Annotated in this window: 104 protein-coding genes (1 of these 104 cut by a window edge); 59 read left to right on the top strand and 45 right to left on the bottom strand. The window is 45.4% G+C overall.

What is annotated here, in order from left to right:
* The 4 genes from ACKLNH_RS02175 to ACKLNH_RS02160 all read right to left on the bottom strand — a co-directional run.
* Positions 1 to 643, bottom strand: partial view of a maleate cis-trans isomerase family protein gene (locus ACKLNH_RS02175; RefSeq protein WP_413110589.1) — the 5' portion only. It extends 179 nt beyond the left edge of the window; 643 of the gene's 822 nt are visible here — the first part of the coding sequence; its start codon is at positions 641 to 643; its stop codon lies beyond the left edge, outside the window.
* Positions 644 to 700: 57 nt separating this feature from the next.
* Positions 701 to 1,864 carry a M24 family metallopeptidase gene (locus ACKLNH_RS02170; RefSeq protein WP_413110588.1) on the bottom strand — a complete coding sequence of 388 codons (1,164 nt, stop codon included), beginning with the start codon at positions 1,862 to 1,864 and terminating at the stop codon, positions 701 to 703.
* Between the two features lie 101 nt (positions 1,865 to 1,965).
* Complete coding sequence (locus ACKLNH_RS02165; protein ID WP_413110587.1) at positions 1,966 to 3,345, bottom strand: APC family permease; 1,380 nt, start codon at positions 3,343 to 3,345, stop codon at positions 1,966 to 1,968.
* Between the two features lie 269 nt (positions 3,346 to 3,614).
* Complete coding sequence (locus ACKLNH_RS02160) at positions 3,615 to 4,769, bottom strand: cystathionine beta-lyase (protein ID WP_413110586.1); 1,155 nt, start codon at positions 4,767 to 4,769, stop codon at positions 3,615 to 3,617.
* A 103-nt stretch (positions 4,770 to 4,872) separates the two neighbouring features.
* Here ACKLNH_RS02160 and ACKLNH_RS02155 point away from each other — a divergent pair, with 103 nt between their 5' ends.
* On the top strand, positions 4,873 to 5,352 hold the full coding sequence (locus ACKLNH_RS02155) for an Lrp/AsnC family transcriptional regulator (RefSeq protein WP_413110585.1): 480 nt from the start codon (positions 4,873 to 4,875) through the stop codon (positions 5,350 to 5,352).
* Positions 5,353 to 5,601: 249 nt separating this feature from the next.
* Here ACKLNH_RS02155 and ACKLNH_RS02150 read toward each other — a convergent pair whose 3' ends face one another.
* From ACKLNH_RS02150 to dinG, 8 genes are all read right to left on the bottom strand, one after another.
* Positions 5,602 to 6,249, bottom strand: coding sequence for a hypothetical protein (locus tag ACKLNH_RS02150; protein WP_413110584.1), 648 nt, complete (start codon positions 6,247 to 6,249; stop codon positions 5,602 to 5,604).
* Between the two features lie 198 nt (positions 6,250 to 6,447).
* Entirely contained in the window at positions 6,448 to 6,858 is a 411-nt protein-coding gene (locus ACKLNH_RS02145; RefSeq protein ID WP_413110583.1) for a DUF2541 family protein, read from the bottom strand.
* Between the two features lie 232 nt (positions 6,859 to 7,090).
* Positions 7,091 to 7,378, bottom strand: coding sequence for a type VI secretion system PAAR protein (locus ACKLNH_RS02140; RefSeq protein WP_413110582.1), 288 nt, complete (start codon positions 7,376 to 7,378; stop codon positions 7,091 to 7,093).
* 276 nt (positions 7,379 to 7,654) lie between these two features.
* Positions 7,655 to 8,923 (bottom strand): O-acetylhomoserine aminocarboxypropyltransferase/cysteine synthase family protein, encoded by a 1,269-nt coding sequence (locus ACKLNH_RS02135; protein ID WP_413110581.1) that lies wholly within the window; start codon positions 8,921 to 8,923, stop codon positions 7,655 to 7,657.
* Positions 8,924 to 9,396: 473 nt separating this feature from the next.
* Positions 9,397 to 9,567, bottom strand: coding sequence for a pleiotropic regulatory protein RsmS (gene rsmS / locus ACKLNH_RS02130; RefSeq protein WP_413110580.1), 171 nt, complete (start codon positions 9,565 to 9,567; stop codon positions 9,397 to 9,399).
* Between the two features lie 62 nt (positions 9,568 to 9,629).
* Entirely contained in the window at positions 9,630 to 10,175 is a 546-nt protein-coding gene (locus tag ACKLNH_RS02125; protein WP_413110579.1) for a primosomal replication protein, read from the bottom strand.
* Between the two features lie 55 nt (positions 10,176 to 10,230).
* The gene (locus ACKLNH_RS02120; RefSeq protein ID WP_413110578.1) at positions 10,231 to 11,004 is read right to left on the bottom strand and encodes a sulfite exporter TauE/SafE family protein; all 774 of its coding nucleotides are present in this window, start codon (positions 11,002 to 11,004) and stop codon (positions 10,231 to 10,233) included.
* A 33-nt stretch (positions 11,005 to 11,037) separates the two neighbouring features.
* Complete coding sequence (gene dinG, locus ACKLNH_RS02115) at positions 11,038 to 13,110, bottom strand: ATP-dependent DNA helicase DinG (protein ID WP_413110577.1); 2,073 nt, start codon at positions 13,108 to 13,110, stop codon at positions 11,038 to 11,040.
* Between the two features lie 529 nt (positions 13,111 to 13,639).
* Between dinG and ACKLNH_RS02110 the strand changes: the two genes are divergently transcribed.
* On the top strand, positions 13,640 to 14,602 hold the full coding sequence (locus tag ACKLNH_RS02110; RefSeq protein WP_413110576.1) for a porin: 963 nt from the start codon (positions 13,640 to 13,642) through the stop codon (positions 14,600 to 14,602).
* 90 nt (positions 14,603 to 14,692) lie between these two features.
* Positions 14,693 to 15,328, top strand: a complete 636-nt coding sequence (locus ACKLNH_RS02105) for a YccT family protein (protein WP_413110575.1) — start codon at positions 14,693 to 14,695, stop codon at positions 15,326 to 15,328.
* Between the two features lie 45 nt (positions 15,329 to 15,373).
* Here ACKLNH_RS02105 and ACKLNH_RS02100 read toward each other — a convergent pair whose 3' ends face one another.
* On the bottom strand, positions 15,374 to 15,724 hold the full coding sequence (locus tag ACKLNH_RS02100) for a TraR/DksA C4-type zinc finger protein (protein WP_413110574.1): 351 nt from the start codon (positions 15,722 to 15,724) through the stop codon (positions 15,374 to 15,376).
* Positions 15,725 to 16,002: 278 nt separating this feature from the next.
* Here ACKLNH_RS02100 and apt point away from each other — a divergent pair, with 278 nt between their 5' ends.
* The 4 genes from apt (at position 16,003) to recR (ending at position 19,853) form a co-directional block, all read left to right on the top strand.
* A complete protein-coding gene (gene apt / locus ACKLNH_RS02095; RefSeq protein ID WP_413110573.1) occupies positions 16,003 to 16,548 on the top strand; it encodes an adenine phosphoribosyltransferase in 546 nt (181 codons plus the stop codon).
* Positions 16,549 to 16,752: 204 nt separating this feature from the next.
* Complete coding sequence (gene dnaX / locus ACKLNH_RS02090) at positions 16,753 to 18,888, top strand: DNA polymerase III subunit gamma/tau (protein ID WP_413110572.1); 2,136 nt, start codon at positions 16,753 to 16,755, stop codon at positions 18,886 to 18,888.
* A 33-nt stretch (positions 18,889 to 18,921) separates the two neighbouring features.
* A complete protein-coding gene (locus ACKLNH_RS02085; protein WP_413110571.1) occupies positions 18,922 to 19,251 on the top strand; it encodes a YbaB/EbfC family nucleoid-associated protein in 330 nt (109 codons plus the stop codon).
* A 2-nt stretch (positions 19,252 to 19,253) separates the two neighbouring features.
* The gene (gene recR, locus ACKLNH_RS02080; protein WP_413110570.1) at positions 19,254 to 19,853 is read left to right on the top strand and encodes a recombination mediator RecR; all 600 of its coding nucleotides are present in this window, start codon (positions 19,254 to 19,256) and stop codon (positions 19,851 to 19,853) included.
* Positions 19,854 to 19,909: 56 nt separating this feature from the next.
* Here recR and ACKLNH_RS02075 read toward each other — a convergent pair whose 3' ends face one another.
* Positions 19,910 to 20,470 carry a regulatory protein ToxS gene (locus tag ACKLNH_RS02075; RefSeq protein WP_413110569.1) on the bottom strand — a complete coding sequence of 187 codons (561 nt, stop codon included), beginning with the start codon at positions 20,468 to 20,470 and terminating at the stop codon, positions 19,910 to 19,912.
* Entirely contained in the window at positions 20,461 to 21,309 is an 849-nt protein-coding gene (locus ACKLNH_RS02070; protein ID WP_413110568.1) for a winged helix-turn-helix domain-containing protein, read from the bottom strand. The genes ACKLNH_RS02075 and ACKLNH_RS02070 overlap by 10 nt, the downstream gene beginning before the upstream one ends.
* A gap of 208 nt (positions 21,310 to 21,517) precedes the next feature.
* On the opposite strand from ACKLNH_RS02070, the gene htpG reads away from it, so the two are divergent.
* From htpG to ACKLNH_RS02050, 4 genes are all read left to right on the top strand, one after another.
* The gene (htpG, locus tag ACKLNH_RS02065; RefSeq protein WP_413110567.1) at positions 21,518 to 23,425 is read left to right on the top strand and encodes a molecular chaperone HtpG; all 1,908 of its coding nucleotides are present in this window, start codon (positions 21,518 to 21,520) and stop codon (positions 23,423 to 23,425) included.
* Between the two features lie 134 nt (positions 23,426 to 23,559).
* Complete coding sequence (gene adk, locus ACKLNH_RS02060; protein WP_413110566.1) at positions 23,560 to 24,204, top strand: adenylate kinase; 645 nt, start codon at positions 23,560 to 23,562, stop codon at positions 24,202 to 24,204.
* Between the two features lie 75 nt (positions 24,205 to 24,279).
* Positions 24,280 to 25,245 (top strand): ferrochelatase, encoded by a 966-nt coding sequence (hemH, locus tag ACKLNH_RS02055; protein WP_413110565.1) that lies wholly within the window; start codon positions 24,280 to 24,282, stop codon positions 25,243 to 25,245.
* Between the two features lie 163 nt (positions 25,246 to 25,408).
* Positions 25,409 to 26,713 (top strand): inosine/guanosine kinase, encoded by a 1,305-nt coding sequence (locus ACKLNH_RS02050; protein ID WP_413110564.1) that lies wholly within the window; start codon positions 25,409 to 25,411, stop codon positions 26,711 to 26,713.
* Between the two features lie 69 nt (positions 26,714 to 26,782).
* Here ACKLNH_RS02050 and asnB read toward each other — a convergent pair whose 3' ends face one another.
* From asnB to nagB, 5 genes are all read right to left on the bottom strand, one after another.
* Positions 26,783 to 28,450, bottom strand: a complete 1,668-nt coding sequence (gene asnB / locus ACKLNH_RS02045) for an asparagine synthase B (protein ID WP_413110563.1) — start codon at positions 28,448 to 28,450, stop codon at positions 26,783 to 26,785.
* A gap of 236 nt (positions 28,451 to 28,686) precedes the next feature.
* Positions 28,687 to 30,267, bottom strand: a complete 1,581-nt coding sequence (locus tag ACKLNH_RS02040) for a cation:proton antiporter domain-containing protein (RefSeq protein ID WP_413110562.1) — start codon at positions 30,265 to 30,267, stop codon at positions 28,687 to 28,689.
* 108 nt (positions 30,268 to 30,375) lie between these two features.
* A complete protein-coding gene (gene nagC, locus ACKLNH_RS02035; protein WP_413110561.1) occupies positions 30,376 to 31,602 on the bottom strand; it encodes a DNA-binding transcriptional regulator NagC in 1,227 nt (408 codons plus the stop codon).
* A complete protein-coding gene (gene nagA, locus ACKLNH_RS02030; protein ID WP_413110560.1) occupies positions 31,602 to 32,738 on the bottom strand; it encodes an N-acetylglucosamine-6-phosphate deacetylase in 1,137 nt (378 codons plus the stop codon). The genes nagC and nagA overlap by 1 nt, the downstream gene beginning before the upstream one ends.
* Positions 32,739 to 32,748: 10 nt before the next feature.
* Complete coding sequence (nagB, locus tag ACKLNH_RS02025; RefSeq protein WP_413110559.1) at positions 32,749 to 33,549, bottom strand: glucosamine-6-phosphate deaminase; 801 nt, start codon at positions 33,547 to 33,549, stop codon at positions 32,749 to 32,751.
* Positions 33,550 to 33,801: 252 nt separating this feature from the next.
* Between nagB and nagE the strand changes: the two genes are divergently transcribed.
* Positions 33,802 to 35,166, top strand: coding sequence for an N-acetylglucosamine-specific PTS transporter subunit IIBC (gene nagE / locus ACKLNH_RS02020; RefSeq protein WP_413110558.1), 1,365 nt, complete (start codon positions 33,802 to 33,804; stop codon positions 35,164 to 35,166).
* A 362-nt stretch (positions 35,167 to 35,528) separates the two neighbouring features.
* Positions 35,529 to 37,193: a glutamine--tRNA ligase gene (glnS, locus tag ACKLNH_RS02015; protein WP_413110557.1), complete on the top strand. Its 1,665-nt coding sequence runs from the start codon at positions 35,529 to 35,531 to the stop codon at positions 37,191 to 37,193.
* Positions 37,194 to 37,241: 48 nt separating this feature from the next.
* Here the strand turns inward: glnS and fur are convergent, their stop codons facing one another.
* The 4 genes from fur to ACKLNH_RS01995 form a co-directional block, all read right to left on the bottom strand.
* Positions 37,242 to 37,691: a ferric iron uptake transcriptional regulator gene (fur, locus tag ACKLNH_RS02010; protein ID WP_413110556.1), complete on the bottom strand. Its 450-nt coding sequence runs from the start codon at positions 37,689 to 37,691 to the stop codon at positions 37,242 to 37,244.
* A 287-nt stretch (positions 37,692 to 37,978) separates the two neighbouring features.
* Positions 37,979 to 38,506 carry a flavodoxin FldA gene (gene fldA / locus ACKLNH_RS02005; RefSeq protein ID WP_413110555.1) on the bottom strand — a complete coding sequence of 176 codons (528 nt, stop codon included), beginning with the start codon at positions 38,504 to 38,506 and terminating at the stop codon, positions 37,979 to 37,981.
* A gap of 153 nt (positions 38,507 to 38,659) precedes the next feature.
* Positions 38,660 to 38,878 carry a DUF2788 domain-containing protein gene (locus tag ACKLNH_RS02000; protein ID WP_413110554.1) on the bottom strand — a complete coding sequence of 73 codons (219 nt, stop codon included), beginning with the start codon at positions 38,876 to 38,878 and terminating at the stop codon, positions 38,660 to 38,662.
* A gap of 56 nt (positions 38,879 to 38,934) precedes the next feature.
* Positions 38,935 to 39,705: an alpha/beta fold hydrolase gene (locus ACKLNH_RS01995; protein WP_413110553.1), complete on the bottom strand. Its 771-nt coding sequence runs from the start codon at positions 39,703 to 39,705 to the stop codon at positions 38,935 to 38,937.
* A 101-nt stretch (positions 39,706 to 39,806) separates the two neighbouring features.
* On the opposite strand from ACKLNH_RS01995, the gene seqA reads away from it, so the two are divergent.
* Positions 39,807 to 40,355 carry a replication initiation negative regulator SeqA gene (gene seqA / locus ACKLNH_RS01990; RefSeq protein ID WP_413110758.1) on the top strand — a complete coding sequence of 183 codons (549 nt, stop codon included), beginning with the start codon at positions 39,807 to 39,809 and terminating at the stop codon, positions 40,353 to 40,355.
* A 41-nt stretch (positions 40,356 to 40,396) separates the two neighbouring features.
* Positions 40,397 to 42,043: a phosphoglucomutase (alpha-D-glucose-1,6-bisphosphate-dependent) gene (pgm, locus tag ACKLNH_RS01985; RefSeq protein WP_413110552.1), complete on the top strand. Its 1,647-nt coding sequence runs from the start codon at positions 40,397 to 40,399 to the stop codon at positions 42,041 to 42,043.
* Positions 42,044 to 42,092: 49 nt separating this feature from the next.
* Here the strand turns inward: pgm and ACKLNH_RS01980 are convergent, their stop codons facing one another.
* On the bottom strand, positions 42,093 to 42,863 hold the full coding sequence (locus ACKLNH_RS01980) for a DUF1853 family protein (RefSeq protein ID WP_413110551.1): 771 nt from the start codon (positions 42,861 to 42,863) through the stop codon (positions 42,093 to 42,095).
* 135 nt (positions 42,864 to 42,998) lie between these two features.
* Between ACKLNH_RS01980 and ACKLNH_RS01975 the strand changes: the two genes are divergently transcribed.
* From ACKLNH_RS01975 to ACKLNH_RS01965, 3 genes are all read left to right on the top strand, one after another.
* Positions 42,999 to 43,199 (top strand): DUF2517 family protein, encoded by a 201-nt coding sequence (locus tag ACKLNH_RS01975; RefSeq protein ID WP_413110550.1) that lies wholly within the window; start codon positions 42,999 to 43,001, stop codon positions 43,197 to 43,199.
* A gap of 99 nt (positions 43,200 to 43,298) precedes the next feature.
* Complete coding sequence (locus tag ACKLNH_RS01970) at positions 43,299 to 44,057, top strand: Nif3-like dinuclear metal center hexameric protein (protein ID WP_413110549.1); 759 nt, start codon at positions 43,299 to 43,301, stop codon at positions 44,055 to 44,057.
* Between the two features lie 392 nt (positions 44,058 to 44,449).
* Positions 44,450 to 47,203, top strand: a complete 2,754-nt coding sequence (locus tag ACKLNH_RS01965) for a cation-translocating P-type ATPase (protein ID WP_413110548.1) — start codon at positions 44,450 to 44,452, stop codon at positions 47,201 to 47,203.
* Between the two features lie 74 nt (positions 47,204 to 47,277).
* Here ACKLNH_RS01965 and ACKLNH_RS01960 read toward each other — a convergent pair whose 3' ends face one another.
* The gene (locus ACKLNH_RS01960) at positions 47,278 to 48,567 is read right to left on the bottom strand and encodes a citrate synthase (RefSeq protein ID WP_413110547.1); all 1,290 of its coding nucleotides are present in this window, start codon (positions 48,565 to 48,567) and stop codon (positions 47,278 to 47,280) included.
* Between the two features lie 406 nt (positions 48,568 to 48,973).
* On the opposite strand from ACKLNH_RS01960, the gene sdhC reads away from it, so the two are divergent.
* The 8 genes from sdhC to sucD all read left to right on the top strand — a co-directional run bounded on the left by sdhC (position 48,974) and on the right by sucD (position 58,526).
* A complete protein-coding gene (gene sdhC, locus ACKLNH_RS01955; RefSeq protein WP_413110546.1) occupies positions 48,974 to 49,354 on the top strand; it encodes a succinate dehydrogenase cytochrome b556 subunit in 381 nt (126 codons plus the stop codon).
* The gene (gene sdhD, locus ACKLNH_RS01950) at positions 49,348 to 49,698 is read left to right on the top strand and encodes a succinate dehydrogenase, hydrophobic membrane anchor protein (RefSeq protein ID WP_413110545.1); all 351 of its coding nucleotides are present in this window, start codon (positions 49,348 to 49,350) and stop codon (positions 49,696 to 49,698) included. The genes sdhC and sdhD overlap by 7 nt, the downstream gene beginning before the upstream one ends.
* Positions 49,698 to 51,464 carry a succinate dehydrogenase flavoprotein subunit gene (gene sdhA, locus ACKLNH_RS01945; protein WP_413110544.1) on the top strand — a complete coding sequence of 589 codons (1,767 nt, stop codon included), beginning with the start codon at positions 49,698 to 49,700 and terminating at the stop codon, positions 51,462 to 51,464. The genes sdhD and sdhA overlap by 1 nt, the downstream gene beginning before the upstream one ends.
* A 13-nt stretch (positions 51,465 to 51,477) precedes the next feature.
* Positions 51,478 to 52,191, top strand: coding sequence for a succinate dehydrogenase iron-sulfur subunit (locus ACKLNH_RS01940; RefSeq protein ID WP_413110543.1), 714 nt, complete (start codon positions 51,478 to 51,480; stop codon positions 52,189 to 52,191).
* A gap of 108 nt (positions 52,192 to 52,299) precedes the next feature.
* Complete coding sequence (gene sucA, locus ACKLNH_RS01935; protein WP_413110542.1) at positions 52,300 to 55,125, top strand: 2-oxoglutarate dehydrogenase E1 component; 2,826 nt, start codon at positions 52,300 to 52,302, stop codon at positions 55,123 to 55,125.
* A 12-nt stretch (positions 55,126 to 55,137) separates the two neighbouring features.
* Positions 55,138 to 56,349 carry a 2-oxoglutarate dehydrogenase complex dihydrolipoyllysine-residue succinyltransferase gene (odhB, locus tag ACKLNH_RS01930; protein ID WP_413110541.1) on the top strand — a complete coding sequence of 404 codons (1,212 nt, stop codon included), beginning with the start codon at positions 55,138 to 55,140 and terminating at the stop codon, positions 56,347 to 56,349.
* Between the two features lie 135 nt (positions 56,350 to 56,484).
* Entirely contained in the window at positions 56,485 to 57,651 is a 1,167-nt protein-coding gene (sucC, locus tag ACKLNH_RS01925; RefSeq protein ID WP_413110540.1) for an ADP-forming succinate--CoA ligase subunit beta, read from the top strand.
* Positions 57,651 to 58,526 carry a succinate--CoA ligase subunit alpha gene (sucD, locus tag ACKLNH_RS01920; protein ID WP_413110539.1) on the top strand — a complete coding sequence of 292 codons (876 nt, stop codon included), beginning with the start codon at positions 57,651 to 57,653 and terminating at the stop codon, positions 58,524 to 58,526. The genes sucC and sucD overlap by 1 nt, the downstream gene beginning before the upstream one ends.
* A gap of 60 nt (positions 58,527 to 58,586) precedes the next feature.
* On the opposite strand, the gene znuB is transcribed toward sucD, so the two are convergent.
* Positions 58,587 to 59,372: a zinc ABC transporter permease subunit ZnuB gene (gene znuB / locus ACKLNH_RS01915; protein ID WP_413110538.1), complete on the bottom strand. Its 786-nt coding sequence runs from the start codon at positions 59,370 to 59,372 to the stop codon at positions 58,587 to 58,589.
* Entirely contained in the window at positions 59,365 to 60,126 is a 762-nt protein-coding gene (znuC, locus tag ACKLNH_RS01910) for a zinc ABC transporter ATP-binding protein ZnuC (RefSeq protein ID WP_413110537.1), read from the bottom strand. Before znuC ends, znuB begins: the two co-directional genes overlap by 8 nt.
* An 83-nt stretch (positions 60,127 to 60,209) precedes the next feature.
* On the opposite strand from znuC, the gene znuA reads away from it, so the two are divergent.
* Both znuA and mepM read left to right on the top strand, forming a co-directional pair.
* Positions 60,210 to 61,142, top strand: a complete 933-nt coding sequence (gene znuA, locus ACKLNH_RS01905; RefSeq protein ID WP_413110536.1) for a zinc ABC transporter substrate-binding protein ZnuA — start codon at positions 60,210 to 60,212, stop codon at positions 61,140 to 61,142.
* A complete protein-coding gene (gene mepM, locus ACKLNH_RS01900) occupies positions 61,135 to 62,478 on the top strand; it encodes a murein DD-endopeptidase MepM (RefSeq protein ID WP_413110535.1) in 1,344 nt (447 codons plus the stop codon). The genes znuA and mepM overlap by 8 nt, the downstream gene beginning before the upstream one ends.
* A 196-nt stretch (positions 62,479 to 62,674) precedes the next feature.
* Here mepM and metG read toward each other — a convergent pair whose 3' ends face one another.
* Entirely contained in the window at positions 62,675 to 64,720 is a 2,046-nt protein-coding gene (gene metG / locus ACKLNH_RS01895; RefSeq protein WP_413110534.1) for a methionine--tRNA ligase, read from the bottom strand.
* A gap of 262 nt (positions 64,721 to 64,982) precedes the next feature.
* On the opposite strand from metG, the gene apbC reads away from it, so the two are divergent.
* The 3 genes from apbC (at position 64,983) to ACKLNH_RS01880 (ending at position 69,106) form a co-directional block, all read left to right on the top strand.
* Positions 64,983 to 66,044 (top strand): iron-sulfur cluster carrier protein ApbC, encoded by a 1,062-nt coding sequence (gene apbC, locus ACKLNH_RS01890; RefSeq protein WP_413110533.1) that lies wholly within the window; start codon positions 64,983 to 64,985, stop codon positions 66,042 to 66,044.
* Between the two features lie 115 nt (positions 66,045 to 66,159).
* On the top strand, positions 66,160 to 66,804 hold the full coding sequence (udk, locus tag ACKLNH_RS01885) for a uridine kinase (protein ID WP_413110532.1): 645 nt from the start codon (positions 66,160 to 66,162) through the stop codon (positions 66,802 to 66,804).
* A gap of 145 nt (positions 66,805 to 66,949) precedes the next feature.
* The gene (locus ACKLNH_RS01880) at positions 66,950 to 69,106 is read left to right on the top strand and encodes an AsmA family protein (RefSeq protein WP_462476582.1); all 2,157 of its coding nucleotides are present in this window, start codon (positions 66,950 to 66,952) and stop codon (positions 69,104 to 69,106) included.
* A 19-nt stretch (positions 69,107 to 69,125) separates the two neighbouring features.
* Here ACKLNH_RS01880 and ACKLNH_RS01875 read toward each other — a convergent pair whose 3' ends face one another.
* The 3 genes from ACKLNH_RS01875 to cobO form a co-directional block, all read right to left on the bottom strand.
* A complete protein-coding gene (locus ACKLNH_RS01875) occupies positions 69,126 to 69,590 on the bottom strand; it encodes a CBS domain-containing protein (RefSeq protein WP_413110530.1) in 465 nt (154 codons plus the stop codon).
* 172 nt (positions 69,591 to 69,762) lie between these two features.
* On the bottom strand, positions 69,763 to 70,200 hold the full coding sequence (locus ACKLNH_RS01870; protein WP_413110529.1) for a phosphate-starvation-inducible protein PsiE: 438 nt from the start codon (positions 70,198 to 70,200) through the stop codon (positions 69,763 to 69,765).
* A gap of 23 nt (positions 70,201 to 70,223) precedes the next feature.
* Entirely contained in the window at positions 70,224 to 70,817 is a 594-nt protein-coding gene (gene cobO, locus ACKLNH_RS01865; protein ID WP_413110528.1) for a cob(I)yrinic acid a,c-diamide adenosyltransferase, read from the bottom strand.
* Between the two features lie 134 nt (positions 70,818 to 70,951).
* Between cobO and ACKLNH_RS01860 the strand changes: the two genes are divergently transcribed.
* Complete coding sequence (locus ACKLNH_RS01860; RefSeq protein ID WP_413110757.1) at positions 70,952 to 71,410, top strand: low molecular weight protein-tyrosine-phosphatase; 459 nt, start codon at positions 70,952 to 70,954, stop codon at positions 71,408 to 71,410.
* A 78-nt stretch (positions 71,411 to 71,488) separates the two neighbouring features.
* On the opposite strand, the gene rne is transcribed toward ACKLNH_RS01860, so the two are convergent.
* A complete protein-coding gene (gene rne, locus ACKLNH_RS01855; RefSeq protein WP_413110527.1) occupies positions 71,489 to 74,590 on the bottom strand; it encodes a ribonuclease E in 3,102 nt (1,033 codons plus the stop codon).
* A 414-nt stretch (positions 74,591 to 75,004) separates the two neighbouring features.
* Here rne and rluC point away from each other — a divergent pair, with 414 nt between their 5' ends.
* Positions 75,005 to 75,949 (top strand): 23S rRNA pseudouridine(955/2504/2580) synthase RluC, encoded by a 945-nt coding sequence (gene rluC / locus ACKLNH_RS01850; RefSeq protein WP_413110526.1) that lies wholly within the window; start codon positions 75,005 to 75,007, stop codon positions 75,947 to 75,949.
* A gap of 29 nt (positions 75,950 to 75,978) precedes the next feature.
* Here the strand turns inward: rluC and ACKLNH_RS01845 are convergent, their stop codons facing one another.
* On the bottom strand, positions 75,979 to 76,563 hold the full coding sequence (locus ACKLNH_RS01845; RefSeq protein ID WP_413110525.1) for a Maf family protein: 585 nt from the start codon (positions 76,561 to 76,563) through the stop codon (positions 75,979 to 75,981).
* Between the two features lie 132 nt (positions 76,564 to 76,695).
* Entirely contained in the window at positions 76,696 to 77,331 is a 636-nt protein-coding gene (locus ACKLNH_RS01840; protein ID WP_413110524.1) for a YdcF family protein, read from the bottom strand.
* 380 nt (positions 77,332 to 77,711) lie between these two features.
* On the opposite strand from ACKLNH_RS01840, the gene yceD reads away from it, so the two are divergent.
* The 14 genes from yceD to ptsG all read left to right on the top strand — a co-directional run bounded on the left by yceD (position 77,712) and on the right by ptsG (position 90,038).
* Positions 77,712 to 78,242 (top strand): 23S rRNA accumulation protein YceD, encoded by a 531-nt coding sequence (yceD, locus tag ACKLNH_RS01835; protein ID WP_413110523.1) that lies wholly within the window; start codon positions 77,712 to 77,714, stop codon positions 78,240 to 78,242.
* A 5-nt stretch (positions 78,243 to 78,247) separates the two neighbouring features.
* Positions 78,248 to 78,418 carry a 50S ribosomal protein L32 gene (rpmF, locus tag ACKLNH_RS01830; protein WP_413110522.1) on the top strand — a complete coding sequence of 57 codons (171 nt, stop codon included), beginning with the start codon at positions 78,248 to 78,250 and terminating at the stop codon, positions 78,416 to 78,418.
* A 12-nt stretch (positions 78,419 to 78,430) separates the two neighbouring features.
* Complete coding sequence (plsX, locus tag ACKLNH_RS01825; protein ID WP_413110521.1) at positions 78,431 to 79,453, top strand: phosphate acyltransferase PlsX; 1,023 nt, start codon at positions 78,431 to 78,433, stop codon at positions 79,451 to 79,453.
* Between the two features lie 5 nt (positions 79,454 to 79,458).
* Complete coding sequence (locus ACKLNH_RS01820; RefSeq protein ID WP_413110520.1) at positions 79,459 to 80,421, top strand: beta-ketoacyl-ACP synthase III; 963 nt, start codon at positions 79,459 to 79,461, stop codon at positions 80,419 to 80,421.
* A gap of 13 nt (positions 80,422 to 80,434) precedes the next feature.
* Positions 80,435 to 81,358 carry an ACP S-malonyltransferase gene (gene fabD / locus ACKLNH_RS01815; RefSeq protein ID WP_413110519.1) on the top strand — a complete coding sequence of 308 codons (924 nt, stop codon included), beginning with the start codon at positions 80,435 to 80,437 and terminating at the stop codon, positions 81,356 to 81,358.
* A 16-nt stretch (positions 81,359 to 81,374) separates the two neighbouring features.
* Complete coding sequence (gene fabG / locus ACKLNH_RS01810; protein WP_413110518.1) at positions 81,375 to 82,109, top strand: 3-oxoacyl-ACP reductase FabG; 735 nt, start codon at positions 81,375 to 81,377, stop codon at positions 82,107 to 82,109.
* 158 nt (positions 82,110 to 82,267) lie between these two features.
* A complete protein-coding gene (gene acpP / locus ACKLNH_RS01805; RefSeq protein WP_016961388.1) occupies positions 82,268 to 82,504 on the top strand; it encodes an acyl carrier protein in 237 nt (78 codons plus the stop codon).
* Between the two features lie 86 nt (positions 82,505 to 82,590).
* On the top strand, positions 82,591 to 83,829 hold the full coding sequence (gene fabF / locus ACKLNH_RS01800; protein ID WP_413110517.1) for a beta-ketoacyl-ACP synthase II: 1,239 nt from the start codon (positions 82,591 to 82,593) through the stop codon (positions 83,827 to 83,829).
* 61 nt (positions 83,830 to 83,890) lie between these two features.
* Positions 83,891 to 84,703, top strand: a complete 813-nt coding sequence (gene pabC, locus ACKLNH_RS01795; RefSeq protein WP_413110516.1) for an aminodeoxychorismate lyase — start codon at positions 83,891 to 83,893, stop codon at positions 84,701 to 84,703.
* Positions 84,696 to 85,712, top strand: coding sequence for an endolytic transglycosylase MltG (gene mltG / locus ACKLNH_RS01790; RefSeq protein ID WP_413110515.1), 1,017 nt, complete (start codon positions 84,696 to 84,698; stop codon positions 85,710 to 85,712). Before pabC ends, mltG begins: the two co-directional genes overlap by 8 nt.
* A gap of 8 nt (positions 85,713 to 85,720) precedes the next feature.
* Positions 85,721 to 86,356, top strand: coding sequence for a dTMP kinase (gene tmk, locus ACKLNH_RS01785; protein ID WP_413110514.1), 636 nt, complete (start codon positions 85,721 to 85,723; stop codon positions 86,354 to 86,356).
* Positions 86,357 to 86,379: 23 nt separating this feature from the next.
* Positions 86,380 to 87,372 carry a DNA polymerase III subunit delta' C-terminal domain-containing protein gene (locus ACKLNH_RS01780; protein WP_413110513.1) on the top strand — a complete coding sequence of 331 codons (993 nt, stop codon included), beginning with the start codon at positions 86,380 to 86,382 and terminating at the stop codon, positions 87,370 to 87,372.
* Positions 87,362 to 88,135 carry a TatD family hydrolase gene (locus ACKLNH_RS01775; RefSeq protein WP_413110512.1) on the top strand — a complete coding sequence of 258 codons (774 nt, stop codon included), beginning with the start codon at positions 87,362 to 87,364 and terminating at the stop codon, positions 88,133 to 88,135. Before ACKLNH_RS01780 ends, ACKLNH_RS01775 begins: the two co-directional genes overlap by 11 nt.
* Before the next feature lie 469 nt (positions 88,136 to 88,604).
* A complete protein-coding gene (gene ptsG, locus ACKLNH_RS01770) occupies positions 88,605 to 90,038 on the top strand; it encodes a PTS glucose transporter subunit IIBC (RefSeq protein ID WP_413110511.1) in 1,434 nt (477 codons plus the stop codon).
* A 78-nt stretch (positions 90,039 to 90,116) separates the two neighbouring features.
* Here the strand turns inward: ptsG and ACKLNH_RS01765 are convergent, their stop codons facing one another.
* The 4 genes from ACKLNH_RS01765 to ACKLNH_RS01750 all read right to left on the bottom strand — a co-directional run bounded on the left by ACKLNH_RS01765 (position 90,117) and on the right by ACKLNH_RS01750 (position 92,793).
* Positions 90,117 to 91,025: a LysO family transporter gene (locus ACKLNH_RS01765; RefSeq protein ID WP_413110510.1), complete on the bottom strand. Its 909-nt coding sequence runs from the start codon at positions 91,023 to 91,025 to the stop codon at positions 90,117 to 90,119.
* Between the two features lie 163 nt (positions 91,026 to 91,188).
* Positions 91,189 to 92,109 (bottom strand): HDOD domain-containing protein, encoded by a 921-nt coding sequence (locus tag ACKLNH_RS01760; protein ID WP_413110509.1) that lies wholly within the window; start codon positions 92,107 to 92,109, stop codon positions 91,189 to 91,191.
* Positions 92,069 to 92,218: a hypothetical protein gene (locus tag ACKLNH_RS01755; protein ID WP_413110768.1), complete on the bottom strand. Its 150-nt coding sequence runs from the start codon at positions 92,216 to 92,218 to the stop codon at positions 92,069 to 92,071. The genes ACKLNH_RS01760 and ACKLNH_RS01755 overlap by 41 nt, the downstream gene beginning before the upstream one ends.
* A gap of 2 nt (positions 92,219 to 92,220) precedes the next feature.
* Positions 92,221 to 92,793, bottom strand: a complete 573-nt coding sequence (locus tag ACKLNH_RS01750) for a hypothetical protein (RefSeq protein WP_413110508.1) — start codon at positions 92,791 to 92,793, stop codon at positions 92,221 to 92,223.
* A 269-nt stretch (positions 92,794 to 93,062) separates the two neighbouring features.
* Between ACKLNH_RS01750 and ACKLNH_RS01745 the strand changes: the two genes are divergently transcribed.
* Positions 93,063 to 93,647, top strand: coding sequence for a TfoX/Sxy family DNA transformation protein (locus tag ACKLNH_RS01745; protein ID WP_413110507.1), 585 nt, complete (start codon positions 93,063 to 93,065; stop codon positions 93,645 to 93,647).
* Positions 93,648 to 93,727: 80 nt separating this feature from the next.
* Here the strand turns inward: ACKLNH_RS01745 and elyC are convergent, their stop codons facing one another.
* Positions 93,728 to 94,519 carry an envelope biogenesis factor ElyC gene (gene elyC, locus ACKLNH_RS01740; protein WP_413110506.1) on the bottom strand — a complete coding sequence of 264 codons (792 nt, stop codon included), beginning with the start codon at positions 94,517 to 94,519 and terminating at the stop codon, positions 93,728 to 93,730.
* A 116-nt stretch (positions 94,520 to 94,635) separates the two neighbouring features.
* Here elyC and cmoM point away from each other — a divergent pair, with 116 nt between their 5' ends.
* The 8 genes from cmoM (at position 94,636) to ACKLNH_RS01700 (ending at position 106,902) form a co-directional block, all read left to right on the top strand.
* Positions 94,636 to 95,439 (top strand): tRNA uridine 5-oxyacetic acid(34) methyltransferase CmoM, encoded by an 804-nt coding sequence (gene cmoM / locus ACKLNH_RS01735; RefSeq protein WP_413110505.1) that lies wholly within the window; start codon positions 94,636 to 94,638, stop codon positions 95,437 to 95,439.
* Entirely contained in the window at positions 95,436 to 96,758 is a 1,323-nt protein-coding gene (gene mukF, locus ACKLNH_RS01730) for a chromosome partition protein MukF (RefSeq protein WP_413110504.1), read from the top strand. The genes cmoM and mukF overlap by 4 nt, the downstream gene beginning before the upstream one ends.
* A complete protein-coding gene (gene mukE / locus ACKLNH_RS01725) occupies positions 96,739 to 97,446 on the top strand; it encodes a chromosome partition protein MukE (protein ID WP_413110503.1) in 708 nt (235 codons plus the stop codon). Before mukF ends, mukE begins: the two co-directional genes overlap by 20 nt.
* The gene (gene mukB, locus ACKLNH_RS01720; protein WP_413110502.1) at positions 97,446 to 101,942 is read left to right on the top strand and encodes a chromosome partition protein MukB; all 4,497 of its coding nucleotides are present in this window, start codon (positions 97,446 to 97,448) and stop codon (positions 101,940 to 101,942) included. Before mukE ends, mukB begins: the two co-directional genes overlap by 1 nt.
* Before the next feature lie 194 nt (positions 101,943 to 102,136).
* Positions 102,137 to 103,096, top strand: a complete 960-nt coding sequence (locus ACKLNH_RS01715; protein WP_413110501.1) for a DUF4382 domain-containing protein — start codon at positions 102,137 to 102,139, stop codon at positions 103,094 to 103,096.
* 182 nt (positions 103,097 to 103,278) lie between these two features.
* Positions 103,279 to 104,067: a tetratricopeptide repeat protein gene (locus ACKLNH_RS01710; RefSeq protein ID WP_413110500.1), complete on the top strand. Its 789-nt coding sequence runs from the start codon at positions 103,279 to 103,281 to the stop codon at positions 104,065 to 104,067.
* Between the two features lie 427 nt (positions 104,068 to 104,494).
* The gene (locus ACKLNH_RS01705; RefSeq protein WP_413110499.1) at positions 104,495 to 106,168 is read left to right on the top strand and encodes a L,D-transpeptidase family protein; all 1,674 of its coding nucleotides are present in this window, start codon (positions 104,495 to 104,497) and stop codon (positions 106,166 to 106,168) included.
* Between the two features lie 80 nt (positions 106,169 to 106,248).
* Positions 106,249 to 106,902: an MBL fold metallo-hydrolase gene (locus ACKLNH_RS01700; RefSeq protein WP_413110498.1), complete on the top strand. Its 654-nt coding sequence runs from the start codon at positions 106,249 to 106,251 to the stop codon at positions 106,900 to 106,902.
* Positions 106,903 to 106,944: 42 nt separating this feature from the next.
* Here ACKLNH_RS01700 and ACKLNH_RS01695 read toward each other — a convergent pair whose 3' ends face one another.
* Positions 106,945 to 107,607, bottom strand: a complete 663-nt coding sequence (locus ACKLNH_RS01695; protein WP_413110497.1) for a DUF2982 domain-containing protein — start codon at positions 107,605 to 107,607, stop codon at positions 106,945 to 106,947.
* Positions 107,608 to 107,833: 226 nt separating this feature from the next.
* Between ACKLNH_RS01695 and ACKLNH_RS01690 the strand changes: the two genes are divergently transcribed.
* Both ACKLNH_RS01690 and ACKLNH_RS01685 read left to right on the top strand, forming a co-directional pair.
* Complete coding sequence (locus ACKLNH_RS01690) at positions 107,834 to 108,229, top strand: MarR family transcriptional regulator (protein WP_413110496.1); 396 nt, start codon at positions 107,834 to 107,836, stop codon at positions 108,227 to 108,229.
* 180 nt (positions 108,230 to 108,409) lie between these two features.
* The gene (locus tag ACKLNH_RS01685) at positions 108,410 to 108,724 is read left to right on the top strand and encodes a hypothetical protein (protein ID WP_413110495.1); all 315 of its coding nucleotides are present in this window, start codon (positions 108,410 to 108,412) and stop codon (positions 108,722 to 108,724) included.
* 71 nt (positions 108,725 to 108,795) lie between these two features.
* On the opposite strand, the gene ACKLNH_RS01680 is transcribed toward ACKLNH_RS01685, so the two are convergent.
* Both ACKLNH_RS01680 and asnS read right to left on the bottom strand, forming a co-directional pair.
* Positions 108,796 to 109,986, bottom strand: coding sequence for an amino acid aminotransferase (locus ACKLNH_RS01680; protein WP_413110494.1), 1,191 nt, complete (start codon positions 109,984 to 109,986; stop codon positions 108,796 to 108,798).
* Between the two features lie 245 nt (positions 109,987 to 110,231).
* The gene (gene asnS, locus ACKLNH_RS01675) at positions 110,232 to 111,635 is read right to left on the bottom strand and encodes an asparagine--tRNA ligase (RefSeq protein WP_413110493.1); all 1,404 of its coding nucleotides are present in this window, start codon (positions 111,633 to 111,635) and stop codon (positions 110,232 to 110,234) included.
* Positions 111,636 to 112,124: 489 nt separating this feature from the next.
* Here asnS and mlc point away from each other — a divergent pair, with 489 nt between their 5' ends.
* Positions 112,125 to 113,354: a sugar metabolism global transcriptional regulator Mlc gene (mlc, locus tag ACKLNH_RS01670; protein ID WP_413110492.1), complete on the top strand. Its 1,230-nt coding sequence runs from the start codon at positions 112,125 to 112,127 to the stop codon at positions 113,352 to 113,354.
* Between the two features lie 106 nt (positions 113,355 to 113,460).
* Here the strand turns inward: mlc and ACKLNH_RS01665 are convergent, their stop codons facing one another.
* Entirely contained in the window at positions 113,461 to 114,030 is a 570-nt protein-coding gene (locus tag ACKLNH_RS01665; protein ID WP_413110491.1) for an LON peptidase substrate-binding domain-containing protein, read from the bottom strand.
* Between the two features lie 37 nt (positions 114,031 to 114,067).
* On the bottom strand, positions 114,068 to 115,336 hold the full coding sequence (bioA, locus tag ACKLNH_RS01660) for an adenosylmethionine--8-amino-7-oxononanoate transaminase (RefSeq protein WP_413110756.1): 1,269 nt from the start codon (positions 115,334 to 115,336) through the stop codon (positions 114,068 to 114,070).
* Positions 115,337 to 115,343: the final 7 nt, after the last annotated feature.

Raw genomic sequence — 115,343 nt, 5'->3', positions numbered from 1 at the left:
GGATTTTCTCTACAGCGCGTAGGCTAGTACATGACATGAAAATAACATCGACATTGCCATCTTTAATTAATATCTCGATACCTTCTTCGAACGAGCTTAGCGGGACTTTATGGATCATATTGTCGTCCATAATCCCCAGCGCTGTTAGTCCAACTACGTTGAAGCCAGCGTCAAGAAGTTGCTCGCGCAGAGGGAAGTTAACATCGGTAGGATAAGGTGAAAATACTGCGACATTCTTAGCGCCTAAATGCTTAAATGCAGCTTGAGCTGCAGACCACGGATTTGTGGTTGGGATAGCATCTCGACCTTTGGTTAATAGTTTGGATACTTTTTCTTCACCAATAACAATTGAAGCCGACGTACAGGCGAAGGCCATCACATCCATTGGTAAGCCATCACCCACTAATACGGCGCCATCACTAATACTGGCTGCGACGGCATCTAAGGCTTCTGGTGTCATACCATTTTCTTTAAAAATACGAGTACTAAACAGCGCCGCTTGTTCGCGTAACAAATGAGACCAATCTGTTTCTAACGAGTGATCATTCGCCAACTGAACAAGACCAATATGAACGCGCTCAGGGCGAGGAGCTGGTTCGAACTCGAGCTTTATTTCAAAATCGTTAAATTGTTCAAAATTCATAGTAAGATCCTTATTTTTTTACTTTTAGTTAGATAGGTTTACGTTTTCGCTGTGCCATTAATCGATAATGATCAGTTCTGGTTCTGCGCGTTCAGACAACCACTCAGCACCATCTTCGGTGATCACAATGTTCTCTTCATGCAGCATTGTTTTACCTTGCGCATAGACCATTCCTGGTTCGAGGGTCATCACCATGCCGGGTCTTAGTATTGTGTTGTCTGTAGCGGTATTAGAAGGGCGTTCTGTCAGCTCCATACCTAGGCCATGACCAACACGACCAATGTCATTACCCAGTGCGCCATTGGCTTCTAGCACTTTCCACATCGCATTATAGATATCTGTTGTTGTTGCTCCTGGGCGTGCGGCTTCAAAGCCTTTCGTCGTTGCTTCATAAGTGGCACGATAAGCCGCTTTGGTTTCCTCACTGGCGTAGCCAAATGCCCAGTTACGGTCAAAATCAGAGAAATATCCATCCCATACCGCGCCAGTATCAATCAGCAATACGTCACCGGGCTCAATAATGCGATCCGTAGGCCCCATTAAAATATCGTCATAGGCATCAGGGCCTGATCCCGCAATAATGAACGGACACTCATCCGCCCCTTCTAACAACATATCAATACCAAACTGTTTACAGATTTCGCGCTCTGTCATCCCTGCACGGGCATACTCCGGAATACGTTTAAAGCCGACATTGGTGATGCGGCAAACTTCACGTGTCTTCGCTATTTCGGCGGCTGATTTGATTTGGCGAAGCCCGTGTACTGCTAAAGCAGTATCGACAAATTCTTTTTTAACCATGGTGGTCAATTTCAAATAATTGTTTACTGGCATACGAAGATGGGATTCTATCCCTAGTGTTGCGCCAACCCGACCGTAACGGCTTGGTAGCGTGTTTAAAGTATTGGCAAGCAGGCTAATGCCATCATCTTCTGGTCGCGGAGAAGGCCAAGTGATCACGGTGTCTAGCCAAGTGTTTGACATCCCTTTGGCACCGATTTCAGGGATGATAGCAATGGGCTTTCCTTCTGCGGGAACAACGACAAACCAAGGACGAGTCGGGCTATGCCAGAATTGACTATGGAAGCCAGTAAAGTAGCGAACGTTTGGTTCAGTGGTAAATAGCATCGCATCTAGTTTCATGTCGTGCATGATTTTCTGTGCGCGAGCGGTGCGTTGTTCAAATTCTTGTTGGGTAAAGCCACGAGTAGGAGTCGTCATTATGTCTACCTTACAGTATTAGTTATTGGATATTGTTTCTATTGTCATCTTTACCAGGCGGCCCAATGTGCTGGTTTCACCTGGTAATTATTGTTATTCGCTTATGAATCAATGGCTGGTTCAAGAATTGGCTCAGGATGATCTTGTTCATCACTTGGGCTATCCACGTTGATCTCTTTATCTTTTTTGATGGCATAAAGAATGCCGATGGTAAATGCGACAGCCGTTACAATGACAATGTACAACTTGATAGAGGTAATCGAGTTATATATCAGTATCCCCTGAACGACACCTGCGAGGCCAACCAGCGTATAAAATACCCATAAAGGAACTTTTGCGCCAAACTCTCGTGTTTCCCACGCATGAGGGAATTTTTTAGGCAGCATTGCGATAGCGACCATCATGAAGATACCGATACAAATATCAGTGAGAATATAGGTATTTGCGATGGTGCTGATGTCCCAGCCAAGAAGAATTGGAAGCATAGAAGCAAGCCAACAAAGCGTTAGAATTTTCCAAGGGCTACCTCTTCTATTGGTTGCGGCAAAGCTTTTTGGAAACCATCCATCACTGGTCGCAGATTGAATCGGTTGCACATAAGAGGCGTAAACACTATTGATGGTGGTTGTTAGGGCCATGAATGGACCACAAACCATAAAGAATACAAATAGAGGGGATGAAAGAACTTCTCGAGCAACCAGTGTTAAAGGTTGATTGGCGACTTCATCAATTGGAAGCGTACCTGTTGCGACCACAGACACACCAAGATATACAAAGATAATGACAATGGTTGTACCGATCATGCCAAACGGAATATCTTTTTTGGGGTGTTTGGCGTATTTACTAAAGTACATTAAATAGTATTGGCAATAGGTTGCAAAAGAGAGCAAACACGCTGCTTTAAATATACCCATGTTACCTTGTGATGCAAAATCTGGGTTTGCTTCTGGTGTAAGGAGGCTAAACTCAACTTGACCAAAACCGACTAAAATAAAGACAGCAATACCCACCATCAGTAAGGTTGTCATCATATTCTGGAATCTAGATAAGGTGTCTAGACCAAATAAATTAACGATATAAAATACCGTTAAGCCTGCAATTGCGCCTGCGGAGGGAGTAACAGTGGGAAGCAAAGAGTTAATGTAGAACCCCAGCGCTAAAGCATAGATAGCAACGGTAGGAAAATACAGGAAAAAGCTCACCACATACATGCCAGCATATTTTTTCCCCAGTATTCTACTGATGAGGGCATAAGGGCCGCCATCCAAAACAAGTGCGCCACTGGCAAATAACATGGGTATGTTATAAAAAATACCGAATACAATGGCGATACCAAAAGCTAACCACAATGCGTGCCCTGTTAAGCCAATTCCTGCACCAACAAGAGAAAATAGCCCCGCACCGACAGTAATACCGACACCCATCGCTAAAAGCGTCCATTTTCCAAGCACGCTATGATTCGTATTTCCTGAACCTGACATATTATTTTTCTCCCTTAAGATGTTTGCGTGACGTTGCCCCATTATTTTCAGGGCAAAGTGTTGGGCAAGTGATATACGCACAGAATTCTATGTAATGCATATTATTTTGTGCATAAATGTTGTGCTGTTCAAATTCTTGTTGGGTAAAGCAACGAGTAGAAGTCGTCATATTGTCTACCTTACATGCTCATTATTGGATGTTGTTTCAATTTTTATAATTGTCTAACAAAATTGAGCATTGCCCAATTTTGTTTTGGTTATTATTTTAATTAAGAGATAGCTTGAATCGCCCGTTCTAGATCTTGAATCAGCTCAGCAGGTTGCTCTAAGCCAATATTGAGTCGTACTAGCCGTCCCGCGTAATCTTTCCCTGGTCGGTCGATATTTGGATAAACTAAAGCCAAACTGGTCACTCCACCCCAGCTCATGCCTATTTTGAATAGTTCTAAAGTGTCGATAAACTGTTCAACTTGCTGAGCCGAGTATTCTTCCGTAAAAAGAAAAGAGAAAACGCTGCTAGATCCAGTAAAATCGCGCTTCCATAGTTCATGACCGGGGCAGGATGGGAAGGCGGGATGAAGTACTTGAGCAATCCCTTTCTGCTTGGTTAGCCAGTGGGCTACTTCAAGTGTTGATGCTTCAAGATGCGTTAATCGAATACCAAGTGTTTGCAGGCCTCTTAAGGCTAGGCTGCAGTCATCAGGCGATACTGCCAAACCTAGCTGTTTGAACGTTTCGCCGACTTTCGCTTTTAGAGATTCACTATTTACCGAGACTGTCCCAAGCAATAGATCGCTGTGGCCGCCAACGTACTTTGTTAGCGCTTGCATACTGATATCAACCCCATGAGCAAAGGCATCAAATAGCACGCCAGCAGCATAGGTATTATCCAGAGCCACCACGACGCCTTTTTCATGCGCAACTCTACAGATTGCGGGGACATCTTGAATTTCCATGGTGACTGAGCCAGGGCTTTCGACCCAGATAAGGGTGGTGTTGTCACGAATAAGGTCTGCGATACCATCGCCAATGAGAGGATCATAAGGCTCTACATCAATGCCTAAATCTTTAAGTAATCCTTGCGCCATTTCTTTGTTTGGCCCATAGGCGTTATAAGGAACCAATGCGTGACTGCCAGCTTTACACATAGCAAAATAGACAAGTGCGATAGCCGCTTGACCACCGGGTACGACAAAACTATGCAGTGCGCCTTCTAATTGTGCAATACGTCCCGATAACTCTAATGTTGTTGGTGTACCATACAAACCGTAGCTATAACCATGTTCAGTTTGCTTCCAATCATCGACTACATCGGCTTGTTTGTTGAATACAACGGTTGAACCGCGATAAGTTGGTGTGGCTAAAGATTCAAATCCTGGCGTCGCCAAGGTTTGTGGTTGAACAAGTCTGCTATGCCAATGCATATTAATCTCCAAATCGAGAGTGGATTGAATATGCTTTGATATTAATTTGCTTAGGCTGAGAATAGCGCTCAAATTAAGCCGTATTTTTGAGAAAATTTTTCATATGACTTCGTTAGTTGATAGTTTTGACCGTGCCATCCTTGATATTTTACAAAAAGATAATACGACACCTTTACGTCTTGTCGCTGAGCAAGTTCATCTTTCTACGGCTTCAGTCCAAAGACGTATTAAGCGTCTGGAAGAGAGCGGGGTAATCAAAGCTAATTCGGCCATTATTGCCCCTGAGAAAGTAGGACAAATCATTACAATTATTGTGGAAGTGCATGCCGTTCATGCGCATGCTTCTGATATGGAAGAAATGAAAAAAAGCTTCTCTGGGCCTGAGATACAGCAGTGTTATTATGTAACCGGTGAAGCCGACTTTATGCTGGTATTGACTGTTTCAGATATGGCGGAATATGAAGCCATCAGTGGGCGCTTATTTTATAACAATGACAACGTGAAATGGTTTCGAACTATCGTTGTGATGGATCGGGTAAAAGCAACCATGGAAACCCCCCTGCCTGTTTTATCGCCGGCTTAAGCTTCGCTTATTACACCAAATGGCGACGATTTATGGACAGCATGCCTGAGGTTTTTAGGTGATCTATATCTCGTCTTTTAACAAGAGAAAATTTCTCATTCAATTCGGGTATCGATTCATTTTCTGGCCATTAAAGTGTAGTTTTAAGATCTCACCACAAAACTGGATCACATTTCACTGTTTGTTCAGATATCTGTCGTTGCTACACTATCGGTTAAAATTTAGGTGGCATTATTACGACAACGTCGCTTAACGCTTTTTGATGTTTTCTACCGTAATAAACCAGAAAGTGGAGAAGAAAATTAAGCTGTAAGCAAGCAACTCAGTGCCTTCTTCAGCCATATTTTTGGCGATACGGACATAGTTATCACCGAGGGCTGTTTGCCATAACACGCTCATGCCAAACAGCCTTGAAAAGACCAAGAGTGTCGCCATTCCTGCAAGCATTAACCCGAAGCTGCTATGTTTTGAATAGGCGATTAATGGTGTTAATGTCGACTCCCTACGTATATAACTGAAGGCAATCGCACTTATTGCAATTAAATAGGTGGGGTACTTCCAGAAGCCGTGGCTGATATCATGTAGTAAGTTGTTCATCTCTCTTATCAACAAACATAAAAAGAATGCGCCAACAAGAACCGCAAACCCCCTTTGAGCAGGGTTGTGCCAGGCGTGAAAAGCAAACATTAGCACAATAAGAAATAGAAACAGCTCCTGCATATATTCTATCGGACCACTTTCAGAAGCACCTGCAACTGCGATTCGAATATCATAGTGGATTACTCCAGCAGCAAAGGCTAATAGAATAGTAAGGCCTAGGAAGCAGGCAAGGGCAGGCTTTAACCCAGACAAAGGCATTGGATGTTTGTTATCGACGTGATCGTTCGTATTTGTCATCGGTTTTTGCGCCATAACGATATCGACCTCTTAATTAGCGTCATCCTTCATTATTTACAGCTTAGCGCAATATGCAGCGTGTGCATACTGGGTGATTCACTGCTTTGTTATTATCCCCTTTCAATGGTATGTGTCATTCAATAAAAAAGAGGCGTCGTAGCCTCTCTTTTTAATAGACGTCAAATTGATTGAATCTGTTTATTTTCGCTTAGTTTGGATCTCAACGATACCGCGCTGAGTTAGCCCAGTAGCGCCTGTTTTTTTGTTACCGACAGCCTTGTATTTGAATGTGATTAGTCTTAGGTTGCGAGCTTGACGACGAGGAACGGGAATGGCTCTGCTGGTCTTGCCTTTTAATAGAACACCTAAGTCATCGGTCACAATGCTACTGCCATCTTTAAAATGTAGAGTGATCGAGTCCATATTAATGATCCCTTGCTTTGACTTAAGGCGTACTTGGCGTATATCGCGATTATTTTTATTAATATAGACGCGATCAGTATCCTCACTATAATTCACACGACGTTCGGCTAAGTGCTCCCATTCTGCAGCGAAGGCGGGCTGGCTAAAAGAAAGCAGAAGAGAAAAAATAACAAACAGCACTCTCATTAAAATACCTCATTGATTGAATTAAGTTATCTGATATTGTTCGGAGGCAGTATATCAATGCTGTCGTTGTTATGTTTTGGGTTGGGGTCTATTCCTGTCAGAGTTATGTGAAATTAGTAACCTGCGCATTAATGGTCATACAGCATGCCTGCTAAATTAGACATCTGCTTGCAAAAGAAGGCATTGCACAGGCAAATCTCGCGGCAGCGCCAGGGGAGCATCAAGTGCTGAACTAACCGCCGATAGACACAGTGCCTCCTCCGCTCATAGATCCTCCACAAGTCACGCTATCGCCGGACTTAGCTGCGGCTTTACCGTTTACAAACACAGAAGATGATCCTGACGCAATCGATCGACCGTGGGGTGGGCTTTTGGGTTTGGCATGCAGAATTAGCGGGTCACCAACTCTACCTGCGGGTAATCCATCGTAAAAGACATTAGACGATCCCCCACAAACCGGTGTCGGTGGATAGCCGCCATGTCCTGAACCAATATCACCTAGTTTAACTGCGTTACCCATGCTCACCATTCCTGCTTTATGTGTTTGGCGATCATAGGTACTTCAATTTATTTGGCATTCAAAATGAGCGCAGAAAATCCAAAATTCGGACTCGCATCAACTTTACCCGCTATTAGCGATAATCTAGGCCAGTACAAATGTGAGATATGCCGAATAATTGGAGGATAGAAAAAGCATGAGGTCTGAACAAGGAACGGCCACTATTCTTAAGATAGGAAGATACCGGTTGTTATTGAACAACCGGCTGTCCTCTTTATTCAAGCGAAGTGCTTGTGCTTAAGCGTTTAAAGATGACTCTAGGTCAGCAATAAGATCATCGATATGTTCAATACCTACAGAGAGGCGAATCATTTCAGGGGAGACGCCAGCTTGCTGTTGCTCTGCTTCGCTTAATTGGCGGTGCGTCGTCGAAGCAGGGTGACAAGCCAGAGATTTCGCATCGCCGATATTTACCAAGCGTTTGAATATCTTCAAGGAGTCGTAGAAACGCACACCAGCATCGTAGCCATCTTTTAGTCCAAACGAGAGAATAGCCGATGGCTTACCGTCCATGTACTTTTGTGCTAAGAGGTAATGGGGGCTATTTTCCAATCCGGCATAGTTTACCCAGCTCACTTTCTCATGGTTTTGTAGGTACTCTGCGACTAAGCGAGCATTCTCAGTGTGGCGCTCCATACGTAAAGAGAGCGTTTCTAGCCCTTGCATCAACATAAAGGCACTCATTGGCGACAGGGCGCTGCCAGTGTTTCGTAGTGGAACGGTTCGGGCACGGCCGATGAAAGCCGCTTCGCCAAATGCTTCTGTATAGATAACGCCATGATAAGATGGCTCAGGTTGATTAAACACGGGAAAACGCTCTGCGTGCTCTTTCCATGGGAACTGACCGCTATCGACGATCACTCCGCCTAAGGTCGTGCCATGGCCGCCGACATATTTGGTTAATGAGTGAACAACAATATCAGCGCCAAATGCGATAGGTTTGCATAGTGCAGGTGTCGCTACGGTGTTATCGACAATCACAGGCACACCTTTTGCGTGGGCTAAGCGTGAAATTTCTTCAAGATCAACAATATTTCCTGCTGGATTGCCGATACTTTCACAATAGACCGCTTTGGTGTTTTCATCGATAAGGCTAGCAAGAGACTCAGGGCTGTCATCGGAAGCAAACCGTACTTCAATCCCTTGCTTTGGTAACATATGGGCAAAAAGGGTATAGGTGCCACCATATAATTGTGGGGTAGAAACAATGTTATCACCCGCTTCAGCGAGGGTTTGAATTGCATAGTTTATGGCTGCACTGCCAGCACTAACGACTAATGCGGCAATTCCACCTTCTAAAGCGGCCATCCGCTTTTCAAGCACATCGTTAGTTGGGTTCATGATGCGGGTGTAGATATTCCCTGGCACCTCGAGGTTGAACAGATCTGCACCGTGCTGGGCGCTATCAAATTCATAAGCAACAGTTTGGTAAATCGGCGTGGTGACTGCTTTTGTTGTTGGGTCAGTTTCGTATCCGGCGTGTAGTGCTAGGGTTTCATCTTTCATTGATCTTCCTTGTCCATGAGTAACTATTTTAGACAGTCTGTCAGACCCAGATCTATTTTTCTAGTCTTTGCCGTGAGTTTGTATCGAGAGATTTATAAATACGCTGATTAATGGGTAGAGAAGAAGAGATAGAAAAAAGGGCTAGGAAAGGTTGCATGGCATGTGGCCAATATTTACCAATGAATATTGTAAAGAGATTGTTGGTGCGCTGTGAGTATTTCTAATGGTTTTCGTATGCGCTATTGATATATTTATTGTTTGCCTCGCAAAATATGAGTGCAATGATCTTGACTGCAATTATTTACTTATTTGTATGTCAATAATTCAGCAATTGACAGTGGATCGTCTTTTAAAATGCAGCTACTATTCGGCCCGTAGTCTATTTGGAGGTCGAAATGAAGCTTTACAATACCTTAATGTTTTTAACTCTAATCATGTTTACTGGCGCACTTGTGATTCGTTAAAGTATGGCATTACAATTTTTTCTCGCAATCTGCGATAACCATCTTTAGTGCTTTTATTGCCGTTTGTGGGTCAATCTCATTTGTTTCAAGGAGATAAATAAGATCCACCGCCAGTTGTACCTCTTGTGGTGCACTATCAAGGGAGTGGGTAGTATCTGCCTGTTGTGATGATTTCATCATGTTCTCTCTTTGTCTATTTTTTTGATTAGTTTCTAAACACATCTTTTATCAAGGTTTCTAGGCTATTCAAACCGTTCTTGATAACGTATTTGTTTTTCTATTTTAGCTTTTGATATGCGGCAACGCTCTACACGCCCCTCCAATGCCGTTAATTCTTGTTGCATTCGTGTGCGGTTTAAATCGGTTGCGTAGTCCAATTCTCGTGCTTTATTGTCGCGCATCAGTAGTAATCGTCTTTCCCATTCAATATGTTGAGTTAGATCCTGATATAGTGCGTTAATTGATTTGTAGAACTTACGTGCCTGCTTAGGTTCTGCGGCACGAATGGCTACTGTTGCTAATTCTCGCTGTAAGGCGTGAACCTGGAGCGCGAGGTGGTCACACAAATAGCCCAGCCGTTGTGGATCGGGGCTGGCGCCAGTGAGCAGCTTTTCAATTAAGTCTAATTGATGTTTTGCTTGCATGACACACGGTGTAACTAGCTTAGGGTAGTTGCTAAATAAATGCTCATCAAACAAGGGCTTATCTGCTTCTCCGCGCTGCTTGTCTAATTGGCGTGCTTGCTCTTCGAGTTGGCTTAAATGACGCTCAAAACGGCTAATATCCATGTAATAGGCTGCTATCGGTTATGCATCGATGGGTTGTGTGGTTAACTGTCTGCATCTAAAGCCACGCATCGACGGCTAATTTGACTGCCAGTATCAATACCATGGTAATGAACACAGGCCTAATAAATTTAGCACCAAATCGAATAGCGGAATGCGCACCTATCCATGCACCCATCATCAAACAAAGCCCCATCGTTAAGCCGATAGCCCAGTTTATGTGGCCTAACAATGCGAAGGTAATGAAAGAAGTAAAGTTACTGGTAAAGTTCATTGCTTTCGCTAAACCGGATGATATTAGAATATCCATGCGGTAGAGCGCCATGCTCGAAACTGTCCAAAAAGCACCGGTTCCCGGGCCAGCCACCCCATCATAAAAACCCAGCGTAGCACCTTGCGTGATTTGCTTGCGCTTGAGGCTCGGATCATTTTTAGGTAGATGGTGCTCATCCGCTTTGGGTTGCGGGTGCCAAATAGTGTAAAAGGCGACAGCAATAATGATCAGAGGTAGTGACTTTTCTAACCATCCGGTTGATAAAGAATCAACAACAACCGTGCCCATGATGGCACCAATGAGCGTGGCAGCGAATGACCACAGCCAGAAGCTGGGAACAAATAATTTTTTGCGGTAATACGTAAAGGCGGCGGTACTGGATGCAAAACTCGCGGCCAGTTTATTGGTACCTAAGGCGATATGTGGCGGCAGTCCAATCCATAGTAGGGCAGGGATGGTTAACATACCACCGCCGCCAGCAACGGCATCGATAAACCCTGCAGTAAAGGCAACAACGGCTAAAATAGCGATTACGCTTGGGTCTAAAACTTCTAGCATCTATTTATCTTATAGTTAGTGATATCGGAGGTGTTATTCGATCACTCTGGCAAAAGGAGGCAGGGCATCAAGCAGTGCTTTACCGTAGCGTTTGGTGATGATGCGTCGATCGAGAATGATAACTCTACCAGAATCTTCTTCTTTGCGCAGCAGTCTGCCAACGGATTGGATCAGCTTTTTACTGGCTTCGGGCACTGTAATCTGCATAAACGGATTTCCGCCTTTGCTTTCAATATACTCGGCATGGGCTGCTTCAATCGGTGATGTTGGAACCGCGAAGGGGATTTTGGTAATGATGACATTTTGTAACAGCTCGCCGGGAAGATCTAACCCTTCGGAAAAGCTTCCAGTACCGAACAGTATGCTGACTTTGCCAGCTTGAATCTGTTTTTTATGTTTTTCTAATAGTGACTGCCTTGATTCTTTGCCCTGAACCAACAGTTGCCAATGGTTACTATTGCAAGTCGCAGCGAGTTTCTCTGCCAGCATATTCATTTGCCAATACGAGGCAAATAAAACCAAACTTGCCGTCTCCCCTTCGAGGTATTCGATGAGCTTATCGGCTAATTCGTGATTAAACTGGGTTGATTGAGGGTCATTACGCATGGCGGGCACGACCAAGCGGCCTTGCTCTGTGTAGTTAAACGGTGACGATAAGGCTAAAAAGCGCGTACCGTCATCCTGCTTTAGCCCGGCTTGGCGGCAAAAGTAACTAAAATCATTCAATGCGCGTAATGTCGCAGATGTTAAAACCACACCTGCTGCCCGACTCCACAGCATGTCATCAAGCCGAAACCCGACTTCGAGGGGTGACACTTCGACAATATAGTCATCTTCTCGGTCAGGGCTTTTTTCTAGCCAACGGACGAGTGGTGCCCCTTTCTCTTTATCGGGGGTCGCCATTAGTTGCCATACTTTTTCTAAATTTTCTAAGCGCTGCAAATAGAAACCGCCTTCTGCCAGAGCTGGCTCACCAAGGCGTAGAGCCAGCTCGCCATTGCGGATGCGTTCACTGATGAGGTCATGGATCTTTCCCATCGATTGGCGAGCTTTGCGGCTTGCGTCCTTCAGTTGTTTTGCTTCGCTGCTTAACCAATCTGGTAGGATGCCATGCTCAAATCGCCAGACGTTATTCGATGAAAATGCAGAGGGATCGACTTGTTTGGCGAGCTGGCGCAATGTAGGGATAAGGTACTGGCATTGCTCTTGTACAACATTCAAAAATCGACTGCTCTGTTTGATATCAGCTGCGTTTGCGAGTTTACTTGCTTGCTGATTGAGTTTTTCCAACCAAGCGGTGGCGCCAATTAAGCTCGCACTCGCGGCAGAAAAATCTCTCGCTACCTGAGGAAGGTGATGGGCTTCATCTAATAGATAAATGGCTTGTTCAGGCTCAGGCAAAATGATGCCACCGCCAAGTTCGAGATCAGCCATCAGCAATGCATGATTAACAATGATCACATCCGCTTTGTCCAGCCGCTCTCTTGATTTGCTAAATGGGCAGCCGCGATGGATGGGGAGCCCGTTGTGACAGCTATGTTTGTCAGCGGTGATCTGTAGCCAAACTCTATCGGGAATGGTGGTTGGCCAGTTATCTCTGTCGCCATCCCATTTCTGTGCAGATAATGCCGTATTCAGGCGTTTTAACAACGCGAGGTCACTTTTTTTTGGCTTTTCTTGCCAAAGCTGCATTTGAGCATCTGGGTTATCTTCAATAGATAGAGACAGTTTATGGGCACAACAATAGCGCTGCCGTCCCTTAGCGAGAACCACTTCGACTTCTTGTTCAAAAAGGCGTTGAAACAAAGGAATGTCTTTGTTTAATAACTGCTCTTGGAGTGCCACGGTCGCGGTTGAAATAATGACTTTTTTATTGTTGAAAAAAGCGTAGGGAACGGCTCCAACCAAATAAGCTAACGATTTTCCAATTCCTGTGCCAGCTTCAGCGACGAGCATACGGCGCTTAGCATCGTATTCACCGCCCAGTACTTTGGCTATTTCTGCAATAAGATAGTTCTGTGCTCGGCGCGGAACAAAGTGGGGTAGCTGAGATTGCAGATTTTGGTAGCACTTACGGATGGCCTCTTGGGTGGTTTTGTTCAGCATGGAATTGTCTTGATGGAGAGTATGGTTGAAATTATATCACAATCTGTTCAAGAGCAGTGTTGGGCATCTGTTGTTGAATTATGGCCATTGAGTTTGTGTTTTGTGATCGTATCCGCAAAAATAAATTGAACTATGTATATCTATAATATCGGTCAATACATCAAAGCGAATTATATTGCCATCGGCTGTTAATGGCGTATCGCTTGGATGATAACTCCGCTTTTTAAGTGTTATATAGTCAATTGGACCATATTGATACTATTTAAGATTACACTCTTTTTGTATTCCACTGACGCATATTGCAGATTTGTTGCATGTTTATTTTTAATTAAGTATATGTTAACCATGGTCTTTTTCTGTTTAAATGGTTGTGAAAAGGTTAATTTGACAGCCGAAAAGAACTCTTGCACGATAAGCCTCGCATATATAAACGCTTTCTGACGAGTGCCTCATTATGAAAGGTGACGCAGGTAGCAGATAGGGATATCCGAAAGGATTTCACATTAATAAGAAAAGGCAGTGGATTATCATGAAAAAAACTCTTTTAGCATTAGCAGTGCCGGCAGCATTGGTAGCAGGCTCTGCGTCTGCAGGCGTAAACCTATATAATAGCGATGGCGTAACCGTTGATCTTTCTGGTGCGGCTGAAGTTCAATATTATAAAGATGGGTTGAAAGACGATGAAGATAAAATTCGTCTGGATGACGGTGATTTGGCATTAGACGTTGTCGTTGATGTTAACGACAGCCTAGCGGTCGTCTCTGGGATCGCATATAAGTTTGAAAGTGAAGGTGACGACAGCACCGAAGTACTAAACGATGAGCTTTGGGTTGGCTTTAGCGGTGACTTCGGTACGCTAACAGCGGGTCGCTTGTACCTTATCGCGGATGATGCAGGTAACACCAAAGATTATGAATTTGGTGGCGATACATTGGGCTTTGCTCGTGGACAAACTGGTCAGGGTCTGAAGTATGTCTATGACAACGGCCAGTTCTATGCTGGACTGTCTGCATCATTGAAAGAAGATGGTAAAGAAGGGCCAGACGAAGAGACAGTGATTGATGGTCGTGTTGGTGCTCGTTTCGGTGACGCCGATGTACGTCTCTACTTCTTTGATGCCTCTGATCTAGATGGCATTGCAGGACTTGATCAAACTGGATTTAACCTAGAGCTAGATTATGTCTGGGGTGATTATAGCTTTGCGGCATCGTATGGTCAGACAGAAGATAAAGCAGCTGGTTCTCTTGACTTAGACACAGACGTGTTTGCTGTTTCTGCGGACTACACCATGAATAATACTACCTTTGCTGGTGGTTATACTTTAGCACAAGTTAGTGTGGGTAGTGCAGATGCCGATGCTCAAGCATTTTATGTAAATGTGACCCAACAGCTGCACAGCAATGCCAAAGTGTATGGTGAAGTGGCTTACTACGATGTAGACAATATTGACACTGATTTGGCTTACGTTGTTGGCCTAGAAGTGAAATTCTAATCACACTATCGTGTTGAGTATGGAGCCGCCGCTATGCGTTAGCTGGCGGCTTTTTTATGCAACAAAGCTTACATAGAAATGGAGGTTGTAATGAGATACGTTGCGTTGGCGTTATGCGCTGTATTGGCATCAGCAGGTGTTAATGCTGCGACATTAACCTTGGATGAGGGGATTAAGTTCTGGGTTGTGAACGGAAAAGAGCAGCGTGCAAAGCGCATTCAACGTCATGAGACTATCACTCTTGTACCGGGTGAGAACCAAATTGTTATACGCTACGATGATGAGGTTAAAGACGGCAGTAAAACCCGGGTGTTTACATCAAAACCTTACGCTTTTTTACTTAATGTGGTTGAGGGCGATGAGATAACATTGCTATTGCCGCAACGATTACGAACCTTGTCTCAAGCAAAAGCTTTCTTCCGCGACCCGCAGTGGCTGCTGCAATATCAGCAAGACGAACCGCAAGCGATTGAGACACAGCGGATTGAGGGCAATGGCTTAGGCGCTTATAGCGATCCCGAAGCGGTGGTGGCGGCGTATAATCAGACACAAGGCATTGTGATTGATGACGAGCAATTGTTCGATTATAAAAAAGATGCGGTAACAATTTCAGACGAGGGTGAGATCGAGTTATCGGATAATGCCGTCGCACAGTTAAAAATGTGGTATACCCGTGCCTCTGATAAAGAGAAAGTGGCGTTTAAAGTGTGGTTGGCACAGCAGTAGGGCTGTGCCATTTTAGCACCGGTTGTCTTTCGGTGAATGGCAGTATTAATGACTGAGTTTTTGCCGGCACTCAAAGCAGCGCGGCTCTGCGGGATCAATTTCTAAATCATACAATGCGATGGTATCTTCACAGTCGGTGCAGGTGCCATACATGCCAATGCGGTCGGCGCATATTGCCGCATCTAGGCGCTCAATGCGTCTCGCCATGTCTCGCGTCGTTTTGTGTAAACTGCTTTTGCCGAGATCGATAAGCTTGCTACGCTCTTGTTGCGTTAGCTCTGGTTTCAGTAGATCAGATTCATGACACAGCACTGTAATTAGCTCAAGTGTCAGTGAGTCTAGCTCGCTGTTAATGCGATGTAATAGCTGGTCGTGCAATGTTATCAGTGTGTTCATGTTGGTCACTTGGTCGTTACTTTCCCATAGTCTAGTGTGTAAGGAGTGGGGATACCTGATTTCGGTCAATAAGAGGGAAGTTAGTACGAATTTGAATGCAATTATATTGGGTTGCGCAGAGTTTTGCTGTTTTTTGATAGGGAGAAAGCGATGCGAATGTGCTTAAACGCATTAGATCATGTCGCTAGTATCGAGATAATGCTACCATTAGGTGTTTTGTGTCGGAATGGAAATTTTTGACACGTTAATCTCTATCGCTTGCATTTAGGTAAGAAAGCATGAACCAAGAACAACTCGCCCTCATCAAAAACAGTATTAAGTCCATTCAAGATTACCCAAAGCCAGGTATTCTTTTCCGTGATGTGACTAGCTTGATGGAAGACCCTGCTGCATATCAAGCAGTAATGTCAGTTCTGACAGAGAAGTACAAAGATAAAGGAATTACAAAAATTGTCGGTACTGAAGCGAGAGGCTTCCTCTTTGGTGCGCCATTAGCGTTGGCGCTGGGCGTTGGTTTTGTTCCGGTACGCAAGCCTGGCAAATTGCCTCGTGAGGTGATTGCTCAGTCATATGAGCTAGAGTATGGTACCGATACATTAGAAATTCATGTCGATGCGATTCAAAACGGTGATAAAGTCCTGTTGGTTGATGACCTTTTAGCGACAGGTGGTACCATTGAAGCGACGACAAACCTAGTGCGCAAATTAGGTGGAGTGGTTGAAGATGCTGCGTTTGTTATTAATCTACCCGATATTGGTGGAGAAGTGCGCCTCGCTTCGTTAGACCTAAATGTATTTGCGATTTGTGACTTTCCAGGGCACTAAGTCAACCATTTGGGTTATGGGACACAACAAGGGTCGGCATTCGCTGGCCTTTGTTTTTATCAAAGGTCGAAATAGGCCTTGTTGCATAGAATTTACGCATTCTATACGGAATCATAAGCAAGAGTGGGCCTCGTTGTCGCACCCTCACATACCTTGTGGTAGCATGCCGTTATCATTCATGTTCATTGAGTAGGCTGACACTACATGAGTTATCAGGTTTTGGCACGTAAGTGGCGTCCTCACTGTTTTGATGAGGTGGTTGGGCAGTCGCATGTCTTAACAGCGATATCTAATGGCTTGGCGCAGAACCGCCTTCACCATGCATATCTATTTAGTGGTACCCGCGGCGTCGGTAAGACAACCATTGCACGTATTTTTGCTAAAGGACTGAACTGTGAGCAAGGCGTGACGGCACAACCGTGTGGTCAATGCCAATCATGTTTGGAAATTGATCAAGGGCGCTTTGTCGACTTACTGGAAATTGATGCGGCTTCTCGCACTAAAGTAGAAGATACGCGCGATCTGTTAGACAACGTGCAATACAAACCAGCACGTGGTCGTTATAAAGTTTACTTGATCGATGAAGTACATATGTTGTCGCGGCATAGCTTCAATGCTCTGCTTAAAACACTAGAAGAGCCACCAGAATACGTAAAGTTTCTGTTGGCAACGACTGATCCACAAAAGCTGCCCGTTACGATTCTATCTCGCTGTTTACAGTTTCATCTTAAACATATCGATCACCAACAGATCCAAGCGCAACTCAGCCATATTCTTGATAGTGAACAGTTGAGCTATGAGACGCGTGCGTTACAACTGATAGCTAGGGCTGCAGATGGGAGTATGCGTGATGCGTTAAGCCTGGCCGATCAATCTATTGCGATGGGGAATGGCAGCGTTATAGCGACACAAGTTAGCGCTATGCTGGGGACGTTGGAAGGCGATCATGCATTAAAGCTACTTGAAGTCTTTGTGCAACAAGATGCGAATACCCTGCTTGGTTGTGTCACGACCCTCGCCAGTAGTGGGGTGGGATGGGATGCGTTGCTCTGTCAAATTGAAGAGGTACTACATCAGGTCGCTATGTTGCAGGTTGTAGATAGCGCAATAGATGACTCGGCACCGGATAAATCCCGTCTATTGGCGTTGGCTGACAAACTGGCACCTCAAGATATCCAGCTTTATTACCAGATGGTCTTGCAAGGACGGAGGGATCTCCCTTTTGCTCCTGAAGGGCGCGTGGCCGTCGAGATGGTTTTGCTACGTATGCTAGCGTTTAGACCAGCGCCACCTGTTTCACTACAACCGCAAAGCATTGTGGTGCCAGAGCAACAACCAGCGCCAGCACAGCAGAGCATTGCCCAGGCTCGTGAGCAGTTAAGGGGGCAACGTTCTGATGCTGCACGCTCTGATTCACGTATAGAGGCGGCAGTGGTGGCTCCCGTTACTCCACCTCAGGCGACGGTGTTAGATTCAGGTGCTTCAGCGGCGGCACAACCGTTAGATGAACGCGTTGCGCCACCGTCAGTGCCGTCACACAATATTGAACAGCAACAGCAACAGCAACAGCAACAGCAACAGCAACAGCAACAGCCTGCTGTAAGGTCAACAACAGCCAGTTTGGTGGCAGCAAGAAATAAGCTTCGCAGCCAAAGTGGCACGGTGCCGACGCCAAAAAAGAGTGAGCCTGCTGCGACAACAGCAGGCATAGCGAAGCGCTCAGTGCGTGATGGGTCTGCGGTAGAGAGGCTCGCACAACGTCATAGTGTCGCGGCCGCAACGCCAGAGTCTGTTTTGCCAGGGCAGCAAGAAGTCGACACCAACAGTCAGGCGGATGACGCTTATCGCTGGCAGCCAACCTCGCCAACGGCTGTAGAGACAGAGGCGGAAATTACCCCTCAATTGGCAAAAAGTGCACTGGAGCATGAAAAATCGCCTGAGTTGTTAGCGGTGTTAATCAGTGAAGCGGCACAGCAAGATGAATGGAGTAAAATCAGTGGCGAGCTAAATGCGCCGAGACTGGTGCAACAATTAGCCTTAAATGCGGCTCTGGAAAGAGATGGCAATGCAGTAACGCTGCATTTGCGTCAATCTCAGCACCATTTAAACACGGAAAAAGCACGAGAGATTTTGCAATCGGCATTAGTGCCGTACTTGGGAAATATTTCTGTTGAGATCATCTTGAGTTCGACGGGAATAACCCCATTAGAATTAAGAGAAAAGCTGTATATGGATAGATTGGCGCAGGCAAAAGTTAGCTTACAAGCTGATACCAATATTCAGTTTTTGCAACAACGTTTCGCGGCGGAGTTGGATGAAAACAGTATTCGTCCAATTTAGTCTTATAACATATTGAAATTAAGAGAGAACACTATGTTTGGTAAAGGTGGAATGGGCAACATGATGAAGCAGGCGCAAATGATGCAAGAGCGCATGCAGAAGATGCAAGAAGAGATTGCCAATATGGAAGTGACTGGTGAGTCAGGCGCTGGCTTAGTAAAAATCACAATCACTGGCAGTCACAGTGTTCGTCGTGTTGAGCTCGATGATAGCTTGATGGAAGATGATAAAGATATGTTGGAAGATCTGATTGCAGCGGCATTCAATGATGCGGCACGTCGAGTAGAAGAAACCCAGAAAGAGAAAATGGCGTCAGTGACCGGTGGTATGAACTTACCTGCTGGTTTTAAAATGCCATTTTAATCATGCAGACAAGCCCGTTACTTGAACAGCTAATGGAAGCGTTACGTTGCCTACCTGGGGTAGGACCGAAATCGGCACAACGTATGGCTTTTCATTTATTGCAAAGAAACCGACAAGGTGGCGCCGTTTTAGCGGAGGCACTGCAACGTGCAATGACGGAGATTGGTCATTGCCGTGATTGTCGAACATTTACAGAGCAAGACGTGTGTGGGATCTGTGCGAACCCTCGGCGTCAAGAGAATGGGCAACTGTGCGTGGTTGAAAGCCCCGCAGATATCGTTGCAGTGGAAGCGACAGGCCAGTTTTCAGGGCGTTACTTTGTACTAATGGGACATCTTTCACCTCTGGATGGAATAGGCCCTGTGGATATTGGCTTAGATCGGCTCCAGCAACGCTTGGAACAAGAAGTGGTGAGTGAAGTGATTTTAGCGACGAACCCAACAGTCGAAGGCGAAGCGACAGCACAGTATATTGCAGAGCTTTGTCATCATTTTTCTGTTACCGCAAGCCGTATTGCTCATGGTGTACCGATGGGGGGAGAGTTAGAGTTGGTCGATGGTACCACTTTGTCTCATTCGTTGGCGGGGCGACATAAGTTGTAGCGAGACCTTAAGAAGGGTCAACCTAAAAACCGTCCCATAGTAGGACGGTTTTTTGTTTAATACGAAACCAATAATGACGAGCCATTGTTTACACTGGTTAATAGCAATGTATTGTCGTCGATGATATCTAGCTTTCTGCTTTGTTTGCTATCAATCAAATAATAATTTCGAATGAAATCGAGATCTTTCTGGTTAAAAAGTGAGCTATTGCCGCTAGTTACATCTGAAAAGTCTATGATTTCGGTTTGCAGATACTTACCGCTGACTTGCCAGCTACCTGCTTCTGATATTTGTATGTTTAGTGGAGCTCCACCTTCCACACTGGTTAACTTAAGATGGGTAAAACGCGAGAACATTTTATTGGGCAAAAAAATGACCTGTGTTGTTTGCTCAATTCGTTTTAGATCGCGAAGCGCTGCGTGTTTCATTTGTAGCGTCTCAGTTAACTCAACCTCACTCAAGCTGATACTTTGCCATTTATTGTTACTCAGTAGTACCTCAACTTTTCTATCGCTACCCATGTAGTACCATATGCTGCCACACAAAGAGAGCACGCATACCATAACTGGCCACCACTGTTTAAATACGGCTTTAATTGCAAATGTACTTACTGGCATAAGGTTGTATTGTCCTTTTGTTGCGGTAATAGGCGTATCGTGACATTTTCTCTGCTGTGATCTGGGTGATGGATATAGTTGAGAAATATCTGATGATTGCGTCCATCGGTGGCAATAACTTTAGTCGGTCGACGTTCGTCATTGTGCGTATCAATATAGTTTTCTATACATTGTATGATCAGTTCTTGCCATGGCTTTAATGGGCTATGGCCGGAAGGAGAGAGAACGGCGACGCCATCAATATCAAAAACGTGAGTAAAAGACGTCGAGATAGGAGGGGTCGCTTTATATGCCATATAGGGAGCGGTACAGGCAATCAATAATGCCACGATGGACAAAAAGTAAGAGAAATGCTTTCGCGCTTCTTCTTTAGTTTGAGGCGTGGCATTTGTTGTTACTATAGTGCCATTTTCGTGTTCACTGCTCTCAACATTAGACAGGGTTGTCTTTGAGCTCTCTACCTGTGTTTGGGATAATTCGCTAATCTCTTGATGAACGTAAGGTTCAACATCAGCGATAATCTGATACCCCCGTTTAGGTATTGTCTTAATGAACTCAGGTGATTTCGTAGAGTCTTTCAGCGCTTTACGTAAAGTAGAGATGGCCTGAGTGATGCTCGAGTCATCAACCTCAAAACCTTGTTGACGCCACACATAGTTGTGTAGATGCTGGCGGGTAATAATCGCACCAGGTTCTTCTGTGAGCAGTTGCAATGCTCGACTTTCATTTGTTCCCAAACGAATTAGTTCATGTCCGTCATGTTGATCGATCAAACTGTTGTCTGATGGGTCGAACAAAAAACGTTTGCCTATTAGCAATTTATCAGAATTGGATCTCATTGAAATATCAAACAATAAAAAAAGGTAAAAAAAGTAAAAAGAGCCAGTAAAGCATGCATTCTAGTCCCAGTTACCAGTATACCTGGCATAACTGAAGAGGCTAAAAAAAAGCTCAATTTTATAAAGATGCACATTTTAGGTTGAAAACGACCAATTTGACCACATCTAAATCAATGAATGACTAAATAAAACAATTTTTGAGGCTTAAATGAGTGAAAAAACAATGGTGAAAGGAAACAAGGAAACCCGTGGCTTTCAATCAGAAGTGAAACAGCTTCTCCATTTGATGATTCATTCTCTCTATTCCAATAAAGAAATTTTCTTACGAGAGTTAATATCAAATGCGTCCGATGCTGCAGACAAACTGCGTTTTAAAGCACTATCTGATACGTCTCTATATGGGGATGATGCAGAGTTAGGCGTGAAACTGTCTTTTGATAAGGATGCCAGAACGCTAACGATTAGTGATAACGGTGTTGGTATGACTCGCGACGATGTCGTGGAACATTTAGGGACTATCGCTAAGTCAGGCACCGCCGAGTTTTTTAGTCAGCTTTCAGAGGATCAATCGAAAGATTCTCAATTGATTGGTCAGTTTGGTGTTGGTTTCTATTCAGCCTTTATTGTCGCAGATGCCGTTACGGTCAGAACTCGAGCTGCTGGTGCTGGTGATGATGAGGCTGTTGAGTGGCACTCCGAGGGTGAAGGAGACTATAGTGTCGAAACGATCCAAAAAGACTCTCGTGGTACTGACATCGTGTTGCATTTGCGAGAAGGCGAAGAAGAGTTTCTTAATGAATACCGCTTACGTGAAGTTATCGGTAAATACTCTGATCATATTGGCATCCCTGTTTCTATCTTTACCACTGAGTACGACGAAGAAGGCAAAGCGGGAGAGAGTAAGTGGGAGCAGATCAATAAAGCGCAAGCGTTATGGACGCGCAATAAAGCAGATATCTCAGACGATGAGTATAAAGAGTTCTACAAGCATATCGCGCACGACTTTTCCGACCCTCTATTGTGGAGCCATAACCGCGTAGAAGGAAAGCAAGATTACACGAGCCTGCTTTATGTACCAACCAAAGCACCGTGGGATATGTATAACCGTGATCAAAAGCATGGCTTAAAACTGTATGTGCAGCGTGTTTTCATCATGGATGATGCGGATCAGTTTATGCCGGGCTACCTACGCTTTATGCGTGGTTTGATTGACTCAAATGATCTGCCTTTGAATGTGTCACGAGAGATCCTACAAGACACCAAAGTAACCCAGTCATTACGTAACGCACTGACTAAGAGAGCATTAACCATGCTTGATCGCTTAGGCAATAACGATAAAGAAAACTATCAAGCGTTCTGGAATGAGTTTGGGCAAGTACTAAAAGAAGGGCCGGCGGAAGACAACGCCAACCGCGATAAGGTCGCTAAGCTGCTACGCTTTGCCTCAACACACAATGACTCATCAGAGCAGACGGTTTCACTGGTCGAGTACATTGAACGTATGAAAGACGGGCAGGATAAGATTTATTACCTTACAGCAGACTCTTACAATGCTGCTAAAAACAGCCCGCATTTAGAGCAATTCCGAACGAAAGGGCTGGAAGTGATCTTAATGTATGATCGTATCGATGAGTGGTTGATGGGTTACCTCACCGAGTTTGACGGTAAATCGTTCCAGTCGATCTCGAAAGCGAACCTCGATCTCAGTCAATTTGATGACGAAGAGCAAAAAGAAGCACAAAAAGAGAAAGAGGAGGCGTTTAGTTCTGTTGTGGAGCGTCTATCTAGCTACTTTGGCGAGCGTGTCAAAGAAGTGCGTCCAACGTTCAAATTAACCGAAACGCCAGCAGTGGTTGTAACTGACGAGTTTGCCATGGGCACACAGATGGCTAAATTGCTGGCAGCAGCGGGCCAAGAAGCACCAGAAGTACAGTACATTTTAGAGGTAAACCCTGATCATGTACTGGTGAGTATGATGGCAGATGAAGCTGATGAAGAGCAGTTTGGCCGTTGGGCTGAATGGCTACTAGGGCAGGCTATGCTAGCAGAGCGTGGTGCGATGGAAGACCCAAGTGTTTTCCTTACTGCGTTGAATAAGTTATTGGCTAAAGTCTAATCAACATTCTTTATCAGTTCGTTTAGACTGATGCAAAGTGATAGCCCGGTAAATGTACCGGGCTTGATAGCGTGGCTTAATCAGTGTATTTTGCACGCTTTAGAGACACATCAACTTCTACAAAGGGGATTACAATGCGCATCATTCTTCTGGGCGCTCCAGGTGCAGGTAAAGGCACACAAGCTCAGTTCATTATGGATAAATTTGGTATTCCACAAATTTCTACTGGCGATATGTTACGAGCTGCCATCAAAGCAGGCACTGAAATGGGTAAACAGGCGAAAGCCGTTATCGATGCAGGTCAACTGGTTTCTGATGACATCATTCTTGGCCTAGTTAAAGAGCGTATTTCTCAAGATGATTGCGAGAAAGGTTTCTTGCTAGATGGTTTCCCTCGCACCATTCCTCAGGCTGACGGCTTGAAAGAGATTGGCGTAGAAGTTGATTATGTTCTTGAGTTTGACGTTGCGGATAGTGTTATCGTTGAGCGTATGGCTGGTCGTCGTGCGCACTTGGCGTCAGGTCGTACTTACCATGTTGTCTTTAATCCGCCTCAAGTTGAAGGAAAAGATGATGTTACTGGTGAAGACCTAGTGGTACGTGATGACGATAAAGAAGAGACAGTACGTGCTCGTCTAGGTGTTTATCACGAGCAAACTGCACCACTAATTGCCTACTACACCAAAGAAGCTGAAATCGGCAACACAAAGTACCTGAAGTTCGACGGTACTAAGAAAGTTGCAGAAGTGAGTGCTGAGATTGAAAAAGCGCTTGCATAATTAGTGCGAACCGACTGAAATAAAACGGGTTGACTGATAGTCAGCCCGTTTTTATTTTGGGACAAGGACAGAGCCATGATGGATCGCATTGGCGTGCTATTGATTAACCTCGGCACTCCGCAACAACCTGAGCCTTCGGCGGTGAAGGCGTTTTTAGCTGAATTTCTGCACGATCAGCGAGTCGTCGATATGACCCGTTGGCTTTGGTGCCCACTGCTACATGGAATTATTCTTCCTTTTCGCTCTCCTAAAGTGGCTCGTCTCTATCGTAAAATTTGGACAGCCGAGGGATCGCCGCTGTTAGCAAACTCTATTCGTCAACGTGATCGTCTGCAAGAGGTCATCGATATGCCTGTAGCTGTTGGTATGACGTATGGTCAGCCATCCATTGACCTTGCGCTAGAGGAGTTAGAGTCGCAAGGGTGTACAAAGGTACTGGTGCTCCCTTTATATCCACAATTTAGCGCTACCACCACGGCGGCTGGCATTGATAAATTGGCACAGGCGCTACAACGACGTTCCAATTTGCCAGAAATGCGCACAGTGAATCACTACTATCAGCAACCGCTCTATGTGGACGCATTAGCACAATCGGTACGTGACTACTGGGAAGTGCATGGAGAGAGTGATTATTTATTGTGCTCATATCACGGCATCCCTCAGCGATATTCGGATAATGGCGATCCGTATGCGGGTCATTGTGTGCAGACCAGTTATCAGCTTCAGCAAGCATTGGCATTAGAAGACGATCAGTTTGGTATGAGTTACCAGTCTATCTTTGGGCGTGAAGAGTGGCTAAAGCCTTATACAGAACAGACGCTCATCGCGCTAGCAAGGTCGGGAACCAAGCGTATTGACGTGATTACTCCCGCGTTTGCCAGTGACTGTTTAGAAACGTTAGAAGAGATAGCGATTCAGTGCCGTGATACTTTTATCCAGCATGGTGGAGAACAGCTACGTTTGATTCCATGTTTAAATGATCGCGATGATCATATTGCTCTATTGACTCATGTTATTCATCATCATACGAAGGAGTGGTGATCCAATTTGTGATGAGTTGGCAAAAATGAACGCATGAGACACAAAAAAACTGGACATATTGATTGGGTAGGTGAGGAATTACAATAATTTCTGCCGCCAATGGTTGGTTGTTCTATATTGTGTGGTAGAATCCCGACGTTTTTTGCCACCGTATTCGAAGACAATGAAATTTCCTGGTCAACGTAAATCAAAACATTACTTTCCGGTTCATGCTCGTGACCCGTTACTGAGTCAAACCAAGCCTCAGAAGAAATTAGCCCGTCCGCACATTATCGGTATTGACCAGACACTGGTAGATATTGAAGCGCGTGTTGATGACGAATTCGTACAGCGCTATGGTCTGAGCAAAGGGCATTCGTTGGTTATCGATGATGTTAAAGCGGAAAATCTGTATCAGGAGTTAAAACAGAATGACTTGATCAGTCATGAGTTTGCTGGTGGTACGATTGGCAATACGCTGCACAACTACTCTGTGCTGGCTGATGATAAATCAATCCTGTTGGGTGTAATGAGCCAAGAGATCGCGATCGGCAGCTATGCTTACCGCTATCTTTGTAATACATCCAGCCGAATGGACTTGAACTATTTACAACCGGTTCACGGCCCGATTGGACGCTGTTTTACCTTGATATCTCAAGATGGTGAGCGGACATTTGCCATTAATGGTGGGTTGATCAATCAACTTCAACCAAACAATGTGCCAGAGAAGATCTTTGAGAAAGCCTCAGCACTGGTTATTTCTGCGTATCTTGTACGCTGTAATGACGATGAACCGATGCTAGATGCCACCATGCAGGCAATAGAATACGCCAAGCAGCATGATGTACCTGTGGTATTGACCCTAGGGACGAAGCATGTCATCGAAGGCAACATTGAGTGGTGGCAGGCGTTCCTTAAGGAACACGTCACAGTTGTTGCGATGAATGAGGAAGAAGGCGAAGCACTTACTGGTGAAAAAGATCCGTTAATGGCGGCGTCAATTGCCCTAGACTGGGTTGACCTCGTACTGTGTACGGCAGGGCCTGTTGGTCTGTTCATGGCTGGTTATACCGAAGAATCGGCAAAGCGAGAGACAACACTGCCTCTGCTGCCGGGTGAAATCGCAGAATTTAACCGTTATGAATTTAGCCGTCCAATGTTGAAAGGTAAGTGCGAGAATCCAATGAAGGTGTACTCGCATATTGCACCTTATATGGGGGGCCCTGAACAGATTAAAAATACCAATGGTGCAGGTGATGGCGCTTTGTCTGCACTTCTGCATGATATGTCTGCGAACCGGTATCATCGTGATAATGTTCCGCGCTCAAGCAAGCATAATCATGAGTTCTTAACTTACTCTTCGTTTTCACAAGTGTGTAAGTACTCTAACCGCGTGAGCTACGAGGTGCTAAAACAGCATTCTCCTCGTTTGTCTCGTGGTCTACCTGAACGCGAAGATAGCTTAGAAGAAGCCTACTGGGAACGTTAAGCACAATCGCTCTATCAACAATAAAAAAGCAGCCAATGGCTGCTTTTTTGTTATTTGCCACCGGCGGCGTTAATAGGCTTTGTTGTGCACGGCTTTAACGGCGCGACCTGAAGGGTCGGCATTATCTTTGAACGACGCATCCCATTCAATGGCTTTTGCGCTAGAACACGCCACGGAAGGACCACCAGGCACACATTTAGCGGCATCTTCTAACGGGAATAGCTCCTCGAAGACCTCGCGGTACATGTAACCCTCTTTCGTGGTCGGTGTGTTATAAGGGAAACGGTAGGCTGCGGTGTCCATTTGTTGGTCAGAGACACGACTTGCCGCCGTTTCACGTAGGGTATCGATCCAACTATAACCTACGCCATCAGAGAATTGCTCTTTTTGGCGCCAAACCACCTCTTCGGGCAGATAATCTTCAAAACATTCGCGAATAATGTGTTTTTCCATTTTGCCATTGCCACACATTTTATCGTTAGGGTTAACGCGCATCGCAACGTCAAGAAACTCTTTATCAAGGAAAGGAACACGTGCCTCGACACCCCACGCCGCCATTGATTTATTGGCGCGCGCACAGTCAAACATATTGAGCGCGAGTAGCTTACGCACGGTTTCTTCATGGAATTCCTGTGCGTTGGGTGCTTTGTGAAAATAGAGGTAGCCGCCAAAGACTTCATCTGCCCCTTCACCAGACAGCACCATCTTAATGCCCATCGCGCGTATTTTCCGTGCCATTAAGTACATGGGTGTTGAGGCGCGAATGGTTGTAACATCATAAGTTTCGATGTGATAAATAACATCGCGGATAGCATCTAGCCCTTCTTGAATCGTATAAGTCAGTTCATGGTGAACTGTTCCTAAATGATCGGCGACCTTTCTTGCCGCTTTTAGGTCAGGAGCACCTTCAAGGCCAATGGCGAAAGAGTGCAGGGTTGGCCACCATGCTTGGGACTGACTGTCATCTTCAATACGCTTTGACGCAAACTGCTTGGTGATAGCAGAGATAACAGACGAATCGAGGCCACCAGATAGCAACACACCATAGGGAACATCAGTCATTAGTTGGCGTTTTACGGCATCTTCAAGCGCTTGTTTTAGCGCTGCCTTATCAGTGCTATTGTCTTTTACCTCATCGAAAGCCATCCACTCGCGTTTGTAATAGTGCTGTGGTTCTTTACCAGCTTGCGACCACACAAAACTACCTGGAGGGAATTCACTGATGCTGCGGCAAACAGGAACTAATGCCTTCATTTCCGATGCGACATAGTAATTTCCGTGCTCATCATAGCCATGATAAAGAGGAATGATCCCAATATGGTCACGACCAATTAAATAGGCATCCTTCTCTGCGTCATACAAAATAAAGGCGAAAATACCATTTAGGTAGTCCAGTAGTTCCGGGCCTTTCTCTTCGTATAGGGCAAGAATGATTTCACAGTCTGACTCTGTTTGAAATGCATAGTCAGGGCACAGTGTGTGACGAAGTTCTTTGTGGTTATAGATCTCACCATTAACCGCCAATGCATGGCTTTTATCTTGGTTATAGAGTGGTTGTTCGCCACTATTTAAATCGACGATCGCAAGGCGCTCATGCACCAGTATTGCTTTATCTGAAGAGTAAATTCCTGACCAGTCGGGGCCACGATGGCGCATTTTTTTTGACAATTCAAGCGCGGTTTCCCTTAGTCTTGTCGCGTCACTTTTTATATCGAGAACACCAAATATTGAACACATACATCCCTCACATTATCGTTACTGGTTCTATGTTGTGAAAAGGTTAACTTTCTTTCCTGTTCTTCACTTTGCCATTTCATTTATGTAATGCAATAGTAAGTTGAGAAAAAAGGATTAAAGAGGGGTGTAAGTAGATATTATTTACAAAAAGTGGATATTATGTGAATAATATATATGGTAAGGTTAAAAAAGTGCCACTAATGTGGCACGAATTAAAGGGGGTAGGGGAAAGCAGGCTAAGGAGTCGGTGAACTCAATTCTTGGGTGACATGGCGAGCGAAACCACTGCCAGCTTCGCGGTAGATATTTAAGGCGACATCAGCCCCGTTATCTAACAGTTGCTCTACCTCATCGGCATACTTAGCAATGGCAGCAATTTTGCCGCGATATTGACTACGTGTGATCTGTTTTAATGCGCGCATATTGGCATGGCTGTGAGGCATTGCGAGTAAGATAAGTTCAACTTGTTGCTTTGATACAACGCGCGCCCAGAAGTCGGTATCAATCGCATCGCCCATCATTACATTGCGCTGTTGGCGCTGATGATGAGCGACGGTTTCAACTCGAGTGTCAATACCGAGCAATTGGCCGTTATAGGCGGGCATTAATTCATCATAAGCACCGGTTCCAATTCGACCCATGCCGAGAATCAGTACTCTGGCTGTCCCAAAGTCAATCAGGCGATCATCTGGGTTTAGCGTGTTTGCAGTATGCTCGGTAAACCATCGGCTCGTCTTTTGATATATCAAGTGACCAATATCATTCATTGGTGCTGCTAAAATAAAAGAGAAGGAGACAGCGATGGCGATGGCAGCTAATAGGTTTCCAGGTAACCAACCAAGCTTATAGGCGAGGCCGCCAACAATAAGACCAAACTCGCTGTAATTACACAGTGCGAGGGTACCTAGTGTTGCTGTGCGTAGACGGAATCGACTATAGCGCAAAATAACAAAATAGAGTGCGGCTTTAAAAGGTAACAATAGAATGAGCAGTGAGGCAAAGCCAATGGCTTGCAATGTTGGTGCTTCTGCCAGTCCGATATTAAGGAAAAAGCAGACCAATAATAGTTCTTTAATATTAAACAGCGACTTGGAGAGCTCTGATGCCTTGGAGTGACCCGCTAAAAGCATACCGAATACAAGTGCTCCAAGGTCAGCTTTTAGTCCGACGAATTCAAATAGCCCTGCACCAAAGAGCAGAGCAAAAACAATACCACTTAAGACGAGCATTTCGCCGTGGCCGCAACGATCGAGTAAGTAGTAGAAAAATGGACGTAAGAGTGGCAATGCGAATAGGGCTAAGGCGTATATCTCTGGAACTTTGCCCGTCGAAGCGGTTAAAAAGATGACCGCAAAAACATCCTGCATTACCAAAAAGGCAATCGCGATAGCGCCGTAGGTTGCATTTAATTCGCCTTTTTCCTGTAATACTTTTACAGCAAACACGGTACTGGAAAAAGAGAGCGCAAAGCCGAGTAATAATAGCTCACTGAATACTAATGGTGCCAAGATAGTGATGCCCATTTTTTGCAAGGCAAATAATGCGGCCAGAAAAAAGAGGCTCGAAAGCAGATTATGCGCAGTGGCTCCTGCCCAAACACTGCGTTTTAGCAACAGTTTAATGTCGAGCTTTAATCCGATGGTAAAGAGAAGTAAGGTAACGCCGAGATCCGCAATGCTCTCTAGTAATGGCGAAGCGCTAAAGCCGAGTAAGCGCAGAATAAACCCAGCAATAAGGAAGCCAATCATAGGCGGAAGTTTACAGCGCAGTGCCAAAAAGCCTAAAAAGAAGGCAGAGGCAAGAAAAAGAAGTTCCATGATATTGAGTTGTCCCTGTCAACGATGCACTTATAGCACCTAGGTGCGGCAGGAACTATAGCATAAAGAGGCAAAGAATTGGCGGCTCTTTATGCTAATGAAAGAACGTTATTTGCTTGGTGATTCGAGCATTTTTTGCAATAAGACTCCATTAAGCATGGCACGTTTTATGATGGAGAAAGAGCCGATCGTTCGTTGACCGTATAAGTCTGAGGTTGCAATTTCTAGGTTCTGGTTAAAATTGCTTAGCGATTGTGTATGGATGCAGCGTTTAATTGCAGGAAACAATAACTCTTTTGCCTCTGTGATTTCACCAGCTAAGATAATTTTCTGCGGGTTAAACAAGTTGATGGTGATTGCAAGTGCTTTTCCCAGATGGTTTCCAACTTTAACAAGTACTTGTTTAGCAAGTTCATCGCCATTATTTGCGGCTTGGCAAACCCCTGCGATAGTTATGTTCTCGTGAGATTGAAGCTCACTGGCAAAGCCTTGTGCGAGCGCCTTTTCTACTTGAGCAATAATGGCAGGGTTGGCTGCAACGGTTTCTAGGCAACCAAAATTACCACATTGGCACTTATCTCCAAGAGGATCGATTTGAATGTGACCGATTTCGCCAACATTTCGATTATGACCAAGGAAAACTTGACCATTAACGATAATACCCGCACCAGTACCATTATGAACACTAACCAAAATAGAGTCATGACAGTCTTTGCTTGCACCAAAGTAGTGCTCTGCTAATGCTAACGCCCTAATATCATTGCCCACAAACGAGGTCACGCCAAAGACCTCTTTGAGCTCTTCGCCTAAAGAAAGACGATCAACTCGAATATTTGGCATGTACTCAACAATGCCTGTTTCTGGGTTGATAAGGCCGGGTAGGGTTACACCAATCGCGACGAGCTCTATAATATTGTGTTGATGTTGCTCGATAAAATCTTGAATTCGAGCAATAACCCCATTTACGAGTTCATGACTGTCTATGTAATTAAATTTGTCGCTACTGCTTTGTAGGGCTTTGCCGCTGAGATCATATAACGTGATATCAATATAGTTTCGTCCAATTCGAACACAGACGGCATGAAAGGGAGACGACTCTGTTGTGAGTGAAATGGCTCTTCGTCCCCCGGTTGAAGCTTGTTGCGCGACCTCTTTGATGAGACCGCGCTCCAATAATTGGCGGGTGATTTTGGTAACACTCGCAGGTGCAAGTTGACTGACTTCAGCGACTTGGATTCGAGATATCGGCCCTTGCTGGTCAATCAAGCGGTAAACCGCTGCACTGTTGAGCTGCTTTACTAAATCTACGTTACCTATTTGTCCGCCATTCTTCATTAATTTTTCTCGTATTCGCCGTTGACGATTGTCGCAAGAACAGTGAAGTTACGATCAAAAATAGTCATGTTGGCCACATGGCCTTTTTTGAGCATACCGAGTTTATTGTCGGTACCAATAGCGCGTGCTGGATAGAGCGTTGCCATTCGTAGAGCTTCGTCCAATGCGATGCCTGCATGTTCAACACAATTTTGAACTGCTTCAATCATTGTTAGTGCTGATCCACCAAGTGTGCCATTTTCATCAACACACTTCCCATCTCGGTAATATACTTTCTTGCCGACAAAAATAAAGTGATCCATATCAGCACCTGCTGGAGCTGTGGCATCGGTCACTAAAACCAGCTTGTCACCTTTCAATTTTTGTGCGATACGAATGTTTGCATAGTCAACATGATAGCCGTCAGCGATCACACCAGCATAGACATCAGGAGAGTCATAGATAGCACCAACCATGCCGGGCTCTCGCCCCATCATTGGTGTCATAGCATTGAATAAATGCGTCGCGAAACTGATTCCGGCATCAAATCCTTTACGTGCTTCTTTGTAAGTGGCATTGGTATGGCCTGCAGACACAACAACACCAGCGGTAGCGAGTTTTTCAATGTGCTCTGCTGGCGTTTGTTCTGGAGCAAGGGTCACCTTAGCAACGACATCGGCATTGTCACAGATATAATCAATCATAGCGTCGTTAGAACGGCGGATATAATCGGTGCTATGAATGCCTTTTTTCAATACGTTGAGATAAGGTCCTTCTAAATGTAGACCCAGAGAATGGTTCGCGTATTGGCTTTGATATTCACGCGTAGCGGCGATCGCTGCTTTCATGTCTTCGTCAGATGACGTGATCAACGTTGGCAAAAAGCTAGTACAGCCAGATTTTAGGTTTGCGCGATGCATTGTTTGCATCGTTTCTGCGGTGATTTCGTCATTGAGCATTACACCACCACAGCCATTTAGCTGTAAATCGATAAAGCCAGGGCTAATGTTGGCCCCTTGTAAGTCAATAACTTGTGTGTTCGGCGGTAGCTCATCGTGTTTAACGATTGAGTGGATAAGACCACCGTCCACTAGAACGGCGTGGTCATCCAGCACATCGCTACCGGTGTAGATTCGGCATTGGGTCAGCGCGTACATGGAATTATCCTTAAATGTTATTAATATTATCAGCTTCCAGTTCTTGGAAGTATTTTACAGTTTTAACTTTAAGCTCTTGTGTTGCAGGCTCATCACAAACAATTAAAGACTTAGGGTGTAGCTGAAGTGCCGAGACAGTCCAAAGGTGGTTAACTGAGCCTTCAACAGCAGCTTCTAATGCTTGTGCTTTACCGTGACCGGTAACAAGTATCATGATTTCTTCTGAGTCAAGCAACGTGCCAACACCAATGGTTAGCGCATATTTTGGTACTTGGTTGATATCACCGTCAAAGAAGCGCGAGTTAGCGATTCGCGTGTCTTCTGTTAATGTTTTGATGCGAGTGCGAGAAGCAAGTGAAGATGCTGGTTCATTAAAAGCGATATGACCATCATTACCAACACCGCCCATAAAGAGATGAATGCGACCATAAGATTTGATCTTCTCTTCATAGCGTTGACACTCGACGGTGATATCTTCAGCATTTCCGTTGAGGAGGTTAATATTTTCCTCTTGAATATCAACGTGATTGAAGAAGTTATTATACATGAAACTGCGGTATGACTCAGGGTGATCTGCAGGAATGCCAATGTACTCATCCATATTGAATGTGACCACGTGTTTAAAGCTTACTTCGCCTTGATTATAAAGCTCGATAAGGCGCTTATAAGTAGCGAGTGGTGTGCCACCAGTTGGCAGGCCAAGAATGAATGGGCGTTCAGCAGTTGGTTGATAAGCATTGATTCTATCTGCAATGTATCGAGCTGACCAAAGGCCTACGTCTGCTGATTTAGATAACGGGATTAGTCTCACGGTAATACCTCTTACATAGAAATTGATATCGGATCATGGTGTCCTTTCTGATTAATTTGAATCATAAAATAAGTTTTATGATCTGGCTAGCAAAATCATCGCTATTTGGTTGGTTCTGGTGATAATGATCACATTTAGGGAGGTTTTAATTTGCGGGGCGAAATTAAAAGAATACACTGCAGGTGACTTAATCGGATAACAAAAAAAAGTTATCGGCTAAAAATCTAAGAAACCACACAGGGGGAATGAAAGGTGAATATTCTTGGGTATCTTCAAAAACTAGGTAAAGCATTAATGCTTCCTATCGCAGTACTTCCAGTTGCAGCACTATTGCTACGTCTGGGTCAGCCTGATTTATTAGGCATTCCATTTATGGCGACAGCAGGTGGAGCAATTTTTGACCAGCTACCGTTACTATTTGGTTTGGGTATCGCAATTGGCTTGTCACATGATGGATCAGGTGCAGCAGGTCTTGCTGGTGCAGTGTCATTCTTTGTATTGACCGCCACAGCAACAAACATTAACGCTGATATTAATATGTCATTCTTTGGCGGTATTGTCGCTGGTGTTATTGCAGGCCACTCATACAACAAATTTTATAATACCCGTTTGCCAGAGTTTCTTGCATTCTTTGCCGGGAAGCGTTTAGTGCCTATTATGGCCGGCCTTATCGCGCTTGCGGTTGGTGCTGTTGCTGGTTTTGTATGGCCTTCTATCCAGTCAGGTATAGATGCATTCGGTCATGCAGTATCTGAATCAGGTGCAATTGGTCAATTCGTTTACGGTACATTGAACCGTGGTTTGATCCCTGTTGGTCTACACCATGTACTTAACTCGTACTTCTGGTTCGGCTTGGGCGAATTCCAAGGTGCAACGGGCGACCTTAACCGCTTCTTCGCGGGTGACCCAACTGCCGGGGTATTCATGGCTGGTTTCTTCCCAGTAATGATGTTTGGTCTTCCAGGTGCGGCACTTGCAATGTACCTAGCAGCGCCAGCTCACCGTCGTGCACAAGTTGGTGGCGCACTGTTCTCGGTTGCATTCTGTTCGTTCCTAACGGGCATTACAGAGCCTCTAGAGTTCATGTTTGTCTTCTTGGCACCTGCACTATATGCAATGCACGCAGTGTTCACGGGTCTGTCTCTTGTTGTTGCTAATATGTTTGGCACGCTACACGGCTTTGGTTTCTCGGCAGGTCTAATTGACTTTGTATTGAACTGGGGTCTAGCAACTAAGCCATTTACTCTACTGATGATTGGCCTAGCATTTGGTGCGCTTTACTTCTTTACCTTTAGTTTTGCAATCCGTGCATTCAACCTTAAGTCTCCAGGTCGTGAAGACGAGGAAGTTGAAGTTGGTGCGACCAATGTTGAAAACGGTGACCTAGCCCGTGAGTACCTAAGAGCACTTGGCGGTCGTGATAACCTAACAAACATTGATGCTTGTATTACACGTCTACGCTTAACGCTAAAAGACCGTTCTTTAGCTAACGAAGCAGAGCTTAAGAAACTGGGCGCGAAAGGTGTTGTTAAACTAGGTGATAACAACCTACAAGTTATTCTTGGTCCACTTGCTGAAATCATTGCAGGTGAAATGAAGAATATCCCAGCTGAGTAATAGCTGACAGATAGTCTGGCGGTCTCATTAAGAGACCGCTTCTTTATAGGGAGGTGATAACGTCTCTATAAAGAAGCGAGATGATAGGCATGAGTGTCGTTACCCCCGCTTTAACGAAGTAGAGACAACTTCAGATCAAAGACAACTGCTAAGTTTAACTTTGATAAATCGTCTATTCCTGAGTGAATGTTGTGTTTTTGGCTTTCGGTATGATTGCCTAAATTTTCTTTATCCCGCCGTTGGCGGGTTTTTTTTATCCAGATAGGCTCGAAACTGCCTCTAATAGTTGTGTCCATCGCTATTATTTGGGACGATAGGCAATTATCGCTATTTAAGACTGAATCACACGTGAGGTGTATTTGATGAGTGACTCTGATGCTCGTCCAACCAACTTTATCCGTAACATTATTGATACGGATTTAGACAGTGGCAAACATAACAACGTACATACTCGTTTTCCGCCAGAGCCGAATGGTTACTTACATATCGGACATGCGAAGTCGATCTGTTTGAACTTTGGTATCGCGCAAGACTATCAAGGCCAATGTAACTTGCGTTTTGATGATACTAACCCAGAAAAAGAAGATATCGAATACGTTGAGTCGATCAAGAACGATGTACGCTGGTTAGGTTTCCAATGGGACGGTGATATTTGCTATTCATCGAATTATTTTGACCAGCTTTATGGCTATGCTGTTGAGTTGATTAAAAAAGGCTTAGCTTATGTAGAAGAGCTTAATCCCGAAGAGATCCGCCAGTATCGCGGCACATTAACGCAGCCTGGTAAACATAGCCCATACCGAGAGCGCAGCGTTGAAGAGAACTTAGCGCTATTTGAAAAAATGCGCGATGGCGGTTTTGAAGAAGGTACCGCGTGTTTACGTGCGAAAATTGATATGGCGTCGCCATTTATGGTGATGCGCGATCCGGTACTTTATCGTGTGCGTTTTGCTCACCATCATCAAACTGGTGATAAGTGGTGCATCTATCCAATGTACGACTTTACACACTGTATCTCTGATGCATTAGAAGGTATTACTCACTCTTTGTGTACGTTGGAGTTCCAAGACAACCGCCGTTTATACGATTGGGTGCTTGAAAACATTACCATCGATTGCCAGCCGCGCCAATATGAGTTTAGTCGTCTAAACCTAGAATATACGGTGATGTCTAAGCGTAAGTTAAACCAGCTAGTAACGGAAAACTTGGTATCAGGATGGGATGACCCACGTATGCCAACGATATCCGGTTTGCGTCGTCGTGGCTTCACATCAGCATCTATTCGTGAGTTTTGTCAACGTATTGGGGTGACAAAACAAGAGAACACCATTGAGATGAGCTCGTTAGAGTCTTGTATTCGTGATGATTTGAACGAAAGTGCTCCGCGTGCGATGGCGGTTCTTGATCCGATTAAAGTGGTTATTGAAAACTTTGCTGGTGATATCGAGCAGCTTGAGGTTGCTAACCACCCAAACAAGCCGGAGATGGGGACGCGTCATGTTCCATTTAGCCGTGAGGTCTATATTGAGCGTGACGACTTCCGTGAAGAGGCCAATAAGAAGTATAAGCGTCTCGTGTTAGGGAAAGAAGTGCGACTTCGCGGTGCATATGTGATCAAAGCCGAGCGTATTGAAAAAGATGCAGACGGTAATGTAGAGACGATTTACTGTAGTTACGATAGCGAAACTCTGGGCAAAAACCCTGCGGATGGCCGCAAAGTAAAAGGCGTAATACATTGGGTTTCAGCTGAAGCTGGTGTACCTGCTGAAGTTCGTTTATATGATCGTTTGTTTACGGTGCCAAACCCAGCAGCAGCGGATGACTTTGTGTCAGTGATTAACGCAGACTCTCTAACGATTAAGCAAGGGGTGGTTGAGCCGTCTTTAGTTGAAGCGGAAGCGGAGCAAGCGTTTCAGTTTGAGCGTACCGGTTACTTCTGTGTAGATAGCAAAGATTCGAAGCAAGATGCCTTGGTATTTAACCGCACGGTTGGCCTGCGTGACACTTGGGCTAAAATTGGCGATTAAGCGTTTAGTATCAAAGTAAAAAAAACCAGCCTATTGGCTGGTTTTTTTTTATTTCTGTTGATTGTGTGCATCTTCATCTTCTTTACAATCGCCATCGAGGCAATTACCGTAAAGATATAGGCTATGATTGGTCAGACGAACATTAAACGAAGCGGCAATTTCACGCTGACGTTTTTCAATTATTTCATCAGAAAATTCAATAACCTTACCACAATCCAGACAAACTAAATGGTCGTGGTGTTTTTGGCTGGCGAGTTCAAAAACAGATTTTCCGCCCTCAAAATGATGTCGAGTGACGATACCTGCATCATCGAATTGGTTTAAAACACGATATACAGTCGCCAGTCCGATCTCTTCACCAATATCAAGAAGCTTTTTGTACAGGTCCTCAGCACTAATATGCTGGCAATCCGGTTCTTGCAGAAGCTCCAGAATTTTAAGGCGGGGAAGTGTAACTTTTAAACCTGCCTGCTTAAGTGCTTGGTTATTATCTGACATTTAACGTTCCTGTGCGCTAGCTGCGATCCCGTCGCAGTAGTCATTTATATTACTGCCATTATATTCGACCCCGACACAACAATAAACCTTGATTCTAGTGGTTTGTTGGTAGATTAGTGAAAACGGCCGCATTGTAACGAAAATGTTGTTGTAATTATTTTCGTACTGTAAGCATAGCAAGAGGAGAGGTTAGATGTATGGGATGAGGTTAATTAGGGACATTAGGATATTAATGCCATTGCTGTTTGTAAAAAAACGCGCTGTTTAGCGCGTTTTTTAGGCGTAGATTAGTCAGCTAATTCAGCAAGACACATCTCGTCGAATAATTGCTTGCACCAGTTGTTAACGCGCTCTTCAGTGAGTTCTGGCTGGCGATCTTCATCAATACATAAGCCGATGAACTGATCGTCATCAGCAAGCGCTTTTGATGCCTCAAACTCATAACCTTCTGTTGATGTTTGACCAACGATAGTACCGCCTTTCGCTTCAATGATATCGCGTACGGTACCCATGGCATCGCAGAAGTACTCTGCATAGTCTTCTTGATCACCACAGCCAAAAATTGCAACAAGCTTGGTTGAGAAGTCAATCGCTTCCAATTCAGGGAAGAAATCATCCCAGTCGCATTGCGCTTCACCATAATACCAAGTAGGAATGCCGATCAGTAGAAGATCAAAGTTATCGATATCTTCTTTGCTGCTTTTTGCTATGTCTTTTACGTCAACCAGGCTTTTCCCTAGCTGCTTTTGAATCATTTTGGCAACAGCTTCTGTGTTGCCAGTGTCACTACCAAAAAAAAGTCCAACGCTTGCCATATTTATTACCTGTTAAATTATTCTAATAGGTTACATTCGTTGCGGAAACATACCGCGTTTAGGTCTAACGAGATGTGCTTATTGTAACCTAAGATGGTGTTAAAGTGTTCTGGAACAAAGGTGAATATGGGTTGATTGTTCGACTTTTGTCCATTAAATCCCAATGCCTTCCCAGAATATTTGAATCATTCCTTTGGCGATGAAGCCTGCACAGCCAAGAAATAGGACGAGCCACACAATTTTCCTCCCGAATGGGGGAACATTTGCTTGGGCTAAAACATCTCGTATGGCCATGCCAATAAAGAAAAAGATGGCCGCAAAGAGAAGATCCAATCCGATCGCTTCAAGCAGTTCCATGTGCTCGTAAAACATACCTGTTATCCTATATTTTGGCAGGTGACAAATAGTAGCATGTTCAGTCGGAGCTGTTAATTGTTCCCCAAGAATCGCGTGATGGTTCTAACAACGGCAGCTGGCTTTTCTGCGTGTAACCAATGTCCAGTATTGGCGACGACATGCGCTTTTGCGCGGGGGTATTGCTGCATTATGACGTCGCGGTATTCAGGTAAGATATACTCAGAATTCTCCCCTTTAATAAACAGTGTATTACCATTAAACGGTGTGACCATCTCCCATTGCATGATGTGCTGGTAGTTATGCAGTAGACTCGCTGCATTGAATTGCCACTTGAAGTGATCACCGCTTCGTTTTAATGATTTAAGTATAAATTGTCTTACACTAGGATCAATGACATGCATGGCGAGATAACTGTCAGCTTCTGAGCGCTTAGTGATGGTATTTGAATAGGCAGAGACTTCGTTGATTCCGGCAAATACATTGTCATGTCGGCCTTTAAAATAGCTGACAGGGGCAATATCTAATACCACCAAGTGACTCACTTTCTCTGGGCAACGCTCGGCAAATTTCATGGCGACTTTACCGCCCATAGAGTGACCAATAAGAATGACTTGGTCTAAACAAAGCAGTTCTACAAGCGTTAAGATATCTTCTGCCATCGCATTGTAGGTATGGAGATCACTATGGGGCGATAAACCGTGGTTACGAAGATCAATAGAGATCACTTCGTATTCACTGCTGAGTGCTTTAGCCAGAAGACTAAGATTAGATAAGCTGCCAAACAGGCCATGTATTAGCAAGATCGGTTTTCCTTTACCTTCCACTTTGTAATGTAACTGCATGGATCTTTCTCTGCTGGTTTTGATGTTAGACGTAGAGTATAACGATGTTACGCGTTATAATCGCCCCCAGTTAGTTGAATGGAACGACAATGAATAACAAAATGAAAACGATTGAGGTAGACGAAGAGTTATACCGTTACATTGCAAGTCAGACTCAGCATATTGGTGAAAGTGCATCAGATATTCTCCGTCGCTTACTGCTACAGCCTCAGCCTCAGCCGGAACGTACCGTTGAGCGAACCGTAGAGCAATCTGTGCCGCAAGGCATTGTTGTCAGTAAGGATGCAGGGAAATCGGATGATATTGATCGTACGAAAGAGATGCGATCTTTATTGATCTCTGATGAGCTTGCTAAAGAAGATAGAGCCATTGGCCGCTTTATGTTGATTTTGTCAGCTTTGTATCGTGTCGACCCTCAAGGTTTTTCAGATGCTGCTGCAATCAAAGGTCGTACCCGCGTTTACTTTGCCTCAGATGAAGAGACGTTACTAGCGAGTGGTAAAACAACCAAACCAAAGGTGATCCCGAGTACCCCATTTTGGGTTATCACCAATACGAATACTGGCCGTAAACGCCAGATGGTAGAACAGCTGATGGATCGTATGCAATTCAGTAGTGATATTGTCGAAAAGGTGTGCGGTGTAATTTAAAACATTGTTGGCATTTTGCTTTTTATACAAGGATCTGTGATATGGCTATTCATCCTCGCGCTGGGCAACGTGCCCAGCAGGAAGATATGCATAATATTCCCGCTTTAGTTTCTAACTATTTTTTAATTGAACCTCGTGCAGATGCTGTTTCTCAGCGTGTCCAATTTGGTACTTCTGGGCACCGTGGCTGCGCGGATAAAGGCACATTTAATCAACATCACATTTGGGCAATCGCTCAGGCCGTTGCTGATGTTCGTGCTGAGCATTGTATTACCGGACCACTGTTTTTGGGTAAGGATACGCACGCGCTTTCAGAACCTGCATTTATCTCGTCATTAGAAGTCCTTGTTGCTAATGGAGTGACCGTTATTATTCAAGAGAATAACGGCTTTACACCAACACCTGGCATTTCACATGCCATTCTTTGTTACAACAAAACATCTTCAACTAAAGCCGATGGTATTGTTATTACACCATCGCATAATCCACCGCAGGATGGGGGCATCAAGTATAATCCTCCTCATGGTGGACCTGCAGAAGCCGAATTAACTGATGCCATCGAAGCGCGTGCGAATCAAATTATTGCAGATGGCCTTTCTGCAGTGAAAAGAATGCCAATTGCACAAGCACGCCAATCGCCGTTGGTGATTGAAAAAGAGCTGGTTCAACCTTATGTTGAGGATTTAGCAAACGTGGTCGATATAAAGGCCATTCAAAATGCTGAACTCAAAATAGGGGTTGATCCGTTGGGTGGTTCCGGCATCGATTATTGGCGTCAGATTGCAAAATATTACGATCTTGATTTGACCCTAGTTGATGAGAGTATTGATCCATCATTCCGTTTTATGTCATTAGACAAAGATGGTGCTGTGCGTATGGACTGTTCATCACCCTATGCGATGGCAGGCCTGCTTGCACATAAAGATAATTATGATCTAGCCTTTGGTAATGATCCTGATTTCGATCGTCATGGTATTGTGACACCAGCGGGCCTGATGAACCCCAACCATTATTTAGCTGTCTGCATCGATTATCTATTCCGTCACCGCCCAGAATGGAGTCGGGATGTCGCCGTTGGTAAGACCTTGGTTTCGAGTGCATTAATTGATCGTGTGGTCGCTGATTTGGGGCGTGATCTAAAAGAAGTGCCAGTTGGCTTTAAATGGTTTGTTGATGGCCTATACCGAGGTGAATTTGGTTTTGGTGGGGAAGAGAGTGCTGGCGCATCTTTTTTAAGGAAAGATGGAACACCGTGGGCAACAGATAAAGATGGTATTTTGCTGTGCTTATTGGCCGCAGAGATCACCGCAGTCACGGGGCTAAATCCGCAGCAATACTATGAAAAGCTCGCTGCTCAACACGGTGAGTCTCAATATAACCGTCTGCAAGCCGTTGCAAACAGTGAGCAAAAAGCGGTATTGAAGAAAATGTCGGCAGAGATGGTGACTGCTGACACATTAGCAGGCGATCCGATCACAGCGCGTTTAACGCATGCACCTGGTAATGGTGCCGCCATTGGCGGACTAAAAGTGACGACGGATGCAGGATGGTTTGCTGCTCGTCCTTCAGGTACGGAAGATATTTATAAGATTTATTGTGAGAGCTTCAAAGGCAAAGAACACTTAAAGTTGCTCGAGAAAGAAGCGCAAGACATTGTGAATCAGGTATTTGCTAACGCTGGTCTTTAATTCTCGTTAAGACACGAAAAGAGAAAAGCTGCTATTTTAGCGGCTTTTTTTATTGCTGAAATGTCACTCTAGGCCATGTTCTTGGCATGATAAAAAGTCGTTCACCACCTTGGTTAATGCATTGAGCAGGTTTAACATCATCGCTGAGTTGTAAATTAGAACCGGTAAACAACGGCGGAGCAATCCACTGCATTTTGTCCAGCTTTTGCCACTGAGATGGGGTAACTTGATCATAGTATGCCCAGCAGGCTTGATAAACATTTGGGTTTATCCATTGTGGCAATGGCGGTGGTGATTCATCGATATGGTGAAATAAGATACCTTGCATGATTAGGCGATGCTTTTGAGCGCGTCCGAGCTTCTCGCCATATTGCTCCTTATAGGCGGGGTGTAGAGTGAGGCCCAATTGCTTATCGCGCATATGGTGATACTTTTTATCTAATTGGTCATGTGCGTTTGGGCCTAGCCACTTACCTTGATAGTGTAAATAGAATTTGATCGCGACCTCCCAATGCTCGATCTGGTTTGAGCGTTGGTTGTGCAGTAGAAAATCGAGTGCGCCAATGGTTCGACCTGATTGTATGATTTGCAGCTCTTCGGCTAGCACTTGATAGGATGATGAGGCTTTGAGTGTTTCACTGACTAACCATTGATAATAAAGCCCTAAACGCGTACCGCCATTGTAAGGTTGCTGTATGTTGGACTTGAGTATTAAGTCTAAAAAGGTCGCCTCAAATCCCTCTTCATTTGGGCAATGACATAGAAAAGGTAACGAAGCTAGTGATTGACTGTTTCTTTTGTGTTCAGTTGATATCAGCATATTGTCAAAGCGATTCAGTTAAAGGGCAGTACGGGCTAAATTAGATGAAAAAACGCACTATTTGGCTTGTAAGTGTAGTAAATTTGCTCATTTGGCGATATGGTATCACGAGTTTATTTTCGATTGAGGCAAAGTATGTATCAAGTTTATCCATTGCATAACATTATCATGCGGCGCTGTTTTGTGGTTTTTGCTGGTGTTTTTTCATTCCCTGTGGTGGCAGTGATGGGTAAGCGTTCAGCGTTTTATAGCTATCTTCATCGTATGTGGCACAAAACCAGTAATAAGCCTGTATGGTTAAAAGAGTCAGAGAAGAATGGACGTGAATTGTTCTGATTGATTCAATGATTTATTAACAGACAGCAACCCTCGGGTTGCTGTTCTTGTTTCTAAAACGATACTATACGCAAACAAAGATAATTACAGGTATAGGTTATGAATCATTTGGCGTTAGAGAAGTGGCTGAACACGCTGCTGAGTACTCACCTTTTTAAAGACTATGCACCTAACGGTCTGCAAGTGGAAGGCAAAGCTGAAGTACAGCGTGTTATGACCGGTGTTACGGCTAGCCAAGCACTAATTGACCGAGCAGTTGAAGAAGGCGTTGACGCCTTAATTGTTCATCATGGCTTTTTTTGGAAAGGTGAACCGCCTTCGTTACGTGGAGTGAAGTATCGTCGCATCCAAGCCTTAATTAAGCATGATATAAACCTCTATGCTTATCACTTACCGCTAGATGCTCACCCAGATATAGGCAATAACGCGCAGTTAGGTCACTTATTAGGGCTTGATAATATCTCTACACTAGAGCCGGATAATCCGTGTGCATTGATTGCGAGAGGCGAGCTAAACCCACCACTTCCAGCGGCACAGTTTGCTGACATTATCGGTAAAGTACTGGCAAGGCAACCATTGCATTTGAGCGCGGATCCTCATCGACTAATTCAACAAGTGGGGTGGTGTACGGGAGGGGGGCAAGATTTTATCGATACTGCCGCTGAAGCGGGGTTAGATGCCTTTATTTCTGGTGAGGTGTCAGAGCGCACAACACATTCTGCCCGAGAGCTTGGAATTGATTTCTTTGCTGCCGGACACCACGCTACTGAACGTTATGGTATTCAAGCTTTGGGTGAGCGATTAGGCAAGGATCTTGGCTTGGATGTCATCCACCAAGATATCGACAATCCCGTGTAATGTTACTTTTTTAAACAATTTCTAATTTTGTTATTGAGCCTGCGAATTGCGGGCTTTTTTCTTAACAAGTCTATATATTCCGTTTTTATGCTCGATTTATTCTGAAAAACCGATCTATTGGTTACATTCTGTAGCAATATATGTGCAAAATGGCATTTCCTGTCGATATTAAATTTGATCTATATCAAGGATTGAGCCTGTATGCGTTAGCCGAATACCTAAAAATAGCGCACTAAGAAAATTCCTTCGGTAACGTATTCTCCATGTTAATGCGGTCATATGTTGATATCTGTTTAACGATATTGGCTCAGTGGCCGCAGCCAAAGCTCTGCTGGTGATATTAATACGAATAAACAGAGCCGTTGGTTGATTAAGTTTTATGGAGTAAAGAGATGACCCAAAAATGGTTTGTAGTCTCAACAGAAGAGACACTAGCGCAACAAAGCTCATCGATTGAGTCAGGACTAAGTAGCGAAGAAGCGACGGCGCGTATTGAAAAGTACGGGTACAACGAACTGCAAGCGCAAGACAGCACGCCAGCTTGGAAGCTGTTTATGCATCAGTTCCAAAACCCATTGATCTTTATCCTTGCCGTGGGCGCGTTAGTATCGTTCTTTACCGGCCACACCGTTGATGCCGTTGCGATTACCGCCATCATTTTCATTAATGCCTGTATTGCATTTTGGCAAGAATACAAAGCACAGAAAGGCATGGAAGCGCTTAAAGAGATGGCGGCGCCAACAGCACAAGTATTAAGAGATAGTGAGTGGCTTAATGTGCCAGCCCGCGACCTCGTTCCTGGTGATATTATCAAGATCAGCACCGGTGATATCTTACCTGCTGATGTGAGGATTCTTGAGTCAAACCGCCTTGGTATCGATGAAGCTGCATTGACGGGGGAATCTGAACCTGTTGATAAGATGGTTGCAACGATTGATGATGCGACTGTTGGTTTGGGTGACCAGAAGAACATGGGCTTCATGACGACTATCGTGACCACAGGCACAGGTTTAGGTGTTGTTACTGCGACAGGCATGAAAACTGAGGTGGGTCATATTGCTGATATGATGGCTAACACTGAAGAGACTAAAACACCAATGCAAGAGCGTATGGACACCATCGCTAAAATGCTATTGATTGCAGGTCTATCGGTTGTTGCTGTCGTCTGTGCCATTGGTTTGTACCACGGCATGCCTTGGTTAGATATCCTAACTACGGGTATTTCGCTGTCAGTTGCCGCTATCCCTGAAGGTCTACCAACGGTTGTAACTATCGTATTGACGATGGGTTCAACCAAAATGGTCAAGAGCAACGCTTTGGCTAAGCAGTTAGCAGCGATTGAGACTTTGGGTTCAACAACCGTTATCTGTTCAGATAAAACAGGTACATTGACTCAAAACCAGATGCAGGTAATGAAAGCGTATGATGCGGAAGGTCATTACTGGGAAGTTTCTGGTAAAGGTTTTGATCCAAAAGGTAGCTTTAACCCAATCGGTCATGATGTCGCTGCGACACAAAGTCCAGCAATGATGCAAGGTCTTGTCGTCGCAACACTGTGTAATGATGCAGAGTACATTCAAGACAATGGTAAATATTCAGTGCGCGGAAACCCGACTGAAGGCGCATTGATTGTCGCTGCAGCAAAAGCGGGCCTAAACCAAACTGAGATGCTATCAAGTGGTGGCTATTCGATTGTTGAGAAATTCCCATTTGATTCAACACGTAAAATGGCTTCTGTGATCGTTAAAGGCCCAGACGGTAAGCACTTCCTAGCACTTAAAGGTGCGCCAGATGTGGTACTACGTCACTCTACTGGCTTTATGATTAATGGTGTGCCTACGGCTGCTGCATCTGCGCAGACGGATGGAAACTTAGCGCTAGATAACGTTGCTTCTGCTGACTATGTAGCTAACTTTGAAGCGGCGATCGAGAACTTCGGTAAAGATGCACTACGTACTCTTGCTGTTGGTATTCGTGAATTGCGTGAAGATGAGCTAAATAAAGAACCTGCTGATCTAGAGAAAGACGTTACTATTCTTGGCGTTTACGGCATCATGGATCCACCACGTCCAGAAGTGAAACTTGCTGTAGAGCAGTGTTACAACGCTGGTGTTCGTACCGTTATGATCACGGGTGACCACGCAGTAACAGCGGCTGCGATTGCACGTGAAATCGGTATTATCCGCAGTGACAAAGACCGTGTTGTTACCGGTGCAGAATTAGATGCAATGGATGATGAGAAGCTACAAGCTATCTGTCCAGACGTTGCTGTATTTGCACGAGTATCACCTGAGCATAAGCTACGTATTGTAAAAGCACAGCAAGTGAACAATGAAGTTGCTGCGATGACAGGCGACGGTGTGAACGATGCGCCAGCACTTCGTCGTGCAGATATCGGTGTAGCAATGGGTATTACTGGTACATCGGTAGCAAAAGATTCTGGTGACCTAATTCTACTTGATGATAACTTCAGCACCATTGTAAAAGCGGTTCGTCAAGGTCGTCAAATCTTTGATAACTTGCGTAAGTTTATCCGACAGGAGTTGACGGCTAATGTTGGTGAAATCTCGGTTATTCTGTTTGCATTCTTGCTAATGGGCCCGGAAGCCATTCTGCCACTAACTCCATTAATGATTCTATGGGTAAACCTAGTTTCTGATGGTCTTCCTGCGCTAGCACTGGGTGTTGAGCCAGAAGAAGGTGACCTAATGGAGCGAGCGCCACGTAAGCGTAACGAAGGTTTCTTTTCCGACGGTCTAGGTCAGCGTATTATTACACGTGGTCTGGCGTTAGGTGCACTAAGCTACGTAGCATTCGCTTGGGCACTCGATGGTGGTTATTCGGCTAACTATGCGCAAACAATGGCGTTCATGACACTGATTTTTGCTCAACTGTGGCACCTGTTCGATTGTCGTTCATTCACCACATTGTTCCGTAAAAATCCGTTTACTAACAAATACCTGTTAGGTGCTGTAGCGACTTCAGCTATCTTGTCACTCAGCGTTGTATATACAGGGTTTGGTCAGCTAGTCTTTGGCACAGAAGCACTAGAGATGACACACTTAGCGGTGATTGCGTTAGGCTCGGCACTACCGACATTCGTACTGTCAGCCATTAAAGAAGTGACGAAAGTACGCTTTATCTAATCTGATAATCACGGCGATAAAAAAAGGCTTGCCGCTTGGCAAGCCTTTTTTATTTGTGTGCCGCTTTTAAACGACTATTCTCGCTCATGCATTGGAACAAAATCACGTAGCTCTTGCCCAGTATAGAGCTGACGAGGACGACCAATACGGCTGGCTGGGTCGCTATGCATCTCATTCCAGTGTGCAATCCAACCAATAGTGCGCGACATCGCAAAAATAACGGTGAACATCGAGACTGGAATACCAATCGCTTTCAGAATAATGCCCGAATAGAAATCTACGTTAGGGTAAAGTTTCTTCTCGACGAAATACTCATCAGATAACGCGATACGTTCAAGTTCCATGGCGACATCAAGCAGTGGATCTTTGATGTTTAACTCGTTTAAAACCTCATGACAGGCGTCTCGCATAACGGTAGCGCGAGGATCATAATTTTTATAAACACGGTGGCCAAAGCCCATTAAACGGAAAGGATCATCTTTGTCCTTAGCGCGTTCAACGAACTCAGGAATACGATCCACGCTACCAATTTGTTCTAGCATTTTCAGACAAGCTTCGTTGGCACCGCCATGGGCAGGTCCCCATAATGAAGCAATACCTGCAGCGATACAGGCAAACGGGTTAGCACCAGACGAACCTGCTAAACGTACCGTTGAGGTAGAAGCATTCTGTTCATGATCAGCATGTAAGGTGAAAATTTTATCCATAGCACGGGCGATCACTGGACTAACGTCATACTCTTCACATGGTGTAGCGAACATCATATGTAAAAAGTTCTCTGCGTAATCAAGGTCGTTTCGTGGATAGATGAAAGGCTGGCCAATCGAGTACTTATAACACATTGCTGCCAATGTAGGCATTTTTGAAAGTAGACGGAAAGCCGCTATTTCGCGGTGAGCTTCGTTGTCAATATCCAGTGAATCGTGATAAAACGCAGCTAATGCGCCAACAACCCCAACCATGATAGCCATTGGGTGCGCATCTCGGCGGAAGCCATGGAAAAAGCTAGCAATTTGTTCATGCACCATCGTGTGGCGAGTCACCGTATCGGTGAACTGTTCGAATTGCTCGCGTGTGGGTGCTTCACCGTATAAAAGAATATAACAAACTTCTAGATAATTAGATTTATTGGCTAATTGGTCAATTGGAAAGCCTCGATGAAGCAAAATGCCTTTATTACCATCAATGAAGGTTAATTGAGATTCACAAGAAGCGGTGGCAAGAAAGCCAGGATCGAAAGTGAAGTATCCATTTGCACCTAATGCCCTAACATCTACAACTTCAGGGCCCAATGTGCCGTTAATAATCGGAAGTTCGATTGGCGCTTTCCCTTCAATATGAAGCGTCGCTTTCTTGTCCGACATAACATTCTCCTTTGCAATATTCAGTCCTGTCCCAATAGTGGGTTGCTAACAAGTTGTACATGTGAGGTACAACAAAGTCAATAATTGTACTTCCTAGTGTGCGCTTGTTAAAAAATATGAGCAAAAAAACGTGAAAATTGTGCTTTATGTAAAAAGTTTTGTTACTGAGTTTGTCTTTAAATGTTGCGATGCGTATAGTGACGTTAGGTCCCGTTTGAGGGCATTGCTCTCTTATTAATAACTTGAACAGGCAGAGAAAAAATTAGATTGTTTATGAATTTTACTGTCTTATTCAAGACACAAGGATGTTAACAATGTTGCATTTTTGTTTATCAATAAAGAGCGGTTTAACTCTATCGGGAATGGAATAAAAGAAACGCTCAATGGAGCTGAGTGAGCAAATACCGTGAAAGAAAATAAGTATCGACCTGTAAACTTAGATCTGCAAACCATTCGCTTTCCTGTAACAGCGATAGCGTCCATTCTTCACCGTATATCTGGCGTCATCATGTTTGTGGCGGTGGGTATCCTCCTCTGGTTATTGAGTACCTCGCTCTCTTCACCTGAAGGATTTAGACGCGTGTCAGAGCTAATGAATAGCTTTGTCGTCACCATGATTATTTGGAGCATACTCATTGCACTGTTTTATCATATTGTGATTGGGATACGCCACTTGTTGATGGATCTGGGCTATTTCGAAGAAATGGATCTTGGCATAAAGAGTGCATGGGTTAGTTTTGCAATCACTGGCGTTCTAGCATTAATAGCAGGAGTCATCGTATGGTAAATCCAGTCTCTAGCGTTGGTCGTAATGGTATCCACGACTTTGTTTTAATCCGAGCAACAGCGATCATCATGACTTTATACACTGTCTATTTGACGGTGTTTTTTCTATTCGGGCCTTCTCTTTCTTATGAGGTTTGGGGCGAATTTTTCGCTAAGAACAGCACGAAAGTTTTTACTGTGCTGGCGTTATTTTCTCTGCTAATCCACGTTTGGATCGGCATGTGGCAGGTTTTAACGGATTACATTAAGTCAGCAGCGTTAAGGGCGGCGCTGCAGTTATTTGTCGTTGTAACGTTGTTTGTATATCTATTGTCCGGTTTCTTTATCGTGTGGGGAGTGAAGTGATGACTATTCCGGTTCGTGAGTTTGATGCTGTCGTTATTGGTGCTGGTGGTGCAGGAATGCGTGCGGCATTACAAATCTCTGAACAAGGTTTAACTTGTGCATTGTTATCAAAAGTTTTTCCTACCCGCTCTCATACTGTATCAGCCCAAGGCGGGATTACTGTCGCGTTAGGCAACTCCCATGAAGATAACTGGGAGTGGCATATGTATGATACCGTTAAAGGTTCTGATTATATTGGTGATCAGAATGCCATTGAGTATATGTGTAAAAATGGCCCCGACTCTGTCATTGAGTTAGAACGTATGGGCTTGCCTTTTTCACGCTTTGATGATGGTTCTATCTATCAGCGCCCGTTTGGGGGGCAGTCAAAGGCCTTTGGTGGCGAGCAAGCAGCTAGAACGGCGGCAGCAGCAGACCGAACTGGACATGCTTTATTGCATACCTTGTACCAGCAGAATGTGAAGCATAAGACCACGATTTTTTCAGAATGGTATGCCCTTGATTTAGTGAAAAATCAGGACGGCAATATCGTGGGCACGACGGCGATTTGCATGGAAAGTGGAGAAGTTTGTTATTTCAAAGCTAAAGCGACCATTTTAGCCACCGGGGGGGCTGGTCGAATCTATGCGTCGACAACGAATGCGCACATTAATACTGGAGACGGTGTCGGTATGGCATTACGCGCTGGTGTGCCAATGCAAGATATGGAAATGTGGCAATTCCATCCAACGGGAATTGCAGGTGCAGGTGTTTTGGTGACTGAAGGGTGTCGTGGGGAAGGTGGGTACTTGCTCAATGGACAAGGTGAACGCTTTATGGAGCGCTATGCGCCAAATGCGAAGGATTTAGCTGGACGTGATGTGGTCGCGCGTTCAATGATGGTTGAGATCCGCGAAGGGCGCGGCTGTGAAGGGCCATGGGGGCCACACATTAAATTGAAGTTAGATCATTTGGGGAAAGAGGTATTAGAGTCGCGCTTACCGGGTATTTGTGAGTTGTCTCGTACGTTTGCCCATGTTGACCCCGTGAAAGAGCCCATTCCGGTGATACCAACTTGCCACTATATGATGGGAGGGGTACCGACTCAAGTTTCAGGACAAGCAGTTGGGTTAGATGACGCGGGTAATGACTATGATATTCAGGGCTTATTTGCCTGTGGTGAAATTGCCAGTGTTTCTGTTCATGGTGCTAATCGTCTTGGTGGTAACTCGCTGCTGGATTTAGTGGTATTTGGTCGTGCAACAGGCTTACATTTGGGAGAGACGTTAGCAGCGCAAAGTGAATCTCGGGATGCCTCTGAGTCAGATATTGAGGCCTCTTTGGCTCGTCTTAATCGTTGGGAGCGTACGCAATCAGGTGAAGACCCGGTGCAAATTCGAAAAGATCTCCAAGCATGTATGCAAAATAACTTTTCAGTTTTCAGAGAAGGTGACGCGATGGCGAAGGGCTTAGAAGAGCTCAAAGAGATCCGCGACCGCCTGCAAAGTGCAAGGTTGGACGATACATCGTCGGAGTTTAATACTCAGCGAATTGAATGTTTAGAGTTGGATAATTTAATGGAAACCGCATATGCCACCGCGGTCGCGGCAAATTACCGAACTGAAAGTCGCGGTGCGCATTCACGCTTCGATTACCCAGAGCGAGACGACGAGCAGTGGTTAGTCCATACAATTTATAACCCACAAAATGAACAGATGAGTAAGCGTGAGGTGAATATGCAGCCAGCCTTGCGAGAAGCATTCCCACCTAAAGCGCGCACATACTAAGGGAGAGTGAACAATGAATCTTAATTTTTCGGTGTATCGCTATAATCCCGATGAAGACAGCGCGCCATATATGAAAGAGTACCAGCTAGAGGTACCAGAAGGTTCAGATATGATGGTGCTGGATGCATTGATTTTGCTTAAAGAGGTGGACCCATCATTGTCATTCAGACGCTCATGCCGGGAAGGAGTTTGTGGCTCTGATGGCATAAATATGAATGGCAAAAATGGTTTGGCGTGTATTACGCCACTATCGGCATTGATGAACGATAAAAGCATCGTCATTCGCCCGTTGCCGGGCTTGCCAGTCGTTAGAGATCTGATTATTGATATGACTCAGTTCTATACCAATTATGCCAAAGTAAAGCCATTTTTGATCAACGAAGCAGAACACCCTCCGGCACGTGAACATCAGCAAAGCCCAGAAGAGCGAGCGCATCTTGATGGGCTGTATGAATGCATTATGTGTGCGTGTTGTTCAACATCTTGCCCTTCTTTCTGGTGGAACCCAGATAAGTTTATAGGCCCAGCAGGATTACTTGCTGCTTATCGTTGGCTAGCGGATAGCCGAGATTGCGCGACAGATGAGCGTTTGTCTGAGTTAGATGATGCGTTTAGTGTTTTTCGTTGCCATGGCATCATGAATTGTGTAAATGTTTGTCCTAAGGGGTTAAATCCGACGAAGGCTATAGGCAAAATAAAAACGATGCTGCTTAAAAAGGCAGTTTAAAACGATCGTTTAATGTAAGTTATAGAGATACCGCCAAATGACTGGCGACGGGAAGGTACATGATTCATGTACTGATGAGCGATAACTACTAGTAGTTAAGGGAAAAGAATGCAGAACGGCGTTATGAAGGCATGGTTTGAGTCTTCTCATTTGGCTGGCGCCAATGCGACCTATGTCGAAGACCTTTACGAATTGTATCTTAGTGATCCAAGTGCGGTCAGCGATGAATGGCGAGAAGTATTTGACGGCCTCCCCACTGTCAAAGAGGTTGTGAATGAGCAGCCTCACTCACGTGTTCGAGATTATTTCCGACGGTTAGCAAGAGAGACGACATACTCAGGCACCGCGGTCTCTGATCCTGATGTTGATGCGAAACAGGTAAAAGTATTGCAGTTAATTAATGCTTACCGCTTTCGTGGTCACCAGCATGCTAACTTAGACCCTTTAGGGCTGTGGCAGCAAGAGCGTGTGCTTGACTTAGATCCTGAGTTTCATTCCCTTACTGAAGAGGATATGGAGAAGGAATTTAATGTCGGTTCATTCGCGGTTGGTAAAGAGAACATGCGACTGGCTGATTTGTATCATGCGCTTAAAAAGACCTATTGTGGCTCAGTTGGCGCAGAGTACATGCATATCACCAACACAGACGAGAAGCGTTGGATACAACACCGTTTAGAGTCAGTAAGTAGCCAGCCCGCTTTTTCAAAAGAAGAGAAACTTACCTTTTTGGATGAGTTGACCGCAGCTGAAGGACTTGAACGCTACCTAGGTGCTAAATTTCCTGGCGCTAAGCGTTTCTCTTTAGAAGGGGGTGATGCACTTATCCCGATGGTGAAGGAATTGATTCGCCACAGTGGTCGCGCTGGTTTGCGCGAGTTAGTGATTGGGATGGCGCACCGCGGGCGCCTAAATATGTTAGTGAATGTTCTTGGTAAAAAGCCTCAGGATCTCTTTGATGAATTTGCGGGTAAGCATGGAGAGAGCTGGGGGACCGGAGATGTTAAGTACCACCAAGGCTTTTCTGCTGATTTCGCCACACCCGGTGGTGATGTCCATTTAGTTTTAGCCTTTAACCCATCGCACCTTGAAATTGTTAATCCGGTTGTGATTGGTTCGGTGCGTGCTCGTCAAGACCGACTCGGTGACCGAGATGGCTCAAAAGTATTGCCGATCACCATTCACGGTGACTCTGCTATTGCGGGGCAAGGGGTTGTCGCCGAGACATTTAATATGTCTCAGTCTCGTGGTTATCGAATTGGTGGTACGGTTCGAATTGTTATTAATAACCAAATTGGTTTCACCACATCAAATCCGAAGGATACTCGTTCAACACAGTATTGTACGGATATTGCAAAAATGGTGCAGGCTCCAATTTTCCATGTTAATGCTGATGACCCAGAGGCTGTCGCTTTTGTGGCGCAGTTGGCGCTAGACTACCGTAATGAGTTTCGACGTGATGTGGTTATTGATTTGGTCTGTTATCGACGTCATGGCCACAATGAGGCAGATGAGCCCAACGCTACTCAGCCGCTCATGTATCAAAAAATCAAAAAGCACCCAACGCCTCGGAAAATTTATGCCGATAAGTTAACCGATGAGCAGAGCATTGATTTAGAAGATGCGACGACCTTTGTGAACGAATATCGTGACCATCTCGATCGAGGAGAGTGCGTCGTGAAAGAGTGGCGACCGATGACAATGCACAGCGTTGATTGGACGCCCTATATTGGCCATGAATGGGATACAGACTGGGTTAACGAGATTTCACTAGAGCGCTTAAAATCGCTAGCAGTGAGGATTTGTCAGTACCCTGAAAGTCACAAATTGCAAAGCCGCGTCAATAAACTTTATCAAGACCGCTTGCTTATGGCTGATGAGCAGAAAGAGGTCGACTGGGGAATGGCTGAGTCTTTGGCTTATGCGACACTGGTTGATGATGGCAAGCGCATTCGTATTACAGGGCAGGACTCAGGGCGTGGCACTTTCTTTCACCGTCATGCCGTATTACATAATCAAGCCGATGCATCGACGTACATTCCATTAGCCAACATTCATGATAAACAGGGGCCATTCCAGGTATTTGATTCAGTTTTATCTGAAGAAGCCGTGTTGGCGTTTGAATATGGTTATGCAACCGCTGAACCGGGTGGTTTGACGGTGTGGGAAGCGCAGTTTGGTGATTTTGCCAATGGTGCGCAGGTTGTCATCGATCAGTTTATTAGTTCAGGTGAGCAGAAGTGGGGTCGAATGTGTGGCCTTACCATGCTATTGCCTCATGGGTATGAGGGACAAGGACCAGAACACTCATCGGCGAGATTGGAGCGGTATCTGCAATTATGCGCAGAACAGAACATTCAGGTCGTAGTGCCATCTACGCCATCGCAGGTTTATCATATGTTACGGCGACAGGTTGTACGGCCAATGCGTCGTCCGTTAATTGTTATGTCGCCTAAATCGTTATTACGTCATCCACTTTGCACCTCATCATTAGATGAACTGGCTTATGGGACATTTCTTCCAGCGATTGCAGAAGTGGATGATATCGACCCAAGTGGCGTTGAACGTGTTGTTTTTTGTTCAGGTAAAGTTTATTACGATTTACTTGAGCAGCGTCGCAAAGATGAAAATAACAAGGTGGCTCTGATTCGGATTGAGCAGTTGTATCCATTCCCTTATGAGGATATGCAGGCCATATTGACAGATTATACGCACGTTAAGGATTTTGTGTGGTGTCAAGAAGAGCCGCAAAATCAGGGCGCTTGGTATTCGAGTCAACACAACTTCCGAGCAGTGATCCCCGCTGATGCTGACTTAAATTATGCAGGCCGACCAGCTTCAGCGTCCCCGGCGGTGGGTTATATGTCGGTGCATTTAAAACAACAGAAGGCACTGGTTGCCGATGCTCTTAACTTGAGCAACGAACTGGAAAAATAAGGAAAGTAGATCATGACAATAGAAATTCTGGTTCCCGACTTACCTGAATCAGTCGCAGATGCCACTGTTGCTACGTGGCATAAGCAGCCAGGAGACAGCGTTGAGCGCGACGAAGTGTTAGTCGATATAGAAACGGATAAAGTCGTATTAGAAGTGCCCGCACCAGAATCAGGTGTATTAGAAGCAATTGTTGAGTCAGAAGGAACGACAGTTCTAAGTAAGCAATTGATTGGAAAGCTAAATGCTGCTATTGCTGCAGGTGAGCCAACGACAGACGTGGCGAAGCAGACGGAAGCATCACCGGATAAACGGCATAAGGCGACATTAGAAGAAGAGAGCAGCGAGGCGTTAAGCCCAGCGGTGCGTCGTTTGTTGGCCGAGAATGATATCTCACCAACGGTGGTCAAAGGTACTGGGGTTGGCGGGCGTATTACACGAGAAGATGTGGAGTCATACCTAAAGAGCAAGCCTGCGACTGCACCAGTAATAGAAGCGCCAGTTTCTGCAGAGCCTCTGTTGACGCATCGCAGCGAAAAGCGTGTGCCAATGACGCGTTTACGTAAGCGGGTTGCTGAGCGCTTATTGGAAGCGAAGAACAGCACTGCGATGTTAACAACGTTTAATGAAGTTAACATGAAACCTATCATGGAGCTGCGTAAGCAATACAAGGACATTTTTGAAGCGCGCCATGGCATTCGATTGGGTTTCATGTCGTTTTATGTAAAAGCTGTCGTTGAAGCCCTGAAACGCTTCCCTGAGGTGAATGCATCTATCGATGGTGATGATATTGTTTATCATAACTATTTTGATATTTCGATTGCCGTATCGACACCGCGAGGTTTGGTGACACCAGTATTACGTGATTGCGATAAGCTCAGCCTAGCGGAAATAGAAAAAACAATTCGTGATTTAGCCATTAAGGGGCGTGACGGAAAACTGACGGTAGATGAACTAACCGGCGGTAACTTCACCATTACCAATGGTGGGGTCTTTGGTTCGCTCATGTCGACGCCGATCATTAACCCGCCACAAGCCGCCATATTGGGGATGCATAAGATCCAAGATCGCCCCATGGCCGTCAATGGCAGTGTAGAAGTCTTGCCTATGATGTATCTGGCTCTTTCATATGACCATCGTTTGATCGATGGGAAAGAATCTGTCAGTTATCTGGTCACTATAAAAGAACTTTTAGAAGATCCAACACGCTTACTGCTTGATGTTTAAGCCTTATTTATCGTAGTCTGGTGCTCATTGATGCCGCTCAACCATTAATGAGCATCAAGTAAATAGGGATAGAGGGGGCGAATAGCCCAGAAATGGATAAAACCCATCTAGGGTTTCGGATATGGAAAGAAAGTCATGAACTTGCATGAATATCAAGCCAAACAGTTATTTACTGAGTTTGGCTTGCCTGTGCCAGAAGGATACGCTTGTAATACTCCTCAACAAGCCGCAGAAGCAGCAGGAAAAATTGGTGGGAGTAAATGGGTTGTGAAATGCCAGGTTCACGCTGGTGGACGTGGTAAAGCCGGTGGTGTCGAGTTACACACCAGTAAGGAGGGCATTCGCACATTTGCACAACAGTGGCTGGGAAAAAATTTAGTTACCTATCAAACCGATGACGATGGGCAACCCGTTAGCAAAATTCTTGTAGAAGCTGCATCTAATATTAATAACGAGCTTTACTTGGGTGCTGTTGTTGACCGTGCTACTCGTCGTATTGTTTTTATGGCTTCTACGGAAGGTGGCGTTGAAATTGAAAAGGTAGCAGAAGAGACGCCCGAGCTGATTCATAAAGCTGCCATAGATCCATTAGTTGGTCCACAAGCGTATCAAGGTCGTGAATTAGCCTTCAAATTGGGGTTAGAAGGCGATCAAGTTAAACAGTTTACCAAGATTTTTTTGGGGCTGGCGACGATGTTTAGCCAATATGATTTGGCGCTGCTTGAGATTAACCCATTAGTTGTCACGGATGAAGGTGATCTTCTTTGTCTTGATGGCAAAATAAATATTGATGCAAATGCGTTGTATCGTCAGCCGAAGCTACGTGAGATGCATGACCCTTCACAAGAAGATGAGCGTGAAGCGCACGCTGCCCAGTGGGAGCTAAATTACGTCGCATTGGATGGAAATATTGGCTGTATGGTTAACGGTGCGGGTCTAGCGATGGGCACGATGGATATCGTTAACTTGCATGGCGGACGCCCGGCAAATTTCCTTGATGTTGGTGGTGGCGCAACAAAAGAGCGCGTAACCGAGGCATTTAAAATTATTTTGTCTGACAGCAATGTTGCTGCCGTATTGGTTAACATTTTTGGTGGCATCGTGCGTTGTGACCTGATTGCTGATGGCATTATTGGTGCCATTTCGGAAGTTGGAGTTAAGGTCCCTGTCGTGGTTCGATTGGAAGGAAATAATGCCGAGCTCGGTGCGAAGCGATTGGCAGAAAGTGGACTGAATATTATTGCTGCGACATCGCTGACTGAAGCGGCGGAGAAAGTAGTGGCCGCGGCGGAGGAAAAGTAATGTCAATATTAATCAATAAAGAGACAAAGTTGATTTGTCAGGGATTCACTGGTGGGCAAGGTACGTTTCACTCTGAACAAGCGCTGGACTACGGCACACAATTGGTTGGTGGGGTCTCGCCGGGCAAAGGCGGAACTGAGCACTTAGGCTTGCCAGTCTTTAATACTGTTCGAGAAGCCGTGGAAAAAACGGGTGCGACGGCGTCAGTGATCTATGTTCCAGCCCCATTTTGTAAAGATGCAATCTTGGAAGCGATAGATGCTGGCATTAAGCTCATTGTTACGATTACAGAAGGTATTCCGACGTTAGACATGTTAGATGTGAAAGTTCGTCTTGATGAAGCTGGCGTGCGTATGATAGGCCCTAATTGCCCGGGTGTGATCACTCCGGATGAGTGCAAGATAGGCATTATGCCGGGGCATATTCACAAAAAAGGAAAAGTTGGTATTGTGTCGCGCTCTGGAACGTTGACTTATGAAGCGGTTAAACAGACGACTGATGAAGGCTTTGGTCAATCGACCTGTGTGGGTATTGGTGGCGATCCTATTCCAGGTTCAAACTTCATTGATATCTTATCTATGTTTGAGCAAGATCCTGAAACCGAAGCGATTGTTATGATTGGTGAAATCGGTGGAACAGCGGAAGAAGAAGCGGCTGCTTATATTAAAGATAATGTCACTAAGCCAGTCGTCTCCTATATTGCTGGTGTCACAGCGCCTGCAGGGAAACGTATGGGTCATGCTGGTGCTATTATTTCTGGTGGTAAGGGAACAGCAGAAGATAAGTTTGCTGCATTGGAAGCCGCTGGCGTTAAAACCGTGAAAAGCTTAGCAGATATAGGCGTAGCACTGCGTGAAGTAACAAATTGGTCGTAAGTTATCGTTAGTTTTAAAAAGCCGCCAGTGCGGCTTTTTTTATTTTGGTGTCCCGGCAAGTTAGCCGCGTACCTTTACGGTTTGCGTTAGCATAAAGAGCATAGCCGCAGACACAACCACAGAAGGGCCAGCAGGAGTATCGTAATGCCATGACATAAGAAGGCCTAATGTGACAGCGATACAACCACACAATGAGGCTATGATAGCCATTTGCTCTGGGCTTTTGGCAAAGCGTCTCGCGGTTGCGGCGGGGATTAACAACAATGATGTAATGATCAATGCGCCAACAAACTTCATCGCGACCGCAATTACTAGCCCTACCATTAACATTAAGATCAGTTTTAATCTTTCGACGTTGATACCTTCAACACGTGCCATCTCTTCATTGACTGTCATTGAGAGTAAGGGGTGCCAGAGTTTAGCGATGGCCGCTAGAATGACAATTAACCCTGCAAATATCCAGAGCAAATCGTGCGAAGTAATCGCCAGTAGATCACCAAATAGATAGGCCATTAAATCGATACGGACATGGTCCATAAAACTAATGGCAACCATCCCCAATGACAAGGCACTGTGAGCCAGTATGCCTAATAACGTATCCGTTGCGACAACTTGTTGGCGTTGCAGACCAACGAGCAATACCGCCAATATTAGGCAAGAGAGAATAATGGCGAAATTGAGGTTGATATTGAGTAGCAAGCCGAAAGCGACGCCGAGTAGGGACGCATGAGCCAGAGTGTCACCGAAATAGGCCATTTTTCGCCATACAACAAATGAGCCGAGCGGGCCGGCTAAAATGGCGATAGCAATGCCCCCCAAAAAAGCGGGTAAAAGAAATTCAATCATGGTGGCTTCCATGTTGGCATGGACCGACAGTATTCCCTGCGAGATCATGTTCGTGATTATGGTGATGGTGGTAGAGAGCGAGCTGTTCGGCTGATTGCTGACCAAATAAGGCTGCATACTTAGGATCTTGGCTAATGGCTTCGGGAGAACCACTGCAGCAAATATGGTGCTGTAGGCAGATCACGTGATCCGTTTGTGCCATGACTAGATGAAGATCGTGAGAGACCATTAAAATGGCACAATTAAGCTGAGTGCAGAGCTGGGCGATCAGGGCATACATTTCTAGTTGACCATTCACGTCAACCCCTTGAACTGGCTCATCGAGTACAAGTAGATGCGGCTGACGAAGCAAGGCACGGGCAAGCAATACACGTTGGGTCTCCCCCCCAGACAGTTTATGCATATCAGCATGTAGCAGGTGGCTGGCCTGTACTAAGTTTAATGCATCAAGTATTTGTCCCTCATTAAAGCGTCCACCAAGGCGCATAAAACGGGTGACAGTGAGTGGGAGTGTGTTATTCAGTGCTAATTTTTGAGGGACATAGCCAAGGCGTAAGCCTGGCTTGCGGTAAACAATTCCGCTCGAAGGCAGTGTCAGCCCAGTGACAACCTTTACTAGCGTCGATTTACCAGCCCCATTAGGCCCGATAAGCGTGGTGATTTTCCCTGCCTCTAGTGAGAGGTCGATGTTATCGAGTACATGCCGTTGATTATAGGTAACGGAGACTTGATCCAATTTGATGAGATATGACATGTTTATCCACAAGTTGAATTTAACATTTGTTATAATGTAACATTAATGAATGATGTAATGATATTTCTTTTTAAGGGTCTAGAATGAAGCGAATAATCTGTTCACTGCTATTAGCATGGGGAATGGTCTTTCCTGCTGCCGCACAAATAAATGTATTATCAACAATTAAACCATTACATATGATAGTACTTGAATTGACCAAAGGGGCAGCGCAAGCAGATTATTTGTTACCAGCTGGCGGTTCTCCTCATGATTTCTCGATGCGCCCGTCAGATCTTCGTCGTCTTCATCAAGCCGATCTGGTTATTTGGGTTGGACCAGAATTAGAGACGTTTTTAGTGGGAATCGAGTCGACTCTCTCGAAGACAATTACATTGACCTCAGAAGAATCGATTCATTTTCGTTATTATGATGATGTTCATAATGACCATGACCATGACCATGACCATGACCATGACCATGACCATGACCATGACCATCATCATAGCCATGACCATAATGGTGTTGACCCGCACTTCTGGTTGGGTGTAGAGCAGGCAGAACAGGCTGCAAAAGTGATAGTACGGTCATTAATTGAGAAAGATCCTTTGCATCGAGAAGTATATATCGCTAATCTTGCAGCGTTTCAGCTTAAGTTGGCGCAAACTAAGCAAGATATCGCTGTGTCACTGAAGCCAGTGACGACACTAGGCTATTTTGTTTTTCATGATGCGTATGGCTATTTTGAAGAGCAATTCGAATTGTTGAACTTGGGGCACTTTACTGTTGCTCCAGATCGCCGTCCGGGTGCAAAAACGTTAGCGGCAATAAAGCGTCGTTTGGAAAATAATGATGCAGTGTGTGTTTTTCGTGAACCACAGTTTGAGCCCGCTGTCATACAGAGCGTTGTACGCGGTACAGATGTTAGGATAGGGACACTTGACCCTGTCGCTGGGAATATTCCCCCTGAATCTGGAAGTTACTTTTTGTTTTTGAAGCAATTAGCTTCCCAATATTTACAGTGTTTACATGTTTAAAAAGAAAAAAAGACGATATGGGGCTACAACACGCCGCTTTCCCCGACAACACAAGTTTGCTTTGGTCGGAATGGCTGGTGTCGTTTCAATCGCATTTATATGGCAACCAACCATCTTTGACGTATCAACGTCGTCATCATCGGTACTTATTGAACTTGATGAAGAGAGCTTAACGCCGTTATCAGCGAAAGATGCGGAGCCGTTAGGTGAATTTATTGGCAATGATGCGCCAGAATTTGCTGTTGAGCAGGATGAATTGGATCAAATTCTGGCACAGACGGATACCGAGGGGCAGCATAAAATCGCCCAAGGTGAAACGCTCGGGGAAATTTTTTCACAATACAGTTTACCCTTACTTAATATGTATCAACTGTTGGATATCGACCCACGCCTATCTAACCTTCGTGTTGGACAGAAGATTGAATGGGTTCAAGACAGTAATAGTGGCCGAGTTCTAGAGTTCCGTGTTATTCGAAGCAGTAAAACCACTGATACCTATGTTTGGGATATTGCTGGTTATGAACATAACAGTATTGTGACCGAAGGTGAGTTCCAACGCGTTGTCCTTAATGGTCGTGTGCAGGGTAACTTTTATACCGCGGCAATTAATGCTGGAATGACAGCCAATCAGATACAGAACTTGGTGCGAGCTGTTCAGTGGCGTTTTGACTTTGGTCGAGAGTCACGACGCGGTGATCGCTTTTCTATTGCTGTTGATCGAGAGTTTATCGATGGTCGAGCGGTGAGCAATGGTTCTGTGGTTGGGTTGTTATATCGAACCGGAAGCAGAACAATTTTTGCGATGCGCCACGAAGACGGTAACTTCTATGATGAAGAAGGGCAGAGTCTTGATCGTGCTCTAATGCGAGTGCCATTAGAGAAACGCTTCCGGATTAGTTCATCGTTTAACCCAAATCGAAAACACCCGATAACCGGACGAGTACAGCCCCACAATGGTACTGATTTTGCCACGCCAACGGGAACGCCTATTTTATCGGCGGGACAAGGGGTCGTGGAAAAATCGGAGTATCACTATGCGGCTGGTAACTATGTGGTTATACGCCATGGTCGTGAATACATGACACGTTACCTGCATTTAGATCGTCGCTTGGTGAAAGTCGGTGATAAAGTCAGTATGGGGCAACGCATTGGTCTTAGCGGAAATACAGGCCGCTCAACAGGACCACACCTACATTACGAATTGATTCAAAATAATCGCCCAGTTGATGCCATGCGTGTGCCTTTGCCACAAGCAGAGCCGTTAACCGGTTCGGCGAAGTCTAATTTTGTAGCGAAAGCGCAACAGGTGAAAACTGAGTTGATGAACGCGCTGTAATTGTACGGGAATGGTTGCTAAGACCATTCCCGCTATTTTTGCGGGGTATTGATATTAGCCTCAATTTCCACGTTCACTAATAAGTGCTTGTCGCTTTAGCCTACCTTGCAATTGTATGAGAACCCCAAAAAATTAAATGGCAAACGGCATAAAAAAACCGACGCATTAGCGTCGGTTTTTTATTGGCTAGACAGGCTTACATGACACGCATGCCGGGCTGAGCACCTTCGTGTGGCTCCAGAATCCAAAGATCCTTACCACCAGGGCCTGCCGCAAGAATCATCCCTTCAGACATGCCGAATTTCATCTTACGAGGCTTTAGGTTAGCAACCATGACGGTCAACTTACCAACCAGCTCTTCTGGTTTATAGGCAGACTTGATGCCAGAGAAGACCTGACGCGTTTCACCACCAATGTCCAATTGGAATTTCAGTAGTTTATTTGCCTTAGGCACTTCTTCACAAGAGAGGATTTTAGCGATACGCATATCTACCTTAGCAAAGTCGTCGAACTCGATCTCTTCCGCAATAGGCTCTTCAACTAACGGCCCAGCAGGGGCAGTGGCTGCCTCTTTCGCGGCAGCTTCTGCGGCTGCATCTTCTTTTGACGCTTCAACCATCGCTTCTACATGCTTGCTATCAATACGGCTAAATAGCGCTTTGAACTTAGTGATGTCGTGATTGGTTAGCGGTGATTCGATTGCTTCCCACGTTAGCGTTTCATTTAAGAATGCTTCAGTGCGTTCTGCTAGCTCAGGCATGACCGGCTTTAAGTACGTGATTAATACGCGGAACAAGTTGATACCGACAGAACAGATGTCTTGCAACTCTTGTTCTTGGCCTTCTTGTTTCGCGACAACCCAAGGGGCTTTTTCATCAACATACTGGTTTGCTTTGTCAGCCAGCGCAGTAATTTCGCGAATAGCGCGGCTAAATTCACGGTTCTCGTAAAGCTCAGCAATACGATCAGCAGCAGCGACAAAGTCTGCGTACAGTTCTGGCTCGGCAAAGTTAGCTGACAGTTTGCCATCGAAACGTTTGGTGATGAAACCCGCATTGCGCGAAGCGAGGTTAACAATCTTGTTCACCACATCACTGTTTACACGCTGCGTGAAGTCCTCAAGGTTAAGATCGAGGTCATCAATGCGGTTGTTCAGTTTCGCCGCGTAGTAGTAACGCAGACACTCTGGGTCCAAATGTTTTAGGTAAGTCGCCGCTTTAATAAACGTACCTTTAGATTTTGACATCTTGGCGCCGTTTACGGTGACATAACCGTGCACGAAAACATTGTTTGGTTTACGTAGGCCGGCACCTTCAAGCATTGCTGGCCAGAACAAGCTGTGGAAGTAAACGATATCTTTACCAATAAAGTGATACAGCTCGGTTTGGCTATCTTTATTCCAGAACTCATCGAAATCTAGATCGTCGCGCTTGTCACACAGGTTTTTGAACGATCCCATGTAGCCGATAGGTGCATCAAGCCAAACGTAGAAGAATTTGTCTTTCTCGCCTGGGATCTCAAAACCAAAATACGGCGCATCACGTGAGATATCCCACTGTTGAAGACCAGATTCAAACCACTCTTGCATCTTGTTGGCGGTTTCATCTTGAAGTGCACCAGATTTGGTCCATGCTTGTAGCATGGCTTCAAACTGTGGCAAATCAAAGAAGAAGTGCTCAGAGTCCTTCATAACAGGTGTAGCGCCAGACACGGCTGATTTAGGATCAATCAGATCCGTTGGGCTATACGTTTCACCGCAGTTGTCACAGTTATCGCCGTATTGCTCTTCTGACTTACACTTAGGGCAAGTCCCTTTTACAAAACGGTCAGGTAGGAACATCTCTTTCTCAGGATCAAACAGCTGAGAGATGGTACGGTTAGTAATGAATCCGTTGTTCTTCAGTTGGGTGTAGACAAATGATGCCAACTCACGGTTTTCATCTGAATGGGTACTGTGATAGTTGTCAAAACTGATGTCAAAACCAGCGAAGTCAGCCTGATGCTCTTGGCTAACTTGTTCTATCATTTGCTCTGGAGCTATTCCCATCTGTTGCGCTTTAAGCATGATTGGTGTGCCGTGTGCATCGTCAGCACAAATGAAATGCACTTCGTTGCCGCGCAGTCTCTGGTAACGCACCCAGATATCCGCTTGGATATGCTCAAGCATATGACCCAAATGGATTGAACCATTGGCATATGGCAGGGCGCAGGTAACTAGAAGTTTTCTTGGGTTTGCAGTCATAGTTACTTCTTTCGCTTATTTGATGGGTAAATGAAAAAGGGTAATTTCAAAATTTAGTTCCCGATATTACCTGATAAGAGGGGGCGGAGTGAAGATAATTAGGCGAGAGGAGGTGATAATTTCATGTTGGTTGGACTAAATCACGCCATTATTTTCACGATCTATATCTATGACAGTGATTTTGAGTCGGAGATGTGCAACGCTACCAATTATCTGCCCTCTTCAGCACCGATGCTGTTGTAACCGTTTTTAGGAGAATAGAGTGAATCAGCCGATATTTGAACACGAAAAACAGCTACGTCAATGGTTACAACAGTTTCAGTATCCTCATTTGCCGCAGGATTGGGCGTTTCATCGGGCGCTAACGGTAAAGGTGGGTTCTAATGGTGAGTTCGCCCTTACGCTGCCGTTTGCGGCGGCTGATTTATGCCAAGAAATTGAGGCGTGGGCGCAAGCACAGCATATCGAGTTAACTACGCAGGTATCCCCAATTAGCCTACAAACACCGTCAGGTCAGCCAGTGGCTGGGGTGAAAAATATTATCGCAGTCAGCTCTGGTAAGGGTGGAGTTGGCAAGTCAACAACAGCAGTAAATCTGGCTTTAGCGCTGAGTGAGTTGGGTGCGAAAGCGGGAATTTTAGATGCGGATATGTACGGCCCATCAATCCCATTGATGTTGAATTGTAGCGGTGAAAAAGCGGTGTCTTACGATGGTGAACGAATGCAGCCCGTCGAACGGTATGGCATTTATGCCCAGTCGATTGGTTTTCTTATTGAGGATGAAAACGCGGCAGTTTGGCGCGGGCCAATGGCATCGAAAGCCTTGCTGCAGTTGTTAAATGAAACCGAATGGCCCGACTTAGACTATTTAGTGGTCGACCTTCCTCCGGGTACGGGGGACATTCAATTGACATTGGCTCAGCAGTTTCCAGTCACTGGCGCCCTGATTGTAACAACCCCGCAAGATCTCGCGTTGCTCGATGTGGCTAAAGGGGCGGCGATGTTTGAGAAGGTTTCCGTGCCTGTGTTGGGTATTGTTGAAAATATGAGTTACCACATCTGTGCTAACTGCGGTCATCATGAGGCGATTTTTGGTGCCGGTGGCGCAGAAAAATTGTCGGCGCAAAAAGGGCTACCACTACTGGTGCAGCTTCCGCTGGATATGCAAATTAGAGAAGATATTGATATGGGCTGCCCAACGGTGATTAATTCACCTGATGGGGAGTTAGCGGAACGCTATTTTGCCCTTGCTGAGCAGGTTGCAGCGCAACTGTTTTGGCAGGGAGAGCCAAGGTTGCCAGACATATCGGTTCGTCAGGTCTAAAATTATGCGGTATCGTGCATTGAAAATTATTTTTCTGGCGTCAATGCGTTGAACTGCCTATAATCACCCGGTTTATTTATTCCATACGCCAGAAGTCTCACAGGTACATTTTACTATGTCTGAACAATCACACCAATGTGTCATTATCGGTATTGCAGGTGCATCTGCATCCGGTAAAAGCTTGATCGCAAATACCGTTTACAATGAGTTACGAGAAAAGGTAGGCGATCATCAAATCGGTGTTATCACAGAAGATTGCTACTACCGAGATCAAAGCCATTTGAGCATGGACGAGCGCGTTAAAACCAATTATGACCACCCTAGTGCGTTGGACCATGATTTGTTGTGTGACCACCTTGCCCGACTTATCGAAGGTAAAACGGTAAATGTGCCGCAGTATAGCTATTCAGAGCATACGCGGATGCAAGACACAACCGAAGTGTCACCGAAGAAGGTGATCATTATTGAAGGGATTTTGTTGCTAACGGATCCGCGTTTGCGTGATTTAATGCATGCGACAGTCTTTATGGATACGCCACTCGATATCTGTTTGTTGCGTCGTGTACAGCGTGATGTTGCTGAGCGCGGACGTACCATGGATTCGGTGTTGGAACAGTATCAAAAAACAGTGCGTCCTATGTTTATGCAGTTTATTGAACCATCGAAGCAATATGCAGATATTATCGTCCCTCGCGGCGGAAAGAACAGAATTGCCATTGATGTACTAAAAGCGCACATTGGTAAATTACTAAAAGCATAAATCGAATAACAAAATTTGATAGTAAACTTGAAAGGTTGACCCAGTGTCAGCCTTTTTTTTGAGGTATGCAAAACGCGACTTACCAAAAAATATTAGTCATAATCAAACGATAGGCTCTTAACTTTTCGGTTTATTCTTACCTCTGATGATAAACCACCATAGTTCAGCAAGCGAGGAAGCGATGAAAAAGCTGATTGTAATACTTTTAGGAATCGTCATCACACTAGTTATAGCACTGGCAGCCCTAATCGCGCTGGTTGACCCCAACCAGTTTAAACCTGTGATAGTCGAGCAGGTCGAGGAAAATACGGGACAGACATTGGTGATTGATGGTGAGTTGAAGTGGCAATGGTGGCCACGATTAGGCTTATCGATGGGGGAAACGGCATTACGTAATCCAACTGAGTTCACGTCTACTGATATGTTGGCATTTCAAACTGCCTCGCTTTCTGTTGAAGTGTTACCTTTATTCTCACGTACGTTATCGGTGGGAGAGCTGACGTTGATTGCACCGCAAATCAATGTTGAAACCTTGCCAGATGGGCGACGTAATATTGATGCGCTACTGTCAAGCGATGAAGAAGAACAGACGATTGATGACAATGAGTCACAGGGGGACTCAGATCCGTCGCAACAAGCCAAAGAGCAACCTTGGTCGATTCTGTTAGCGGGAATTCGTATCGAAGAGGCGCGCGTGATGGTTATCGACCAACAGCGAGACGAAACGCTATTGATAGAGCCAGTAACCCTGAACTTGAGTGCATTCTCTCCCGGCGAGTGGGCTGAATTGGCGTGGCATGTGGGGGCGCAAACCGCCGATATGCAGGTTGAATCGAAAGGCGCAATGGAATTATTGCTACAAGACGACATGCAGTCTTTTGAACTCCGAAAAGTTAGCTCAGACATCACAGCAAAAATGGAGAATTTCACCCTAACACGTGCTCAATTAGATATCCCCAGCTTTCGTTTGGCGGAGCCGAGCGTGGTGAATTTTTCGATGGTAGGAGAAACGGGGGGAGAGGCGTTTGATGTGAAGCTCGCGACTGAGTTAAACGTATCGACAAACTACGACTCTTTGCGTTTAACAAATCTTGATTCACAGCTGGCCCTTGAAACTAAAGCTGTTCCATCGGGACAGATTAACGCCACCGTTAGCACTGATGTCGAGTTAGATCTTACAACGCAACAGGTTGCACTTTCAGAATTGGTTGCACAAGTTAACGATACGCAGTTAGCTGGTGTTCTATCAGTTAATTATCAGCAATTGCCAGCACTACGCTTTGATCTTAGCAGTCCAGCGATCGATTTAGATGATTGGGTAGCAGAGAGTGAAGATAAGGCAACAGAGCCTGATTCAAAGCCTGCGACAAGCAATAAGCCTTCCACTGATAGTTCAGCATCACAAGAACCGGATCTTTCCGGGTTAAAAGGGCTGGATGTAAAGGGGCGCTTCAGCGTAGCCCAGTTTAAAGGTATGGGCCTTGCGGTAAATGATATTAACGTAGATCTTGCCATACAGAATGGTGTACTCAATGTGTCAAAACTGGCCGCGCGCCTGTATGGCGGAAGCGTTAATGGTAGTCTCCAATTAGATGCAAGAGCCCCTGTCGCCAAGTATCAGGTTAAGCAGCATTTGGATGGCGTAGAGGTTCAGCCACTCTTGATTGATTTGGCCGAGAATGATTCGTTGTCAGGGACGGGACGCGTTGATATAGCACTATCTGGAACGGGCTTGAGTGAGGCCGCGCTACGTCGTAATAGCCGTGGTACCGTGGCGTTAAATCTGGCAGATGGCTCGGTTAATGGGGTCAATATTGCTGAGATGATCCGTGAGGCGCGAGCGACGCTGAAAGGGCAGCGCGACACCTATGTCGAAGAGGAACGAAAAACGGACTTCACTGCGCTGTCTGGGACGATTTCTATCGCAAATGGGGTCGCGTCGAATAGGGATCTGACCATGAGTTCACCGTTATTGCGGATTAACGGTCGGGGCCAAACCAACTTGGTTAATGAACGTATCGACTATGTTGTTGAAGCTGCGGTGGTGGAGTCGAGCAAAGGGCAGGGCGGCAAAGGGACGGATGAGCTGAACGATATTGTTGTGCCAATCAATGTGTCAGGCACTTGGTCAGCCCCAAGCTATAAGCTCGATGTAGAAGAACTACTGAAACAGAACTTGCAGCTAGAAAACAAAGCAAAACGAGAAATAGAGCGTGGCTTAGAGAAGCTTCTTGGTGAAGAGGGGGAAAAGGAAGAGTTGAAAAAAGCGGCGGATCAGTTGCTGAAAGGGCTATTTAGGTAGCCCTTTAGCCATCCTTATTTTATGTCCGGCCTCCCTTGTGGTTGCCGGTTTTTTTATTTTTTCGTTGGGTTTCTAGGACGTCTTGAAATGCGGATAGTAGGTCGACAGCGGAAAGCATGCCAACCAAATCTTGGTTTTTGTTAAGCACAGGAGCGGCACTGATTTTATTGTCCAGCAAGACACTAACGGCTTTGGTAAGGGTGTCGTAAGTATTAACGTGAATGACTTGGCGACTCATAATATCGTTGACGACCATATCATTGCTCACCTGATATTCATGCGCGATATCAGGGCTTTCATCGGCCCAGTTTGGGCGCCGCAGCTCTCGGTCACTAACAAAGCCGATCAGTGTGTTAGAGGTATCTGTTACGGGTAAATGACGGATCTCTTCATCCCTCATTAAAAAGTATGCTTGGCGTACCCCCATCTCTGGCGATACACGAATCACTTTCTTGGTCATATACTCTGATACTTTTGCTGGCATAGAGCCCTCCTTCTGATTGTTGAACCAGACTAACGTAAAGAAAATGTAAATACTGCGAAGTATACTTGTGTTTTGTGCTTCTATTTTATGGTGTGGCGTTAAACCATTCAGGTGAGGAGGGAGAAAAGCGATGCTTGATGAAAAAGAAAGCCCGCACAGAGGCGGGCGAAGCTTATTCTTTGTTATAAGGTTTTTCTAGTGAGCTAATGTCATCTTCATAGGGCCAGTAGTAGTGACCCAATCTAACGATGAGTGTTGCTGCTGCCAAAATGAAAGCAGACAGTGAAAGCCAAACAATATACGGACCATCAAGCTCTTTCATGCCCAACGTGATATAACGGGCGATAGCCATAATGGCGATATAGATAGGGTAGCGTACCGGTATCTTACCGACAGCGACAAACTGATGTACCATCGCGAGCACTTCGAGATAGATAAACATCAACAGAATATCAGTGAGTAAAATTTCTCTGTTAATAATGACATTGGTGATTTCAGTCGTCATTGCGACAAGTGTTGCAATTGTAATCGCAATGCATATCAAAGCTTCCAATAGATGGAAGATTCTTAAGAAAGGTTTGCGCAATATCTTGGGAAATGTAGAAGGCATACGATTACTCTTTATGAATTAGGTTACCAATCAACCCCTTTGCGTGCTTTTATGCCATTATCAAAGGCGTGCTTAACATTTTTTACTTCCGATACCGTGTCAGAAAGTTCAATTAATTGTCGGTGTGCCGCTCTGCCTGTTATGACAACGGTCTGTTCAGTAGGTCGATTCTCTATTGCTTTGATCACCTCGTCAAGATCAAGATATCCATATGCGATCATATAAGTTAGCTCATCCAACAATACGACGTCATATGCCGGGTTGGATAACATTTTCTTTGTCGGCTCCCATACGGCTTGGGCTGCCAAGGTGTCTGCTGCCTTATCTTGCGTATTCCACGTAAATCCTGTTGCCATTATATGAAAATCAACATCGTGTTGCTGCAGTAAGTCGCGCTCACCGCATTCCCAGTTGCCTTTAATAAATTGTGTAACACCACATTTTTGACCATGCCCTACCGCTCTCGCTACCGTGCCAAAGCCTGATGTTGACTTGCCTTTTCCATTTCCCGTAATGAGGATAACAATCCCACGTTCTTGTTGTGCGTTATTGACACGCTGTTCGACTTGTTGCTTTAGTTTTTCTTGGCGTTGTTGATGGCGAGTGTTATCACGCATGATAAATCCTTATCTGAGAAGCAGAAATTGACAGAAACTCCTTTATGCATATTACAATAGTTAGAACGGAAATGTTGAGCATGGATGTTATTAACGCAAATCAACGGAAAGAAAGAGTACTACAAGGGGATAATATGCGCATATTGGTGGTCTGTATGGGGAACATTTGTCGTTCTCCAACCGCAGAGGCAGTACTTAGACAACGTATTAAACAGCGAGGTTTAGACTATATTGTCGATTCTGCTGGTACATTGGCTTACCATCAAGGCGAGCACCCAGATCCGCGTAGCCAAGAAGTCGGCGAATCTAGAGGGTATCGTTTAGCGGAGATACGGGCCAGGAAAATAACCGAGTCTGATTTTGACGATTTCGACCTAATTTTGGCCGCCGATAAACATAATGAACAGGCGTTATTAGCAATGAGCCCGGCGCAACATGCTCACAAAGTGACACTAATGATGGCCTATTGTCCCGAGCTGGGCGATGAAATTCCAGACCCATACTATGGTGGTCCCGATGGTTTCGAGTTGGTACTAGACTTGATTGAGCAGGTCAGTGATGCCTTGTTAGACAGGTTAGAAGCCGTAGACTAAAAGCGCGAGTATTGCCCATAAAAGAAAACCCCGCACAAGGCGGGGTTTTTATTTACGTTGAGATATCACATAAAGCAATTAGGCAATGGTTTTCGCCATTGGCGCGGTTGCTTGGCTTGTAGCGACTTGGCTACCTGCTTGACGATATGTTTCATTGGACTGACGGAATGCCGCCGCAGGAACATCAACATTTGCCACCTCTTTGTGAGGCGCAGGCGCTTTCACCATAGGGGCACTTGCGTGACCTTTTCCTAGCACAGTAACAACGTTTACTTCTGGTGTCGTCGTCGATGCTGCTTTGGTCGCTGGTTCTGCTTCGATTACAGGCTCTGCTTCGATTACAGGTTCTGCTTCGATTACAGGAGCCGCTTCGATCTCAGGTGCCGCTACAACAGCTTTCTGAGGCTTACCCGGCGCTTGAGCAGGAGAGCTAGCTGCTCCTGTTGCCTCTTTTTTGGCTGGTGTTGCAACCGTTTCAGCAGTAACAGCTGCAGCAGGTTGTGCCGCAACAACCGCAGGCTCTTCTGTTGGTGCTGCCTCTACGACAGGTTTCTTAGCGACAGGCGCCGCAGGTGCATCAACAACCGGTGCTTGGTTGCGACCAGTATAAGGCAATACAATTTTACCCATTGCTGCTTCAGGACGCGCCACACCATACTGACCCGGCGTTTTCTCTTGCATAGCGTTGGTTGCTTCAGGTTGCTGATGAACCGCAACTTTGTGCGAAGGCCATACTTTACCCATTGCCATTTCTGGAGAAGCAACGCCAGATTTTAGTACAACCGCGTTTGGTTTGTCGATAACGCTAACGACGTTCTCCATGTCGCTGATGCAATCAGCAGCTTGTTCTACAGCATGCGTAACAGCATCGGCAACTTGGTCATTGTCACGGTAACGACGACGACGCTGGCCGCTAGAGCGCAAATGACGCGGAGTGCGACGATTACGGCGTTGTTTTTTCTCGCCTTTATCATCATTTGTTGCTGCGACTTGATCAACGTTCTCTGCTTTAGCTTGCTCTGCGATTGCTTTGCCAGCTTGCTCTAATTCAGCGCTATTTTGCTCTGGCTTAGGCTGCTCGACACGGATCTTTTTATCAAGCTTACGGCGTTGACGGCGCTGCTTAACTTTCTCCGCTTTCTTTTCTGGCTGAGCTTCAGCAGTGACAGGCTTGTCGACAGGCTTACGCTGCTGTTTAGCGGGTTTCGTCGTTTTATCTTCGCGATCGATAGCCTTGTCGTTAGTTTCTTGACGACGAGGTTTATTACGATCGTTGCGACGTCGATTACCGCTCTGCTCGCTACGCTCTTCGCTTGTGGCCTCGTTGTCACGCTTATCGTGTTGACGATTGCGGTTATTACGCTGGCGATTGCGATTGCGGTTGTTGCGATTGTCACGCGGTTTATGGCGTGCTTGTTCGTCCTTTTTCGATTGCTCTTTCTTTGGCTCTTCTTCGTTACTAAATAGCGCGGAAATTGCAGCAATCAAGCGAGAGAATAATCCAGGCTTGCTTTCGACCTTCTCTTGTTTCTTCGGTTCAGCTTTTTGTGCTTTAACAATAGGTGCAGGCTCTTTAGGAGCACTAAACCCTTGAAGAACAGGCTCTTCTCGCTTCTTAACAGGGGCTTCTGCTTGCGCTTCTGTCTGCTCAGCTTCACGTAATGCGTCGATTTGTTTTGGAATATGATACGACAGCGTATCTTGTTCTTCACCACCACGGACACGAATAACGTCAAAATGCGGTGTTTCCATATTGGCATTTGGCACCACAACAGCTTTTACATTGTGATACTTTTCAATATGTTGAACCGAGCGACGTTTCTCGTTAAGAAGATAAGAAGCAATGGCGACAGGGACGATAGCTAACACTTGAGCAGTGTTGTCCTTCAGGGCTTCTTCTTCAATTAGACGTAGAATAGAGAGCGACAAAGACTCATTATCACGCACGACACCAGTTCCCGTACAGCGAGGGCAAACATGGTGACTTGCTTCTGCCAAAGATGGGCTTAAGCGTTGGCGTGACATTTCAAGGAGACCAAAGCGAGAAATTCGCCCAATCTGTACTCGAGCGCGGTCCATGCGAACAGATTCGCGCAGCTTATTTTCAACTTCACGTTGGTGACGAACTGGGGTCATATCGATAAAATCGATAACCACAAGGCCACCAAGGTCACGCAAGCGCAGTTGGCGCGCGATCTCTTCTGCCGCTTCTAGGTTTGTTTGTAGTGCTGTCTCCTCGATATCGCCACCCTTTGTTGCGCGGGCAGAGTTAATATCGATAGAGGTTAGTGCTTCCGTTGGATCGATAACGATAGAGCCGCCAGAAGGGAGGCGAACTTCACGCTGGAAAGCAGACTCAATTTGAGACTCGATTTGGTAGTGACTAAATAGCGGTACCTCGCCTTCATAACGCTTAATGCGATTTAGGAAGTCAGGGCGAACCAGTTTAATGTGCTCACGAGCGCGGTCGTAGATAGTCGGGCTATCAATCAAGATTTCACCGATATCACGGCGTAGATAATCTCGGATAGCGCGAGCGATCACGTTACTTTCTTGATGTATCAATAATGGGGCAGGGTGGGTTGTCGCGACTTCTTTTACAGCGTTCCAATGATTTAATAGAACGTTAAGATCCCACTCTAGCTCTTCAGCAGATTTACCCACACCAGCAGTACGCACAATAAGCCCCATGCCTTGAGGCAGTTCTAACGTGCTAAGTGCTGCTTTTAATTGTGTACGTTCGTCACCCTCGATGCGGCGTGAAATACCACCAGCACGTGGGTTGTTAGGCATCAATACTAGGTAACTACCTGCCAGAGAGATAAAGGTTGTTAATGCAGCTCCTTTGTTGCCGCGTTCTTCCTTATCAACCTGAACAATCACTTCTTGGCCTTCACGCAACACTTCTTTGATGTTGGGACGACCTTGAGCGGTGTAGTTAGCCGGGAAATATTCGTGCGCAATTTCTTTTAAAGGAAGGAAACCGTGTCGTTCTGCACCGTAGTCAACAAATGCAGCTTCTAGACTTGGTTCTATACGGGTGATTTTACCTTTGTAGATATTTGCTTTTTTTGATTCATGACCAGGGCTTTCGATATCTAAATCGTATAAGCGCTGACCGTCGACTAATGCGACGCGCAACTCTTCCTTCTGAGTTGCGTTAATCAACATTCTTTTCATTAATTTATACTCATTTTAATGTAGTAACGAGTAGAATCCGTTTCTTCTCTCAATGCTGCCTGACCCCAAGTCTGATGTGTTAGAGCCTCACGGCTGGAATTTCAGGGGTGCTCTAGGGCTATACTTCACTCGTTATGTCGCAATGGATTGCGAGCGAGGAACACCACGTTCGCGGTTGCATCTATGACACCGATAAAAAAAACGCATTCTTGCTCGTTATTCAATGTCCAACAGGAGAATGTCTTACGCCGATTGCTGCATCTCTTTGTCAGACGTGTCTAAATAACAGTCATAGTGGTGAATAAGTGCTCACCTGATTACTTGAACGGGCAAAAAGTCCCCTTCAATAGGGTATGATAGCAGGGAGATAAATTTGCGGCAATCCGCTTTAAGGGCATGTTACACTTAAACGCTATGAAAGATGATAAACCTAAAGTGCAATTCATCGAGATTGCTGATGATTTCGAAGGCCAACGTATTGATAATTTTCTGCGTGCAAGGCTAAAAAACGTACCGAAAAGTATGATTTACAGAGTATTACGTAAAGGCGAGGTACGAGTTAATAAAAAGCGCATAAAACCAGAGTATAAATTACAAGCGGGCGATTTGATTCGAGTCCCGCCAATTCGGGTGCCAGAGCCAGAAAATGCTGCGCCAGTGAGCACCAAGCTGAGTAAGGTTGCAGAGCTTGAGCATTGCATCATTTATGAAGATGATCACCTATTGGTATTAAACAAACCGTCGGGCACGGCAGTGCATGGCGGAAGTGGTTTAAAATTTGGTGCTATTGAAGCATTGAGAGCACTGCGACCTGAAGCGCGTTTTCTCGAGCTAGTTCACCGAATTGATCGCGATACGTCTGGAATATTGCTTATTGCGAAGAAACGTTCGGCATTGCGGCACTTGCAAGAGCAGTTTCGTAACAAAACGGTACAAAAATATTATTTTGCCTTGGTGATGGGAGAGTGGAAGGCCAGTTGTAAGAAGGTCACGGCACCATTACTTAAAAATGAAGTAAATAGCATCGTTCGCGTTAATCCTAACGGAAAAGCGTCAGATACTCGCTTCAGGGTGATAGAACGCTTTGAGCAAGCAACTTTGGTTCAGGCTAGTCCGGTAACGGGGCGGACCCATCAGATCCGAGTGCATTGTCAGTATACAGGTCACCCCATTGCGTGGGATGACCGATATGGTGATCGCCGTTTTGATGCTTACACGGCAAAAGCTGGTCTTAATCGCCTATTTTTACATGCTGCGAACATCCGTTTTGTTCATCCAGCATCGGAAGAGGCGATGGAGCTAAATGCCCCAATGGGTAGCGAGTTGGAGCAAGCGCTCACCTTCCTTCGTAAGCAGTAATCCATTCTTGCTTAAAATTGTCCCCCTGCTTAGCGTAGGGGGCTTATTCCCTCTTGGCGTAACATGTCAGTCAATGCGATTAAAGGTAGTCCTATTAGTGTATTTGGGTCTCGTCCTTGCATCGATTCGAACAGTGAGATACCCAGCCCTTCGCATTTAAAGCTTCCTGCACACCAGTAGGGCTGTTCAAGCTCGACATAAGCGGCAATTTCATTATCGCTAAGAGAGCGGAACTGAACATGAAAAGGCTCTACGGTATGGTGTAGCTTTTCTGTGCCAGTGTGATAAAGGGCTAAACCAGTATAAAAGGTGACACGCTTTCCTTGCGCCTTTTTTAGTTGTGCAACCGCGTTAGCAAAGTTTCCTGGTTTGCCAGTGATCTGACCATCTAAAACACACACCTGATCAGAGCCGATAATCCAGTGATGGTCAAACTGCTGCTTCCCGGCCTGTGCTTTGGCAATACTTAACCGTTCAACTAGCTGCTCTGGGTCCTCATTAAGGTGGGCACTTTCATCAATCGCGGGATCAAAAGTGCTAAATGGGAGCTGCAACTTTTCAAGTAACGCTTTTCTGAAAGGGGAACTGGAAGCAAGGATCAGGGGAGTTGACATGGGGTATCTACCTTTTCAAATTGGATGAGTAAATTACCATTGTTATTCAGTAATGAGAATGGGAACTGAGTACTCTACTTAAACGGTGTACTGCCTTTCCGTTGTAAAAGAGATCAGAGCGTAGTTCTAGCATTATAATGGGTAGCGCTGGCAGATATACTGGTAGGCTTGCTCGACCTCTTCAGGTACGTGTTGCTTAGTTTGAAAGCCTTTATCTGGGTACGTTTTTATACGTTCGAAATCAGCCAACAGCGCTTTAAGTACTCTGTCTAATGGCATTTCTCTATTTATATAGTCAAAAAAGCACTGCCTAGTTGACGTTACCTGTAGTTTTTCGATGTGACTCGGCCACTGTTTCATAAACGTTGCCAGAGTGCGGCGCTCCATAAATGGCTTTTGCACGAGAATTATGTTGGAGAACTCCAAACCGAGAGATTGCAGCAATTGATGGGTGAATTGTACATTCTCCCCAGTATTGCTTGATAGCGTTTCGGTGTAAATAGCCTGGGCTGGCACGCCCATGTCTTGTGCGATAGTGGCGAAGGTTTCTGCTTCACTGCGGTCAAAAAGGCCATTAGTAAAGCGCCCTTCACCGCCTGAAAAAATCAAATAGGGGGCAAAACCATCCAGGTATAGCTTCGCTGCATAGTCAGCAACACGCGTGTCGTTACTGCATAGGACGATGATGCATTCACTCGGGGAAAGGGTGTGATCGACTTGCATGTAATCCCACAAGATCTCAATGTACTGATATAACCGTTTGGTCATTAAATTCTCCATCCTTTGAGGTCAATGAGTTAGTTTGCCATAGTTGTGTCGTTATTGGTGGCGATCACGCTGAAATTTTTTCTACACGAATCAAAGAAGACAATTTTTGGTGTTAGTTTACCAAGAAGCCATTATACTCAAGTCGCTTGATATACTGGTGTGCAGTGTTGAACAAATACGTATTGTTATCGCTCATATGTGACTGTCCATATTGCCATCTCAAGCCGCCAAGTTATTTCTACAGGCAAGCAAAAGAGCTGACGGCTTTTTGTTCAAATGTGGCGATATCATGTGCGAGTATCAATAGAAGTGTTCAGCGATAGAAATTTGTTCTATTTTTCTTTGACTCAGAGCGATTAGACAGATAAAATCCGCGCCCTATGCAAAAGGTAAAATTACCGCTGACGGTTGACCCTTCCCGGGCTGCTCAAAAACGCTCTGACTACAATGGTATCATTGGCGCAGAACTTTTAGAGCGACTGGCTGTGTCTTCCTATAGCGTAAATAGTGATGCGAGTGTCACGTTAACTTTCGACATTGACAAGCAAGGTTTGATTGTTGTTCACGGTGTAGCCGAGGTAACAGTAGACTTGGCATGTCAGCGTTGTGGCGAACCATACACTCACCACTATGAAGTCGAGTTCTATTACAGTCCGCTTCGCAAGCCGGAGCAGGCAGATGAGTTACCTGAAGCTTATGAGCCGATTGAAATCGACGAAAATGGTGAGATCAACCTGCTTCAACTTGTCGAAGACGAGTTGATCGTAGCGTTACCACAAGTTGCCATGCATGACGAAGTAGACTGTAAAGTCTCTTCTGATAACTTGGTTTTTGGAGAGATCCCATCTGCTGATGAGCGTCCGAATCCATTTGCCGTATTAGAATCTTTAAAGCAAAGTAACAAGGAGTAGGGTCAATGGCCGTACAAAAAAGCAAAGTAACGCGCTCACGTCGCGGACAGCGTCGTTCACACGATGCGCTGACTACCCAAGCGACATCTGTAGACGTAACCAGCGGTGAAACTCACCTGCGTCACAATGTGACTGCAGACGGTTTCTACCGTGGCCGTAAGGTTATCAACAAGTAAGGTTGAGCCTTTATGGGTCTATCCGTTGCACTTGATGCAATGGGTGGGGATTTCGGTCCCCAGGTAACAGTGCCTGCCGTTGTGCAGGCACTGTTGCAAAACCCGGCGCTAAAAGTCATTATCATCGGCGATCTCGCCGAGATTTCATCTCAGTTAACACTTCTTAATCACGCTCATCATCCTCGAATCCGAATTGTTCATTGTGATCATGTGATCGCAAATGATACGCAGCCGTCCAAGGCATTAAGACGTAGTATGGGCAGTTCAATGCGCATTGCATTGGAGATGGTCGCCTCAGGAGAGGCTGACGCCTGCGTCAGTGCCGGTAATACCGGAGCGTTGGTCGGATTATCTCGTTACTTATTAAAACTCCTACCTGGTGTAGATCGACCTGCTTTGGTCTCTCAGATCCCAACATTACAGGAAAGATCAACTTGGTTGCTCGATTTGGGCGCAAATGTTGCCTGTGATGCTGATACGTTGTTTCAGTTTGCCGTCATGGGAGCGGTATTAGCGGAACAGCATGACATTGCTTCTCCTAAAGTTGCATTGCTCAATATCGGCGAAGAAGACATAAAAGGTAACGATTTAGTCAAGCAGTGTGCTGAGCAGTTAAGCCAATCCCCAGATGTTAACTTTCAAGGTTATATCGAAGGTGATCAAATCTATACCGGACAGGCTGACGTTATCGTCTGTGATGGTTTTGTTGGTAACGTTTCACTGAAAACCAGTGAAGGTGTCGCTAGACTCTTTATTGATCGCATTCGAAACACAGTAGGAAGGAACCCATTACGCCGTTGGTTAGCCAAGTGGTTATTTGCTGACCTATTTGAGAGCTTTAAACAACTGAACCCCGACCAGTATAATGGAGCAAGTCTGTTAGGATTGCGCGGCATTGTTGTTAAAAGTCACGGACGTGCTGATGTTGCCGCGTTTGCAAATGCAATTAATGAAGCGGTGCTGGAAGTTGAACATCAGATCCCAAATAAGATCAATGACCGTTTGGAAGCACTCCTACTTGAGAGGCATTACTAGTCCTTATGTATAGCAAGATTCTAGGTACAGGTAGCTATTTGCCTGAACAAGTTCGTAGTAATGCGGATTTAGAAAAAATGGTAGAAACCAGCGATGAGTGGATCGTTACTCGAACTGGTATCCGTGAGCGCCGTATTGCCCGCGAAGACGAAACTGTCGCGATGATGGCGCATCAAGCGGCGCTGAATGCCATCGAGATGGCTGGTATTGATAAGCACGATATCGATTTAATTATCGTTGCCACCACCAGTGCGTCTCACGCGTTTCCTTCGGCAGCCTGTCAGGTACAGGGCTTGCTGGATATTCATGGGGCGCCTGCGTTTGATATTGCAGCCGCTTGCTCTGGTTTTTGCTATGCGTTAAGCGTCGCCGATCAGTATGTGAAATCTGGCATGGCCAAGAATGCGTTAGTGATTGGTGCAGATAAGCTGGCAGCAGCATGTGATCCAGAGGATCGCGGTACCATTATTCTATTTGGCGATGGAGCTGGTGCGGTAATTGTTAGTGCCAGTGAAGAGCCTGGCATACTGTCGACCCATATGCATGCAGATGGCCGTTTTGGCGACTTACTCAGTTTAGAGTACCCACAACGTGGTGCTCATGGCGATGAGAGTAGCGATGCATGGCTTCATATGGCCGGAAATGAAGTATTTAAGGTCGCGGTTACTCAGTTAGCCAATGTGGTGAATGAAACTTTGGCGGCCAACAATTTAGATAAGAGTGAGCTTGATTGGTTAGTGCCACATCAGGCGAATTATCGAATCATTAATGCCACCGCGCGTAAGCTGTCTATGTCAATGGATCAGGTGGTAGTTACACTTGATCGCCATGGCAACACATCTGCAGCGACTGTCCCGACGGCCTTAGATGAAGCGGTTAGAGATGGCCGAATTCAACGTGGACAACTGCTATTACTTGAAGCGTTTGGTGGTGGGTTTACCTGGGCATCTGCACTGGTGAGATTTTAATAAAGGAAGAGTCATGTCTAATACTGCAATTATTTTTCCTGGTCAGGGTTCGCAAGCAGTTGGAATGCTGGCTGAATTGGCTGAAAAATATTCTATTGTGACCGAAACGTTTGCAGAAGCATCCGACGTTTTAGGATACGATTTATGGGCGCTGGTGCAAAATGGGCCGGTCGAAGATCTTAATCAAACATTCCGTACCCAACCGGCGCTACTAGCCGCATCTGTTGCGATTTGGCGCGTGTGGCAACAAGAAGGCGGCGAGAAGCCTGCTGTTGTTGCAGGCCATAGTTTAGGTGAGTATTCTGCGCTTGTGTGTGCTGGTGTGGTGGCGTTTAAAGACGCGATTAAATTGGTCGAGTTGCGTGGCCAGCTAATGCAGCAAGCCGTTCCTGCGGGTGTCGGTGCGATGTATGCCATTATCGGATTAGATAATGATGCGATAGCAGCTGCTTGTGAAGAAGCCAAGCAAGGCGACGTAGTGTCTCCGGTTAACTTTAACTCACCGGGTCAGGTGGTGATTGCAGGTAATAAAGCAGCTGTTGAGCGAGCTGGTGTACTGTGTAAAGAAGCGGGCGCTAAGCGTGCAATGCCATTGCCTGTATCAGTACCATCACATTGTGAACTGATGAAACCAGCGGCGGATAAATTGGCAGTAGCACTTGAAGCCATTGTTTTTTCTGTGCCTGAAATCCCAGTAATCAATAACGCTGACGTCGCAGTCGAAACGGATCCACAAGCAATAAAAGCGGCGCTAGTTAAACAACTTCATTGCCCTGTGCGTTGGACTGAATCAGTCGAAAAGATGGCACAAGATGGTATTGAGACGCTGATTGAAATGGGGCCAGGTAAAGTATTGACTGGATTAACAAAACGAATTAATAAAACGCTATCTAGCAGTGCAGTCAACACCATTGCTAGTCTAGAAGCAGCACAGTAACAATAGAGGGAATGGAATGAGCCTTGAAGGAAAAATTGCACTAGTTACAGGCGCGAGCCGTGGCATTGGTCGTGCAATTGCTGAGTTATTGGTTGAGCGTGGTGCAACGGTTATCGGTACGGCAACCAGCGAAGGTGGTGCAAGTGCGATCAGTGAATACCTTGGTGACAATGGTAAAGGGTTAGCGTTGAACGTAACTTCTACTGAATCTATTGACACTGCTCTAAAAAATATCAAAGCGGAGTTTGGCGAAATTGATATTTTGGTGAATAATGCTGGTATCACGCGCGATAATTTATTGATGCGGATGAAAGATGATGAATGGCAAGATATCCTAGATACGAACCTGACATCCATTTTCCGTTTATCAAAAGCCGTTCTACGCCCAATGATGAAGAAACGTCATGGACGTATCATTAGCATTGGCTCAGTGGTTGGTGCGATGGGCAATGCTGGCCAAACTAACTATGCTGCTGCAAAAGCGGGTTTGATTGGCTTTACCAAATCAATGGCACGTGAGGTCGGCTCTCGTGGCATTACGGTGAATGCTGTTGCCCCAGGTTTTATCGAAACGGATATGACAAAAGCATTAACGGACGAACAACGTGCGGCAATGTCAGCGAATATTCCTGCCGATCGCTTTGGCTCTCCACGTGAGATTGCAGCAGCAGTGGCGTTTTTGGCATCAGATGACGCTGGATATATCACGGGTGAAACGCTGCACGTCAACGGCGGCATGTACATGATTTAAGCAAATGGTTGCAATATCCCTTGAGTTTGGTCAAACTTGGTGTGTTTTTACCCTAAATCGTGGTTTGACCAGCATTATGGGTGTTGCAACTTTTATTGTATTGAATACACTACTCGAAACATCGCGGAAGCGACTTCTTTTAAAGGAAATAGATTAGTATGAGCAACATCGAAGAACGCGTAAAAAAAATCATTATTGAGCAACTAGGTGTGGACGAAGCAGAAGTTAAAAACGAAGCTTCTTTTGTTGATGACCTAGGCGCTGATTCTCTGGATACTGTTGAGCTAGTAATGGCACTTGAGGAAGAATTCGACACTGAAATTCCTGATGAAGAAGCAGAGAAAATTACTACAGTTCAAGCTGCTATTGACTACGTTGTAGGCGCTTCTGAGTAATCTGAATATCTCCCGGGCGGTCTCCATGACCGCCTGTTTTTCTTTGTTACACCTCTTAAAAAATATCTACCCCGGAGTAAACAATCGTGTCTAAACGTCGTGTCGTTGTCACTGGCATGGGTATGCTGTCACCGGTCGGCAACTCAGTTGAATCTTCTTGGAATGCGTTACTAGCAGGTACCAGTGGTATCGGTAACATTGAACATTTTGATGCGAGCAATTTCGCAGTTCGTTTTGCAGGTCTAGTTAAAGACTTTAATTGCGAAGAATATATGTCGAAGAAAGACGCCCGTAAAATGGATCTATTTATCCAATATGGCGTTGCTGCTGGAGCGCAAGCACTGAAAGACTCTGGCATTGAGGTAACTCAAGAGAATGCCGCTCGAGTGGGTGTCGCTATCGGCTCGGGCATTGGTGGTCTTGGTTTAATTGAAGCCAACCATCAAGCGTTGATGGAAAAGGGCCCCCGTAAGATCAGCCCATTCTTTGTTCCATCAACCATTGTAAATATGATTGCTGGCCACTTATCGATTATGCACGGATTACGAGGTCCAAATATCGCGATCTCAACTGCATGTACAACTGGCTTACACAACATCGGCCACGCTGCGCGAATGATTGCCTACGGCGATGCTGATGCAATGTTGGCGGGTGGTGCAGAGAAAGCATCAACCCCAATGGGGATGGGTGGCTTTGCAGCCGCGAAAGCGCTATCAACTCGAAATGATGATCCACAAGCAGCATCGCGCCCTTGGGACAAAGATCGTGACGGTTTCGTTCTTGGTGATGGTGCGGGCATGATGGTACTGGAAGAGTACGAACATGCTAAAGCACGTGGTGCAAACATTTACTGTGAGCTCGTTGGATTTGGCATGAGTGGTGATGCGTACCACATGACATCGCCAAGTGCTGATGGTTCGGGTGGCGCATTGGCGATGGAAGCCGCGATTCGCGATGCTGGCATCAATGCTGATCAGATTGGCTATGTGAATGCGCATGGTACATCAACACCAGCTGGAGATGTTGCTGAAACGCTTGGTATTCGTCGTGCACTAGGCGCAGCGGCGGATAAAGTTATGGTGTCATCAACGAAATCGATGACGGGCCACTTACTGGGTGCTGCGGGCTCTGTGGAATCTATCATCACCGCAATGGCGCTGGTTGACCAAGCGATCCCACCAACAATTAACCTTGATAACCCGGATGAAGGGTGTGATCTCGACTATGTTCCAGGCGAAGCTCGTCAAGTGAACATTGAGTACGCATTGTGTAACTCATTCGGTTTCGGCGGAACGAACGGTTCATTGTTGTTTAAGAAAATTTAACGCGAATCTGTTATTATCAACGGCCTGATTTATATCAGGCCGTTTTTTTATGGGTAAAGGAATGCAGGTACAGATAGCCACTACAAATAACAGCGCATTGTCTGTCAATGATCGAGGTTTTCAGTACGGAGATGGTTGCTTTAGCACGATAGCGGTGCGACATGGCCAACCATTGTATTGGGACTATCATGCCAAGCGCTTTGAGCAAACCTTATCGCGATTGCGTATTGACGCTATCGACTTTGCCCGGTTGCGGGGTGTTGTTGAAGAGCAAGCGAGAGGGCTAGGCAATAGCGGAGTGATTAAAGTTACTATCACGCGTGGTGAAGGCGGACGCGGTTATAGCAGCGCGGCTGATTTTACCCCTAATGTGGTGATAACCACCGCGATGATGCCACCAACGTACGCGACTTTGCGAGAACAAGGGATAGCATTAGGGTTATGTAACACACAGTTAGGTTTAAACCCATTACTGGCCGGAATGAAGCATTTAAACCGGTTAGAGCAGGTATTGGTGCGTCAAGAGATAGACCATCAACACTGGCAAGACGCAGTGGTATGTAACTTAAATGGTCATGTTGTCGAAACTGGTATTGCGAATCTGTTTTGGGAGCAGGGTAACCAATTATATACCCCGGACTTGTCGTTATCAGGGGTCGCTGGCGTAATGCGACAGGTCATTATTGACCAAGCAAACAGACTGAATATCGCGATATCAGAAGTGGCGGTTAAACCGGAGCACTTACTGTCGGTTGAAAGTGTATTTGTTTCTAACAGCCTGATGATGCTGGTTCCCGTTATCGAGTTTAACGGCCATCATTATAAAAAAGGCAAAATTTTCTCATTATTAGCGAAGAGTTTGTATTGTGATTAAACGACTGTTGTTGGTGTTAGCTATCTTTGCAGTGATAGCCGCTGCCGGAGCGTATTGGGCAGTAAATCAAGTCAAGTTAAGTAGTTCTTCTCCTCTATTGATTGAGCAGGAAACGTTACTAACGGTAGCGCCGGGGAGTCACCTCGCCACCGTGGTTCGTCAGTTCGAACAGCAAGGGTGGATAGAGGAGAGCCCTTGGCGTCAGTATATTCGCCATTTGCGGCCAGAATTATCTGCTGTTAAGGCAGGAACATACATGCTGACGCAAGGCATGCATTTTGATGATGCGCTGGCTTTGATTGTGAGAGGCGATGAACATCAGTTCTCTATTACCTTGCTTGAAGGCGAACGTTTTATTGATTGGTTGGCCCTGTTGCAACAGACGCCATATTTGGTTTCTGAAACGGCAACGATGACAGAGGCTGAGATTGCTAAGGTGTTAGGGGCATCAAATGAAAAGTTAGAAGGTTTGCTGTTACCTGAGACATACTATTTTACGTATGGTACGTCTGATCTAACGCTATTAAAGCGTGCCTATCGTGCCATGGATACATTGTTAAGTAATACGTGGGACAGTCGTGATAAAGGCTTGATGTTGAAGACGCCGTATGAAGTGTTGATTATGGCATCCATCATAGAAAAAGAGACCGCATTGGCCGAAGAGCGAGGTTTGGTCTCGTCGGTGTTTAATAATCGCCTAAAGAAAGGTATGCGCTTACAAACAGACCCAACGGTTATCTACGGAATGGGTGACAGTTATCGTGGTGTGATCACTCGTTCAGCGTTGCGTACACCAACCCCTTACAACACGTATACTATTGCAGGCCTGCCACCGACACCGATCGCGATGCCAGGTCGCGATTCTGTTTTGGCAGCACTGAATCCGCCAGACAGTAACTACTACTATTTTGTTGCGGATACGAAAGGTGGTCATACCTTTTCAACCACGTTAGAACAACATAATCGAGCTGTGCGAGTCTATCGCCAGTGGGAACGTTCACAAAGATAAGCTGAGTTATGCTAGGAAAATTTATTGTAATAGAGGGCTTGGAAGGCGCGGGGAAGAGTACCGCCATTTCGCGCATTGAGCGTGTTCTATCTGAGTTTGGTATTAATTACGTTAATACACGAGAGCCGGGTGGTACGCCACTGGCGGAAAAAATGCGTGACTTGATTAAAGAGGGGCATCCTGAGGAACCGCTCACCGATATGGCCGAGTTGTTGCTGCTGTATGCCGCTCGAATTCAATTAGTTGATACGGTGATTAAGCCAGCGCTTGCTCGTGGCGATTGGGTGATTGGTGATCGGCATGATCTGTCCTCGCAAGCATACCAAGGCGGTGGTCGTGGCTTCGACACTCAGCTAATGGCGAACATGAAGTCAATAACGCTGGGGGATTTTAAGCCTGATCTGACGTTATATATGGACATTGAGCCAAAGCTGGGTCTGAAACGCGCACGTCATCGTGGCGAGTTAGATCGAATTGAACAGATGGACGTTTCATTTTTTGAGCGCGCACGTCAGCGTTATCTGTCGTTGGCCGCCCAGGATGAGTCGATATTGACGATCGATGCGTCGGGCTCAATTGATGCGGTGGGTGACGCGATTGAATCGTCTCTGCGTCAATGGCTTACGTTGCATTCTGAGCAGTAGTGGCCGAATGGTCGAGGAATTTTATGCATCAGCATAGTATTGAGCTTTTGCCATGGCAATCGGCGCTTTGGATGCAGTGGCAGGCACAAATAAGAGAGCGTCGCTTGCATCATGCGGTAATGTTACTCGCTCCGTCAGGCAGTGGACGTCATTATTTGACTCGTGCATTGAGCCGTGCGCTGTTGTGTCAGAATTTAGATGATGATGCCTGTGGTCAATGCCACAGCTGCCGCTTATATGCAGCACAAACGCATCCAGACTATCATTGTGTAGAGGCAGAAGAAGGCAAGAAAATTACGGTAGATGCCATCCGACAAGCCAATCGATGGGCGGTAGAAACATCGCAACTGGGCGGTCACCGTATTATCGAGATTCGCGATGCACAATTGTTGGGTGAAGCGGCGGCAAATGCCTTACTGAAGACCCTTGAGGAGCCACCACAAGGGTGCCATTATCTGTTAACCGCGAATGGTGTTGATGGTGTGCTGCCAACGATTATTAGTCGTTGTAGCCAGTGGCGGCAGCCTTACATCAGCGCTGAAGAGGTCACGCAGTGGTTAAAACAGTCACAGAGAGTGGTTGATGCGGATTTTTTACATCTCTATCAGCAGTCCCCTTTAGGTATCGTGGCTAAGCTTGATGCTGGGTACTTACCGTTGCTTGATGAACTGGTTGGTGCGTTTACCGATTTAGTACAGCCTCCTTACCTGGGATTAAACAGGAATGCCGAGCTATTAGTAAAAGCTGGGGATGATGGTTTGTATTGGTTGCAGATGTTATTGCTTGATGCGTTAAAGCATCAACAAGGGGTTGAGGTATCGTTGTGTGTTTACCAGCACCGGTATATGTCGGCTCAACGCTTGGCGTCACACTGTAACGCCGAGCAGCTGCTTTCTCAACTGGCAAAGCTTCAAACATTGCAAAGTCAGTTACTACAAAGCAGTGGATTAAATAGAGAGTTACTCGTTACTCAATGGTTATGTGGTTTTATAAAAGGAGAGAGCAGTGTTAGTTGATTCACACTGTCATCTTGATAAATTAGATTATGACAAGCTACACACAGGTGTAGAAGATGTAATAAATAAAGCACAAGAGCGCGGTGTTACCCACTTTTTATCGGTGGGCGTTGGTCTGGATGCGTTTCCTCAGATGATGGAGTTGATAGCCCCTTTTGACAACGTGTATGCCTCTTGTGGTGTGCACCCCCTCGATATCGAAGCGGGGTTTGACTACGATCGATTAAAAGAGCAAGCGATGCACCCTAAGGTCGTGGCGATCGGCGAAACCGGGCTCGATTATCACTACCAGCCTGAATTAGCTCAGGCTCAACAAGAGATATTTCGACAACATATTCGCCTCGCTGTCGATGTGAATAAGCCGCTAATTATTCATACGCGTATGGCTCGAGAAGATACGTTACGTATTTTAAAGGAAGAGGGTGCAGAACGTGTTGGTGGCGTGCTGCATTGTTTTACTGAGAGTTTAGACATGGCACAAGAGGCCATTGCCCTTGGCTTCTATATCTCAATTTCAGGCATTGTTACCTTTAATAAAGCGTCGGAATTGAAGCATGTTGTTAGCCAGTTGCCGCTGGAGAACTTATTGGTTGAGACAGATTCTCCCTATTTGGCTCCCATCCCCTACCGTGGTAAACAGAATCAGCCTGCGTATGTAAAAGAGGTGGCCGACTATGTTGGTTTACTGAAAGGCGTACCTGGTGTCGATGTCGCTAAAATAACCAGTGAAAACTTCTTTCGCTTATTTAATATAGAAAAATAAGTTTTTATTGAAAAATCTTATCAATGGGCCTTGTGGCCCGTTTTTTTTGCGTCTAACTTAATAGTTATGCGCTATCGGCATTATTCTCGAGAAGTAGGTCATTTATTTTAGGGCCTGAATTATATTTTTACTGTATTTGGTTTCGTTAAAACAATTAACATTATATCTTTAGTTTTTCTTTGTTCTGGATATTTGAGCTGGTTCAAATTGCTTTATTTTTCCTTTTAAGTCAGTAGTTTAATTTATTTTTTGCATTGAATTAAAAGGGGGGTTTGTGATCGGTTTAGCGTTTTTGAGAACGATGTCTATCGTGGTAGCACAAAGAAAGTTGCGTACAGGGTATAGTTAGCCCCGTTTTCGAGTGTATCGAACGCAAATGGAAATTATGGCGTTGGCATTTGATGTTACTCAAGGTAGCCGCCAGCCCAAATATAAAGCAAAAACTATAATTTATTCTCAGGAGCACATTATGTTTAAGAACCTTTTTGCGAATATGCAGAAAGTCGGTAAGGCACTGATGCTGCCAGTATCGGTTCTGCCAATCGCTGGTATTCTGCTAGGTGTTGGTGCGGCTAACTTCTCTTGGATGCCAGCAGTATTATCGGGCATCATGGAGCAAGCTGGTGGTTCAGTGTTCGGCCAGATGCCACTGCTTTTTGCAGTCGGTGTTGCATTAGGCTTTACTAAGAACGACGGCGTTGCAGGCCTTGCCGCTATCGTTGGTTACGGCATTATGACAGCAACGCTAGCAGTAATGGCTGGCGTTATGGGTGTTGATAGTATCGATACAGGTGTTCTAGGCGGCATCATCGTTGGTGCGATTGCTGGTTGGGCATTTAACAAGTTCTTCCGTATTCGTCTTCCTGAATACCTTGGCTTCTTCTCAGGTAAGCGCTTTGTTCCAATCGTTACTGGTTTTGCAGCAATTGGTGCGGGTCTTGTTCTATCTTTTGTATGGCCTCCAATTGGAAGCGGTATCTCAGCGTTTTCTGACTGGGCTGCTAACCAAAACCCAACGGTTGCGTTTGGTATTTACGGCGTAGTAGAGCGTTCTCTTATCCCATTTGGTCTGCACCACATTTGGAACGTACCGTTCTTCTTTGAGGCGGGTGAGTGTCTAAATGCGGCAGGTGAAATCCGTAACGGCGTACTAACGTGCTACCTAGAAGCTGATGATGCAACACGTGCAGCAGGTAACGGCTTCGGTCAACTAGCTGGTGGCTACATGTTCAAAATGTACGGTCTACCTGCAGCAGCGATTGCTATCTGGCACACAGCGAAACCGGAAAACCGCGCAAAAGTGGGCGGTATCATGGTCTCAGCAGCATTGACTTCATTCCTAACTGGTATTACTGAACCAATCGAATTCGCATTCCTATTCGTTGCTCCAGCGCTGTATGCTATCCACGCGCTATTGGCAGGTACTGCGTTTATCATCACCAATACTCTTGGTATGGTTCACGGTACGTCTTTCTCTCACGGCTTTATCGACTTCCTAGTACTGTCTGGTAACTCTGTGAAGACATGGCTCTTCCCAGTTATGGGTCTAATCTACGCTGCGATCTACTACACCGTTTTCCGTGTAGCCATTGTTAAGCTAGATCTGAAAACGCCAGGTCGTGAAGACGAGTCAGAAGAAGCAACGTCAACGGCGACTGGTACAGATATGGCTGCGCAACTAGTTGCGGCGTTTGGTGGTAAAGAGAACATCACTAACCTTGACGCTTGTATCACTCGTCTACGTGTTGCGGTAGCAAGCGTTGAAAAAGTGGACCAAGATAAACTGAAACAACTGGGCGCAGCTGGTGTTGTTGTCGTAGGCGGTGGTATTCAGGCTATCTTCGGTACTAAGTCAGACAACCTTAAGTCTGATATGGACGAGTGGATCCGTACACACGGTTAATCAAACACATTCCCCTGTTAAAAAGGAAGCCTTATGGCTTCCTTTTTTTTGTGGGATTAAAATACCAAGATGCCGTGTTTAAAAGGGCAATGAAGAGAAGAGCAGGGTAAATACAGGCACAGATAAACTCAGTAAAAAACCACTAACAATCGCAATAGGCACCAGTTGTGCACCGCCATGTGTTTGAATTACTGGTAAAGTAAAGTCCATGCTGGTTGCGCCACCGATACCAATTGCACACAGTGGCTTTGTGCGGATAAGTACTGGAATCAATATCAGAGCCAGCAACTCTCGAAATAACTCATTGATAAACGCAGCTCCACCATAAACTGGTCCATATAAGTCGCCGATGAGAATGCCTGATAACGTATACCAGCCAAAGCCGGATGCCATTGCCAAGCCTTGAGATAGAGGAAGTGACAGAATATAAGCGGCGATTATTCCACCACACCAAGACGTTATATAAATTACGCAAGTTATCGCCAGTCCAGCTTTGTTGAGCAGGATCTGGCGTAAGCTGATGCCACTGTTTCTAAGCTCAATACCAATAAGCAAAAGTAGCAGCATGAGTAACCCTTCGCTGGCGCTTTCAACAATCGATGGGGGAATTGGAATGAGTACGCCGATAACAAATCCAGCCACGACATACCCAATCAGCTTTAAAGATTGAAATACCATGGCAAACATATTGGTATGCGAGGTTGAAGAATGTACCGTGTTGACGACTATTTTTTTACTTAAGTAATAGAGCCCGATCAGGTTTAACACCAAAATGGAGCCACTGAAGATGGTAACAATAACTGCAATGGTGCGAATGTTAAGCATGATATTATCGAGATTAGCTAAACTAATGCCCATTAATGTCAGTACGCCAACGATCAATAACAATGTGGCTTTATTAACGATGTAAAGGTGCTTTGGGTTTGATAGAGAAAGACAGTACCCCAAAATCAAAGGGATAAAAATGAGAAGTAATCCGGCGATCATTGATGCTTAATCCGCTTATAAAAAGGGCAAGATAGCACCATGAACAAAGAAGGGTCAAATTTTGACTGAGCTAAATCGTTAGTCAGAACAATAAAGTATGAACAGAAGGTGGGGTCGTTAGCCCCATCCTGTCTTCTGTGTTGATAATCAGTGAGTCACTGGCTTAAAGGCCGCTGTTTCGAATGATTTCTTGTATTTGGCTTTTAAACTCTTGATTGCTGAGGTTACTTAATTCATACATCGCTTCGGCCCCGGCAAGGTCAAGCTCCACTTCATGCTCAAAATAATTGTCATCTTGATTACGAAAGAGTAGCAGGTGGTTCGCCATGCGTGCTAAGTCGACGTAACGGGTTTCGCCCTCTTTTTTAGTGCTTAGGTAACTGTTTGATGCGACTTCTAAATAATCGTTATCAAAGCCCCAATGTTTTAAAACCAAAATACTGGCTTTGTTACACCCTTGGGCAAACACCTCTTTCGCGATGTTGAAATCGAGGAAGTTCCCGTCTTCAAGATAGAGTTGGTACTCTTTAATTAGTGAAAATAGCCCGATATCGGCCAGTAAACAGGCAAGAAGGGCTTTTTCCGGTTCGAGCGTGGTTTTTTCATCACTGTGTTTAATAATGCCGTTGCAAACTAAAGTTGTTGCACCAGCCAATAAACGTGATTGGTTAGCACTGATTTCAAGTAGCTTGTTACATTCAGTGCTAAATTCCGCTGATCGTTTTAGTTCTTCAATGGCTTGAGCGGTAACAATATCTCTAACGCGGTACATGCCAAGACGAGAAACAGCGGTAATAATATCATGGCAAGTGACGTTTAAAGGGCTAAATACAACAGAGTTGGCGGCTCGAATAACAGAGGCAGTAAGGCTAGGGTCATCAACTAAGGCATCCGCGATATCTCTAATTGCACTGTCTTCGTCTTGACATATTTTGTGGATCCGTAACACGACTTCAGGGATCGGTGGGAGTGATAGTTTGTTGTATTTTATCGCATCGATAACACGTGTTCTAAATTCATTATTAATGCTAGTCAAGATTTGCTTATGCGCAGGCGTGTGCCACATTAAGGCTAAATGGGTCATAGTTAGATTTATAGCTATTGTTGTATTTTAACGACGGTCTGTGCGCTTCATTATACGTGTTTTTACTAATGATGTAGCCTGCCAGTGTGACATTGAACCCGTTTTTCATAATTAGATCCATGTTTCCGAGGTGAGAAGTTTCAATAGGAAGCGTTGCGCTAGTTGCGGTGTCGGTTGGCTGATAAGCATTCGTTTGTGTATGGACTCTAATGGTAATATTTCAATCCATCGCTGACTAACCCAACTGACATCTTCAAATTCAGGCCGTCCATATTGGTCACTAATGATTGGCACTGATTGGAAGAGGTCAAACAGTTTATCAGCCAGTAGTTGATATTCTGGTGTTATCGGAGTTGCAGCCCAATTTGAAGCCCGCCTTATCTCAGCATAAAGTAGGTGTTGTTCCGTATGGGTGATGTCCAATAGTTCTACCTTGTAGCACCCCTCTATTGTTATACGCATTCTTTCAGGGGAGCGTATGATCATCCCCGTTTGTTTTACCACAGTGCCTATCGCTGAAAGCGTTGTTATATCTCTTTGTTGCGATTCATCAAGCATGCAAAGAACAAAAACATGGCTGTCATCAAGAATGGCAGTCATTTCTTGGCACTCATCAAGACCATTTAAGTCGAGAACAGTGTTTCCTCCTGGTAGGAGGTGCGTGGTCGAGGGAAATACATGCATGACTCACCTCTATAAAAAGTTTATGTAATGTTAAGGATAGTTGAACATCTATCGACTGATTTAGAAAAGCGCGAGTCATGTCATGTTGAGTTAAAAGTGTCACATACAGAGTTATTTCGAACTGCGTAATATGTCTGAAATCTCATATCACTCTGTCTAAACTTGAATATGCGACGTGATGCAACCAGACTACATTTCATGCAGAAAGCAGTAGAAATTTAGACAGTGTTAACATTTTTGGCACGATTTCTTTTGTTCATGGAGGCCACATGCCGTCACTCAAGGAAGATTTTTTGCGGTACCTAGAAAGTTATGGCTCGTTTGATCAACGCTCAATGTTTGGTGGTACAGGGTTGTTTGATCAGGGAGCGATGTTTGCAATTATGACAGGAGACGCACTCTATATGCGTGGTGGGGCAGAGTTGAATGATCAATTCTCATCACTGGGGTGCGGAAAATATATTCACGTTAAACGCAGTAGCACAGCAGAAGTTAACTATTATGATGTTACAGCATTGAGGCGTGAACAGCCGGAGCTATGCAATACGTTGGTAGCAGAGTCTTTAGCACAGGCCAGAAGAGAGAAAGAGGCCAAAGCGCAAGGAAAGAACAGACGCATACGTGACCTACCTAACATGCGTTTGACACTAGAAAGAATATTGAAAAAATCTGGCGTGCCGGATGTGCAAACATTTATGTCGCTCGGCCCTGTCGGTGTTTATAAACGCGTTGTTGCAAAACAGGGCGAAGCAGAAATCAAAATGCTTTGGATGTTTGCTGGTGCGGTAAAAAATGTACATTGGACGCTACTTGATGAGTGTTACAAAGAAGAGTTAAAAAAGCAGATCCAGTAAGCTACCGTTACGATGCGTAGATGAAACTTGTTAAGAACAAAAAGAAAACCCTAAGCATGTTAGGGTTTTCTTTTTTTTGTCTACCCGTTGTTTGAGATATGTTCATCGGCACCAATTAACATGCGTTTTAATTGTTGCCAGTATTGGCCGAGAGTTTCGTACCAATACCTTTCCGTTTGTTCGAGGTAGCGGGCTTTAGGGCTGTATTTTTCCCATGGTTGTTGGATATTTGTATGGGCCAGGAAATTTGTTGGTGCAGGAATTGGGTTCATATTAATGTGCTCAAACTCGTTGATCGCCCTTGGCATGTGACTCGCTGACGTCACGAGTACAAATGGCTTATCTTGTATAATAGCCAGTGACTGATTCGCCTCTTCCCAGGTATCTTTTGCCGTTTCAAGTAAGATAATTCTTTGCTTTGAGATGCCTAACGCAATGGCAACTTTTGCCAACATTCTTGCATGGCTGATTGAGGTGCCACCGTCATATCCGGATAGAATTAAACGCGCTTGTGGGTAGAAATTCAAGATACGAATCCCTTCGGCTAAACGCATTAATGCTGTTCTTGATAGTTCGGAGGTGACGGGTATGGCTTCGTCAACAACATGCCCACTACCAAGCACCATAACAAAATCAATCGATGTTTCTGGAGGGATAAATGCGGGGTAATGCCTTTCTACGGGAACAAGTAGGCGAGTAGAGATAGGTTGAAAACTGATTAAAAAGATACCTAAAAGTGATGCTGTAATGCATGTTAAGCCGATGCGGTGGCGCTTAAGCAGCCCAATAACAATAATGCCACAAAGCCCCAAAAGTAGGAGTGCAGGTAGTGGCATGATAAATGCGGTGATAATTTTTTTAAGTTCAAACATCAATGTCGTCCGAAAAAGCAGCACTTGAGTGACAAAGTGCATCTCAAAGCTTTATTCCTTGCAGGCTTATGAGAAAATAGGTCAATGAATCCATGTTACACTAATGTAAGCCCATCGTGAAAGAAGACCGTAACTTCGACGACATCGCCCACAAGTTTGCCAAAAATATTTATGGCTCAACCAAGGGCGAAATCCGCCAAGCTGTTGTTTGGCAGGATATGGAGTCTCTCCTAGCGGAGCACCCAAAACAAAGCCTCACTGTACTTGATGCAGGTGGAGGGCTGGGGCATCTATCCCGGCAGTTAGCGCAACTAGGTCACAATATAATCTTGTGCGACGTGTCGCAAGAGATGTTGGCATTGGCTCGTATTGAGGTTGAGCGTGAAGGATTGCTTGAGCGTTTTCAGTTTTTACATTGCGGGGTGCAAGATCTGACACAAAAATTACCCAAGCCAGTGGATTTAGTGTTATTTCATGCAGTAATGGAGTGGTTGAAATTGCCATTTGAGGGGCTTTCTCAAGTTCTCGCATGCTTAAAGCCTCAGGGTTATGCATCGATTATGTTTTATAACCAGACGGGGCTACTGTTCAAAAACCTCACATGTGGAAACTTAACCCATATCGAACAGGGTATGCCACACCGAAAACGGTTTAAGTTGCAGCCACAAAAAGGACTTGTTCCTGAAGAAGTTTATGCCCACCTTCATAAAAATGATTTTGTAATTAAAGGCAAAACAGGGGTGAGGACGTTCCATGATTATATGCAAAACAACTACTTAGGTGATTATACCGAGCAGCAGTTAATTGCAATGGAGCAATCGTTATGCCGCCAAGAGCCATTTGTCTCTCTTGGTCGATATATTCATGTGTGGGGGCAAATGGGACCCGCACACTCAGAAGTAAGCAAGGACATTGAATGAGTGAACAATCCCAGACTGTGCCTGAATTGGTTAACTGGGTAAAACAGCAAGATCTCAGTATTCAACTTCCAGTCGAGCGTCTGGCGTTTTTATTGGCCATTGCCATATTAAGCCAAGAGCGTATTGATGATGAGTTGCAAGAGGGAGAACTGGTTGACGCGTTTCGTATTGTCAGTGACCAATTTGGTCAATATGAAGAGACATTAACGACGCGGGCAAATAACGCGATTAACGAGCTGGTTAAGCAGCGTTTGGTTATGCGTTTTACCAGTGAACTGACGGATGGGGCAAATATTTACCGTTTGTCACCGCTTGCGGTCGGTATTGCAGACTATTATGCCCGACATAAAGAATACTCGACCCTGAAATTATCTATTCAACTTGCAATGGTTGCCGATGAGATTGACAAGGCTAAGCAAGCAGCACAACAACAAGGCAATGCTGATCATTGGCGCAAGAATGTCTATGCCGTTTTAAAGTATTCGGTTGCTGACATTTTCGATCGCATCGATTTGAATCAACGCACCATGGACGAGCAGCAACAGCACGTTAAAGAGAGTATCGCTGAGTTGCTTAATCAGGATTGGCAAGCAGCGATAGCAAACTGTGAACATTTACTTAATGAAACGTCCAATACGTTGCAAGAGCTGCAAGATACCTTGCAAGCGGCTGGAGATGAGTTACAAAGTCAGCTATTGGATATTCTAGAGTACACCCTCTATAACGATGAACTGAATTTTGTAACCGAGATGGTTTATAACTTGCAATCTAAGTTAGATAGGATCGTTAACTGGGGTCAGCAAGCCATCGATCTTTGGATTGGTTATGATCGCCATGTGCATAAATTTATCCGAACCGCGATAGATATGGATAAAAACCGTGCCTTTAGTCAGCGACTGCGTCAGTCGGTGACTGACTATTTTGACGCGCCGTGGACGCTAACGTTTTCCAGTGCCGATCGTCTGCTTGATATGCGCGATGAATCGATGGTTTTGAAAGACGACGAAGTGACGGGTATGGCGCCAGAGACGTTAGAGTTTGAACAATTGACGCAGGTCACCGACCAATTGGCCGAGCAAATTGCAGAACAACTTGCCCATTACAAAGAGACCGCAAAAGCCATTAATTTAGGGCTGTTACTAAAGCAGTACTTAAGTGCGCACCCTGAAGCTCAACATTTTGATTTAGCACGGTTGGTTATCGACCAAGCCGTCCGTTTGGGTTATTCGGAAGCAGATTTAAATGCTGTACAGCCAGATTGGCAAGACATTAATGACTTTGGAGCAAAGGTACAAGCGAATGTCATTGACAAATATTGAAGAATTTATGCCACAACAGTTGGCAAAAGCGATCGCTAATCCTCTTTTCCCAGCGCTCGATAACCTATTACGTTCAGGCCGTCATATCGGTTCTGATGATTTAGATAATCATGCATACCTGCATGAGTTTGAGAACGAATTAGCACAATTTTATTTGCGTTATAATGCCGAGCTAGTTAGAGCGCCAGAAAGCTTCTTTTATCTGCGCCCACGCTCAACGTCATTAATTAGCCGCAGTGTTCTCTCAGAGCTAGATATGCTGGTGGGTAAAGTATTGTGTTTTCTATACTTAAGTCCAGAGCGACTCGCTCATGAGGGAATATTTACTCATCACGATCTGTTTGAAGAGCTGATCGCTTTAGCGGATGAGAAAAAGCTTCTTCGTTTGGTCACCCATCGTGCGACGGGCTCAGATTTGGACCGTGTCAAGCTGCAAGAAAAAGTGAGAACCTCACTGCGACGACTACGACGATTGGGAATGATTTTGAATGTTGGTGAAGAAGGCAAATTTCGGATTAGTGAAGCTGTTTTTCGCTTTGGTGCTGATGTACGAACCAGTGATGACATTAAAGAGGCACAATTGCGCTTGATCCGAGATGGTGAAGCTGTCGCGTTGCAGTCGAACCATGAACAGGATGAGCCTGCGACGGAAGAACAACAGGGTATGCTAGATGAGGGTGAACTGTAATGGAACGCGGTAAGTATCAGTCACTAACGATGATCAACTGGAACGGTTTTTTTGCGCGTACCTTTGATATTGATGATTTAGTCACAACACTATCAGGCGGAAATGGGGCGGGTAAATCCACCACCATGGCAGCATTTATTACAACGCTGATCCCTGACCAATCTTTACTGCACTTTCGCAATACCACAGAAGCCGGAAGTTCGACAGCGTCTCGCGATAAAGGGTTACATGGAAAACTAAAGCCGGGGGTGTGCTATTCGGCATTGGATGTGATTAACTCGAAAAAACAGCGGACATTGTTTGGCGTTAAACTGCAACAGGTCGCTGGGCGAGATAAGAAAGTCGATATAAAACCATTTATTATTCAGGGCCTGCCTTCAAGCGTAAAACCCACCGATGTCCTAATGGAGTCGATTTCAGATACAGAAGCGCGTGTTCGTCAACTCAATGAAGTGAAGCAAGTCTGCTTAGAGCATGAAACGGTGCAGTTTAAGGCGTTTAGCTCGGTGGTTGAGTTTCATAACTTTATGTTCGAGTTTGGTGTTTTACCGAAAAAATTGCGCAATACTTCCGATCGTTCCAAGTTCTACCGTTTGATTGAGGCCTCACTCTATGGCGGTATTTCTAGTGCAATAACCAAGTCATTACGTGACTATTTATTGCCACAAAATGGTGGCGTGAAAAAAGCGTTCCAAGATATGGAAGCCGCGTTGCGTGAGAACCGCATGACGCTCGAGGCCATCAAGGTAACGCAAAATGACCGTGATCTGTTTAAGCACCTTATCTCGGAAGCGACCACATACGTCGCGGCTGATTACATGCGGCATGTTAATGAACGCCGTTTAAAAGTGGAATCGACACTGCAACTACGTGCCGAGTTGCAACACTTGCAGCATAGCATGTCTAGCCAACTGCATGCCGTTAGTCAGATGCAGGTCGAACTAGGTCAGCTCAAAGAGAGCGAGCAACATTTGGAGGTTGATCACCAAGCAGCCTCGGATCATTTGCAATTGGTACAGACAGCGGTTCGTCAACAAGAGAAAATTACCCGTTACAATGAAGACCTTCTAGAGCTCAGTGAACGACTAGAAGAGCAAATGATGGTGGTCGAAGAGGCCTCAGAACAGTTAGCGTTGGCTGAAGAGTCTGCCCTGCATAGTGAAGAGGAGGTGGATAGCCTTAAGTCACAGTTGGCTGATTATCAACAAGCACTTGATGTGCAGCAGACAAGAGCGCTTCAATATCAACAAGCCGTTCAGGCGCTAGAGAAGGTGAGACAATTGTGTGACTCACCTAATTTGGCGGCGGAAAATGCGCAAACCCTAGTGGGTGAGCTAAAGCATAACGAGGTGGAGTTAACCCAGTCACTGCTGGCGATTAAGCACCGTTTAGATCTATCTCAAGCTGCGATGCATCAGTTTGATAATGGGTTAGCTTTGGTTCGCTCTGTCTGTGGAGATGTTCCCCGTCAGGATGCGGCAGAGAAAGCCCGTGAACTCTTGCAGCAAGGGCGTGAAATGCGTCTGCTAACAGAGCGAAGCGATCTGTTAAAACGCCAACATGAAAATATCGCCAAGCAAGTTGATACCCAGCACGCGGTTAAGCAGTGGATAAACCAGTATCAACAGCGCCATGGTTATCTAATCTCTGCTGCAACACAGGTAGAGAGTGAACTTGAGTCGCATCATTCTAAGTTGGAATTTCTCACTGAGGCACTAGATAGTGCGGCAGATAGACGCAGTGAAGTGAAGCGAGAACTGCGCTCAGTAGAAGAACGTCATCAGCAATTAGCCGCTCAAGCACCGGCTTGGATTGAGGCCAACGAAGCGCTTGAGTTGTTGCAGTCGCAATATGAACAGACATTGCCTCATAGTGATGCAGTGATGGAAGCGATGCAAAATACGTTGAATCGTGAGCGTGATATTTCTGCACAGCGCGATGCTCTGGGGCAACAAAAGCAGGCACTAGAGAAGCAAATTGAAAACTTGTCGCAACCCGGTGGTAGTGACGATAATCAGTTGCGAGGGCTGGCTGATGCACTAGGCGGTATACTGTTATCCGAGATTTATGATGATATTACTTTAGATGATGCGCCGTTTTTCAGTGCCATGTATGGTCCTGCTCGTCATGCTATCGTTGTACCTGATCTTAGCGAAGTAAAAGAAAAGCTGGCGCGTTTGGATGCCTGCCCAGACGACCTTTATATTATTGAAGGTGACGCAGATGCTTTTGATGACAACGTTTTTGATGCAGCTGAACTGGCTGATGCGGTATGCGTCCAGCTTAACGATCGTCAACTGCGTTATTCACGTTTTCCTAAGGTTCCTTTATTCGGGCGTGCTGCGCGCGAACAACGCTTAGAGCAACTCCGACAGCAGCGGGAAGCATTGATTGAATCCCATGCCAAAGCGGCGTTTGATTCACAAAAATTACAGCGCCTCTATCAGAGCTTTAACCGTTTTGTTGGTCGTCATTTGGCTATTGCGTTCGATGCGGATCCAGAACAACTGATTGTAACCAATCGTGATAAGCGCAATCAGCTGACTCGTCAACTGTCAGAACTGGAGAACACAGAAGCACAGCAGCGTAGCCAGGTAAGTCAAAGCCGTGATGCCATTGGTCTGTTATCTAAGTTACAACCTCATGTTGATCTGATTGGTAACGCGTCACTCACCGAGCAGCTCCAAGCATTAGAAGTGCAGTTGCAACAACTTAACGACGCTGCGTCTTTTCTTCGCCAACATGGAGAGACGTTAACGCAATTAGAGCAACACCTGCATGCACTGGATGCTGATCCAGAGCAGTTTGATCAATTGGCTCAGCAGTGTTCAGACCAAGACAGTGCACTGCAACAGCTAAAAGCGAAACTCTTCGCATGTGAAGACCTGCTCGAGCGCAAAGCCTATTTTGCGTATGCCGATGCCGTGCAACTATTGGGCAAAAGTAGCGAACTTAATGATGAGTTAAAGCGTAAGCTAGATATCGCGGAACAAACGCGGCAGCGCAATCGCGACCAGCTAAAACTCGTTCAAGGACAGAATAGTCAATATAATCAATTGCTGGCTTCGTTAAAGAGTGCCCATCAAGCCAAGAATGAGACAGTGCAAGAGTTTGTTCGAGAGCTTCAAGATTTAGGTGTCCATGCCGATGCTGAAGCAGAAGAGCGAACCCGTTTACGCCGCGATGACTTGCATCAACAACTACAAAGCAATAGAACTCGTTGCCGAGAGTTAGAAAAGAGCCTATTAGCGACAGAGATAGAACATAAAGGCGTGCTAAAGCGCCTGCGCAAGCAACAGCGTGAATACAGAGAGTTACGTAAGCTGGTGGTCAATGCGAAGGCGGGGTGGGGCGATGTTATGCACCTAGCGCGAGAGCATGACGTAGAGCGGCGCTTACAACGCCGAGAAATGGCATATAAGAGCAGTGGCGAGCTGCGATCGCTCTCTGATAAAGCTTTGGGTGCGTTGCGCCTAGCTGTCGCCGATAACGATGAATTACGAGATAGCTTACGACAATCTGAAGATGCCTCGCGCCCAGAGCGTAAGGTGCTGTTCTATATCGCTGTCTATCAGCATCTTCGAGATCGTATTCGTCATGATATTATTCGTACCGATGACCCTGTTGAAGCCATTGAAGAGATGGAAGTCGAACTGGCTCGTCTGACGGAAGAGCTCACTCAACGCGAACATCGTTTGGCTATTAGCTCTGAGTCAGTGGCTAGCATTATTCGCAAAACCATTGTCCGCGAGCAAAACCGTATACGGATGTTGAATCAAGGGCTGCAGAACATTGCGTTTGGACAGGTTAAAGGCGTTAGGCTGACGGTTAAAATTAGGGAATCGCATGATTTGTTGCTGGCAGGATTGGCTGAGCAGCAAGAGCAGCATCAAGATTTGTTTGGTAATCAGCGCTTGAGTTTTTCAGAGGCGATGGCGAAGTTATTCCAGCGTCTAAATCCACATATTGATGTAGGACAGCGCTCACCGCAAATATTGGGAGAAGAGCTGCTTGATTACCGCAACTACCTTGAATTAGGGGTAGAAGTGAATCGCGGTAGCGATGGATGGCTTCAAGCTGAATCTGGTGCGTTATCAACTGGTGAGGCAATTGGTACTGGGCAATCCATTCTATTGATGGTGATTCAAAGCTGGGAAGAAGAATCTCGACGTTTACGCGGCAAGGACATTATTCCTTGTCGTTTACTGTTTCTTGATGAAGCGGCACGTTTAGATGCGAAATCCATTGCTACGCTATTTGAATTATGCGATCGACTTGATATGCAACTATTAATCGCGGCACCAGAAAATATTTCACCGGAGAAGGGAACGACCTACAAATTAGTGCGAAAAATATTTAATGGTCGTGAACATGTGCATGTTGTGGGTTTAAAAGGCTTTGGGCAGCAAACAATGGCACCACCACTTGAAAATACAGCATTAAAACAAGAGGATGTGACGGGTAACACTGAAACATTAAGCATTGATTTTAGTTAAGTAATATAAGTGAATCAAATGACGCCCAACTAACAAATTATGCAGTTAGTTGGGCGTTTTGCCTTCCTTTAAGGCATGCTTAAAAAGCGCGACAATGTAATAGTTGTGTCAATAAGGGTTTCTTGGCTAGAAATATAGAGAGTAATGGTCGATAGTTACCAGCATATTCTTTTACTTAATTAGAGAGAACTTCTATGCGTCGTATTGGTTCCGTAGCTGTTATTCTGACTCCTTTCTTACTGGCTGCTTGTGGTGGTTCAGATGACCCTACAATGGCTACTGCTCAAGTTTCATTTAGCGTATCGGATGCCCCAGTTGATTCAGCGACAGAAGTGGTTGTTGCTTTTGATGCGTTAGAGTTGCGCCATGAAGATGGTCAGCGCTTTTTTATTAGTGTGGATGAAAATGTCGCTGGTGATGATTATCAGCAAATCGACCTATTAAAATACCCTGGTAGTGAAGAGGCGTTAATTCTTACCGATCAAAGGCTCCCAATTGGTACTTATAAAGAGCTGATTATTCATACGAAGGCACAACAAGACCTCAATTGGGTATTAACGGAAGATGAAGGCGAATTTGATCTAAAGATCCCATCTAATAAGTTGAAACTAGGTGGTTTTGAGGTCACAACCGAGACCGTGCAAAGTTTTACCATTGAGTTTGATTTACGTCAGTCACTAGTCTTACGTGGCAATAATGGCAACAACAATGGCTATAACTTGAAACCACACGGTGTCAAAATCGTTGATAACAGCGCAGCAGCCTCGTTGAAGGGTCATGTTGATGTTAACTTGTTGGGTGCTGGAGATGGATGCCTGGCAGAGACGGGTAATTTTGTCTATTTATATGCAGGTCACGGTCATCAAGACAGTGTTTTGATCGACAATATTGATATTACGGATCCAGATTATCGTGATGAAATTGAGTTGCCACTTGATTACGTTGCGCCTTACGCATCAACAGGCGTGATGGATGATGGTAACTACTTCTTTGGCTTTATTCCAGCGGGTGATTACACCGTGGCATTTACATGCAGTGCAACGGTGGATAATCCAATTCAGTATGATGAGATTATTATTGCTAACCCATCAGAGCAGGTGGCTGAAATTGAGTTGCTAGCAACACAGGAAAAAGTGTTCGATTTTACAGAGTGAGCCTGAATGTCGAAGAGCAAATGCTGCAAAGATCACAAATTCAGCGATTAGCGATGTTTGTAACCAATTGTTTCGGATGACGTTAGATCATTTAGCATAAAATTCTATAGAGGAAGTGGTTGATTTTTGACCGCTTCCTCTTTATCGTTTGGCCTGTCAATAAGTTCAAGAGGCAAGCAAACATGCAGCAATTTACGTCTAACATCTTCTTTAAGTTCGCTCTTCTTTCCATGTTCGCTTTCGGTTTCTCCTTCACCAGCGTTGCCTCTAATACGACTGAGCCAAGTAGCCACCTTGCCGCCACGTTAGAGCTTGTTGAGCTAGAAGCGCAAGAAGGGGATCAGCAGTTACAGTTATTTTTGGGAAATGCGTATCTGTTTGGAGAGCAGGGGGTAGAGCAAGATCTGCTAAAAGCCATTTACTGGTTAGAAATGGCAGCCAATGGTGATCCGCAAGTGCAGAAGATGTTGGGTGGTCTATTTCAGCGTGGTATTGGTTTTCCCAAAGATAAAGAGCAAGCATTTACGTGGTATATGAAAGCGGCGAATAGTGGTGACATTGAAGCAATGGAAGCGGTCGCTGCGTTTTATGCCACAGGTCAAGTTGAAACAGAGCAAAACTGCGTTGATGCGATTAGCTGGTATAGAACAGCGGCAGAGCAAGGCTCACTGTTATCAAGACGTAACCTTGTGTGGCTGTATGCAACGTGCCCTGACCCTGAGCAACGTAATGGCGAAAAAGCATTAAAGTTGGCCAAACAACTGATCGTCAGATTACCTGAAGTTGACGCATCAGATTTAGACAACCTTGCTGCTGCTTATGCCGCGTGTGGTGAGTTTGATATGGCTGTTGATACGCAATCAAAAGCGTTAGCTTCATTGGGCAGCGATGATATGGCGCAATCACGTAGAATGAGCTTTGCTAAACGTCTAGAAACATACAAGCAAAAGCAAGTATGGATTGATAACTAAACCGATTGCATTTTCCGACACCAAACAAAGGCGCTCAATGATTGAGCGCCTTTGTTCTCTCTTCTGCATAAAAATGTATGCATTTCGAGCAAACGCATCCAGTTCTTAGAAAAAAGATTGCTAAAGTACGCCAAGTGGACGTTAACTGTATGAAGCATCAACTTTTTAGTTGCCTTGTTGTTACTATGCCTTTAGTGAATATGAGGTAGTAGATGATGACAGCGATGAGATGATGACGGGCAGGTATCAGCCATGCTGAACCGGGTAATAGTGCTATCCTGAATGATGAGATGAAGTGTTTTATTGCCAACGCCGATGTCACTATTTTGTTGTTGATGCCGTTGACGAAGTCACAGGATGTACTTTTTGTTATGTAGCAGTAGAGAGTAGGATGCGCTTTTCTGTAACATGAGGTTGGAGTGTTAGAATGCGGGTAAGAAAAATAGGTGTGGTAGTGCAATGCGGATTGGCGGTGGCGTTAAGCATGCCGTTAGCGCTGGCCTATGCAGATTCTATTGGTAATGCAAACCCAGCCGCTATCGTGTTAGCTGAAGAATTGGATCCTAGCGTCTATTCCGCCGTTATACAGCAGGTACCCGCAGGGGTTGAGCTGCGCTATCCAACGCTCGTGGCTAAAATTTATCAGCAGCGCCAATTTCAACCGCTCTGGAATGATCACCAAGTAAGAGTGAGTCTAGAACAGCAGATTAATATTATTGCATTAGCAGACGTGAGCGCTTGGTTTGAAGAGCGAGCAAGGTTGCTAATGCAGACAAAGCAAGAGCAGAACTGGTTAAGTTATGAAGTTCTGGCGACCGATTTGCTGTTGGCTTATTTACGCTACCAACAAGATGTCGTTCATGAGGGCAAGGCGTGGTTATTTGGGGCTGGAGTACCGATTAGCACCTTCGAGCCGGAACCAGCCGCCATTGCGAGGTTGTTGCATGCAGTGAATGAAAACTACTTGTTTAGTTGGCTGGATGGAAACAAACCCGCCGGACGGGCGTACGATAATATGTTGGCAGCAATTCTAGCCCTACAAGCGCTAGAAGAAGCACCGCTGCCAACGTTCCAACAGGCTGGATTAATTCGCCCAGGCGAGGCGCTGGATGATGCTCAAGCATTAGTGGCGATACTGATTGCTTTAGGTGATATGCCGGAATACCTTGGCGAGGCACTGCTGCAGGAGGTGCCAAGCGTATATGCAAACGAAATGGTTGAGGCTGTCGAGCGCTTTCAATCGCGTCATGGCTTAAAAGTTGATGGCATTATTGGGCCAAACACCAAGGCGTGGCTAAATACGCCATTGGAAGAGCGGGTGCGTTTAATGGCATTGAACATGGAACGTTTGCGTATTTGGTCATCGCAACGCGACAGCATGTTAGTGGTCAATATTCCAGATTATGAGTTAACGTTATGGCAAGAAAACCAAGTTGAGTTTTCAAGCAAAGTTATTGTCGGCCGACCATCCCGTCGAACACCGTTACTGACCTCTCGGTTAGACACTGTCGTATTTAACCCGCCCTGGAATGTTCCTACGTCGATCATGCGTAAGGATATTTTGCCGAAAGTTAAAGCTAACCATAATTACTTGGATGAGAATAACTATCAAATATTGGTGAGTTGGCGTTCCTCTGATGTTATTCCTGCCGATATGATTAATTGGGAAAATATCAGTGTGCATCATTTCCCCTACCGCTTGCGACAAAGCCCTGGCGACCATAATGCCCTGGGACGTTACAAGTTCAATATGCCGAATAATAACGCGATATACCTCCATGATACGCCAGCGAAGAACCTATTTACGCAGTCGCAGCGCGCATTTAGTTCTGGTTGTATTCGCGTAGAAGGAGCGGCAGATCTTGCCGATTGGCTGATGGATCGAAGTGGTGTTTCTGCATCCCGGGTTGAGAAGTACGAGCAACGAAAAACAACCAAGTTTGTGCCAGTAACCAAACATATTCCAGTAGAGACTATCTATCAAACCGCGTGGTTCGATGAAGAGGAAGGAACACGTCAGTATCGCACCGATATTTATCATTATGATCAAAGTCAGCACTGGCCATTTGATGATGAATTGCTAACAGCGTTGGGGTTATAAACCGTTAACGAGGTAGAAACTTGCATCAGATACGTTCGACCGCTATTCTGCTCGCTTAATTTAGCGAATCGGAAAGTGTTATGAGCCTTAAATATCAGGTAGTTCCCGTTACCTCATTTCAGCAAAACTGTTCTGTCATCTGGTGTGATGAGACGTTGCAAGCCGCTGTGGTCGATCCTGGTGGTGATATCAGTAAAATCATGGCAACGGTTCATGAAAATGGCTTAGAGCTAACCCAGATACTGTTAACGCATGGGCATATGGATCATGTTGGCGGCACACCTGAATTGGTTAAGGCGTTGCATGTACCTGTTGTTGGCCCACACAGAGATGATGCTTTCTGGTTACAAGCGCTACCGGCACAAAGCAACATGTTCGGCTTTCCGCACGTTGATGCGTTTGATGCCGATCGATGGCTAGATGATGGCGATGAAGTCAAAATAGGCCAGCAAACATTGCGGGTACTGCACACTCCTGGACATACGCCAGGCCATGTTGTGTTTTATAGTGAGCAGGCCAATATCGCCTTTGTCGGTGATGTTCTTTTTCAGGGAGGCATTGGTCGAACGGATTTTCCTAAAGGCGATCATGGTCAACTTATCGCATCGATTAAAGGCAAATTGTGGCCACTAGGGAACGAGGTGACTTTTATTCCTGGTCACGGCCCGTTGTCAACATTTGGAAAAGAACGCGCTTCTAATCCGTTTGTGGCTGATGAGATGCCACTTTATTAAATGTGCAACCTTCACAGCCGTTAAAGCAGCTGAAGGCTAACATTAGCGTTCAGATGCAGCCAAATAGCGCCGAGCCAGTCCCACGAGCTCGGTGCATTCCATTCCCGACAGCTCTTCAGAAATAAGCAGCTCACCACCTAGCAACTCGCGGTTATATTTCAATCGATTAGCGAAAATAGCCATTAGTCCGGTATAGGTGATGCCGTTGGTTGTGTATGGGGTATCATCAAATAGCATGTCTTCAATCGGTACTTGCCCCCGACGTCCACTCTTGTAAGCCATGACTAACAAAACCCGTTGCTCTATCATCAGCCGACTGGCTAAGCGGGGACAGATACTTTGCAAGAGCCGATCAGTATTATTCAATTTGATGGAGACCCAAGGTAAAGGTTGGTGCCAGCCCTCTTTTTCTAAGCTCAATTGTTCTATCGCCTGTATATCGCGCCAGCGCACCGCATAGCCGCCTGCTGGGTGATGTAGTTGTATGTGCATAGGCGTTAGCGATAGCGCGACCCTGGGGCGTCTGAGCCTCATATAGATGAAGCTGAGAATAAAGATGCAGCTAACAAGAATGGCCACGGCAAAAGCTATCGCGACCTGTAATAGCAATAACGCCAATCCTAACGAAAGAATAAGCCCAATGGCACCTCGGGCAAATAGGTGAGTCAACTGCGGTGGCACGCTAACAATATGGCGTGTTTTCATTTCAATGCTCCATGTGTACCTAAAGTATATTACGTTTCAGGTTGGTAAGCATGAGGTAAAGATTTATCAATGTTTTCGTCAATTATTGCTTTGTCTCACAGAACAAGAGGGTAAATTCCGGTGTTGAAGTGGGATTGGCTACAAATTTGTGTCGTTTTTTGGTATAAAACGCGCTTACTTTTTCGCTGCGGTGGCGGCGCAAGTAAGCAACGGAGTAGGATATTTAATGAGAATTTCTCACAAACGTAAAGTTCAGTTAAAGCTGAGCAAAAAGCTGAAAGTGACAGTGGCAGCTAAAGCTACTGTACGTAAAGCACCAGAAGTAAAGAAAACAGCGCCAGTAGTTGAGGCTGCGCCACAATCTGTTAAAACTGCAGAAAAACCAGTTCAAGCTGCGCCAGCAGCTAAAGCGGTTTCTCTAACCCCTAAGCAGCAGCAGGTACTCGACATTGTTAAGGGCAATACCGACGGAATTAATCCGAAAGGGATTGGTCTAGCCGCTGGACAAGAAGATGCAAAGGCCGCTTCTTGGGCAACCGGCGCGCTGAAAAAGCTGGCTGAAGAGGGCTTAGTCGAGCGCATTCAGCTATCAGGCAATAAAGTGCTGTATAAAGCAGCATAATTGCCTTTTCCACCTTGTGTTTTCACGATAAAGCACAAGGTGGGAAACTGCTTTTCCTTCCTCTTCCTACCTAAACTCTCATTTTAAATCTAGTTTTTAAGACACCTTTTTAGACCAGCGCCTCAAAATTTTGCTATACATTAAATTACATATGCAGTTAGTCGTCTAGAGGAGCTCCGAATGACAATGGTAAGCGCAAGAGAATTCGCCCATTGGCTCAGGCAGCGTTTTAGTGATGATTCCACGGGGGTGAGTTTAACCCGTAATGATATTAACCAACTGACAGGAAGGCAGAATTTCAGTCAGGTGTTCATTAATGATATTCACTATGAGCTAATGCGACATGGCATGGCGTTTGTGACCGATACCACGAGGGAGAAGTTTTATTTGGTATCGATTATTGACAAACCTTGGCGCGAGCAGCTTGAGAAACAATACGAGAAAGAACTGTACTGTAATAATATTTTGCCTTTTGATTATGATAAATCAGGCTAGCAGCAATGCAGCAGGCTAATCTTGGCGAAACTAGGGCACTATACAGTGCCCTCGCTTTTTAGTGCTGTAAGCTAAAGTACCGCGGCAATGCCTTTACACAGTGGTAGCATGTTGTTTTTTGTCATGCCTGCGACACTGATACGGCCAGAGCCAACAATGTAGATACCAAACTGCTCTTTTAGCTGGGTCACTTGCTGTTTATTTAACCCAGAGAAAGAGAACATGCCATTTTGGCGTTCAATAAAGCTGAAATCCGCATCCACACCCAGCTCTTTTAGTGTTGCAACAAACAGCGTGCGCATCTCTTGGATACGATCACGCATGTCCGTTACTTCTTGTTCCCATTCAACGCGTAGAGCATTGTCATTAAGGATTTCGGTGACAATGGCAGCGCCGTGTGCTGGTGGGTTCGAGTAGATAACGCGCGCGATGGCTTTTACTTGGCTGAAAGCGGTTGCGGCTAATGCGCTGGTATCAGCAACAAGCGTAAACGCACCGACACGTTCGTTATACAGACCGAAGTTCTTTGAGAATGAGCTAGCAACAAGCAGGTTACGGCAGGTTTCAGCAAAAATACGCAAGCCTTGCGCATCTTCTTCTACACCCTTAGCGAAGCCTTGATAAGCAAAATCAAACATAGGTAGAAGCTGTTTTTCAGCACAGAGCTGTGCCAGTTGTTGCCACTGTTCAGTCGTGGGATCAATACCTGTTGGGTTATGACAGCAACCGTGAAGTAGAACGACATCACCGGCCGATGCGTTTTGCAGATCCGCTAACGCCGATGCAAAGTCCATGTCCTTGGCTTCTGCGTCGTAATAGCTATATTGCGTTGTTTCTAAACCTGCGGCAGTAAATACGCCGTTATGGTTAGCCCATGTTGGATTACTGAGCCAAACCTTTACATCGCCGAGCTGGCGTTTAATGAATTCGGCAGCAAGACGCAGCGCGCCCGTTCCACCAGGAGCTTGAGCCGTTTGTGCTCGCTTATCTGCAATGATTTGTGCATCAGCACCAAACAGTAGCTGCTGTACGGCTAGGCCGTATTCTGCTGTGCCTGGAATACTCAGGTAAGACTTGGTGGTCTCTTTTTCTAGAAGGATGGCTTCCGCTTTTTTTACTGTGGCGAGAACCGGCGTGTTGCCAGCTTCATTTTTATAAATACCAACCCCTAGGTTAATTTTTTCGGGGCGTGGATCGCTTTTAAACTCTTCCGTTAAGCCCAAGATAGGATCCGCTGGAGCGGCAACAATTTTCTCAAACATTTTCGTCGTCCATGTGTTAGTGAAAAGACTCTCTCCTTTATACTTTTGCTTATCATTGAGCGCAATGCCTTGTTATAAAAATTTTTTAATGCTCAGTGTATTGATAAGAAGAAGTGAAAGGGAAGCGTGTCTTTAAGTGTGATGGGTGAGTACAACATTATGTTGCTATTTTAAAGGTAAATAAGGGTAAAGATAAATAAGGGCTGCGTTTAGGCAGCCCTTTTAAAGATTATCTAAGTCAAAGCTTAGAAGTTTGCAGAGCGTGGTGCACGTGGGAATGGGATTACATCACGGATGTTAGCCATGCCTGTTACATAAGAGACTAAGCGCTCAAAACCTAAACCAAAGCCAGCATGAGGCACAGTGCCGTAGCGACGTAGATCGCGATACCAGTTCATGTGCTCAGGGTCGATACCCATCTCTACCATACGCTTATCAAGCAGCTCTAGACGTTCTTCACGCTGTGAGCCACCAATGATTTCGCCAATACCTGGGGCAAGAACGTCCATCGCAGCGACGGTTTTACCATCATCATTCATGCGCATGTAGAAGGCTTTAATATCTTTCGGGTAGTTTTTCACCACGACCGGTGCTTTAAAGTGTTCTTCTGCAAGGTAACGCTCGTGTTCAGAAGACATATCAATGCCCCACTCAACGTCGAACTCAAACTCACGGCCAGAATCTTTAAGGATCTGGATTGCATCAGTGTAATCAACCTGCGCAAAATCAGACGTTACGAACTGTTCTAGACGCGTGATCGCTTCTTTATTAATGCGTTGGGCAAAGAACTCAAGATCGTCACGACGCTCTTCCAGCACTGCTTTGAAAACATATTTCAGCATGTCTTCAGCCAATTTGGCGGCATCGTCTAGGTCGGCAAACGCCACTTCAGGCTCTACCATCCAGAACTCAGCTAAGTGACGGCTGGTGTTTGAGTTTTCTGCACGGAACGTTGGGCCGAAGGTGTACACTTTGCTTAATGCACACGCGTAAGTTTCTGCATTCAACTGGCCAGAAACGGTCAGGAATGTCTCTTTACCAAAGAAATCTTTGTCAAAGTCAACGTCGCCAGCGTCGGTCATTGGTGTGTTAACCAAATCTAATGTTGATACGCGGAACATCTCACCCGCACCTTCTGCATCAGCGGCGGTGATGAGTGGCGCAGACATCCAGAAGTAACCTTGCTCGTGGTAGAAGCGGTGAATCGCTTGCGATAGGCAGTTACGCACGCGGGCAACGGCACCGATCACATTGGTACGCGGACGAAGGTGTGCTACTTCACGCAAATACTCAATAGAGTGGCGTGTTTTTGCCATTGGGTATGTGTCAGCATCTTCTACCCAGCCAACCACGTTTACATTGGTCGCGGCAAGTTCGAAATCTTGGCCTTTAGCTGGAGAGGCGACAACTTTACCCGTCACTTCAACTGAACAACCGGTGGTCAGCTTCAATACTTCATCATTGTAATTATTCAGTTCATTCGGGACCACGGCCTGAATCGGGTCGAAACAAGAGCCGTCATAAATGGCAAGGAAAGAGATCCCAGCTTTGGAATCTCGACGCGAGCGAATCCAGCCACGAACAGTGATTTCACTGTCGATAGCGATTTTTCCGCTCAGCACGTCTGTTACAGGCGCGTAAGTCGTCATGCTAAAATAATACTCCATGAGGGCACGAACATGTGCTGATAGTTAATTTATCTTAAAGTACGCATCTTACCTTTCTTGCCGCCAGCTTCAACCCTTGTTGAGAAGTTAACGGTGATTTTCCTAAAATAAGTCAGTAATCGATGCCCCCAGATGGTTAAGACTTCATCAGACAACCTGTTTTTAAGGAAATAGCCGTTGATTTGACTCGGCGATGTCGGTTATTGATGGAATGAAATTTATCACTCAGGCAAGGAGGAATATTCCCTCTAATCATGTAAACTAACGCTTTTCACATAGAGTGGTTCTAAACTAGATATTTTCCGTTAAAAAATAAACGGCTTTTTTTCGTGGTTTAAGATGTTATTTTTTTGCGTTTTATGTGTGCATTTAAGAATTAACGTGACAATGCTCACGCGAAAGCGCTAAGTGACTTAACAATTTCTTCGCAAAGTAAAAAAATAGAAAATTATCATTTATTGGAGTGTCGGGATGTATCTTGCCCAACCTGGTCATATTGATCATATAAAACGTAATAATGCGGGAAGTGTGTATCGACTTATCGATCAGCAAGGACCTATCTCCAGAATAGAGTTGTCTAAACGCAGCCAACTTGCACCTGCTAGTATAACGAAGATCACGCGTGAGTTGATGGATGCGCATCTGATCCAAGAAACCCAAATTATTGAACCTGCGAGCCGTGGGCGACCTGCTATCGGGCTAAAAACCTTAAATGAAGGATGGCAGTTTATGTCAATTCGCTTAGGTCGGGGCTACTTGACTATAGCGTTGCATGAGCACGGTGGTGATTTGCTGATTGATGAGCGACATAATCTTAGTGATACTGAGCAAGAACCATTGTTGCAAAAGATTATTTCAGAAATTAATACCTTTTTTGCTCGTCACGTGAAAGAAGTTGATCGAGTGACAAGTATTGCGATTTCTTTGCCAGGATTGATTAATGCGCAAGAAGGTGTCGTGCTGCAGATGCCACACTACAACATTAAGAACATGCCATTAGGGCCGCGTATCCATGAAGCGACGGGATTGCCCGTTTTTATCGCCAACGATACTCACGCTTGGGCACTGGCTGAAAGATTGTTTGGCCACTCGCGCGAAGCAGAAAACTCCATTTTAATCTCTATTCATCATGGAATAGGGGCCGGAATCGTGCTCGATGGAACGGTGTTGCAAGGCCGTTTGGGTAATGTTGGTGAGCTAGGGCATATTCAAATCAAGCCGTTTGGTAAGAAGTGCTTTTGTGGTAACTATGGCTGTTTAGAAACGGTGGCAAGCCCACAAGCGGTGAAAGACCAAGTTAATGAAATGCTTAATGAAGCCAAACCCGCCGAGCCAAGACCCTCGTCTCTGCATGGTGGGGCAATAACCATCGAACGGATATGTGAAGCCGCCGTGGCCAATGACCCCCTTGCTCGGCAAGTGATTATTGAGCTTGGGCATAACTTGGGTCAAGCCATCGCCATTATGGTGAACTTGTTCAACCCAGAGAAAATCTTGATTGGCGGGGAGTTTAACCGAGCGAAAAAGGTGCTTTACCCTGCGATTCGTGAATGCATTGAGAGCAGTGCATTGCCAGCTTATTGCCAGAATCTTCAACTTGAAGAGAGCTCGTTTTATACTCAAGCGACAATGCCAGGTGCAGCGTTAGTGAAAAGAGCGATGTACGATGGCAGCCTGCTGATGAAAATGATCGACGGTTGAAAGGGGCCAGTCTGCGTTGAGCAGAAAGAAATTCTATCAACCAGTATTTCAGCAAGCAGTGTTCAGACTTCACAAGGGTTGCATCAAGGGTTTGTCTCTAAGGTGATTAATGAGGTGGTGTGCTATCAAAAAGCATGGATAGCAGATATCGCTGCACCTCAGTGTGATCATGTTGAGCCAAACACCATTGCATCTGCGCAGCGGATAAAGGAATTAACTCCAACCACCGACAGCAAACCCAAGCCGGATCAGTAAATGCTGGGTTTGCATACAGCCCGGCCAGTGCCGGGTTATCATTAAACAGCGTTTGCAAACTTGTCGTTAGCGGCGCACTCTGCCCGATTGTTCGCTCTTCTTGTTCAAGCCAATAGGGTTGCCGTTCGGTATCTGCGACCCATAATCCATCTTGCTGCTGGTGAGTATTGCTCGCTTTGACGATATGACTCGCTTTAATGGTTACGCCTAGCAAGTGGTCGTCGCGCTGTTGATAATCGATGACGCGCACGAGTGTACCCAGTGGACTGATTTGAGCATTTTCAGTCATCGCGAGCACAAACCCCGTATGATTAGCCGCACACTCTTTGATGAGGCGTAGATAGCGTGGCTCAAAAATACGCAGGTTAGTGATCCCGCCTGGCAACAGTATGATCGGCAAAGGGAAAAGGTAATGACTCATCAATGGCTCCATTGTCTTTTCCCTGTTATACGTCGCTTTATGCCGTTAGGTTTAGTTGTATTGCTGATTCGACGGCATCAATGAGCTGAATTAACTGATTTTTGCTAATGATATAGGGCGGCATCATATAGATGAGCTTCCCAAAAGGGCGGATCCAAACGCCTTGAGAAACAAAGTGCTGCTGTATTTTAATCATATCAACCGGTTGATTTAGTTCGACCACACCAATCGCCCCTAACCAACGCGTCTCTTTTACCATAGCGTACTGGTTTAATTTTGGTAATTGGTCTGCAAACACTGCTTCGATGTCTTGAACTTGTTGTTGCCACTGATTGTTTTGAAGTAACGCGAGGCTTTCATTGGCTACCGCACACGCTAATGGGTTTGCCATAAACGTCGGCCCATGCATAAAACACCCAGCTTCGCCGCGACAGACTGTATCAGCAACCTGCTTTGAGGTCATGGTTGCGGCCAACGTCATATACCCCCCAGTTAGCGCCTTGCCGACACACATAATGTCGGCTTGAATTTGGGCATGTTGGCAAGCAAACAGTTTTCCAGTGCGACCAAAGCCAGTGGCAATCTCATCGGCGATTAACAACACTCCGTAATGATCACACAAGCGGCGAACTTCGCGTAAATATTCAGGATGGTAGATGCGCATACCGCCAGCGCCTTGCACGATGGGTTCGAGGATAACGGCAGCTATCTCTGTGTGGTGTTGTTTTATTAGGGAATGAAAGCTTTCGATCTGCTCGGGATCCCATTCGTCGTGGAAACCACCGCTGGGGGATTCAGCAAACAGGTGCTCAGGAAGAAAGCCTTTATAAATGGAATGCATCGAGTTATCGGGGTCGGTAACCGACATGGCTGCGAACGTATCACCATGATAGCCGTGACGTAGCGTAAGGAACTTGGTCCTTTTTTCATTCAACGAGTGCCAATATTGCAGTGCCATTTTCAGCGCAACTTCCACAGCGACCGATCCAGAATCGGCAAGAAAGATATGCTCAAAGCCACTCATGGCACACAGCTTTTTGCCGAGCTCGACGGCAGGCGCATGGGTTAAGCCGCCAAACATAACATGAGACATGTTATCTAATTGATTTTTCGCGGCTTGAGTGAGGCTAGGGTGGTTATAGCCATGGATGGTCGACCACCAAGATGACATGCCGTCAATAAGCGCTTCCCCAGTTTCAAGGTGAATGTATATCCCTTTAGCGTGGCTGACAGGGTAGCAGGGCAGCGGATTAACGGTTGAGGTGTAAGGGTGCCAAAGGTGCTCTCGGTCAAAGTTTATATCGATATCCATG

It is taken from the genome of Thaumasiovibrio clandestinus, assembly GCF_047250365.1.
GTDB lineage: Bacteria > Pseudomonadota > Gammaproteobacteria > Enterobacterales > Vibrionaceae > Thaumasiovibrio.
The sequence above is the reverse complement of the archived record's forward strand: the minus strand, read 5'-3'. Positions and strand labels throughout refer to the sequence as shown.

Bases quoted from the DNA above. Each gene is read 5' to 3' on its own strand.
- ACKLNH_RS02170 (WP_413110588.1), bottom strand. From the start codon at position 1,864: ATGACGACTCCTACTCGTGGCTTTACCCAACAAGAATTTGAACAACGC.
- ACKLNH_RS02165 (WP_413110587.1), bottom strand. From the start codon at position 3,345: ATGTCAGGTTCAGGAAATACGAATCATAGCGTGCTTGGAAAATGGACG.
- ACKLNH_RS02160 (WP_413110586.1), bottom strand. From the start codon at position 4,769: ATGCATTGGCATAGCAGACTTGTTCAACCACAAACCTTGGCGACGCCA.
- ACKLNH_RS02155 (WP_413110585.1), top strand. From the start codon at position 4,873: ATGACTTCGTTAGTTGATAGTTTTGACCGTGCCATCCTTGATATTTTA.
- ACKLNH_RS02150 (WP_413110584.1), bottom strand. From the start codon at position 6,249: ATGACAAATACGAACGATCACGTCGATAACAAACATCCAATGCCTTTG.
- ACKLNH_RS02145 (WP_413110583.1), bottom strand. From the start codon at position 6,858: ATGAGAGTGCTGTTTGTTATTTTTTCTCTTCTGCTTTCTTTTAGCCAG.
- ACKLNH_RS02140 (WP_413110582.1), bottom strand. From the start codon at position 7,378: ATGGGTAACGCAGTTAAACTAGGTGATATTGGTTCAGGACATGGCGGC.
- ACKLNH_RS02135 (WP_413110581.1), bottom strand. From the start codon at position 8,923: ATGAAAGATGAAACCCTAGCACTACACGCCGGATACGAAACTGACCCA.
- rsmS (WP_413110580.1), bottom strand. From the start codon at position 9,567: ATGATGAAATCATCACAACAGGCAGATACTACCCACTCCCTTGATAGT.
- ACKLNH_RS02125 (WP_413110579.1), bottom strand. From the start codon at position 10,175: ATGGATATTAGCCGTTTTGAGCGTCATTTAAGCCAACTCGAAGAGCAA.
- ACKLNH_RS02120 (WP_413110578.1), bottom strand. From the start codon at position 11,004: ATGCTAGAAGTTTTAGACCCAAGCGTAATCGCTATTTTAGCCGTTGTT.
- dinG (WP_413110577.1), bottom strand. From the start codon at position 13,110: ATGCTGAACAAAACCACCCAAGAGGCCATCCGTAAGTGCTACCAAAAT.
- ACKLNH_RS02110 (WP_413110576.1), top strand. From the start codon at position 13,640: ATGAAAAAAACTCTTTTAGCATTAGCAGTGCCGGCAGCATTGGTAGCA.
- ACKLNH_RS02105 (WP_413110575.1), top strand. From the start codon at position 14,693: ATGAGATACGTTGCGTTGGCGTTATGCGCTGTATTGGCATCAGCAGGT.
- ACKLNH_RS02100 (WP_413110574.1), bottom strand. From the start codon at position 15,724: ATGAACACACTGATAACATTGCACGACCAGCTATTACATCGCATTAAC.
- apt (WP_413110573.1), top strand. From the start codon at position 16,003: ATGAACCAAGAACAACTCGCCCTCATCAAAAACAGTATTAAGTCCATT.
- dnaX (WP_413110572.1), top strand. From the start codon at position 16,753: ATGAGTTATCAGGTTTTGGCACGTAAGTGGCGTCCTCACTGTTTTGAT.
- ACKLNH_RS02085 (WP_413110571.1), top strand. From the start codon at position 18,922: ATGTTTGGTAAAGGTGGAATGGGCAACATGATGAAGCAGGCGCAAATG.
- recR (WP_413110570.1), top strand. From the start codon at position 19,254: ATGCAGACAAGCCCGTTACTTGAACAGCTAATGGAAGCGTTACGTTGC.
- ACKLNH_RS02075 (WP_413110569.1), bottom strand. From the start codon at position 20,470: ATGCCAGTAAGTACATTTGCAATTAAAGCCGTATTTAAACAGTGGTGG.
- ACKLNH_RS02070 (WP_413110568.1), bottom strand. From the start codon at position 21,309: ATGAGATCCAATTCTGATAAATTGCTAATAGGCAAACGTTTTTTGTTC.
- htpG (WP_413110567.1), top strand. From the start codon at position 21,518: ATGAGTGAAAAAACAATGGTGAAAGGAAACAAGGAAACCCGTGGCTTT.
- adk (WP_413110566.1), top strand. From the start codon at position 23,560: ATGCGCATCATTCTTCTGGGCGCTCCAGGTGCAGGTAAAGGCACACAA.
- hemH (WP_413110565.1), top strand. From the start codon at position 24,280: ATGATGGATCGCATTGGCGTGCTATTGATTAACCTCGGCACTCCGCAA.
- ACKLNH_RS02050 (WP_413110564.1), top strand. From the start codon at position 25,409: ATGAAATTTCCTGGTCAACGTAAATCAAAACATTACTTTCCGGTTCAT.
- asnB (WP_413110563.1), bottom strand. From the start codon at position 28,450: ATGTGTTCAATATTTGGTGTTCTCGATATAAAAAGTGACGCGACAAGA.
- ACKLNH_RS02040 (WP_413110562.1), bottom strand. From the start codon at position 30,267: ATGGAACTTCTTTTTCTTGCCTCTGCCTTCTTTTTAGGCTTTTTGGCA.
- nagC (WP_413110561.1), bottom strand. From the start codon at position 31,602: ATGAAGAATGGCGGACAAATAGGTAACGTAGATTTAGTAAAGCAGCTC.
- nagA (WP_413110560.1), bottom strand. From the start codon at position 32,738: ATGTACGCGCTGACCCAATGCCGAATCTACACCGGTAGCGATGTGCTG.
- glnS (WP_413110557.1), top strand. From the start codon at position 35,529: ATGAGTGACTCTGATGCTCGTCCAACCAACTTTATCCGTAACATTATT.
- fur (WP_413110556.1), bottom strand. From the start codon at position 37,691: ATGTCAGATAATAACCAAGCACTTAAGCAGGCAGGTTTAAAAGTTACA.
- fldA (WP_413110555.1), bottom strand. From the start codon at position 38,506: ATGGCAAGCGTTGGACTTTTTTTTGGTAGTGACACTGGCAACACAGAA.
- ACKLNH_RS02000 (WP_413110554.1), bottom strand. From the start codon at position 38,878: ATGTTTTACGAGCACATGGAACTGCTTGAAGCGATCGGATTGGATCTT.
- ACKLNH_RS01995 (WP_413110553.1), bottom strand. From the start codon at position 39,705: ATGCAGTTACATTACAAAGTGGAAGGTAAAGGAAAACCGATCTTGCTA.
- seqA (WP_413110758.1), top strand. From the start codon at position 39,807: ATGAAAACGATTGAGGTAGACGAAGAGTTATACCGTTACATTGCAAGT.
- pgm (WP_413110552.1), top strand. From the start codon at position 40,397: ATGGCTATTCATCCTCGCGCTGGGCAACGTGCCCAGCAGGAAGATATG.
- ACKLNH_RS01980 (WP_413110551.1), bottom strand. From the start codon at position 42,863: ATGCTGATATCAACTGAACACAAAAGAAACAGTCAATCACTAGCTTCG.
- ACKLNH_RS01975 (WP_413110550.1), top strand. From the start codon at position 42,999: ATGTATCAAGTTTATCCATTGCATAACATTATCATGCGGCGCTGTTTT.
- ACKLNH_RS01970 (WP_413110549.1), top strand. From the start codon at position 43,299: ATGAATCATTTGGCGTTAGAGAAGTGGCTGAACACGCTGCTGAGTACT.
- ACKLNH_RS01965 (WP_413110548.1), top strand. From the start codon at position 44,450: ATGACCCAAAAATGGTTTGTAGTCTCAACAGAAGAGACACTAGCGCAA.
- ACKLNH_RS01960 (WP_413110547.1), bottom strand. From the start codon at position 48,567: ATGTCGGACAAGAAAGCGACGCTTCATATTGAAGGGAAAGCGCCAATC.
- sdhD (WP_413110545.1), top strand. From the start codon at position 49,348: ATGGTAAATCCAGTCTCTAGCGTTGGTCGTAATGGTATCCACGACTTT.
- sdhA (WP_413110544.1), top strand. From the start codon at position 49,698: ATGACTATTCCGGTTCGTGAGTTTGATGCTGTCGTTATTGGTGCTGGT.
- ACKLNH_RS01940 (WP_413110543.1), top strand. From the start codon at position 51,478: ATGAATCTTAATTTTTCGGTGTATCGCTATAATCCCGATGAAGACAGC.
- sucA (WP_413110542.1), top strand. From the start codon at position 52,300: ATGCAGAACGGCGTTATGAAGGCATGGTTTGAGTCTTCTCATTTGGCT.
- odhB (WP_413110541.1), top strand. From the start codon at position 55,138: ATGACAATAGAAATTCTGGTTCCCGACTTACCTGAATCAGTCGCAGAT.
- sucC (WP_413110540.1), top strand. From the start codon at position 56,485: ATGAACTTGCATGAATATCAAGCCAAACAGTTATTTACTGAGTTTGGC.
- sucD (WP_413110539.1), top strand. From the start codon at position 57,651: ATGTCAATATTAATCAATAAAGAGACAAAGTTGATTTGTCAGGGATTC.
- znuB (WP_413110538.1), bottom strand. From the start codon at position 59,372: ATGATTGAATTTCTTTTACCCGCTTTTTTGGGGGGCATTGCTATCGCC.
- znuC (WP_413110537.1), bottom strand. From the start codon at position 60,126: ATGTCATATCTCATCAAATTGGATCAAGTCTCCGTTACCTATAATCAA.
- znuA (WP_413110536.1), top strand. From the start codon at position 60,210: ATGAAGCGAATAATCTGTTCACTGCTATTAGCATGGGGAATGGTCTTT.
- mepM (WP_413110535.1), top strand. From the start codon at position 61,135: ATGTTTAAAAAGAAAAAAAGACGATATGGGGCTACAACACGCCGCTTT.
- metG (WP_413110534.1), bottom strand. From the start codon at position 64,720: ATGACTGCAAACCCAAGAAAACTTCTAGTTACCTGCGCCCTGCCATAT.
- udk (WP_413110532.1), top strand. From the start codon at position 66,160: ATGTCTGAACAATCACACCAATGTGTCATTATCGGTATTGCAGGTGCA.
- ACKLNH_RS01880 (WP_462476582.1), top strand. From the start codon at position 66,950: ATGATAAACCACCATAGTTCAGCAAGCGAGGAAGCGATGAAAAAGCTG.
- ACKLNH_RS01875 (WP_413110530.1), bottom strand. From the start codon at position 69,590: ATGCCAGCAAAAGTATCAGAGTATATGACCAAGAAAGTGATTCGTGTA.
- ACKLNH_RS01870 (WP_413110529.1), bottom strand. From the start codon at position 70,200: ATGCCTTCTACATTTCCCAAGATATTGCGCAAACCTTTCTTAAGAATC.
- cobO (WP_413110528.1), bottom strand. From the start codon at position 70,817: ATGCGTGATAACACTCGCCATCAACAACGCCAAGAAAAACTAAAGCAA.
- ACKLNH_RS01860 (WP_413110757.1), top strand. From the start codon at position 70,952: ATGCGCATATTGGTGGTCTGTATGGGGAACATTTGTCGTTCTCCAACC.
- rne (WP_413110527.1), bottom strand. From the start codon at position 74,590: ATGAAAAGAATGTTGATTAACGCAACTCAGAAGGAAGAGTTGCGCGTC.
- rluC (WP_413110526.1), top strand. From the start codon at position 75,005: ATGAAAGATGATAAACCTAAAGTGCAATTCATCGAGATTGCTGATGAT.
- ACKLNH_RS01845 (WP_413110525.1), bottom strand. From the start codon at position 76,563: ATGTCAACTCCCCTGATCCTTGCTTCCAGTTCCCCTTTCAGAAAAGCG.
- ACKLNH_RS01840 (WP_413110524.1), bottom strand. From the start codon at position 77,331: ATGACCAAACGGTTATATCAGTACATTGAGATCTTGTGGGATTACATG.
- yceD (WP_413110523.1), top strand. From the start codon at position 77,712: ATGCAAAAGGTAAAATTACCGCTGACGGTTGACCCTTCCCGGGCTGCT.
- rpmF (WP_413110522.1), top strand. From the start codon at position 78,248: ATGGCCGTACAAAAAAGCAAAGTAACGCGCTCACGTCGCGGACAGCGT.
- plsX (WP_413110521.1), top strand. From the start codon at position 78,431: ATGGGTCTATCCGTTGCACTTGATGCAATGGGTGGGGATTTCGGTCCC.
- ACKLNH_RS01820 (WP_413110520.1), top strand. From the start codon at position 79,459: ATGTATAGCAAGATTCTAGGTACAGGTAGCTATTTGCCTGAACAAGTT.
- fabD (WP_413110519.1), top strand. From the start codon at position 80,435: ATGTCTAATACTGCAATTATTTTTCCTGGTCAGGGTTCGCAAGCAGTT.
- fabG (WP_413110518.1), top strand. From the start codon at position 81,375: ATGAGCCTTGAAGGAAAAATTGCACTAGTTACAGGCGCGAGCCGTGGC.
- acpP (WP_016961388.1), top strand. From the start codon at position 82,268: ATGAGCAACATCGAAGAACGCGTAAAAAAAATCATTATTGAGCAACTA.
- pabC (WP_413110516.1), top strand. From the start codon at position 83,891: ATGCAGGTACAGATAGCCACTACAAATAACAGCGCATTGTCTGTCAAT.
- tmk (WP_413110514.1), top strand. From the start codon at position 85,721: ATGCTAGGAAAATTTATTGTAATAGAGGGCTTGGAAGGCGCGGGGAAG.
- ACKLNH_RS01780 (WP_413110513.1), top strand. From the start codon at position 86,380: ATGCATCAGCATAGTATTGAGCTTTTGCCATGGCAATCGGCGCTTTGG.
- ptsG (WP_413110511.1), top strand. From the start codon at position 88,605: ATGTTTAAGAACCTTTTTGCGAATATGCAGAAAGTCGGTAAGGCACTG.
- ACKLNH_RS01765 (WP_413110510.1), bottom strand. From the start codon at position 91,025: ATGATCGCCGGATTACTTCTCATTTTTATCCCTTTGATTTTGGGGTAC.
- ACKLNH_RS01760 (WP_413110509.1), bottom strand. From the start codon at position 92,109: ATGACCCATTTAGCCTTAATGTGGCACACGCCTGCGCATAAGCAAATC.
- ACKLNH_RS01755 (WP_413110768.1), bottom strand. From the start codon at position 92,218: ATGAAAAACGGGTTCAATGTCACACTGGCAGGCTACATCATTAGTAAA.
- ACKLNH_RS01750 (WP_413110508.1), bottom strand. From the start codon at position 92,793: ATGCATGTATTTCCCTCGACCACGCACCTCCTACCAGGAGGAAACACT.
- ACKLNH_RS01745 (WP_413110507.1), top strand. From the start codon at position 93,063: ATGCCGTCACTCAAGGAAGATTTTTTGCGGTACCTAGAAAGTTATGGC.
- elyC (WP_413110506.1), bottom strand. From the start codon at position 94,519: ATGTTTGAACTTAAAAAAATTATCACCGCATTTATCATGCCACTACCT.
- mukF (WP_413110504.1), top strand. From the start codon at position 95,436: ATGAGTGAACAATCCCAGACTGTGCCTGAATTGGTTAACTGGGTAAAA.
- mukE (WP_413110503.1), top strand. From the start codon at position 96,739: ATGTCATTGACAAATATTGAAGAATTTATGCCACAACAGTTGGCAAAA.
- mukB (WP_413110502.1), top strand. From the start codon at position 97,446: ATGGAACGCGGTAAGTATCAGTCACTAACGATGATCAACTGGAACGGT.
- ACKLNH_RS01715 (WP_413110501.1), top strand. From the start codon at position 102,137: ATGCGTCGTATTGGTTCCGTAGCTGTTATTCTGACTCCTTTCTTACTG.
- ACKLNH_RS01710 (WP_413110500.1), top strand. From the start codon at position 103,279: ATGCAGCAATTTACGTCTAACATCTTCTTTAAGTTCGCTCTTCTTTCC.
- ACKLNH_RS01705 (WP_413110499.1), top strand. From the start codon at position 104,495: ATGCGGGTAAGAAAAATAGGTGTGGTAGTGCAATGCGGATTGGCGGTG.
- ACKLNH_RS01700 (WP_413110498.1), top strand. From the start codon at position 106,249: ATGAGCCTTAAATATCAGGTAGTTCCCGTTACCTCATTTCAGCAAAAC.
- ACKLNH_RS01695 (WP_413110497.1), bottom strand. From the start codon at position 107,607: ATGAAAACACGCCATATTGTTAGCGTGCCACCGCAGTTGACTCACCTA.
- ACKLNH_RS01690 (WP_413110496.1), top strand. From the start codon at position 107,834: ATGAGAATTTCTCACAAACGTAAAGTTCAGTTAAAGCTGAGCAAAAAG.
- ACKLNH_RS01685 (WP_413110495.1), top strand. From the start codon at position 108,410: ATGACAATGGTAAGCGCAAGAGAATTCGCCCATTGGCTCAGGCAGCGT.
- ACKLNH_RS01680 (WP_413110494.1), bottom strand. From the start codon at position 109,986: ATGTTTGAGAAAATTGTTGCCGCTCCAGCGGATCCTATCTTGGGCTTA.
- asnS (WP_413110493.1), bottom strand. From the start codon at position 111,635: ATGACGACTTACGCGCCTGTAACAGACGTGCTGAGCGGAAAAATCGCT.
- mlc (WP_413110492.1), top strand. From the start codon at position 112,125: ATGTATCTTGCCCAACCTGGTCATATTGATCATATAAAACGTAATAAT.
- ACKLNH_RS01665 (WP_413110491.1), bottom strand. From the start codon at position 114,030: ATGAGTCATTACCTTTTCCCTTTGCCGATCATACTGTTGCCAGGCGGG.